This window comes from Caulobacter sp. SLTY (assembly GCF_009905535.1).
Taxonomy (GTDB): Bacteria; Pseudomonadota; Alphaproteobacteria; order Caulobacterales; family Caulobacteraceae; genus Caulobacter.
The window spans coordinates 1-112,556 of record NZ_JAAALA010000007.1 but is presented as its reverse complement, the minus strand read 5'-3'; the positions used below and the strand labels follow the sequence as shown (position 1 = coordinate 112,556).

Genomic DNA, 112,556 nt, shown 5'->3' with positions numbered 1-112,556 from the left:
TAGCCAGGACGAAGAATGGGGCCAGGGCCACAGCGGTCAGCGCCGCGAGCGAGGAAATCCGGAACAGGAAGGCCATGGCCAGCCAGGTGGCGCCGGCCAGCAGGGCCGCCGGCCAGACCAGGGCCAGCATGGTGCCGAAGAAGGTGGCGACCCCCTTGCCGCCCTTGAACTTCAGCCAGACCGGGAACAGGTGGCCGGTAAAGGCGCCGGCGGCCGCAATGGCCATGATCAGCTGGGTGGTGGGCTCGCCCATCTGCTGCCAGCGGCCGAAGGCGTAGGCCAGGCCCACGGCGGCCGCGCCCTTTCCGGAGTCGCCGATCAGGGTGACCAAGGCTAGGTCCTTGCGCCCGGTGCGCAGGACGTTCGTCGCCCCGATGTTGCCCGAGCCGACCGTGCGGATGTCGATCCCGGCCATCTTTGCGGCGATGAAGCCGAAGGGGATCGAACCCAGCAGGTACCCGGCCAGGGCGGCCAGGCCGAGGGTAAGCACGGCGGCGCCGGCAAGAGATTCCATGAGGTTTGCCTCCCGGTGGGGACGATGGGGTGCGGGCGCGGGTCAGGTCAAGGCAGGTGGAACAGGATCAGCAGCGCCGGGATGGTGACCAGGCTGGCGGCGGTGGTGAAGGCGACGATTCCGGCCATCAGCGGGGCGTCCCCGCCCATCTGGCGGGCGAGCACGTAGGAGGCGGCGGCGCCGGGGGCGGAGCCGACCAGCAGGGCGATGCCCTTGGCGGTCTCATCGCCGCCGGCGAGGCCAGTGAAGGTCCACATCAGGACGGGCAGGATCAGCAGCTTTACCGCGCTGACCGAGGCGATCAGCAGCTGGCGGCGGCGGACGTAGGCGAAGTTCAGCCCGGCGCCGGCGACCACCAGGCCCAGGGCCAGGGCGGCGGCGGAGAGCAGGTCGAGTGAGCTCATCACCGCCGGGATCTTGGGGACATGGAGGATGTTGAACAGGGCGCCGACGCCGCAGCCCCAGAGGACCGGGTTCTGGACCAGGCCGCGCAGGGCGGTCTTCAGGCCGCCGCCCTGGCCCTCGCCCCAGCGGCTCATAACCAGCACGGCGATCACGTTGATGGCCGGGATCAGGGCGCCCATGATCATCGCGCCCAGGCCCGCGCCGGCCGGTCCGTAGACCACGGCCACCAGCGGCAGGAAGACGAAGGTGTTCCAGCGGAGCGAACCCTGGAACACCGAGGTGTAGGCGGGGTCGGGGATGCGCAACAGGGGCTTGGCGGCCAGGACCGCGAGGGCGACGGCGGCCATGCCGCCGATCGTGCCGATGGCCAAGGGGCCGGCCGACAGGGCGGAGAAGTCGGCCTTCCACACCGCCGGCATCAGGAAGCCCGGGTAGAAGACGAAGTAGGTGATCCGCTCGATGGCGGGCCAGTGTTCTTCGGGGATGAACTTCGAGGCCTTGAGGGCCCAGCCGAGCGCGATCATCGCGAAGACGGGCAGGACGCCGAGGAGGATTGCGCTCATGCAGCGGCCCTTACAGGGATTCCCCGAAGGGGCGCCGTCTTGGGGACCGGTTGCCCGCTTCGCGCGCAACCGGTCCCCATTGCGGAGCGGGGGCTTGGGGCGCCAAGTTGGCGAAAATTCAGGGAGAGCCATTCCATGACCGCCAATCGCCAGATCGTCCTTGCCGACCTGCCCAAGGGCAAACTGGGGCCGGAGCATTTCCGGTTGAGCGAGGGGGAGCGTGGATCGCCGGGTGAGGGGGAGGTGCTGTTGAAGGTGCTGTACGTCAGCCTGGACGCGGCCAACCGGGCCTGGATGCAGGGGGCGACGTACCGCTCGGCTCTGGCGGCCGGGGATGTGATGGCCGGCGGTGCGCTGGCCGAGGTGGTGGAGTCGAACGCGCCGAACCTGGCCGTGGGCGACCTGGTGTTCGCCGATACCGGTTGGCAGGAGTATGCGGTGCTCAAGGCCAAGCACCTGGCCAAGCTGCCGCGGGTGGAGCCGCAGACCCACCTGATCAGCGTGTTCGGCGTGGCCGGGCTGACGGCCTATTTCGGCCTTCTGGAGTGCGGCATGCCCAAGGCCGGCGAGACGGTCGCGGTGTCGGCGGCGGCGGGTTCGGTCGGGCTGTTCGTCGGCCAGATCGCCAAGATCAAGGGCTGCCGGGTGGTCGGTATCGCCGGCGGCGCGGCCAAGTGCCAGATGCTGGTCGATGAGTTCGGGTTCGACGCGGCGGTCGACTACAAGGGCGGCAACCTGTTCAAGGACCTGAAGGCGGCGGCGCCGGGCGGGATCGACGTCTATTTCGACAATACCGGCGGGGAGATCCTGGAGGCCTGCCTGTTCCAGATGAACGTGAATGGTCGGATCGCCTGCTGCGGGGCGGTGTCGCAGTATGAGAACGCGGCGCCGTTCGGGCCGCGCGGGGTGCCGGGGCTGATCGTCACCAAGCGGCTGCGGCTGCGGGGGTTCATCGTCAGCGACTTCGCGGACCAGAACGACCAGGCGATGGCCGACCTGCAGGCCTGGGCGGCGAGCGGGCAGCTGAAGGTGCAGGAGGATGTGCTGGAGGGGCTGGAGAGCCTGCCGGGAGCGCTGATCGGGTTGCTGGCCGGGGAGAATGTCGGGAAGCGGATAGTGAGGGTGGCGGGGTAGGGCGCCAACCAACGGCAATTCCGCCCCCTTTGGGGGCGGGGGACCGCCGCCGAAGGCGGTGGTGGTGGGGGCAGCGCCGGCGTTTCCGGTTGACCATGAATGCCGAAGTCGATGTCCGCGCCAGAACGCGATCTGTCCTGAACGGCTGGCGCTGCCCCCACCACCACGCGCGTATTCGCGCGCGGTCCCCCGCCCCCAGAGGGGGCGGAACTGCGGAGATTCGCGAGTCCTAGGCGTTGCGGAGGCGTTCGAGGGCGCCCTGCAGAATCCAGGTGGCGGCGAGTTTGTCGACCACCTCGCCGCGCCGCTTCCGGTTCACATCGTGCTCATCGATCAAGACGCGGGTGACCGCCGCCGTTGAAAGCCGCTCGTCCCAGAAGGCGATGGGGATGTCGCGCAGACGAAGGAGGTTCCTCGCCAACGCGCGGTTGGACTGGCAGCGGACGCCTTCCGTGCCGTCCATGTTGACGGGCAGGCCGATGACGATCCCCTTGGCGCCCCGGCTCTCCATCAACTTGAACAGGGCTTCGGCGTCCTGGGTGAACTTCTCGCGGCGGATGACGTCAAGGGGGCTGGCGACGGTGCGGGTGATGTCGGAGACCGCCACCCCGATGGTCTTCTCCCCCGGGTCGAGGCCGACGAGGGGGGCGTATTGCGGCAGGGCGGCCGGCAGGTCGAGGAGATCGAGGATGGCCATGGGCGGGCTGTAGGCGCGGGGGGAGGGCCCGTCAAACGTCAGATCCTCCCCCCTCGGGGGAGGTGGGCGCCCCGTAGGGGCGGTCGGAGGGGGTCCGCTCCGATGGTGGAGGACCCCCTCAGTCAGCCGCTGCGCGGCTGACAGCTCCCCCGAAGGGAGAGCAACTTGCAGCGGAATGCGCCAAATCCACCGGTTATCCTTGCCAGAACGCCCCCCCGGCGGCTAACCACCGCCTCTGTTTTGACTGGAGAAAAGGCCCCATGGCCGTTGACGCCGCCACCGTGCGCAAGGTCGCCAGATTGGCTCGGATCGCCGTGCCAGAGGCGCAGCTCGAACCCATGGCCGGGGAGATCAATGGCATCCTGCAGTGGATCGAGCAGCTGGAGGAGGTCGACACCGACGGGGTGGAGCCGATGACCTCGGCCGTGGCGGCGGTGGCGCCGCTGCGCGAGGACGTGGTCACCGACGGGGCCTGTGTCGAGAAGGTGGTGCTGAACGCGCCGAAGTCCGCCGACGGCTTCTTCGTCGTGCCGAAAGTGGTGGAATAGATGAGCGCGCTGACTTCCCTCACGCTTAAGGGCGCCCTGGAAGGGCTTAAGAGCAAAGCGTTTTCCGCCGTCGAGCTGACCCAGGCGCATGTGACGGCGGTGGAGGCGGCGCGGCCGCTGAACGCCTTCGTGCTGGAGACGCCGGAGAAGGCGCTGGAGATGGCGGCCGCCTCGGACGCGCGGATCGCGGCGGGGAACGCCGGGCCGCTGGAAGGGGCGCCGCTGGGGATCAAGGACCTGTTCTGCACCGAGGGTGTGCGGGCGACGGCCTGTTCGAAGATCCTGGGCGACTTCAAGCCGCCATACGAGAGCACGGTGACCGCCAACCTGTTCGGGGACGGGGCGGTGATGCTGGGCAAGCTGAACATGGACGAGTTCGCCATGGGCTCGTCCAACGAAACCAGCGCCTTCGGGCCGGTTTCCAACCCGTGGAAGGTCAAGGGCGGCAACCAGACCCTCACTCCCGGCGGCTCATCGGGCGGCTCGGCGGCGGCGGTGGCGGCGGACCTGTGCCTGGGCGCCACGGCGACCGACACCGGCGGGTCGATCCGCCAGCCGGCGGCGTTCACCGGCACGGTGGGGATCAAGCCGACCTATGGGCGGTGCTCGCGCTGGGGGGTGGTCGCATTCGCCAGTTCGCTCGACCAGGCCGGGCCGATCGCCAAGACGGTTGAGGATGCGGCCATCCTGCTGACCAGCATGGCCGGCCACGATCCCAAGGACAGCACCAGCCTGGACGTCGAAACCCCTGATTTCGCGAGCTTTGTCGGCCAGTCGGTGAAGGGGCTGCGGGTGGGGGTGCCCAAAGAATACCGGGTCGACGGCATGCCGCCCGAGATCGAGAAGCTGTGGGAAGACGGCATCGCCTGGCTGCGCGAAGCCGGCTGCGAGATCGTCGAGGTGTCGCTGCCGCACACCAAATACGCCCTGCCGGCCTACTACATCGTGGCCCCGGCCGAGGCGTCCTCCAACCTCGCCCGCTATGACGGCATGCGGTACGGCTACCGGGCCGAGGGGGCGAACCTCACCGAGATCTACGAGAACACGCGGGCGCAAGGCTTTGGGGCGGAAGTGAAAAGGCGCCTGCTGATCGGCACCTATGTGCTGAGCGCGGGCTACTACGACGCCTACTATCTGAAGGCGCTTAAAGTGCGGCGGCGGATTGCCGAGGACTTCGACAAGGCTTGGGAGCAATGCGACGTGCTGCTGACCCCGACCGCGCCGTCGGCGGCCTTTGCGCTGGGCGAGCGGAACGCCGATCCGATCGCCATGTACCTCAACGACGTGTTCACGGTGACCACCAACCTGGCCGGCCTGCCGTCGATCAGCGTGCCGGCGGGGCTCGACGCCCAGGGGCTGCCGCTGGGGCTGCAGTTGATCGGGCGGGCGCTGGACGAGGGGACGGTGTTCTCGGTGGCTGGGGCGATTGAAAAGGCCGCCGTGTTCAAGACCCGGGCGGAGCGGTGGTGGTGATGAGCGACGGCAAGACGATCAAGGGTCGCACCGGCGACTGGGAAATGGTGCTGGGCCTGGAGGTTCATGCGCAGGTGGCGTCGAAGTCCAAGCTGTTCAGCGGGGCGGCCGTGGGCTTCGGCGCGGGGCCGAACGAGCAGGTGAGCCTGGTCGATGCGGCGATGCCGGGAATGCTGCCGGTGCTGAACCGCTATTGCGTCGAGCAGGCGGTGCGGACGGGCCTCGGACTCAAGGCGCAAATCAATCTGAAGAGCCGGTTCGACCGGAAGAACTACTTCTATCCCGACCTGCCGCAGGGCTATCAGATCAGCCAGTTCGACCAGCCGATCGTCGGCGAGGGCGAGGTGCTGGTGGAGCGGGCCGATGGCTCGAGCTTCACCGTGCGGATCGAGCGGCTGCACCTGGAGCAGGATGCGGGCAAGTCGATCCACGACCTGGATCCGAACGCCACCTATGTCGACCTGAACCGGTCGGGCACGGCGCTGATGGAGATCGTCTCGCGGCCGGACATGAGAACTGCTGAAGAAGCAGCGGCTTACGTCAAGAAGCTGCGGGCGATCCTGGTGACCTTGGGCACCTGCGACGGGGACATGGAGAAGGGCAACTTGCGGGCTGACGTCAACGTGTCGGTGTGCCGGCCGGGGGACTATGAGCGGTTCCGGGAGAGCGGTGACTTCAAGCACCTGGGGACGCGGTGCGAGATCAAGAACGTCAATTCCTATCGGTTCATCCAGCAGGCCATCGAGTACGAGGCGCGGCGGCAGATCGAAATCCTCGAGGACGGGGGCAAGATAGACCAGGAGACCCGGCTGTTCGACCCGACGAAGATGGAGACCCGGTCGATGCGGTCGAAGGAGGACGCGCACGACTATCGCTACTTCCCCGACCCGGACCTGTTGCTGCTGGTGCTGGACGCGGCCTGGGTGAAGGAAATCGAAGCGGGTCTGCCCGAACTGCCGGACGCCAAGAAGGCGAGGCTGCAGAGCCAGTATGGGCTTTCGGCCTATGACGCCGGTGTGCTGACCGGGGATGCGGCGCTGTCGGCTTACTTCGAGGCGGCGGCGGTGGGGCGCAACGCCAAGCTGGTCGCCAACTGGACGACCAACGAGCTGGCGGCGAAGCTGTCGGCCGACGGGCTGGAGTTCGACGCCTCGCCGATCCCGCCGTCGGATATCGCGGCGCTGGTCGAGCTGATCGAGAAGGAGACGATCAGCTCGAAGATCGCCAAGCAGGTGTTCGAGCTGATGTGGGCCGGCGAAGGCGCGCCGGCGGCGATCGTCGAGAAGCACGGGCTGGTCCAGGTGACCGACACCGGCGCGATCGAGGCGGTGGTCGAGAAACTGATCGCGGCCAATCCGGGCCAGGCGGAAGCCGTGAAGGCCAAGCCTCAGGCCATCGGCTGGTTCGTGGGCCAGGTGATGAAGGAGATGGCCGGCAAGGCCAATCCGGCGGCGGTGAACGCCATCCTGAAGGCGAAGCTTGGGGTGGAGTAGCTTGCTCTCCGCTCCCGCGAGGGGGCGGAGGACGGTTCGGAGCGTGAGCGACGGACCAGGAGGCGGGGCAGCGCCGGCGGTTGGGAGGTTCCTCCTGAACCGGCGGATGGGACCCCCTCGGATTGGCTCGCTTGCAGCGCTCGCCAAAGCCACTCCCCCATCTGCGATGGGGGAGAGCGGCGCTAGGCGTGGGTGAAGCGCTCACTCCTCCGGCGTCAGTTTCGCGCCGTCCAGCGTCTGGTCAGCCTTGGCCTTGCGGGCAGCTTCCAGTGATTTGTCCGCGCCGGTTCTGCCGAACCTCGCGCGGTTCTCGACGGCCGCCTGTTTGCCGGCGGTTTTGGCGCGGGCTTTGCGGGCTTTGTTGAGATTGATCACGTCGGCCATGTCCCGAGCCTAGCCGTTCTCAGCATCTTGGGGAAACCGACCGGCTCCAGAGCCGTTGAGATGGCCTCGGGACGGGGCCCCTGTAACGCCTGGAGTGAGCTTCAAATGACCGACACCACCGCCATCCGCGAACACATGGAAGTCATCGGCTCGGACGACAAACATGTCGGCCGCGTCGACCATGTGCTGGGAACCGACATCGAACTGGCCAAGCTGGATATCGCCGGCGGGTTCAAACACCACCTCATCCCGCTCAGCTGGGTCGACTTCGTCGAGGACGACAAGGTCAAGCTGAACCTGACCGCCGACGCCGCCAAGGCGGCCTGGCGCGAAAAGCACTAGCAGGGATAGCGCGTCCGGCGGCTCCTGGGGTTGTCGGACGCGAACTCTCTTTCCAGTCTCCCACCGGTTGTTTGAGATCGTTGTTCGCTCAGCCTACCATCACCTCAAAATGGTGGCGTTGGCAGAATCATTGGCGGAAGCCCGTTCCAGAGAGGCCTTGGTCCTCTGGTTCTACGAGCGATTCGGTCCCGAAAACATCGGCGGTATCATTGCCCACCCGGGCTTCTCCAAGGCGCTAAAGCAATCCACCATCGGCGCGCTTAGCCACTATGACGCCGAGCCGGCGTTCTCGGCAGTGTTCAAGGACCTGGGGCGGTTCTACGTGGGGGCACTCTGCATGCACCTTCATGTGACTCCAGGGGGATTGACGCTGACCCGCCTGAAGGGCCTCTGCAACCAGTCATCCTTCATCAGCGCCACAGCCGCCGAGGCGCTGCTGGGCTACATGCGCGATATCGGGCTCTTTGAGCAGGCGCCCGAGCAGGCGGACCGCCGATCCCTGGTGCTGGCGCCCAGCAGGGGGCTCTGGGAAAATTTCCGCGCACGTTTCAGGTTGGAGCTTGAGGCCACGGCGCAGGTCGACCCTTCCCTGAACCGTCTGCTGGAGAGGTGGGACAAGCCGGAGGTTTTCAACGCCTTCATGGCTGTTCACGGGCGGGACTCCCTGACCATCGCCGCCTCCTATCAGCATCACCCAAGCGGACTGGCCGTGCTCTACGAGCGCCATGCCGGACCCCTGTTGCTGATGAAGCTGCTGGCCGGCACGCGTCCGGAAGACAACTATCCCCCCTGCCTGCCGGTGCCGCTGTCGATGAATGCGCTGGCCAGGGCATTCGATGTGTCGCGAACCCACGTGGCCCGATTTATCGAGATCGGCGAGAGGGCCGGCTTCTTCGAGCGACCGCCTGGGGGCCGCGAGCTGTTGCTGACCCCCATGCTGCGCGAGCGTCTGGTCTATTTCTACGCCAGTACCTACGCCCAGACCATCGGAGCCGGACGGGAGACTATGGTGGCTCTCGGGATTTAGAGCACCCAGATCCCGGTTTCCGACCGGACGTCTCCGTTGATACTCATCCGGTAGTCGGCCTTGGCGTCCCCATCGACATCAAGCGCCAGCAGGGTGACGCCGCCGCTGAAGATCAGGGTCATCTGGCCGGCGGCGCGGGTAAAGTTCGACACGATGGCGAAGGCGTCGTCCCCGCCGCCGGCTATGGCGTCGATGGCCGACAGGTCGATGGTGTCGCCCTGCAGCAAGCTGAAGTCACTGACCGAGTCCACGTCCAGCACCTGGCCCAGCCCGCCGCTGAGGGAGATCGACTCCTGTAGCACCACGAAGGCGTCCGCGCCGTCGCCGCCGACCAGGATGTCGTTGCCGGTCCCGCCGACGAGGGTGTCATTACCGAGTCCGCCCTTGAGGGTGTCGGCGCCGGCCATGCCGTACAGGGTGTTGTGGCCGCTGTTGCCGGTGATCAGGTTGGCCAGGCCATTGCCCTGACCCTCGAGGTCATTGCCGCCCTCGAGGGTCAGGCGTTCGATGTGGTCGGCCAGGGTCCAGTTCAGGCTGGCGCGGACGGTGTCCGTGCCCTGGCCGGAGGTCTCGATGGTGGTGTCCCCGAGGTCGTCGACGAAGAAGGTGTCGTCGCCGAGGCCGCCGATCATCTCGTCGGCGCCGGCTCCGCCATTGAGGATGTCGTGGTCCGCCCCGCCGTCGAGTTCGTCATTCCCGTCTCCCCCCAGCAGCTGGTCGGCGCCGGCCTGGCCGAACAGGGTGTCGGCGTCTGCGCCGCCCTCCAGGATGTCCGCCCCGTCTCCACCGTCGAGGGTGTCGAGCCCGACGCCGCCGTCGAGACGGTCGGCGCCGGCGCCGCCGTTCAGGATGTCATTTCCGCCTTCGCCGAGCAGCTGGTCGATATCGTCGTCCCCGTTCAGGGTGTCGTTACCGAGGCCACCCTTGATGAGGTCGCGGCCACCGCCGCCGCTGAGCACATTGGCGCCCTCGTTGCCATTGATCTGGTTGGCCAGGCCGTTGCCGGTTCCGTCGATCTCGGCCGTGCCCTCCAGGTTCAGGTTTTCGATGAAGTCGGCCAGGGTGATGCTGACGGTCGAGCGGACGCGATCATTGCCACCGCCGGTCAGTTCGCGGGTCACGTCCCCGGCGTCATCGACGACAAAGGTGTCGTCTCCCGCCCCGCCGGTCATGTCGTCAGCGCCTGTGCCGCCGTTGAGCACGTCACCGCCTATGCCGCCATCGAGCACGTCATCTCCAGGCGTGCCCTGGACGACGTCGGAGCCGCTGTCCACGCCGGTCAGATTGACGGTCACAGTGGCCAGGCCGCCGGTGGCGGTGGCGTAGGTGAAGCTGTCGGTGGCGGTGGTGTTGGCGGCGCCGCTGCCGGGGGCGGCCAGGCCGTTGAAGCGGCCGTTGGGATTGTAGCTGAAGGTCCCGTCGAGATTGACGGTCAGCCGGGCGCCGGACGGCAGGGTGATGGGCGCCCCGTATGTGAAGACCAGGCCGTTGATATGGGTGATGGCGGCGCCGTCCTCGTCGATGCCGGAACCATTGTCGGCCAGCAGGTCGCCGTTGACCGTCTGGTTCTCCATCGCCGCGAAGCTGTCGTCCACCGCGGTTTCGGCTTCGGCGTTGACCGTAATGGTGACGATCAGGCCGGTCGTGGAGGTGTTGAGGAAGGTGCTGAAGGTCCCATCGCCATTGCCGACGAACAGCAGGTCGGGGAAGCCGTCGCCGTCGAGGTCGAGCAGAGCCGGGGCGGCGTTTGTCCCGACACTGAAGCCGTCGAAGGGGTTACTGGCCCCTGTGGCCTCTACATAGGCGCCGGCCTCGTTGACATAGAGGCGCAGCAGGCCGTCGTTGCCGCCAGCAATCAGATCCTGGTCGCCGTCCCGGTCGATATCGCCAAAGGCAAGGGCGGCGTTGGTTCCTACATCGATGCCGCTGAACGGGTTGGCCGGACCGGTGATCTCGACGAAGGCCATGTCGATGACGTTGTACTGGAGCAGGCGGATCGTGCCGTCCGTGGCGCCCATGACGATGTTGTCCTCGTCGAGCTGGACCAGGTTACGGACGCCCGTGACGTCAAAGCCGTCAAGCTCAGCGCCCAGCCCGACACCGCCCAGGGTGAAGGTTCCGTCGCCATTGTTGGTCCAGCCGCGCAGGATGCCCGAGCTGACGACAAGCAGGTCCAGGTCGTTGTCGGAATCGCCGTCGAACAGCAGGTAGCCGCCGTCGTTGGGGATGGCGTCGCCGGCGCCGGCCAGCGGGTTGGCCACGGAGTCCAGCTGTTCCAGGCCCGATACGCTGGCCTCGAAGACATGCAGGAAGCCGCTGCTGTCGCGGACCACCAGGTCCATATCGCCGTCCTCGTCGACGTCGATGGTCATGGGGGTGGCGTTGGAACCGATGTCGACGCCGTCCAGCAAGGGGATGCCGCCGGTCACGTTCAGGAAGTCGGGAATGGTTGGCCCGTCGAACGGGATGTTGTTACCGTCAGTGAAGCCGACGATGAGCTCCCGGATGGCGGTGGGGGTGTCAGAGCTGTTGGAATAGGTGAAGTTGTTGAGCAGCGCCTGGACCGCCGCGCTGGTCGCCCCGGCGGAGAACTCCACCGAGACGTCGCCTCCGCTGCAGCCGCAGAAGTTCCCGATCAGCACGCCCTCATAGGTGATGTCGCCGGTCAGTTCGTCATAGCCGATCTGGCCCGAGGCCGTGCCCTGGTTACGGATGGAGATGGTCTCCTCCGGCAGAACGCGGTCGATGTAGAGCACCGACATCGGCGACATGCCGTCCGGATGATTGAAGGCGGCGCCGAGGGTCAGCAGGGCAGGGGCGTCGTTGACCGCGTTCTCGTCGAAGGTGAAGCTGTTGGTGGTCAGGGTCAGCGTGGCCGGTTCGTACTCTGGGTCGATGTTGACCTGCAGGCTGTAGCCTTGGCTGCCTTGTGTGAAGAGGACGATGTCGTCGATATCGGCGCCGATCAGGTCGAGATCGCCATCCCCATCGATGTCGCCGAGCGCACCGCGTACGACCTGTCCGGGATAGTCCGGGACGGGAGAGTCCGCGGCGGTGAAGACCGGATTCTGGGCGTCGCCGGTGTTTTCATAGAATTGGAGCGCGTCGTAGCTGCCGAACAGCAGGTCAATATCGCCGTCCCCGTCGATGTCGCCCAGGATCGGGGCGACGAAGCCCGTGCCGGTGATCCCGCTAAACGGGTTGGCGCCGCCAGTCTGGCGCTCGAAGACGGCCTCCGACGCCGTGCCGGTGTTTAGATAGAAGCGCAGGCTGCCGGAGCTTGTGCCGACCACCACGTCCTGCAGGCCGTCGCCGTTGATGTCGGCGATAGCGAGGCCGCCGACCGGCGGGGTCGTGGCCCCGTCGAAGGGATCGATCGCGAAGGCCTGGAACAGGGGCCCTTCGGCGCCGCCACGCTGGTTTTCGAAGGCCAGAAGATTTCCATCGTCATCCCCGACGATGAGGTCGAGGTCGCCGTCGCCATCCAGGTCGCCGAGCGCCGGGTTCGCATAGCCGGCCGGGAAGTTGGTCAGGCCGAAGAAGTCGGTTTCGAGCGGCTGTTGCCGGAAGTCGGGCGCCTCGGCGGTCCCGACGTTGAGGTAGAAGTAGACGTCGCCGGCGGCGTCGGCGACCAGCATGTCGAGGTCGCCGTCCCCATCCAGGTCGCCGAGCGCGGGTGAGCCGTAATTGGGTTGGATGAAGCCGATCCCGCCGATCTCATCCCCGGCCATCTGGAACTCGGAGGCGTCGCCGACGACCTCGCCGTTGGAGTCGGCCAGTAGCAGGGTGAGGGTGCGGGCCAGGGCCGGATTGGTCTCGTCGTTGCGAAAGGCCAGCTGTTCGATCAGCGCCTCGACGGCGGCGGCGTCCGCCGCACCGGTGAACGCGATCACCAGGTCCGCGCCGTTCAGGCCTCCGCTCGCTGCCCCGATCGCCACGCCGTTGAAGGTCACCTCGCCGGACGTGTCATTGACCTCGATGGCGCCGGGCACATCGACGATGGTCAGGCTGTCCTGGGCCAGCAGGCCGGTGATCGTCAGGCTGCCGCCGGGAATGCCGTCCAGGCCGTCGAAGACATCGATGTCCAGCCCCAGCCCCTGTTCGCCGTTGTTCTCGGCGACGGTGACCGCGCCCGGCAGGCCGCTGATGCTGGGCAGATTCGAGGTGATCTCGACGGTGAGCGGCGCGCCCGGCGGCAGCACGGCCTCATAGAAGTCGACGCCGAAACCGCCGCCCACCACCGCGTCCAGGTCACCATCGCCATCCAGATCCGCCAGGGTGACCTGGTGATAGTAGTCGCTGATGCCCTCGAAAGGATCGACGACCGGGACGCTGAAGATCGGCTGGCTGGTTGTGCCGACATTTTCGAAGTAGGCCGGGCCCGCGAGGTAGCCCCCCAGGATCAGGTCGATATCTCCGTCTGCGTCGAAGTCAGCCAGGGTAGGGGCCCGGTCCCAGACGCCGTTCTGCAATCCGTCGAACCAGTCGATGTCGCCGTTGGAGGCGAGCTGGATCGTCCACTCGGGGTCGGCGACGGTCCCGGTCCCCTTGTAGTAGACGAGGTCCATCAGGTTGCCGCCGACCAGCATGTCGAGCAGCCCGTCTCCATCCATGTCGGCCAGGGCGGCCACGGCGTTGCCGCTGGCCACCGAGATGCCGTCGAAGGGGTTGGCGGCGCCGGTGCGCGCTTCCCAGACCCCGGCCGAGGTCTGTTCCAGATAGTCGATCGTGCCGGCGGCCGTGCCGATCACCAGGTCCAGGTCGCCGTCGCCGTCCACATCGTGGAACAGGGGGGAGGCGCGGGCGGACGTCGCCTCGGCGAACGGACTGGTGAGGGGGTCGGCCTCGACGAACAGCGGGGCGTTGGCGTCGCCGAGGTTGTTGTAGAGGATCAGGCCGGCGTGTTCGGCGCCCCCCACCACCATGTCCAAGTCGCCGTCCGCGTCGTAGTCGATGAAGGCCGCCGAGGTCTGGGTATAGATCGCGACTGATCCGAGGTTGGCGTTCTGGGTGAACGCGACACCGGAGCCGCTGGAATTGTATTCCCCGGCCGCGTCGGTGAGGGTGATGGTCAGATAGATTTCGCCCGGCGCCGGATTGCTGGTTGAGAAGGTCAGGTTCTCGATCAGCGCCTCAATGGCCGCGTTGGTGGCGTCGGCGGTGAAGGTGATCACCAGGTCGCCGCCTTCGCCGCCTTGGACGTAGCCGATCAGGACCCCGCCGTAGAACACCGTGCCGGCCATGGCGTCATAGGTGATGTTGGTCGGGCCCGCGCCCTGGTCACGGATCGCCACGATGTCCGTCGGATTGAGGCCCGCCACGCGCAGGGTGGCGCCGTCGAAGTCCTCTTCGGTGTCCGTGACGGTGACATCGGCGTCCAGCAGTGTCGGCGTGCCGGAGACGAGCGACGCGATCTGCAAACGCGGCGCGAGGCCCGTGATGATTGGAGCCGTCATGGCTTCCGCCCTCCCTTAATCCGGGGCGGATACTGCCCCCCAGAATGGGGACGGCACATTGCACTTTTTAAGGTGGATCGCCGCCGCGGCTCAGGAGCCCCGGCGGCGGGTCCAGGGCCTCAGAGCAACCAGCTGGCGGTATCGCCGGTCACGTCGCCGTTGATGCGCAGGCGGTAGTCGGCCGTGCGGTCGCCATCGACATCCAGCAGGACCGTGGTGATCCCACCGGCGAAGGTGAGGGTCATCTGGCCGGACGTTCCGTTGAAGGCGCCGACGATGCTGAAGCTGTTGTTGCCGCCGGCGTTGGTTCTGGCGTCGATGTCCGAGAAGTCGATCGAGTCCTGGCCGACGACATAGTCGCTGATACTGTCGGTCTCGATCGATCGGCCACCAGGATTGCTGCTGGTGAAGACCGACTCCTGATAGATTTCGAAGACGTCCGACCCGCCGCCGCCGATCAGGGTGTCGTTGCCCAGCCCGCCGATCAGGGTGTCGTTGCCCAGGCCGCCGTTCAGGATGTCCGCGCCGGCCCCGCCGTCAAGGCGGTTGCGCGCGCCGTTGCCGGTGATCTGGTTGGCCAGGGCGTTGCCGGTTCCGTCGATGATGTCGGAGCCGTCGAGGATCAACCGTTCGAAGTTGTCGCCCAGCGTCCAGGTGACGGTAGACCGAACGATATCGCTGCCTTCGCCGGAAGCCTCGACCAGAGTGTCGGTGAAATCATCGACGATGTAGGTGTCGTCGCCGGTTCCGCCGGTGAGGGTGTCGGCCCCGGCGCCGCCGGTGAGCTGATCGTTGTCGGCCCCGCCGAAGAGCTGGTCATCGCCATCCCCGCCCAGCAGCTTGTCGTTACCGGCCTCGCCGTAGAGGAAGTCGTTCTCGGTCCCGCCGTCGACGCTGTCGACGCCGGCCCCACCGTACAGGGTGTCGCTGTCGGCGTTGCCTTGCAGGATGTCGTTGGCGTCCCCGCCGTAGATGGTGTCGTCCCCGTCGCCGCCGAGCAGCTGGTCCACACCGGTATTGCCGCTCAGATCGTCCGAGCCGCCGTTGCCCCGGATGACGTCATTTCCATCGCCCCCGTCGATGACGTTGGCGCCGCTGTTGCCGGTGATCTGGTTGGCCAGGCTGTTGCCTGTGCCGCCGATGTCGCCGGAGCCGGTCAGCTCCAGGTTTTCGACGTTGGCGGCCAGGGTCAGGGTGATGCTGGTCCGGATCCGGTCCGTGCCCGCGCCGCCGGCCTCGGTGACGAGGTCGCCGATGTCATCGACGATGTAGGTATCGTCGCCGATCCCACCGGCCATGCTGTCGGCGCCGGTCCCGCCATCCATCAGGTCGCCGCCCGCGCCGCCATCCAGCGCGTCGTTGTCCGCGCCGCCGTAAAGGTAGTCCTTGGCCGCGCCGCCGGAGAGGGTGTCTTCGCCGCCTTCACCGCGAAGGATGTCCGAGCCATCCCCGCCGTCGCCCGTATCGTCAATGCCGGTGCCCGTCAGGTCGTCATCGCCCGTGGTTCCGACCAGTGTATCGCCCGGCAGGCCGTAGAGGATCCAGGCCGCGCCGCTGTTGTTGCCGCCCGCGTCGTGGAACGATGTGCTGACGAGGATGTCCATCGTCCCGTCGTCATTGAAATCACCCCAGCCGCCGACGCGGCTCAAGTTGTCGCCGGCGGCCTCGCCGTTGATCTGGAAGCCGTTGGTTCCAGTCAGCGCGGAAAGGGTGACCGTACCCGTGCTGCCCACGGTGCTGCCGCCGAAGATGACATAGGCCGCGCCGGCGTTGATGCCGCCGTCGTCCTTGCCGGTGGAGCCGATCATGAAGTCGTTGACGCCGTCCCCGTTGACGTCGCCCGTGCCCGCGACGCGGATGCCCAGGTTGTCGCCCAAGGCCTCGCCGTCGATCCGGTAGCCGTTGGTTCCGTTGAGGGTCGAGACGTTGACGTTGCTGCTGAAGTTGCCGTTCAGGGCGGCGTTTCGGCCGAAGATGACAAAGGCGCCGCCATTGTTGGTCAGGCCGTTGGCGCCGATGAGGATATCGTCGATGCCGTCTTCATTGACGTCGCCGATGCCCGCGGAGCTGATGCCGGTCTGGTCGCCCGCCGCGAGGCCGGAGATGCGGAAGCCGTCGGCGCCGTTCAGGGCGCTGAGGCTGACCGAGGCGGTGAAGCCGGTGGTCTTGCCGAAGACGATGTAGGCGGCGCCGGAGTTCGAGCCGTTGGGGTCAGCGCCGATGGCGGTGACCATGATGTCGTCGATGCCGTCGCCGTTCACGTCCCCGGCGTTCGCCACCGAGGTTCCGGCATAATCGTAGACGTTGATGGCCGGCATCTTGAAGCCGTTGGAGCCATTCAGGGTCGCTACGTCGATGTTACCAGCAAAGGCGCCGTTGACGGCGGTGTCCTTGCCGAAGATCACATAGCCAGCGCCGCGGTAGCTGTCGGCCTGATTGGCGCCGACCAGCATGTCTTCGATGCCGTCGCCGTTGAAATCGCCCATGGCGACCGAAAAGCCGAGGCCGTCACCGCCGTTGGTGCCGCTGATCTGGAAGCCGGTCGTTCCGGTCAGACTGGAGGTGGCGATGTCGCTGGCGAAATTGCCGTCAACGGCCGTGTTCTTGCCGTACAGGACGTAGGCCGCGCCGGAGCCGCCGCCGTCCGGGTCGGCGCCCCAGGCGCCGAAAAGCAGGTCGTCGATGCCGTCATTGTTGACGTCGCCCGCGCCGGCGACCGACATGCCGACAAGGTCCTGGGCGTACTCGCCGCCGTTGATCTGGAAACCGTTGGTTCCGTTGAGGCTGGTCAGGCTGAAGTTGGCGCCGAAGCCCGAAGCGGTGCCGAACACGATGTAGACCGCGCCCTGGCTGGCGCCGCCGACTCCATTGGCGCCGATGGCGAAATCGTCGATGCCGTCGCCGTTGATGTCGCCGACATTGGCTATCGACTGGCCCGTGTAGTGGGACGCGGCCTCGCCGGTGATTTGGGACCCGGTCGTGCCGTCAAGAGAGGTCAGCGCAACGACTGCCGTGAAATCCGCCATGTCTCACCTTCTTTGATTGATGTAAGTTGGTTACCCAACCGTAACGTGAAGTGAAACCTAGCCGTCAGTTCGTTGTAGAAGCGTTTACGACGATGATTTGTCGCGGAACCCCGGCGCCCCCCGATCCAGGAGCGACTGTCACCCTACTGCGATGCCCGCTAACGGACCGTAAAACGGGGGTTTTGGGCAAGACGCCGGGTATCGGCGAGCCGGAGCTGTCGCCTGCATGACCGCCGACGGCTCTAGCCTCGGCGGCCGTAGCCGGATGTCACAGCGCCCAGCCGGCGGTGTCTGCCCGCACGTCGCCGTTGATTCGCAGGCGATAGTCGGCAGGACGGTGGCAATCCCTCCGGCGAAGCTCACGGTTATCGGGCCCGCAGTTCCGTTGATGGCGCCGACGAGGCTCAAGGTCTCGTTGACGTCGCCAGTTTTGATCAATGGGATTTCAACGTTCGTCAGATGCCGTTGCGGCGGGGACCCAACGGGTCCTGGAAGGCCCCGTCACCGCCGAACATCCAGGCCTTCACCCGCGCCCGTTTCTACCGCACGGCCCCGCAGAACCGTTGAATACGGCTGCAGGCCTCCTCCAGAACCGCATTCGAGGTCGCATAGCTGATGCGGAAGTGGGGCGAGAGGCCGAAGGCCTCGCCATGGACAACCGCCACCCCTTCGGATTCCAGCAGTTCGGTGGCGAACGATTCATCCGAGGTGATGATCTTGCCTGTCGGGGCGGTCTTGCCGATCAGGCCTTCCACGGACGGATAGACGTAGAAGGCGCCCTCGGGCGTCGGGCAGTGCATGCCGTTGGCCTGGTTCAGCATCGAGACCACCAGGTCGCGGCGCTCCTGGAACAGCTTCTGGTTCGGCTTGATGAAGGCCTGGGTTCCGTTCAGGGCCTCGACCGCCGCCCATTGCGAGATGGAGGCGGGGTTGGAGGTCGACTGGCTCATCACCTTGGCCATCAGCTTGATCAGCGCTTCCGGGCCGCCGGCGTAGCCGATGCGCCAGCCGGTCATGCTGTAGGCCTTGGACACCCCGTTCATGGTCAGGGTGCGGTCGTAAAGGGCCGGCTCCACCTGGGCGATGGTGGTGAATTCGAAGTCGTCGAACACCAGGTGTTCGTACATGTCGTCGGTCAGGATCCAGACCTGAGGATGTCGCAGCAGGACGTCGGCCAGGGCCTTCAGCTCGGCGCGGGTGTAGGCGGCGCCCGACGGGTTGGACGGGCTGTTGAGCAGCAGCCACTTGGTGCGGGGGGTGATGGCCGCTTCCAGGTCGGCGGGCTGGACCTTGAAGCCGGTCTCGGCGGTGGTGTGGACGAAGCGGGGCTCGCCGCCGGCCAGGTAGGCCATGTCGGGGTAGCTGACCCAGTAGGGGGTGGGGATCAGCACCTCGTCGCCCGGGTTCAGTGTGGCGACCAAGGCGTTGTAGATCACCGGCTTGCCGCCCGGGGAGACGTTGATCAGGCTGGGCTTGTAGGTGAGGCCGTTCTCGCGCTGGAACTTGGCGCAGATGGCCTCCTTCAGCTCGGGGATGCCGTCGACGTCGGTGTACTTGGTCTTGCCGTCGCGGATGGCCTTGATGGCCGCTTCCTTGATATTGTCCGGGGTGTCGAAGTCCGGCTCGCCGGCGCCCAGGCCGATCACGTCGCGACCCTCGCGGACCAGCTCACGGGCCTTGGCCGTCACCGCCATGGTGGCGGACGGCTTGACGCGGGCAAGCGCGGCGGATTGCAGCGACGACATGGACAGAGACTCCCCTGGGTGGCGTGTTTTCAGGATTGGCGCCGTCTTACGCGGGGGGGTGTTGCGTCGCAACACAGGGAGCCGTGCAATTTCTTTGCAGGGTCGAAGCGTAAATCTATGCCCGGCCCCTATCCGCGCCTTTGGCGGACCTCGTCGATGAAGCGCTGGAAATGGGCGCCGAGCAGGGTGGTGGTGCGCTCGTCTTTGAGCTGGCCGTCCTCGATCTTGGTGTGGGCCTGGAAGACCAGGATTTCGCCGATCGGGGCGACGTGGGTCAGGGTGCGGCGGAGGATCAGGCGCAGCTGGTCCTGGGCGCGGGCGCTGCCGGTCATGCCGGGGCTGGCGCCGACGATGCAGGCGACCTGGCCGGTCAGCGGGGCGGGATCGCCGCGGCTGGCCCAATCGATGGCGTTCTTCAGCACGCCGGTGATGCCGGCGTTGTACTCAGGACAGGCGAACAGGATGCCGTCGGAAGCGCGGATGGCGTCCTTCCAGGCGGTGACGGCGGGCGGATCCCCCTGCGCCTCCACGTCGGCGTTGAACAGCGGCAGGTCGTGCAGGCCGAACAGCTCGATGGTGACGCCGTCCGGCGCAAGGTCGGCCGCCGCGCGCAGCAGGGCGGAGTTGAAGGAGGCCGCCCGCAGGCTGCCGGAGACGCCGAGGATTCGCATGACCGGGAGCGTAGCGGCGCGGCCACAGGGACGCACTCACAAACCGGCGAGGCAGGAACCGTCAGCGGACGGACTCATTCTTTGGGCTCTGAGCCGGAGGAGTGATGACCTACGCCAACCACATTCAGTCCCCGGCCCGTCGCGCCGCGCCGTCGGCCGGCCTTGACCCGTTCGCCGCAATCGGCGAGGCCTTCGCCCGTATGAAGGCCTTCATCAACTTCGTCCTGAACATGGACGCCAAAGCCTGGCGGGCGGTGGCGGTCAGCTTCCTGCTGTTCGGCGGGGTGGGCGTGGTGTTCCTGTTCGGCGCGCCGCTGATGGGGCTGGACGGCGAGGCCACGGTCGAGGGCTGGCTGGGCTCGGTGCACGGCTTCTGGGGCCTGCCGGTGGCGGTGGGCGCCTTCGCGGTGCTGGCCTTCCTGGGGGTGCCGCAGATCGTGCTGATCGCCGCGGCCGTGGTGGCCTTCGGCCCCTGGCTTGGGATGTTCTACAGCTGGGTCGGCACCCTGGTTTCCGCGCAGGTCGGCTTCTGGATGGGGCGGATGTTCGGGGCCCGGCTGCTGCGCGACCTCAGCGGCAATGGCGTGAACCGATTCATGAAGCTGATCGGGCAGAACGGCTTCCTGGCCAGCCTGATCGTGCGGCTGGTCCCGTCCGCGCCCTTTATCGTGGTGAACATGGCCGCCGGCGTCACCCCGATGCGGATGCGCCACTTCACGGCCGGCACGGCGCTGGGGATCATCCCGAAGATCGCGCTGACGGCCTTCGCCGGCAACTCGATCGTCCAGAGCCTCAAGGGCCAGGGCAGCTGGTTCCACTACCTGACCATGGCGGCGGTCGCTGCGGTCTGGATCGGGGTGGGCTGGTACGCCCGCCGCTGGCTGAAGGCGCATGAGGCGGCGGAAGGGGCGGCCGAGTTGGAAGACAAGGCGTCTTGAGTTAGCCTCGCGGCATGACCGTCCAAGTCACCATTGAACTGACCGAAGAACAGAAGGCCCGGCTGGATGCGGAGGCCGAACGGCGGCAAATTACTCTGTCGGAACTGCTGGTCGAGTCTGCGGATTTGGGCGCCTTTCGAGGCCCGGATGCCTGGGTCGCTGCGGTGCAGGAAGGCATTGATGATATCGAGGCGGGGCGGACCTTCACCCATGATGAAGTTGTCGAGTCGCTCGAGACGCTTCTGCGGGACAAAGGCGCTCCGCCGGCCGGATGAGGACAATCTGGTCCAGCGCCGCGCGACGCGACGTACTGAAGATCGGCGATTATCTCGCTGATCGCAATCTCGGCGCAGCCGCCAAGATGGTGCGAGCAATCTACGCCCGTGCCGATCGCCTTTCGGACGAGTCGTTGATGGGCAGGGTTGGAAGAGTGGAAGGCACACGAGAGCGAGTCATTCCGGGAACCCCCTATCTGATCGTCTACCGACTCCATGCCGGCGACCTGAACATTCTTAGGGTGCTTTATGGCGCACAGCAGTGGCCGCCGGAACCTGAAGTCTAGAAAGCCACCCAGGTTACAATCCTATAGGTCGATCACCGACAAGCTCCCACCAACCAATATGGGAGCGGCGCATGCGTGGATTGGTGGCGGTGATCGTGGCCCTAGCTCTGGCGACCCCGGTTCAGGCGGGTGAGCCGGCGTCTGCGGCCACGCGGGCGGCGCAGGCGAAGGTTCGCGCGGAGCTGCCGTTCGCCGATCGACAGGACTTCGACTTCGCGCGGCGAGGGTTTGTCGCCACCCGCAAGGACCCGGTCATCCGTCGGGCCGACGGGGGCGTCGCCTGGGATCTGTCGGCCTACGACTTCCTCAAGGGGGAGGCGCCGGAGACGGTGAACCCCAGCCTGTGGCGACAGTCGCAGCTGCTGGCTATCCACGGGCTGTTCAAGGTTTCCGATCGGGTCTGGCAGGTGCGCGGTTTCGATGCGGCCAACATGACCCTGGTGGCCGGCGACACCGGCTGGATCGTCATCGACCCGCTGACCAGCGTCGAGACCGCAAAGGCGGCGCTGGATCTGGCCAACGAGACGCTTGGCGCCCGTCCCGTGGTTGCTGTGATCTACACCCACAGCCACATCGACCACTTCGGCGGCGCGCGCGGCGTGATCGACCCGGCGCGGCTGGCAGTGGGACAGGTGCGGATCATCGCGCCGCACGGCTTTCTGGAGGAGGCGGTATCGGAGAACGTCATCGCCGGGCCGGCCATGGGGCGGCGGGCGACCTATCAATTCGGCTATCCGCTGACGCCCGGTCCCGAGGGGCAGATGAGCGTCGGCATCGGGCAGGCGGTCTCCCGGGGGACGACCTCGCTGGTTCCGCCCACCGAGACCGTCACCCGGACCGGCGAGACCCTGACGGTCGACGGCGTGGCCATCGAATTCCAGATGACGCCGAACACCGAGGCGCCGGCGGAGATGAACCTCTACTTCCCGGCCTGGCGGGTGCTGTGCATGGCGGAGAACGCCAGCCCGACCCTCCACAACGTGCTTACCCCGCGCGGGGCGCTGGTTCGGGACGCCAAGGCCTGGGCCGACGCCCTGACCGAGGCGGCGGAGCTGTATGGGGAACGGACCGACACCCTGTTCACCAGCCACGGCTGGCCGAGGTTCGGCCGCGAGACGGTGAGCGAGCACCTCAGCGGCCAGCGGGACGCCTATAAGTACCTGCACGACCAATCGGTGCGGTTGATGAACCAGGGCTATGTCGGAAGCGAGATCGCCGACCGGCTGACCCTGCCGCCGGCGCTGGCGCGGCAGTGGTTCAATCGCGGCTACTACGGGACGATGAGCTTCAACAGCCGGGCGGTCTATCAGCGCTACATGGGCTGGTACGACGCCAATCCGGTCAGCCTGGCCGCCATGCCGCCGGCCGAGGAGGCGGTGCGCTACGTCGAGGCGATGGGCGGGCCGGACCGGGTCAAGGCGCTGGCGCAGGCGGCCTATGACAAGGGCGACTATCGCTGGGCGTCCAACCTGCTGAACAAGGCGGTGCTGGCCGATCCGGCCGACGCCGACGCGCGGGCGCGGCTGGCCAGGACCTATGACCAGATGGGCTGGCAGGCGGAGAGTTCGCTGTGGCGGAACATCTATCTGTCGGGCGCCAGCGAGCTGCGGAGCGGAACGCCGGAAGCCTCGCCGGTAAGCGGCAGCGCCGACTTCATCGTCAACCTGCCGACACCGATGCTCTTCGACCTGATGGCGGTGCGGCTGAACCCGGCCAAGGTGGGTGAGGGCAGGGCGGCGGTTCTGTTCGTCTTCCCTGAGCGGAAGGAGCGGTATCTGGTGACGGTGCGCAACCAGGTGCTGGTCGCCCGGCCGGCGGCGGAGGGGGCCAAGGCAGACGCCACCATCACCCTGCCGCGGGCTCTGTTCCTACAGTCCTTGTTCAGCGGCCAGCCGCTGGCGGCCAAGGTGGCCGCGGGCGAGGCCAAGGTGGAGGGGGATATCGGAGTGCTGGCCAGGATGGTCGGCTGGTTCGATGCACCGAAAGGAGACTTCCCGATCGTGACGCGGCCGGAGTAGGGGACAGCGTGGAGGACACGCGATGCTGACCCTGTTCTATCAACCCGGTTCCGCATCCGATGTGGCGCGGATCGCGCTGGAGGAGGCGGGCGCGACCTATCAGGCTTTGCGGGTCGATTTTTCGAAGGATGAGCAGCGTCAGCCGCAGTACCTGGCCATCAATCCCAAGGGCCGGGTGCCGGCCCTGGTCACCGACGAGGGGGTGATCACCGAGAACGTCGCCATTCTGGGCTGGATCGCCCAGAGCTTTCCGGAAGCGGGGCTGGCGCCGGACGACGCCTTCGGCTTTGCGCGGATGCAGGCGTTCAACGCCTATCTGGCCACGACAGTGCATGTCGCCTACGCCCACTGGAGGCGGGCCTATCGCTGGGCCGACGATCCGGCCTGCATCGAGCATCTGCGGGCTGTGGCGCCGGAGCGGTATGCCGACTGTTTCGCGGTCATCGAGGCGGAGATGCTGGAGGGCCCCTGGGTGCTGGGCGACGATTTCAGTCTCTGCGACGTCTATCTGTTCGTCATGGCCGACTGGCTGGAGACGGTGAACATCGACCCCCGCCGCTTCCCCAGGGTTCATGATCACTGCGAACTGGTGCGGGCGCGGCCTGCGGTGCGGAAGGTTCTTGCTCAGCAGGCGGTCTAAAGTCGCATGCGACGCAAAACTCTTGCGCCAAACGCGTTGAATCGGTACATCGGCGGCATGGATCGTCAGCGCGACAGCCTGCTTCTTCTCGGCCGCCTGGGGCTTAGGTGCCCCTGGATGTCCGCCTAGCTGCGCCTTCGTCGCGGCGGGACGCCCAGGGGCAAAAAGCTCCACCCGCCAAACCGACCCGCGATGAAAGATTTTACCCCATGTCCGTGACCGTACCTGACGCGCACCGCGTCGTCATTTTCGACACCACCATGCGTGATGGCGAGCAATCGCCCGGCGCCTCCATGAGCTTCGACGAGAAGCTGGAGCTGGCCAAGATCCTCGAGGAGATGGGGGTCAACGTCATCGAGGCCGGCTTCCCGATCGCCTCCAACGGCGACTTCGAGGCCGTCCGCGCCATCGCCAAGATCGTCACCGAGAGCACGGTCTGCGGCCTGGCCCGCGCCGCCGCCGCCGACATCGACCGCTGCGCCGAGGCCATCCGGCCGGCGGCGCGGGGCCGCATCCACACCTTCATCTCGACCAGCCCGGTCCATATGAAGTGGAAGCTGCAGATGGAGCCCGAAGCGGTGCTGGAGGCGGTGACCGCTTCTGTGTCGCGAGCTCGCAACCATTGCGCCGACGTCGAATGGTCGGCCGAAGACGCCACCCGCACTGATCGCGAGTTCCTGTATCGCTGCGTCGAGGCGGCGATCCGGGCGGGGGCGACGACCATCAACCTGCCCGACACGGTCGGCTATTCGTATCCCGAGGAATACGGGGCGATGTTCCGCGACGTGATCGCCAAGGTGCCCGGCGCCGATGAGGTGGTGTTCAGCGCCCACTGCCACAACGACCTGGGCCTGGCGGTGGCCAACTCCATCGCCGCCATCCAGGGCGGGGCGCGGCAGGTCGAGTGCGCCGTCAACGGCATCGGCGAGCGGGCCGGCAACGCGGCGCTGGAAGAGATCGTCATGGCCCTGCGCGTACGGGGCGAGGACCTGGGCTTCGATACCGGCGTCGATCCCTCGCACATCACCCGCGCCAGCCGCTACGTCTCGGCCATCACGGGCTTCCCGGTGCAGTTCAACAAGGCCATCGTCGGCAAGAACGCCTTCGCCCACGAGAGCGGCATCCACCAGGACGGGATGCTGAAGAACGCCGAGACCTACGAGATCATGAAGCCCGAGGACGTCGGGCAGGGCGCCACCAACCTGGTGATGGGCAAGCATTCGGGCCGTCATGCGTTCCGCGAGAAGCTGAAGGCCCTGGGCTACGAGCTGGGCCAGAACGCGCTGAACGAGGCGTTCGTGCGGTTCAAGGAACTGGCCGACAAGAAGAAGCACGTCTTCGATGACGATATCATCGCCCTGGTGGACGACGCCCTGGCGCGGGGTTCTGAGAAGATCCGCGTGGCCAAGCTGCGGGTGGTCGCCGGGACGGACGGCCAGTCTGCCGAGCTGACCCTGGACGTCGACGGCGAAGAGCGCACGGCCGAGGCCACGGGCGACGGCCCGGTCGACGCGGTGTTCAACGCCATCCACGCCATCGTGCCGCACGGCGCGGCGCTGCGGCTGTTCCAGGTGCATGCGGTGACCGAGGGCACGGACGCCCAGGCGCAGGTCTCGGTGCGGCTCGAGGAGGATGGCCGGATCGCCACCGGCCAGGCAGCGGACACCGACACCCTGACGGCCAGCGCCAAGGCCTATGTGAACGCGCTGAACAACCTCTTCTCCCGCAAGGAAAAGAGCCGGCCGGAAACGGCGATCGCCAGCGGGTTTTAACCCACACCCTCGTTATCCTCGGGCTTGTCCCGAGGACCCATTCGTCCGTTCGCACGACCCGCGGTGATCATCCGCGTCCTCTGCGGCGGCGTTCGCACCTGGCCCAACCACGGGTCCTTGGGACGAGCCCGAGGATGACGGATGGGGGAGGGGCGGGTTCACCTGCTGAATCAACCTTTCCCTTCCGATTGCCAGGAGCCTAAGCGCACCCATGCTCTGGATCCCCGCCACAATCGCCGCCGCCGCCTTCCAGGTGGCGCGGAACGCTGCCCAGCGGAGCCTGATGACTGGGGCTGGGCCTTGGGGCGCGACGCTGGTGCGGTTCCTGTTCGGCTTGCCGTTCAGCTGTGTGTTCGTGGCCGTGGCGCTGTCCATGCTGCCGCACGCGATCGGCTTCTCCCCGGCCTTCTTCGGCTGGGCGACGCTGGGCGCGTTCGCCCAGATGGGCGCCACGGCGGCGTTGCTGGTCGCCATGCAGCGGTCGTCCTTCGCGCTGGGCACGGCTTTCCAGCAGAGCGGGCTGCCCTTCGCGGCGATCATCGGGCTGCTGGTGTTCGGCGACGGGCTGTCGGCCCATGCCTGGATCGGCATCCTGCTGGCCACGGCGGGGCTGACGGCGCTCAGCTGGCCGCGGCGGATCGAGGGGCCGAGAGACTGGTCGGCGGCTGGCCTGGGGACGCTCTCGGGCGCCAGCTTCGCCGTCTCGGCCAACGCGTTCCGGCAGGCGGCCCTGGCGCTCGATCCGGGCCATGCCGTGCCGGCGGCGCTGGTTACCGTGGCCATCGTGCAGGCGATCCAGGCAGGATCGCTGGGCGCCTGGATGGCGGTGTTCAACCGGCCCAGTCTGATGGTGGTCCTGCGGTCGGGGCGGGTGTCGTTGGGGGCCGGGCTGTTCGGAGCACTGGCCTCGGCGGGATGGTTCATCGCCCTGGCGCTCGCGCCGGCGGGCCTGGTTCGGGCGGTGGGGGTGGTTGAGATGCCGATGGCGGCGCTGGCCGGGCGGCGGCTTTTCAAGGAGCACGTCAGCCGCTGGCAATGGCTGTTCGGCGGGGCGACGGCGTTGGGTGTGCTGCTGGCGGCTCTGGGCTGAAGCCCCCGGTTTGAGGGGTGCGCGGATGAATTCCGCGGGTGAGGTTGGGCCATGCGCGCCATGGTCCTCGTCCTTGCCCTGTTGCTGCCCGGCAGCGCGTTTGCGGCGCCGGAGGATTTTGTCTCGCGGCTGAAGGCGATGGGGCCACAGGACCTTCGGGTTTCCCAGAACCTGGGGCCGCCGAGCGGTCGGGCACGGCTCGCGGTCGAGGCGGACGGGGCCTTGCGGCTGACCTGGGGTGCGGGGCGGGCGGAGACCTTCCGGTTCCATCCGGCCGAGCCGCCGCGCAAGCCGCACTGGGATGAGCAGCCGCAGGATCCGCTGGACGTCATTTGCAGCAGCGGGGGAACTGCCGAGCGGCTGGAGATCGCCTGCTCACGGCCGTCCGACCTGCTGGCGGCGGCGATCCGGCCGCCGGTGTTTACGTTCGAGTTCACGATCGGGGCTGACGGGGTGCGGGCGGTGCGGACCTCTGTCCGCAGCGAGGAGCGGACGGTGTTCTCGCCGGCCGGTCTGGACCCGAGCCGGCCGCCGGGGGTCGGGCCTGGCGCGCCGGCGGTTGTGGCCGACGCGCTGGCGCAGCTGGCGGGGCATGAGAAGGGCGGGCTGGGCGGCGGGTCGAGCGGGGCCGGGGACTGGTTCGCCTCGGACCTCTGGGTGAAGGATGTGCGGGGCCTCGACTTCGTTCTGGAGCGGACCGTGTGGCCCGACCGGGGAGGGCGCTCGCCGTTGGTCCCAGCGCGCTGGTCTTTTGACTATCAGGGGCCGGCTGGCGGGGAGGGCAGTCGGCCGCCTGGCTGATGGTGATGCGCCGCGACGGCCAGCTGGAGGCGGAGTTCTGGTGCGTCGGGCGGCCGGAAAAAGCCGCGATGGTGATAGACTGTCGACCCGGCCGGAAGCCCTGGAGCGGCGCCGAGGGCGCGGCCGCCTTCCGGCTGGAGCCTTATCCGCGCTGGCAGATTCACGTGGCGGAAGGGCCCCACAGCCTGTTCTCCAGCGCGGGAACGGCGCGGCTGGAAACCCGGCCCTATCCGTAACCTCGAAAGCCTGTCAGCCGACCACGCGTTTAGACCTTGAATTCAACACGTTCGCGGGGCAAACGCGGTCTGTTCCGCATCGCCTATGACCAACCTGCGAGATTCGGGGGCCCCGGGGGCTGATCTCGTCTTGGTCAACGGCTTGCAGGGCATGTTTCGCCCGTCCCGATTTGCTCCTGACCGCAAGGCACTGAATGTTCGGCTCTCTCTTCGGCGCATCCAACGACATCGCCATCGACCTCGGCACCGCCAACACCCTGATCTACATGAAGGGCAAGGGCATCGTGCTCAACGAGCCGTCGGTGGTGGCTCTGCGCAACATCGGCGGCCGCAAGAGCGTCCACGCCGTCGGCATCGAAGCCAAGCAGATGCTGGGCCGCACGCCCGGCCATATGGAAGCCATCCGCCCGATGCGGGATGGGGTCATCGCCGACTTCGAAGTCGCCGAGGAGATGATCAAGTACTTCATCCGCAAGGTGCACAACCGCAAGGGCTTCCCGGTGAACCCCAAGGTGATCGTCTGTGTGCCGTCGGGCGCCACGGCGGTCGAGCGCCGGGCGATCAACGACAGCTGCCTGAACGCCTCGGCCCGCCGCGTCGGCCTGATCGACGAGCCGATGGCCGCCGCCATCGGGGCCGGCCTGCCGATCCACGAGCCGACCGGCTCGATGGTCGTCGACATCGGCGGCGGCACCACCGAGGTGGCCGTGCTGTCGCTGTCGGGCATCGTCTATTCGCGCAGCGTCCGCGTGGGCGGCGACAAGATGGACGAGGCGATCATCAGCTACATGCGCCGGCACCATAACCTGCTGATCGGTGAGACCACCGCCGAGCGGATCAAGAAGGAAATCGGCACCGCTCGTTCGCCGGCCGACGGCGAGGGCCTGTCGATCGACGTCAAGGGCCGCGACCTGATGCAGGGCGTGCCCCGCGAGGTGCGCATTAGCGAGAAGCAGGCGGCCGACGCCCTGGCCGAGCCGGTGAACCAGATCGTCGAAGCGGTGAAGGTGGCGCTGGAAGCCACTCCGCCGGAACTGGCCAGCGACATCGCCGACAAGGGCATCATGTTGACCGGCGGCGGCGCCCTGCTGCGCGGGCTGGACGCCGAGATCCGCGACCACACCGGCCTGCCGGTGACCGTGGCCGACGATCCGCTGTCCTGCGTGGCGCTGGGCTGTGGCAAGGTTCTTGAACACCCGAAGTGGATGAAGGGCGTTCTGGAAAGCACGCTCGTCTAGAATTCTCGAATCGGGACCCTGAGGGTCCCAGCGGAGCACTCGGGTGGCGTTTCGCCAGGACTCGTTCGGCGAGCTTAAAGTCCCACTGGCCTGGACGGCGGCGGTGGCCCTGATCGTGTGCGTGGTCATTGCCGTCGCCCTGATCCTGTCCGACCGTCGGGGCACGGTGGAAAGCAGTGTCCACCAATCGACCCAGCAGGCGGTGGATACCGTCGCCGCGCCGGTCGGCGATGTGATCTCCACGCCGGGTCGCTGGCTAAGCGGCGCCTTCGATTGGCTCGGCAGCTACTGGAACGCCGCCGGCGAGAACCGTCGGCTGAAAACCGAGCTGATGGAGGCCAGGCGGGTCGAGGACCGCGCCACGGCGCTGGCGCTCGAGAACGCCCGGCTCCGCACCATGCTGAAGGTGGCGACCGACCCTGCCATGCCGATGGTCACCGCCCGCGTGGTGTTCGACGGTCGCGGACCCTACCGCCGCGCCCAACTGGCCAATGCGGGCAGCGGCAAGGGCGTGAAGATCGGCTTTCCGGTGATCAGCGAGCGGGGGGTGATCGGACGGGTCGTGGCGGTGTCGCCGAACGCCAGCCGCATCCTGCTGCTCAAGGACGTCTCCTCGCGCACGCCGGTGATGATCGCCCGCAGCAACGCCCGCGCCATCCTGACCGGTGACGGCGGGGACAATCCCCGCCTGGAGAACCTGCGCGGCGCCGATCCGGTGCGAGAGGGCGACAAGGTGCTGACCAGCGGCGATGGCGGGATTTACCCGCGTGGCCTGCCGGTCGGGCGGGCGGTGAAGGGGCTGGATGGCCGCTGGCGGGTGGCGCTGGACAGCGACACCGCGCCGATGGACTGGGTGCGGATCATCCAGTTCGAGGACTTCTCCCAGATCGAGGGCGGGGCCGACATGACCAGCGGCGTCCTGCCCGACGTCAAGACCGAGGATCCCGCCGCCAGGGGGTCGCGCACCATCGCCGTGCCGCAAACCGCCACCCCGGCTCCGAAGACCGCGAGCCCGCCCGCCGGGGTGACGCCGGCCCCAAAGACGGCGACGCCGCCCGCGAAGGCCGCGACACCGCCGGCGCCCAAGGCCGCCGCGCCGGTCCAGCCCAAGCCAGCGCCGCCGCCGGCCGCCAAGGCCCCGGCCCAAGCCGCGCCGACCGGAGGCCCGCCGTGAGCTTCCAGGCTGCCCGGCCACTCGATCCCTGGCGCTGGATGGGGGCGCCGGCGCTGATCTGCCTGGGCGCTACGCTGTTGCTGGGTCTACCGTTCCGACTGCTGGGCCTGCAACTGCCCGAGCCGGTGTTTCCGATGATCTGCGTCTTCTCCTGGGCGGTGATCCGGCCCTCGATCCTGTCCCCGATCGTCATCCTGCTCATCGGCATCGTCCTGGACCTGCTGTGGGGCGGACCCCTCGGCCTCTGGGGCCTATCGATGCTGGTCGGCTATGGCCTGACCCTGTCGATGCGGGCGATGATGCTGGGCCAGAGCCGGATGATGATGTGGGCCTGGTACGCGGGTGTCTGCGCGGTGGTGCAACTGGCGGGATATCTCTTCACCATGCTGGCGTTTCAGCATTCGCCCAACGTGCTGGCGGTGATCTGGCAACTTCTGGCCACAAGTCTGTTGTACCCGTTCGCCCACCGACTGATCGACCGCTTTGACGACGCGGACGTGAGATTCCGATGAGCGAACCGTCCATCTTCTTCAGCGAGGTCAACCAGCGCCAGGGCGGGTTCAATCGCCGCGCCTTCCTGCTGGGCGGCATCACCGGCCTCGGCCTGGGCATCCTCGGTGGCCGCCTCGCCATCCTTCAGGCGGTCGAGGCGCAGCGCTACGAGAAGCTGGCGGCTTCCAACCAATTCAATTTCCGCCTGGTCCCGCCTCCGCGTGGCCGGGTGCTGGACCGCCACGGGGTGGTTCTGGCCTCGAACCGTCCGAACTTCCGCCTGATGGTGGCGCGGGAAAAGGAAACCGACGTTGACGGCCTGGTCCGCAACCTGTGCGAACTGGTGCCGATCCCCGAGGATCGCGTTCCGCGCCTGATCAAGGACATCAAGCGCGCGGCCCCCAAGGCGCCGGTGCCGGTGATGGAGGACATGACCTGGGAGGAGTTCTCCCGCGTCAACGTCCGCGCGCCCGAGCTGCCCGGGGTCACCGCAGAGATGGCCGAGGTGCGGGTCTATCCCTGGGGCGGCGCCTTCGCACATGTGGTCGGCTATGTGGCCAAGGTGAATTCCGACGACATCGACGCCATCAAGGAGAAAGGCGAGCCGGTAGGACCGTTGTTCTACAACCCCGGCTTCCGGATCGGGAAGCAGGGGATCGAGAAGGCCTTCGACGAGAGGCTGCGGGGCGAGGCCGGCGGCAAGAAGGTCGAGGTCGACGCCCGCGGACGGGTGGTCGCCGAAGACATCGGCGGCGACATTCCGGCCCGACCCGGAGACGAAATCCAGCTGACGCTGGACGCCGACGTCCAGCAGCGGGCGCTGGAGGTGTTCGGCGAGGACAGTGGCGGCGCGGTGGTCATGGACATCCGCACAGGCGACATCCTGTGCATGGCCTCGGCCCCCAGTTTCGATGCCAACCGGTTCGTGCGCGGCCTGACCGGGCCGGAGTACCGGGCGCTAGCCAACTACGAGCGCAAGCCGCTGTTGGATAAGTGCATGCTGGGCGTCTATCCGCCCGGCTCGACGTTCAAGCCGGTCACGGCTATGGCCTGCCTGGAGTATGGCATCAACCCGGAGGAGCGGGTCCACTGCGGTGGGGCCTGGCGGATCGGCAACACGACCATGCGGTGCCACAAGACGCATGGGTCGCAGAACCTGCACGACGCCATCAAGAACAGTTGCGACATCTATTTCTATACGATGTCGCTGCGGCTGGGTCCGGACCGGATCGCGGCTGCGGCGAAGGCGCTGGGCTTCGGCCAGACCTTCGACATCGGCCTGAAGGGCGGTCAGAGTAAGGGGCTGGTGCCGTCCACCGCCTGGAAGGCCGAGTACTACAAGACGCGCAACCCGCGGAACACCAAGTGGTTCGCCGGCGAGACCCCCAGCTATGCGATCGGCCAGGGGGCTCTGCTGGTCAACGCCCTGCAGCTCTGCGTCGCCACCGCTCGGCTGGCAAACGCCCGCAAGGCCCTGAATCCCCGGCTGATCCGTTCGATCGGCGGGGTCGAACAGCCCAAAGGGTCTGACGTACCCGATTTGCCGTTCAAGAAGGAAAACCTCGACTACGTCCGCTCCGGCATGGCCGCCGTGGCCGCCGCCGGCGGCACAGCCTTCCGCGCCAGCCAACTGGGCCTGGGCGACATCCTGATGGCCGGCAAGACCGGCACCGCCCAGGTGCGGGGCTACAAGGGGATCGACCGCAAGAACACCGGCAAGCCATGGCGTTTCCGCGACCACGGCCTGTTCATCGCCTTCGCCCCTTTCGACGATCCGCGCTACGCCATCTCGGTGATCGTCGAGCATGGCCAAGGCGGCTCGATCGCCGCCGCCCCGAAGGCGCGGGAAATCATGCGGGTGGCGCTGCTCAAGGATCCGGAACTGCGCGCGCGGATCGAAAAGCCGCTGCCGGCGCCCGACCTGTCCGAGGGCGAAGAGTTCGAGGACGGCGACAACCTGCGCGACGCCGCCGCGGCCGCCGCGGGCGAGGCGCCGCCGCCAGGACCGATGGTGGAAGAATGAGCGTCTCGGCCCTCTCCCGCCCCGGCGAACGCGACCGGCCACTGAACAAGTTCCTGGAGATCGACTGGGTCTTCTGCCTGATGCTGATCCTCATCGCCGGGGCCGGCGGTCTGATCATGTTCTCGGTGGCGGGCGGCTCCTGGACCCCCTGGGCGGCTCAGCACCTGCTACGCTTCGGGGCGGTCTTCGTGGTCATGATCGTCCTGGCGATGACTCCGATCCGATGGTGGTTCGAGGCATCTTATCCGATCTACGCCGTCGGCCTGATCCTGCTGGTTCTCGTCGAGTTCATGGGGGCGACGGCCAAGGGCGCGACCCGCTGGCTGGACATCGGGCCGCTGCGTTTCCAGCCTTCCGAGGTGATGAAGGTCGGCATCGTGCTGGCCCTGGCGCGGTTCTACCATGGCCTTAGCGCCGACAGCGCGCGCGAGAGTTGGTGGCTGTTGATCCCCCTGGCGATGATCGGGGCCCCGACCCTGCTGGTCGCCCACCAGCCCGACCTGGGCACCGCCATCCTGATCGGCGCCACAGGCGTGGCCATCATGGTGCTGGCGGGATTGAGCTGGCGGCTGATCGGGGCCGGGGTGCTGGCCATCCTGATCGCCCTGCCGCCCTTCATCATGTTCGTGCTGCACGACTATCAGCGAAAACGGATCCTGACCTTTCTGAACCCCGAAGCCGACAAGATGGGCGACGGCTACCACATCCTGCAGTCCAAGATCGCGCTGGGGTCAGGCGGTTTCCTCGGCAAGGGGCTTGGGTTGGGGTCGCAGAGCCAGCTCAACTACCTGCCTGAAAAGCACACCGACTTCATCTTCGCTGCCCTGTCCGAGGAGCTCGGTTTCGTCGGCGCCGGGGCGGTGCTGCTGCTCTACGCCGGTGTGATCTTCATGGCCCTGCGCATCGCCTCGACCAGTCACAGCCACTTCGGGCGGCTGGGCACGGCGGGAGTGACCGCAACCTTCGCCCTCTATGTGCTGATCAACGGCGCAATGGTGATGGGCATGGCGCCGGTGGTCGGCGTGCCGATGCCGCTGCTCAGCTATGGCGGCACGGTGATGCTGACCGTCATGATTGGCTTCGGACTGGTGCTCTCCACCCGCGTGCACCGTTACAGCGAAGTCACCAGCGGCCGGGGCAGCCTACTCTAGGGTCTTGCTGGTCGCGCGGTCGACCCGATTACCGGTTTCCACTCATCGGAACGCGCTCTAGGCGGCAGACCGAGCCGGCGTGACGGGCTCCACCCGCACCGCCGCATGGGTCATCCCCGCCACCTCGGCGACCGGGAAATAGTCCGAGCTGGGGAGTCCCTGGCAGGCCAGGGCGGGGGCCAGCCCCTTGGCCTGGCGGCCGAAGTCGATAAGGGCGCCGGCCAGCCGCGAGGGCTCGCCCGCCATGTCGCTGGCGTCCAGTGTCACCCCGGCCAGGCGTGCGCCGCGAAGCGGCTCCAGGGTGTCCTTGGCCAGACCTCCGCGCACGAAGACCCCGCGCGTCAGGGTGCGCAGCAGGCCGACGATCTCGATCAGGCGGCCGTGCGGCGTGCCGCGATCGACATCGACCAGCTCGACCAACAGTCCGGTGCGGATGCTGTCCGGCGCCTTGGCGGCGGCGGCGATCAGCAGGCCCCGGCCCTTGCTGGCCATCATGGTCCGATAGGAGGCGGGCAGGATCAGCGGGGTGCGGGATCGCTCGGCGGTCGCCGCCAGGTACAGGGCGCCGTAGTCGATGGTCGCTTCGTCGATGCGGCTCAGTTCCGCGTCAGTCAGTTTGGACAGGGCGCGGGACGGGATCACGCGCCCAGAAGACAGGTCGGTGACCGTCGGTTCGATGCGAAGGGCAGCGGTCACCTGATGGCGAAGGCTGACCACCTGCTCGACCGCGAACCTCATTTCGAGCCGGGCGCCGTTTGCGGTGACGAAGCTGACGGGGTTGCGCCTGGCCTCCTCGATCGGGCTGATCACCGTGGCGACCTGGGTCGCCGCCGGCTCCTTGCGGCGTGGGGCGGCAACGGATTGTGGATCAAGGGGCGCGCAATGCAGCTCCTCCCCGGTGATCGAGGTGACCGTGCGGATCCGCATATGGGCCGGCGAGGCCTCGCCCAGGAAGTGGGTCAGCACTTCTTCGAGGATGCGCAAGGTCAGCCCCTGGGCGGCTGCGCCCTCCTCGCTGGTCATGGCGACTAGGAATTCGGTGTCGCCGATCCGCTGGAACAGATCGCCGGGTTGAAGGTGCTCGGCCATCCGCTTCTGGACATAGGACCAGACGCCGGCGCGGTTGCGTTCCCAGCGTTCGCCGAGCTCGGCGCGGACCGCCTCGACACTGATGATGTTGATCGCGCCGCGCGCGGCCAATTCCGCCCCGGCCACCCGTTCTAGGATGGAGGCGACATCGGTGGCGGCGATGCGGTCTTGGGGAGGGGGCACTCGGGACAGGCTCAAAGCGGCAGCAATGACAACTTGTCGCAGTATCGGCATTCTCCGCTTAACAGCGGGTGTATGCCCTCAATATGGGCTGTTGAGGTTAACCGCCTGACGGGACTTGCCGGACTCGGCTAAAAGGCGGCGATGAATCTTGACCAGAAGCGCGGTTTCGAGCGGGCCGAGGGCCGCCTGCGCGCCGGAGCGCCCGGAGAGGCCTTGGCCATCCTGCGCCCACTGGCGGCGGCGGTTCCCGACAATCCGGCGATCTGGTGGGCGCTGGGCAACGCCTACGGCATGGCCGGTGACGCAGGCGGCGCCGAGGCGGCCTTTCGGCAGGTGGCCCGGCTGGACCCCGAGCGGCCCAACGGCTGGGCGGCCCTGGCCGATCTGCTGGCCTCGCTCGATCGAGGCGAGGAGGCCATCGCCATGCTGGAGCCGGTCCTGGCGGCGCGGCGCGACCCACGGCTGCTGGCGACGAGAGGGCGGGTATGGCGCACGCTGGGGCGGATGGAGGCGGCGGCCGACGACTTCGCCGAGGCGGCGCGGGCAACGCCGGGCGTCGCCGGTCTGGAATACGACCTGGCCATGGCGGCCGGCAGCCTCAATCGCGGGCCGGAGACGGAAGGGGCCGCCCGCCGGGCCCTGGCCGCCGGCCTGCGACGTCCGGAGGTACAGCTGCTGATCGGCCACGGCCAAAGGGTCCAGGGGAGACTGGATGCGGCGGAGGCGACGTTCCGCGAGGGATTGGCGCATTGGCCGGACCATGAAGGCCTCCACCGCGAGCTGGGCTATCTGGTCTGGGCGCGAACCGGGGACGTGGGCGCCGCAACCGCCGCCATCGACGCGGTCTTGGCCAGGTCGCCGGGCCAGCCTGGCCTGCTGGTGTTGAAGGCGCGGCTCCTGGAATACGCTCAGCAGCCTGAGGCCGCCGCGGCGGTGCTGGCTGGGCCCGCCGCCCGGCCGGACGCGCCGTCCCTGGTGCTCAGCGCCGCCGCCCGGCTGGCTCCGCCCCGCGAAGGCGCTGATCTCGCCAGAAGGGCGCTGGCCGCCCAGCCTGACGACCCGTTCGCCCTGTCGGCCCTGGCCGAGGCCCTGCTGGCCGATGGCCGGCCGGACGAGGCGCGGGACGCCGTCGAACAGTTGCTCGCCCTGGCGCCGGAAGACGAGCACGGCCGCTCGCTCCAGCGGCTGGTCTGGCGACTGACCGACGATCTCCGCTATCGCGACGCCTACGACTACCCAGGCCTGGTCTCGACGCGGCGGATCGACACGCCCCCGGGCTGGCCCAGCCTTGAGGCCTATCTCGCCGACCTCGCGGCGGCCCTGCGGGGACTGCACGACGGCAAGGCTCACCCCGTCGGCCAGTCCCTGCGCGGCGGCACCCAGACCAACAAGACCCTGTCCGAGAGCGACGAGCCGGCCATCCGCGCCTTTTTCCAGGCCGTGCAGGCCCCTATCGCCGCCCACGTCGCCATGCTCGACGCCCGCGAGGGCAGGACGGCGGCGACCCCCCACCGCATCGCTCGCTCCTGGTCCGTGCGGCTCAGTCCCGGCGGACGGCATGTCGATCACATGCACAAGGCGTGGATCTCCTCGGCCTTCTACGTCGCGCTTCCGGCCGAGGTGGAGGCGGGCGGACGCGCCGGCTGGCTGCGGTTTGGAAAGCCGGGCATCGCCACCAGCCCGCCGGTGGAGGCGGAGCACTGGGTCAAGCCGGAGCCCGGCCTGCTGGCTCTGTTCCCCGCCTACATGTGGCACGGCACCGAGCCGTTCGAGGCTGGGGAGGAACGGCTGACCATCGCGTTCGACGTCGATCCACTATGAGGCGCGGACCATCAGTGAAGGGATGCGTTGGCGGCGTCCTCGGCTATAAGGCGCCGATGGACAAGCTGCTTCTGGTGGCCGCCGGCGGGGCGGTGGGGTCGGCGGCCCGGTATCTGACCGGTCTGGCGGCCATGCGCTGGGCGGGCGGCGGCTGGCCTTGGGGGACGATGATCGTCAATGTGGTCGGCGGGTTGCTGATGGGGCTCCTGGTCGGGGTGCTGGCGCATCGCGGCGGGGCGGACCAGGATAAGGTGCGCCTGCTGATCGGGGTCGGATTCCTGGGCGGGTTCACCACCTTTTCCGCCTTCTCCCTGGAGGCGGCGTTGATGATCGAACGGCGGGCTTTGGCCGACGCCTTCTTCTATGTGCTGGCCTCGGTGATCCTGTCGGTGTCGGCGTTGTTCGCGGGGCTCGCCCTGGCGCGGAGACTGGCGGGATGAAGGAAGTCAAAACCCTGGTGGTCGCCGACGGCGAGGACGGCACGCGGTTGGACCGCTGGCTGCGCCGCCGTTGGCCGCACCTTGGCCAGGTGCAGATCCAGAAGCTGGCCCGTACCGGCCAGATCCGCGTCGACGGCGCCCGGGCCAAGGCCGACAGCCGGCTGAGCGCCGGGGCCATCGTGCGTGTGCCTCCGCTGCCCGACGCGCCTGATCCCGGCGAAAAGAAGAAGATCAGCGACCGCGACGCCAGCTATGTGCGCAGCCTGGTCCTCTACGAAGACGACGAGGTCATCGCCCTGAACAAGCCGGCCGGCCTGGCCGTGCAGGGCGGCACCAAGACGCCGCATCACATCGACCGGCTGTTGTCGGCCTGGGGCGAGGGGCTGGAGCGGCCACGCCTGGTCCACCGGTTGGACCGGGACACCTCAGGGGTGCTGGTGCTGGGCAAGAGCCCCGGCGCGGCGGCCAAGCTGTCGGGCGCCTTCGCCCGGCGCAAGGCGAAGAAGACCTACTGGGCCGTTGTGGTCGGCAATCCCAAGCCGGCCGAGGGTGTCATCGAACTGCCCCTGATGAAGACCGGCGTCGGCGACCGCGAGCTGGTGGTCGCCGCTGATCCCAAGGACCCTCGCGCCGACCCCGCCGAGACGGAATACGTCACCCTGTCCCGCGCCGCTCACCGCGCCGCCTGGATGGCCCTGCGCCCCCACACCGGCCGCACCCACCAACTGCGCGCTCATATGCAGGCCATCGGCCACCCGATCCTGGGCGATCCCAAGTACGGCAACGAGAAAAGCGCCGAGCTGAGCAACGGCATCAAGCTGCAGCTGCACGCTCGCAGGCTGGTCTGCCCGCACCCCAGCGGCGGCCTGCTCGACATCACCGCCCCGATCAGCGCCGAGCTGCGCCTCGGCTTCGAGCGGTTCGGCTTCCATGAATCTGAGGCCGAAGACGACCCCTTTACTCGGAGACCCAAGCGTTGACGCCCGATCAGGCCCGCCTTCTGAACACCGTTGAATATCACCTGCAGGGCGGACGCGCGGCCGAAGCGGCCGAGGTGCTGGAGCGGGTGGCCCGCGAGCTGCCCGACGCGCCGCGCGTCTGGTGGTATCGCGCCACCATCGCCCAGATGCGCGGCGACACCGCCAGCGCCGAGACGGCCCTGCGCCGCACAGCCGCCGTCGATCCTGCCGGGCCGCAGCCGTTGGCCGCGCTCGGCGAGTTGCTGTACGAGCTGGACAGGGTGGATGAAGCCGCCGCCGCCTGGCGCGAGGCGCATGGGCGCGACCCGCACTTCCTGCCCTCGACCATGAGCCTGGCGCAGTATCTGATCGACACCGGCAAGTCGGCCGAGGCCATTCCGGTGCTCGATCGTGGCCTGGCCGGGGGCCGTGAGCCTGGCCTCTCGACCATGCGCGCCCAGGCCAACACCGAGCTTGGCGACACGCCGGCGGCCCTGGCCGACTATCGCGAGGCGGTGGCCGCCTCGAACGGCTCGGCCCAGGCGATCCATAACTTGGCCCTGGCCCTGGTCATCGCCGGCGATATCGAGGCGGGCGAGGCGGCGGCGCGCGAGGCGCTGGCGCTGCAACCCAATTCGCCATCGCTCTGGCAGGTGCTGGGCCAGGCCCTGGTCGCCCGCGACGCCCTGGCCGAGGCCCAGCAAGCCTTTGAAACCGCCCTGACCCACGATCCGCAGCACCCGGGCGCCCACCGCGACCTGTCGCAACTGATCTGGATGCGCACCGGCGATGTCGGCGCCGCCCTGGCGCGGGTCGAAGAGGCTCTGTCGAAGGCGCAGGGGTTCTCACCGCTGACCGTGGTCAAGGGCAAGCTGCTGGAATACGTTGGCGACCTCGACGGCGCCCGCAAGGTGCTGGGCGAGGCGGCCAACCTGCCGGGCGCACCCAACTACATGCTCTGCGCCGCCTCCCAGGTGTTGCTGGGCTCTGACCGGCTGCAGGCCGCCACCCTGGCCGCCCAGGCCGTGGGCCGCGCCCCCCGCGACACTTTCGGCCTGGCCACCCTGGCCCAGGCCCAGCTGGCCGCAGGCGACATCGACGGCGCCGAGCTGACCGCCGGCCGCATCCGCAAGCTGGCCCCGCTCGACCAGCACGGCCTGGCGCTGCAAGCCACGGCCTGGCGGCTGAAGGACGACCCGCGGTATCGCCCGCTGCACGACTACGACTCCCTGGTTCGCACCGCCGTGATCGACACGCCGGAGGGCTGGCCGGACCTGGCCAGCTACCTGGCCGACCTGACGGAGGCGCTGACCGCCCTGCACGGCCACGAGGCCCACCCCATCGGCCAGTCCCTGCGCGGCGGCACCCAGACCAATGTGCGGCTGGAGCGCAGCGAGCATCCGGCCATCAAGGCGTTCTTCAAGGCCGTGGACGCGCCGATCCGCGCCTATATCGCCGCGCTGGGCCAGGGCGACGATCCGGTCCGCAGCCGGATCACCGACGGCTACAGGCTGGCCGGCTCCTGGTCGATCCGCCTGCGACCGGGCGGCCACCATGTGGACCACCTGCACCACAAGGGCTGGATCTCCTCGGCCTTCTACGTGTCGGTGCCGACGAAGGTGTCGGACGGCGACCAGGGCGCCCTGCGCTTCGGCATGCCCGGCACCCCGACCCGGCCCGAGCTGGAGGCGGAACACCGCGTCCGGCCGCAGCCCGGCCTGCTAGCCCTGTTCCCCGCCTACATGTGGCACGGCACCGATGCGTTCGACGGAGACGAGCCGCGCCTGACGATCGCCTTCGATGTGGTTCCGGCCTAGGCGAGACCGGCGATCGGGGCGACCGCGGCGCTGTCCGGGAACACCTTGGCGTCCAGCACACGGCGGTCGACACCCATGTGGTCAAGCAACAGGCCCTTGAAGAGCGCCCGGCTGTCGACCGTCGGGCGCAGGTCGCGACCCTCGTAGAGGCTGGCGGCCTTCAGGGTCGGCCAGTCGCCGACGATGCCGCCCTTCTTCAACGCCCCGCCGATCAGCAGGCCGGTGGAGCCGGTGCCGTGGTCGGTGCCGTTGGTGCCGTTGACGCGGGCGGTTCGACCGAACTCGGTGGCGAAGACCACGATGGTGTTGGACCAGTCCGCGCCCAGCCCCTCGCGCATCCCATCAGCCAGGGCGTCGAGATAGAGCAGGCGGTTGGCCAACTGGCCCTGGGCGGCGCCCTGGTTGGCGTGGGTGTCGAAGCCGTCGGCCGACAGGGCGACGACCTGCGGCCCGCCGGCCTGGGTCATGAAGCCAGCCACAGCCTTGCCGATACCCTTGGCGGCGGTCTGGCCCTGGCGGACGAGCCCCTCAGCCCCGCCGCCGCCGTACATCCCGCCACCTCCCTGGACCGCCATGCCCCCGGTAGCGGTCTCGGCCATCGCCTCGGTCTCGAGCCCCCGGGCGAAAGCGGGCCCCAGCAGGGGGTCGGACGCGTAGAGGTCGCTCAACAGGCTGGGCAGGCGCGGGCTGCCCTCGCCGACGCGGCCCGGCGACCAGGAACCGGCCTGGGCGGGGCCGCGCAGGATCAGCGGGGCCGTGGCGCCGACCGACAGGGCGCCGGTCTTGCGGTCGGCGTTCATCGCCTGGACAGCGCGGTTCAGCCAGCCGCTGTCGGTGGAATAGACGCCCGCCGCACCGGTCTCCAGCACGTCCTGGGCCTCGAAGTGGGAGCGGGCGCGGTCGGGGCTGGCCAGGGCCGGGACGATGCGGGCCTCGCCCTTCATCGCCAGGGCGTGCATCCCCGCCAGGGCCGGGTGCAGGCCGAAGGTGGAGTCGAGCTCCAGCGTCGCATCGCCCGGAATGGCGATGGCGCGGCGCAGGCCCTCATACTCCGGGTCGCCCACCGGTGGGCTGACGCTGAGGCCGTCCATGCCGCCCCGGCAGACCACGACGACCAGCTTCTTGCCGGCCGGCTCGGCCGCGCGCGCACCGGCGCCCAGAAAACTCAGCGCCAGGCCGGAGGCGAGCAGGGCGCGGCGATCGAGATTGAGCGTGCTCATCGGCGCTGGAACTCCGGAGACATCAGAAGCAGGGACATGGCCTCGGGCCGCGATTCGGCGCGGGCCACGGCCTTGGCGACGGGCTCGGTCAGCCTGGGCCCGAGGGCCAGTCTGGCGATGGCGTCAGGGTCGCGGGTCGGGGCGATCACGGCGGAGAAGGCTTCGGCCCAGTTCATCCGTTTGACGATGGCGTCCGGCGCCGCCCAGTGCGCCGCCTCGTCCGGCCAGCCCTTGGGAGAGGGCGGGGCGAAGGGCCGCTGGCCGAGGCCCGCCAGCATGCCCAGGTGCTCGATGGCCGCCGGCTGGCCGCCGATGGCGCGGTAACTGGAGATGACGAACTCATAGGGCGTCTTGAACTTGGACGGCTCGGGGGCCCAGGCGGGGGGCGAGGCGATCAGGGCGCGGGCCACCTGGGCCAGGTCTCCGCCAGTGGCCAGCCAGGCCTTCTCCAGGTCGGCGACCAGGGCCGGGGAGGGAGTGTCGGAGACGAAGTGGCGGGCGATCTTGGTGCAGACGAAGCGGGCGGTCTTCGGGTGCGCCGCCAGGTCCTTCATCACCGCCGCGGCCTGGTTCACCCCGTCGTCCGGATAGCGTTTGCCCAACACCGTGCGGGGACCGGGTTCGTGGGCCGCCTCACGGAAGACGAAGTAGCCGGATCGTTGACGCTCGCGCGGACCGCCGACGCTCCAGCCGGTCAGGCAATAGGCGAACTCGGTGACGTCGGCCTGTGTGTAGCCGCCGTTCACACCGACGGTGTGCAGTTCCAGGATCTCCCGGGCCAGGTTTTCGTTCAGGCCGCCCAGGCGCTGGGCTTGCGGCCGTCGGCTCATGAACTTGGCGGCCTGGGTGTTGGGGCCGATCGACTGGGCCTGGTCGAGGTAGAGCAGCATGCCCGGATGGGCGGTCGAGGCGATCAGCATGTCCTCGAAGCGACCGAATACCCGCGGACGGATCGCTTCCCGTTCAAAGGGGCCGACCGTGGTGGCGGTGGCCAGCTTGATCCCCGACACCGTGAAGTGGTTGCACCAGAACAGGGCCCAACGCTCCCGGAACGATGCCGGTGTGGTGGCGGCCAGGCGGGCCCGTTCGAGGAAGTCTTCCGCCCCGGTTTCACGGATCATCCGGCCGGCGCGGCGGACCGGATCGCGTTCGGGCGAGACGTCGTCCTCGCCCATGCCGGCTTCCTGCTGGCGCATCTGGCGGCGGTCTTGGCGAAATTCGCGCAGGTCGTGAACCCGCCTGGCGCTGAGGTCGGTGTTGGGAAGGGCCAGGTCCGCGCCCCGACCGACGATCTGGCCCGCCAGCCAGCCCTGGGGATCGCCGGCCGCCTCGGCCAGTTCGCCGGGCCGGGCGCCGAGGCCGAACCGGGTGGCCGCGATCGCCGCTCGCATCTCTTTGGAAAGGGCCAAGGGCTTTCGCCTCCTTGCAACAAACGCCGGCTTGCCCCACTTCCACGCCCTCGCGGCGCGCTTCCGTCGCGATGAAGGAGCAAGCATGGCGCTGAAGGGCCCCGATGACACCGTGCAGACCGCGAGGCGGTTCTACAAGTCCGTCACGGTTGAGGCCGCAGAGGAAGGCTTCGCGGTGCGCCTGGACGGCCGCTCGCCCAAGAGCCCTGGCGGCTTTCCCTTGGTGCTGCCGACCCAGGGCCTGGCCGAACTGACGGCGGCCGAATGGGCGGGGCAGGGGGAGTTCATCCTGCTGGCCGCGATGCCGGCGACGCGCCTCGCCTTCACCGCCATTGAAAAGGCGGCGGCGGCGCGCGAGGGCCTCGCCGATGAGGTGGCCCGATATGCCGGCTCCGACGTCCTCTGCTACTTCGCCGATGCGCCGGCCCAGCTGTTTGCCCAGCAGACGGCGGCCTGGGAGCCGATGCTTCAATGGGCGGAGCGGGAGCTGGGCGTGCAGATGAAGCGGGCGACCGGGATCGTTCATTGCCCACAGGATCCGCAGACCCTGTCGACGATCAAGACCCACGCCCTTGCTCTCGACGACTTCCACCTGATCGGCGTGGCCCATGCCACGCCCCTGTTCGGCTCGGCCCTTCTGGCCCTGGCGGTGCAGCGGGGTGAGTTGACCGGAGAGCAGGCCTACAACCTCTCCCGTCTCGATGAAGCCTGGCAGGAAAGCCAGTGGGGCGTCGACGAGGAGGCCGCCGAGCGGACCCAGAAGCTGCGCGCCGAGGCCGCCATGATCGGCGCTTGGTTCGCGGCCCTTCGCTGACCTTTCGGCTGACCTAGCGGGACGCTTGCGCCGTACCCGTGCGCCCTTTAACCCGTGCCCTGACAGATTGATGGAGATGGGCGCGTGAAGGACATCCTCGAAGAGCTTGAGCGTCGGCGCGAACAGGCCCGGGCCGGTGGCGGCGAGCGCCGCATCGCCAGCCAGCACGCCAAGGGCAAGCTGACCGCCCGCGAGCGGATCGACCTGCTGCTCGATGAGGATTCGTTCGAAGAGTTCGACATGTTCGTCGAGCACCGCAGCCACGACTTCGGCATGCAGGACCAGAAGATCGCCGGCGACGGCGTGGTCACCGGCTGGGGCACCATCAACGGCAAGGTGGTCTTCGTCTTCTCCAAGGATTTCACCGTCTTCGGCGGCTCGCTGTCGGGCGCCCACGCCCAGAAGATCGTCAAGGTCCAGCGCCAGGCGGCCAAGGTCGGCGCCCCGATCATCGGCCTGTTCGACGCCGGCGGCGCCCGCATCCAGGAGGGTGTCGACAGCCTGGCCGGCTATGCCGACATCTTCCTCGAGAATGTGCTCAGCAGCGGCGTGATCCCGCAGATCAGCGTGATCATGGGCCCCTGCGCGGGCGGCGACGTCTATTCGCCGGCTATGACCGACTTCATCTTCATGGTGAAGGACACCTCCTACATGTACGTGACCGGCCCGGACGTGGTGAAGACGGTCACCAACGAGACGGTCAGCCACGAGGACCTGGGCGGCGCCCGTGTCCATGCCGCCAAGTCCGGCGTCGCCGAGGGGGCGTTCGACAACGACCTGGAGGCCCTCACCCAGGTTCGCCGCCTGATCGACTTCCTGCCCTCCTCGAACCGCGAGGATGCGCCGATCCGCGAAAGCTTCGATCCGGGCGACCGGGCTGAACCCAGCCTCGACACCCTGGTGCCGGCCAACCCGAACAAGCCCTACGACATCAAGGAATTGATCCTCAAGATTGTCGATGAGGCCGATTTCTTCGAAATTTCAAGTGAGTGGGCCAAGAACATCGTCTGCGGCTTCGCCCGCATGGACGGGGAGACGATCGGCATCGTCGCCAACCAGCCGCAGGTCCTGGCCGGCGTCCTGGACATCGACAGCAGCCGCAAGGCGGCCCGCTTCGTCCGCTTCTGCGACGCCTTCAACATCCCGATCCTGACCCTGGTCGACGTGCCGGGCTTCATGCCGGGCACCAAGCAAGAGTACGGCGGCTTGATCAAACACGGCGCCAAGCTGCTGTTCGCCTACGCCGAAGCCACCGTCCCGAAGGTCACGCTGATCACCCGCAAGGCCTACGGCGGCGCCTACGACGTGATGAGCTCCAAACACCTGCGCGGCGACGTCAACTACGCCTGGCCGACCGCCGAGATTGCCGTCATGGGCTCCAAGGGGGCCGTCGAGATCATCTTCCGCGCCGACATCGGCGACCCGGAAAAGATCGCCGAAAAGGAAGCCGACTACAAAGCCCGCTTCGCCAACCCATTCGTGGCGGCGAGCCGCGGCTACATCGACGACGTGATCATGCCGCACGGCACACGTCGGCGACTGGTGCGGGCGTTCCGCAGCTTGCGGGGCAAGGAGCTGTCCAACCCCTGGAAGAAGCACGACAACATCCCGCTGTAGCGATTTGGGGGCCGAGATGCTATCTGTATGACTTCGTTTCGTTCGGAGTCATACAATGACCCTCAGCATTCGCGATCCCGATACGGACAAGCTCGCTCGCGAACTCGCGGCTCGACATCGCAAGCCCATCACCGAAGTGGTGAGAGCGGCGCTGGAAGATTACGCGGCGAAGGCAACGCCATCGGAGCAGGACGAGCGAGAAGCCCGTCTGAAGGCCGTTTTCGCTCGGATTGATCGACTGAAGGTTCCGTCCGGCCCTTCCTGTAACGAGCTGATCGACGAGCTTTATGACGAGGATGGTCTTCCAGCGTGATGGTCGTCGATGCCTCGGCGCTGTGCGCAATCTGCCTCAGAGAGTCTGAAGGCGAGGACTATCGGAACCTGCTTTTGGCGGAGGCGAATACCTCCATTTCAGCGCTGAACCTTTGGGAGGCGAGGGTTACAGTCGCGCGCCGTCTGCCAGAGGCCAGTTCAGTTTTGGAGGATCTCCTCGATGCTGGCGCTGTCAGGATCGCTCCCGTCGGCCCGCTGGAACTGGAGCTAGCTTGGGCAGCTTGGCGGCGCTTCGGAAAAGGTCGCCATCCCGCAGCCCTGAACATGGGCGATTGCTTTGCTTACGCCACAGCGAAAACTCTCAATGGACCATTGCTCTACAAGGGCAATGACTTTGCCCTCACGGACATAAGGGCGGCTTACCCACCACCGGCCATAAAGTCATAAACATCCGCGGCCCGCGTCACGGCGATGCTGATCTTGTCTTCGTTGATCTGGATTTCGCCGCGGGCGACCGGGTGATTGTTGGCCAGGATCCAGACTTCGTCGGTTGCCTTGGCGTCCAGGGGGATGACCGCGCCGCGGCCCATGCGCAACAGCTGGGCCATAGGCAGCTGGGAGCGGCCCAGGACCACGGAAATCTCAACGTTGACCGACTTGACCTGGCTCACAGAACGCCCAATCCCTCGCGCGAAGTCCGCGCAGCCCCCACATTGACGGGAACATGCTTGATCACCTGTTAAGTCCCGAGGTTTCGGCGCCGATTTTCGGACGCGACGACGGCGCGCCTGCGGGCTGGGCGGTGTCGCGCGGGCCGGTGGGCTATGCCGAGGCGGTCGCCGCGATGGAAGCCCGCGCGGCGGCCATTGCCGATGGGACGGCGAGCGAACTGATCTGGCTGCTGGAGCATCCGCCGCTCTACACCGCCGGGGTTTCGGCCAAGGCCTCGGACCTGATCGAGCCCGAGCGGTTCCCGGTGTTCGAGAGCGGCCGGGGAGGGCAGTACACCTATCACGGGCCTGGCCAGCGGGTGGCCTATGTGATGCTTGACCTTACCCACCGCAAACGCGACGTGCGGGCCTTCGTGGCGGCGCTGGAGGCCTGGGTGATCGGGGCGCTTGGCGCCTTCAACGTGGAGGGAGAAGTGCGCGAGGGCCGCGTCGGCGTCTGGGTCGAGCGCAAGGGGCCGGGCTGGGCGCGAGAGGACAAGATCGCCGCCATCGGGGTGAAGCTGCGCCGCTGGGTCAGCTTCCATGGCATCAGTTTGAACGTCGAACCCGACCTGTCGCACTTCGACGGCATCGTGCCCTGCGGTGTGACCGAGCACGGGGTGACCAGCCTGGTCGACCTCGGCCTGCCGGTGACGATGGACGAGGCCGATGCGGCGTTGAAGCGGAGTTTCGAGAAGGTGTTCGGCGCCGTCGCCGAGACGGCGGCGCCGATCTGAGCCTTACTTGCCGGACTGGCAGGCCTTCCACTTGCCGAACGCCGGACGGTCGGCGCTGCGGAGGATCTTTTCGCCATAGCCGAAGTCCGAATAGGGCTCCTTGGCGTCTTCATAGATCCAGAGGGTCTGTTCGGTCGGGTTGACCATGAACTCGGTGTCGCGGTCGCTGCCGATGCTGGCTAGGCCGCAGACGTTGCCGTCGGCGCCGACCTTCACCTTGCGGAACTTGATCTTGTCGGACTTGGCGTACTGCTTGGCGATGGCCAGGCCGGCTTCGGCCTCGGGGCTCAGCGGGTCAGCGGCGACAGCGGCGCCGGCGGCCAGGGCGAGAGCCAGGGCGGGGATCAGGACGAAACGCATCGATTAAGCTCCAAAGATCAGGCTGTTTTGAGGGGGCTCGGCCCAAAGCGGTTGGCGCCGGCCTCGCCGGGCATGACGCCCAGCTCGACCACCGCCCAGACCACAATGGCCGCGAAGATGAAGTCGAAGAAGTGTTCTGGCAACGGCCAGACAGCCACGAAGGCGACAATCACGATGCCGGCCCACCAACCCGACCGACCCCGGTCATGCAACCGCTTGGCCAACAGGCAACAGCCGGCGATCAGCAGGGCGGGATAGACGACCCAGCCGGTGAACCACTGAACCACGCCGGGCACGATCCACAGGTAGAGGTAGGCAATGGCCAGGACCGCCGCGCCGGCGATCACGAAGGGCGTGCGCCCCAACCGTCCGGTCGAGGAGAAGAACAGCTCCGCGAAGTTCAGTTGCCCGTTCATCCGACTCACCCGCCAGGCCCTTCGGCCGCTCCTGTCCTATCTAGGCGAGGGCGGGGTCGCGGGAAAGGTCGGCGCTGCGCGGCGGTTCGCCGAAGCGGTTGTCCTCGGCATCCCCCGGTCCGGTGATCAGGCTGAGGCACAGCCAGATCTGGCCGATCAGCGGCGGCATGGCGAACATCAGCATCCAGCCTGACAGGCCACGGTCGTGACAGCGCTTCACGGCCGCCGCGTTCAGCGTCCACAGCGCATGGGCCGCCACCAGGCAGCCGGCCAGCTTGGCCGCCGCCTCGCCCAGGCCCCGCACGCCGGTCATGCTGGCGAACCCGGCGCCGCCGATCACGATCAGCAGGAAGGTGGCGAAGTAGGTGGCGAACAGGATGCCGATCACGGTCAGCGCGAACTCGCGTCGCCCGATCCGTCCCTCCAGACTGTAGAGATGTGGAACGCCCATCGCCTCAACCCCGCCTGCCTATTCACAATAACGCGGAACCGGGGCTTTTGATCAGGAGGGTAGCCGACAGTCGCGGCAGGTTGTCGCGGCCTGTTACCCGGCCGCCACAGATCGCCCGTCAGGCGAACTCCACCAGCACCTCATCGGCCGCCACGCTGTCGCCGCCCTTGGCCGAGACGGCCTTGACCACCCCGTCACGTTCGGCGCGGATGATGTTCTGCATCTTCATCGCCTCGATGACGCAGACCACCTCACCCTCGCGCACCTGCTGGCCCAGCTCGACGTCCATCGATACCACCAGGCCCGGCATCGGGCTGATGATCATCTTGGAGGTGTCGGCCGGCTTGCGCTCCGGCAGCTTGGTGTGCAGCTCGGCCGAGCGGGGGGTCAGCACCAGTACTTTCGTGCTGGTCGCCCGGTGACGGATGACGAACCCTTCGGCTGCCGGCTTGACCGTCACGGTGAAGGCCTTGCCGTCCAGCTTACCGCGTAGCAGCGGCTGTCCCGGACGCCAGGCCAGGTCGGTCAGCTCCAGGCTGCGATCACCCAGGGCGATGGTCATGCCATCGTCGGTGGCGTCCAGTCGGATGGGGATCTGCCGATGACCGATCACCACCACCCAGTCGCCGCGCTTGCTGGCGCCGATCCGCGACACCTGGATCTGGTGCATCGCCGAAGCGGCGGCGGTCAGGACGTCCAGCGTCTCGTCGCTCGGCGGCGCGCCCAGGAAGCCTTCGGGATACTCGTCGGCAATGAAGCTGGTGGCCAGTTTGCCCGACCGGAACCGGGGATGGTCCATGACCGCAGCCAGGAACGGCACGTTCTGGCCCAGTCCCTCGATGTGGAAATCTTCCAGCGCCCGGCCCATGCCGTCGATGGCCGCTTCCCGCGTCTTGCCCCAGGTGCAGAGCTTGGAGATCATCGGATCGTAGAACATCGAGATCTCGTCGCCCTCGCGCACCCCGGCGTCGTTCCGCACGACATAGCCGTCATGCTCGCCTTCGACCGGCGGGTCGTAGCGGACCAGCCGCCCGATCGAGGGCAGGAACTTGCGATAGGGGTCTTCGGCGTAGATCCGGCTTTCGATAGCCCAGCCGTTGATCTTCAGGTCCTTCTGCTTGAAGGCCAGCGCCTCGCCATAGGCCGAGCGGATCATCTGCTCGACCAGGTCCAGCCCGGTGATCAGCTCGCTGACCGGATGCTCCACCTGCAGGCGGGTGTTCATTTCCAGGAAGAAGAAGCTCTTGTCCTGGCCGGCGACGAATTCCACCGTCCCGGCGCTGTCGTAGTTCACCGCCTTCGCCAACGCCACGGCCTGGGCGCCCATGGCGTCGCGGGTCTTCTGGTCGAGCAGCGGGGAGGGGGCCTCCTCGATAACCTTCTGGTTCCGCCGCTGGATCGAGCACTCCCGCTCGAACAGGTGGACAACGTTGCCATGCTTGTCGCCCAGCACCTGGATCTCGATATGGCGCGGGCTGACGATGAACTTCTCGATGAAGATGCGGTCGTCGCCGAAGCTGGCCTTGGCTTCGGCGCGCACGGCCGGGAAGCCTTCCTCGACATCCTTGCGGTTATGCGCCACCCGGATGCCCTTGCCGCCGCCGCCGGCGGAGGCCTTGATCATCACCGGATAGCCGATCTCCTCGGAGATGCGGACGGCGTGTTCGGTATCGTCAATCTCGCCGATATGGCCAGGCACGCAGGAGACGCCGGCCGCCTGGGCGAACTTCTTGCTCTCGATCTTGTCGCCCATCGCCTGGATGGCGCCGGGGTTGGGGCCGATGAAGACGATGCCCTCATCGGCGCAGCGCTGAGCGAAGCCGGCGTTCTCCGACAGGAAGCCGAAGCCGGGGTGCACGGCTTCCGCGCCGGTCTCCCGACAGGCGGCAATGATCTTGTCGGCCACCAGATAGGACTGGGCGGCGGGCGCCGGACCGATGAAGACGCTCTCATCGGCCATCTCGACAGCCATGCTGTCGGCGTCAGCCTCGGAGTAGACCACCACGGTCTTGATGCCCATCCGGCGGCAGGTCTTGATGACACGGACGGCGATCTCGCCGCGGTTGGCGATCAGAATCTTCGAAAACATCAGGCCGATGAACCCCTTGCGCGCATCATTCTTGCGCGTGGGGGTTAGACCGCCCGGACGGCCTTGGCAACGGCGACGCTAGGTGAGCCTAACCGAGTCTAACGGCCGTGCCACTGGCGCTGACCATCAGCATGCCGTTGTCAGTCCCCAGCGCCTCATAGTCGAGATCGACGCCGATCACCGCTTCGCCCCCGCGCGAACGGGCTTCATCGCACATTTCCTGGATGGCGATGTCGCGCGCCTGCCGCAAGGCCTTCTCATAGCCGCCGGCGCGGCCGCCGATGATGTTGGTGATCCCGGCGAAGAAGTCGCGGAAGATGTGGGCGCCGATGATGGCCTCGCCGGTAACGACACCCAGGCTCTCGACAACCTCGCGGCCGGGGACGGTGGGGGTGGTGGAGGTGATCACGGCGAAGTCTCTCCCTAAGGTATGATTGCGGACGGGCCCGCACGCCTTAGATTGGTGGTCATGACCCAGACCGCCACCCGCTCCGCCCTCGGTTTCGACCTGACCCCACCCGACGAGGCCGAACGAAAGGCCCTGGAGGCCGATCTGAACCAGGAGGAGCGGGAGGTCCTGCTCCACCACGGCACCGAAGCCCCGTTCTGCGGCGGCCTGCTGGGCGAGAAGCGGCCCGGCGCCTACTGCTGCCGGCTTTGCGGCCTGCCGCTGTTCAAGTTCGAAACCAAGTTCGAGAGCGGCACCGGCTGGCCCAGCTTCTATGCGCCCATCGATCCGGCGCATGTGCGCGGCGTCGAGGACAACAGCTACGGCATGCGCCGCATCGAGACCCGCTGCGGCCGCTGCGACAGCCACCAGGGCCACGTCTTCCCCGACGGCCCGCCGCCGACGCGGCTGCGCTATTGCATCAACTCGGTCTCTCTGGAGTTCGTGGGGCAGGGGGAGCCGTTACGTGACCCGCTCGGGCGAGGGGACAAGCTTTAGCCCCCCATCCGGAGGGCGCGGACCCCTTCGAAACAGATCAGGTTGCTCTCATCCCAGGGAGTATCGCCATGAACCGCCGCGCCTTTATCCTGACGTCGACAGCCGCGCTTGCGGCCGGGCCGGTGTTCGCCGCCAAACCGGCCGCCGCCCCGCCGTTCGGGGTCAGCGCCAACGGAGCTGCGGCTTCGCTGGAAGTCCAGACGGCCAAGTTCAAGCAGCAGATGAAGGCCATGGGCTACGGCGGGGCCGACGTCTTCTACGAACTCGCCGGCGCCGCAAGCCCGACCCGGTTCAAGACCGCCGACGATTTGGCGTTCAGCAGCACCGAACCGGCCGACATCGATCCCCAGCTTCGCTTTGGCCTGTTCCGGCTGACGGCGGTGAAGAACACGCGTCGGCTTACCACCGGCAAGGTCAACCCGCTCGGATACGGCACCCGCAACGTGAAAAACCAGGCGGCGGTCGCCTTCACCGCCACGCGGGGCGACGCCGGCTGGACGCTTGCTCCGGCTGAACCCCTGGCCGCCGGTGAATACGCCCTCGCCATCGCCCCCAAGCTCGGTAACAACTCCTGGGGCTGGGGCGGCGCCGGCGGTGGCAACCAAGTTGTCGCGGCTTTCGGCGTGGACTGACATATCGCTTGGCTTGCCAGCCTGCTTTTGCTAACCCCCGCGCCTCACCACGAGCGGTCGTGGCGGAATTGGTAGACGCGCAGCGTTGAGGTCGCTGTGGGGCAACCCGTGGAAGTTCGAGTCTTCTCGACCGCACCATCCTGCTTCGCAGGATGGATATCGTGGAGGGATCGGTCGCGGCGCTCGCTGCGTCTCGACCGCACACGTGAATCAGGGACTAAGCTAGCGCCGTAACGACGCCCAACTTCAGCCAGGAGGCCCCCATGACCCGGGAACACGCCGACCTGACCGAAGAGCTGGAAATCCCCTCCATCGTCGATATTCCCGAGGATCTCGAAGACCTCGCGCTGGGCGACGACTACGCTCTCAATCCCGAATACGTCGAACTGGTGATCGACGCCGCCGATCGGGGCGACGATGACCGGCTGCGCGAGCTGGTCGGGGCGCTGCGTTCGGAAGACGTCGCCGACCTGATGGGCTTCCTGTCCGCCGACTACCGCGAGCAGGTGATTCCCCAGCTCGATCCCGAGACCCTCGGCGAGGTGCTGTCCGAACTCGACACCAACCTGCGCGAAGAGATCATGGAGTCGGTGCCCAGCACCACCCTGGCCCGCGCCCTGGAAGAGATGGACAGCGACGACGCCGTCGACCTGGTCGAGGACCTGGAGGACGACAAGCGGGCCCAGGTGCTGGCCGCCATGGATCACGAGGAGCGTGACGCCATCGTCAGCGCCCTCAAGTACGAGGACGAGAGCGCCGGCCGGCTGATGCAGCGCGACCTGATGGCCGCGCCCAGCTTCTGGACCGTCGGCCAGACGATCGACCACATCCGCTCCTCCAGCGATGACCTGCCGGAGCTGTTCTTCGACGTCTATGTCATTGATCCGGCCCACAAGCCGACCGGGGCCGTGCCGGTGAGCCGCCTGCTTCGCGCCAACCGGGAGCAGCCGCTGGCCGAGATCATGGAGCCGGTCACCGAGATCGACGTCGGGATGGACCAGGAAGAGGTCGCCTACATCTTCGACAAGTATCACCTGATCAGCGCCCCGGTGATCGATAGCGGCGGCCGGCTGGTGGGCCAGATCACCGTCGACGATATTGTCGGGGTCATCCAGGAAGAGACAGAGGAAGACATCCTGGCGCTGGCCGGGGTCAGCGACGCCGGTCGCGATGCCACCATCTGGGGCATTGCCCGCTCGCGCCTGCCCTGGCTGGCGGTCAACACCATCACCGCGGCGACCGCCGCCAGCGTTATTGGCGGCTTCCAGGAGGAGATCGGCAAGATGGTCACCCTGGCCATCCTGATGCCCATTGTCGCCTCACTGGGCGGGAACGCCGGCACCCAGTCCCTGGCCGTGGCCGTGCGGGCCCTGGCCAGCCGGGAGCTCAACGCCTCCAACGCCCTGCGGATCGTGCTGCGGGAGCTGGGCGCAGGGCTGATCAGCGGCCTGACCCTGGCGGCGATCATGGCGCTCGCCGTCTATGTCTTCTTCCACGATCCCAAACTGAGCCTGACGATCGGCCTGGCCCTGATCATCAACCTATTCATCGCGGCCCTGGCCGGGGTGCTGGTGCCCATTGTGCTTGATCGTCTGGGACGCGATCCGGCGGTTTCATCCTCGGTTTTTGTCACCTTCCTGACTGATTTCATGGGTTTCCTGTCCTTCCTGGGGCTGGCGGGCCTGATTCTCCTGTAAGCTGCCGTCATCGAGTGCGCGTAAGCGTCGGAGGCGAAACCGGCCCCTATCTTGCCCGGGGGTACTGGAACGCATCGGCGCTCGTTTCAATTTGGGTCACAATGGGCATGAAACCCCGTCATCAGGTCTCCAAAGCCGCCGTCGAACTCATCAAGAAGTTCGAAGGCTACCGCTCCAAAGCGGCCCAGCTGCCCGACGGCCGCTGGACGATCGGATTTGGTCACACCCTGACCGCTCGCGAGGGCGCACAGGTCTCGGAACAGGACGCCGAGGCGTTGCTGCTCTACGACCTGATCGCCGTAGCCCACGCGGTCAACGAGCAGACCTTCACGCCGCTCACCCAGAACCAGTTCGACGCCCTCTGCTGCTTCGCCTTCAACGTTGGGGTGGACAACTTCAAGCGCTCGAGCGTCCTGCGCCGGGTCAATGAGGGCAGCCTGCTGCAAGCGGCGTGCGCGATGGAGATGTGGCGCAAGGCCGACTTCGAGGGCGAGCGTATCGTCGTGGACGCCCTGGTCCGACGCCGCTCGGCCGAGAAGACCCTGTTCCTGACCCCGGCCGGCGGCTGGGTGCCGGCGCCGTCGCCGATCGTGCGGCCCAAGGTCGACTACGACGCCGTCAACGCCATCCCGCGCCAGACCCCGACCGCCCTGAAGGCTCCGATGACCGGTGAAAAGGCCGTCGTCGAGCGCGAACAGCCCAGGGCCCACTCCGGCGCCGGCGTCATCCCCCTGGCCAGCAGCGCCGTACTGAGCGCCGCCGATCTGGTCGGCGCCAAGCTTGCGCAGATCGTGCCGGAACCGACTTCCGAGCCGGCGCCGCAAGCCGCGCCTGAGCCGGTCGCGGCCATGGCCATCGACGAGTCGATGATCGCCCCCGAGCCGGTGGTTGAGGTCGTCGAGCCGGTCGCGTCCCAGACCGCCGACGAGAGCCTGGCCTGGTCGCCCTCTACCGCGCCGCTGGAAGGCGTCGTCGAAGGCCCAGATGCCGACGAAGACGACCAGGGTGATGCCTATTCCGACCGGGACGACCCGGTGCTGGAGATCGTGCGCACCGCTGCGACTCCGACGCCCGTTCCGGCCGCCGACGCCCTGGCCTTCCCGCCGCCGCCGGCCCCGGTCGAGGCTCTGCCTGAGCAGCCGGCCAGCTACACCCCGTTCCCGGCGGCGCCGGCCCTGGCCGTGGCCGGTGATCGCGCCTTCGTCCTGACGCCCGCGCCCGAGCAGGAGCCGGCACCGACCGCCGCCGAGCAACAGCGCGATCCCTTCAAGTTCGAAGCGGCCAACGAGTCCGAGCCCGGCCTGTTCGATATCTCCAGCCAGCCGTTCGAGCCGGAGATGGCCCCGGTCCGCAGCCAGGGCCTGCTCAGCGAAGACCACATCCGTCGTCTCGTCGAGGAGGACGAACGCGTCCTGGCCGCCAACTTCGACCCGGATATGGACGGCGCCCCGCTGGAGGAAGCCCGCATCGTCGGCCTGCCCTGGATCATCGGCGGCTTGGTCGGCGCGGCGGTCTGCGGCGGTGGCGTCGCCTGGGGCTATTTCGACGACACCGGCAACTTGGTCTCCACCGCCGTGGCCTGGGGCCTTGGGATCACTGGCGGCGGGGTGATGCTGTTCTCGGCCTGGCGCTGGCTGGAAAGCCTAGGCATGCCGCGCCTCGAAGACGAGGAAGAGGATCGGGCCGCCGAGTAGGGCGCGCCTGTTGGGGGCAGTAAGCGTAGCGTAGCGTAAGCGTTGGCGCCCCGTAGGTCTCGCAGACCTGCGGGGCGTCGTGCTATTTGCGCCCCATGACGCACTCCCCCCAGATGGACTTCGGCCTTGGCGAGACCGCCGAGGCGATCCGCGAAACCACCGCCCGCTTCGCCGCCGACCGCATCGCCCCGATGGCGGCCGACATCGACCGCGACAACCATTTCCCCCGCGAGCTTTGGCCCGAGATGGGCGAGCTCGGCCTGCACGGCATCACGGTGGAGGAGGAGTACGGCGGGCTCGGCCTTGGCTATCTTGAGCACGTCGTGGCCATGGAGGAGGTGTCCCGCGCCTCCGCCAGCATCGGCCTCAGTTACGGCGCCCACTCCAACCTCTGCATCAACCAGATCCGCCGCTGGGCCACGCCCGAGCAGAAGCACCGCTACCTGCCCAAGCTGATCAGCGGCGAGCACGTCGGCTCCCTGGCGATGAGCGAGGCGGGCTCGGGCTCCGACGTCGTCTCGATGAAGCTGCGCGCCGACCGCCATGGTGACCGCTACATTCTCAACGGCACGAAGTTCTGGATCACCAACGCCCCCCACGCCGACACTCTGGTCGTGTACGCCAAGACCGACCCCGAGGGGGCCAGCCGGGGCATCACCGCCTTCCTTATCGAGAAGGGGATGAAGGGCTTCAGCGTCTCCAGGAAGCTCGACAAGATGGGCATGCGCGGGTCGGACACCGCCGAGCTGGTGTTCGAGGACTGCGAAGTCCCGGAAGAGAACATCATGGGCCCGCTGAATGGCGGCGTCGGCGTGCTGATGAGCGGCCTCGACTATGAGCGGGCGGTCCTGTCCGCCGGCCCGCTCGGCATCATGCAGGCCTGCCTTGACGTCGTCCTGCCCTACGTCCGCGACCGCAAGCAGTTCGGCAAACCGATCGGCAGCTTCCAGCTGATGCAGGGCAAGGTCGCCGACATGTATGTCGCCCTCAACAGCGCCCGCGCCTATGTCTACGCCGTGGCCCGGGCCTGTGACGCCGGAAAGACCACCCGCTTCGACGCCGCCGGCGCCATCCTGCTGGCCTCGGAGAACGCCATGAAAGTCGCGGGCGAAGCCATCCAGGCCCTCGGCGGCGCCGGCTACACCCGCGAATGGCCGGTGGAACGCTACCTGCGCGACGCCAAGCTCTACGACATCGGCGCCGGCACCAACGAGATCCGCCGGTTCCTGATCGGCCGGGAGCTGGTCGGGGGTTGAGGCGGGCGTTCGTCCTGCTGACGACCGCCGTTGTCCTCGTTCACGGTCCGATCGCGGCCGCTGCGCCGCGCGACCCGTGCTGGACCAAGCCGGACATGTGGGGCGGAACGATCGAGCAAATCCACCCGAAGGCAGAGGAGGCGCCGCCAACGAGGCGCGAGGCCTTCATGCGGGAAGTGGTCGCCTCTCGCCTGTCCGAAGCGAAGGATATGACTTTGCTTGGTTGCGAGGGGCGGGATGAGCCGTGCAGCGCGATCGTCATCGTGTTCAGGCCCTCGAGTGATCCCGACCAGATGACTAGGATCGCCGAGGTGCGGGCTGCCTACGAGGAATGGTTCGGTGGCCGGACAAGCTTGACGCTGCCTAAACGGTGCGCGCGCCACCTGATCGGGCCGACGGTGAAGAGAGCCCCGGACTTGTTTATTTGGTAGCGGGGGGCAAATGGACGGCATTTCCTATCGGAGGCTCGGCCCTGGCGACGAAGCGGTGCTGAACGGCTCCCAGGCCTTCGACCGCCCGGTCGACCCGGTCCAGACGGCCGCCTTCCTGGCCCATCCGGACCATGAGATCGTGGTCGCCATCGACGGCGGGGTCGTGATCGGGTTTGTCAGCGGCGCCAAACTGCTCCACCCCGACAAACCGCCGGCCTTCTTCATCGCCGAGGTCGGGGTCGACGAGACCCACCAGCGACGCGGCATCGCCACCGCCCTGATCGAGCAGATGATCACCGTGGCCCGCGAGCGCGGCTGCCAGGGCGTCTGGCTGGCCACCGAGGTCGACAGCGACCCCGCCCGCGCCCTCTACCGGCGCACCGGCGCTCGGGAGACCGGCGGCATTGTGGTCTACGACTGGGACGGGGCGATGGACGACTAGGCGGGCGCTGCGCTAGACCCCTCCCATGCCCCGCGATGAAGACAAGATCGTTAGCCTCGAGCAGCGCCGCGAAAATCAGAAGCGCGCCGAGGCCCAGGCCAAGCGCGACGCCGAACGCCGCCGCAAGCTCGCCGAACACGGCCCGGCCGGCCCGCGCATCGGCCGGATGATCGGCCAGTTCCTGATGCTGCTGATCGTTCTGGTCGGCGTGGGCTCGATCGCCGCCTGGATCTGGACGCTGGTGCGCTGACAAAAGGAAAGGGCCGGCTCCCTTTCGAGAACCGGCCCCACACCTTGAAACGACGGTCTACCGCCATCTCGGATTTCCAAGCTTAAAGGAGGGCATACCCCCCGCTCGTAGATCCTTGAGCGGTAGCCTTGTGTTCTTGGTGAGACACTGGATCACCTCCTTTCAGCTGATTAACAGGACCCCCAGGATATGGGCGCCTCGCCCGGTCTTGCAAAGGGGTTGTGGCGGAGCACCGCATTTCTCCGTCGCCTGTGGATAACCGGTCACGGGACAGGCGCCACCGAACCGGTGTAGGGCAGGGGGCATGCCGACCTGGGATCCCGACATCTACGAACGCTACAAGGGCTATCGTGACCGCCCCGCGCTCGATCTTCTTCTGCAGATTCCGGCCGACCTGGACCCTCGCACCATCTGGGACCTCGGCTGCGGAACCGGCGAGCAGGCGGCGCTGCTGGCCCGTCGCCACCCGGGCGCCAAGGTTCATGGCCTCGACTCAAGCCCCCAGATGCTGGCCAAGGCCGCCGCCCGGCCCGAGCCGGTCACCTGGGTGCAGGCCGACATCGCCGCCTTCGACCCGCCGCAAGCGCCCGACCTGATCTTCACCAACGCGGCCCTGCAGTGGCTCCCCAACCATGCCGCCCTGTTTCCACGCCTCGCCGCCGCCCTGGCCCCCGGCGGCGTTTTCGCCTGCCAGATGCCGACGGCTTTCGAGACCCGCCACCACCAGGTGCTGCGCGAGACCGCCGCCGAAGGCCCTTGGGCTCATCGCACCGCCGCCGCACGGCTGATCCAGCCGACCCCCAGCCTCGATGACTATTACGGCTGGCTGTCGAGCAGTTGCGCGATGGTCGACATCTGGTCCACCACCTACCTGCACGTCCTCGAAGGCCAGGACCCGGTGGTCGATTGGATGATGGGCACGGCGCTGAGACCCTACCTGGACGCGCTTCCCGACTCGGACGAGCGGGCCGCCTTCCTGGCTGCCTTCACCGCCAACATCGGGACCGTCTTCCCGCCGCGCGAGGAGGGGGTGACCCTGTTCCCATTCCCGCGCCTGTTCATGGTGGCGCGGCGCTAGTCGAAGACGGCCGCGGTGCTGTCCTCCGACTGCCCGCCGTCTCGCCACCGCAGTTCGTGGTAGAGCGCTGCCGCGCCGAATGCGGTCACCAGATGGCTGACGGTGTTGACCAAGGGGGAAAGGATCACGTCTACAAAAGTGGAATTCAGCTGATCCTGGACGTTGAGAATGTAGATCACCACACTCGGGACCGCGCTGACGACCACACCAATCACACAAGCGGCCAGCACCTTCCATCGACGCCCCTCGGTCAGGTCTCCGCTTTCGTTGATGGCGTCCAAAACGCCCTCGCGACGACTCATCTGCGCCGGAATCGCCACGCACCACAGCACCGCCAGATAGACGCCCGGAACCACCAGGAAGATCAGCCCGATGATTACGCCGATCCCGGTCAGGATGCTGATCACCAGCACATAGGCAAACCGCTCCCCGGCCGCCCGCAAGCTCTGCAGGAACGGCGTATCTCGACCCGCCTGCCGCTGTTGTGCGGCGTGGATGATGGTCGCCTGCGCCAGCAACAGCGGAACCCACAGCAGGAGTTGAAGAATTGTCGCCCAGATGGTCGTGATCCGCCCCTGGTTGATGGCCCACGCCGCGCCCATTTCCGGCAAAGCGCTCAGCAGCAGCATGATCAGGATCGCCGGTGCTGCCAGGGCCCGGAATGACGCCAGCGCCCGGTCGATCACCCGGCCGACGCTGATGTCTCGCCGCGCACTCATGCCTTCACCCGCCTCAACTCCGTCACCGGCCGTTCCAGCTTTTCCAGCTGAGCCATCGTGGCCGCATATCCGGCCGCCGCCGCCACCTCGAACGCCTTCCAGTCCCGGATGTCGATGTGATCGACGTCGGGCAGCACCAGCAGGTCCGTCGCATCCCGCGCGGCGATCACCTCGCGGTTGGTCGACAGGGTCGCCGCCCGCATCAGCAGCGCCACGATCGGCGGTCCCTTCCGCCACTCCCCCGACAGCACCCATTTCCACAACGAAGGGATGGAGATGTCGTCCGAACTGATGCTGCGCCCCCGCGTCACATCCACCCCCACCACCGGCCCCCGCTGCAGGCTGCGCATGATGTCGGCCGGGAAGTTCTTCATCACCGCCCCATCGACCAGCACATCGCCGGCCAGCGTGCTTGGCGGCATCACGCCGGGCAGGGCGATGGTCGCCCGCAAGGCGTCACGCAGCCGCCCCCGCTGGTGCAACTGGTAGCCGCCCGAGGTCAGGTTCGAGGACAGGCAATAGAAGGGCAGCCACAGGTCCGGGATCGCGACCTCGCCGAAATGCTCCTCCAGCCGCTCATCCACCTTCCGACCGCCGGTCAGGGCGAGAAGCGGAAAGGCGATGTCGTCCAGGGGGCTGGTCTCGACGAACGCCTTGCGGATGCGCCGCTCCAGCTCCTCGCCGTCCCAGCCCATGGCCAGGCTGGCGGCGATGATCGCCCCCATCGAGCAGCCGCCGACGAAATCGACCGGCGTGTTCGTCTCTCTCAGCGCCCTCAGCGCGCCGATATGCGCATAGGCCCGCGCCCCGCCGCCCGACAGCACCAGCCCCACCGAACGCCCGGTCAGGACCCGCGCCAGCCGCGCCGCGCACGGCTGGGAATCGGTCCGCATATGGAACAGACGCGCCGCGCCCGTGGCCTCCAGCCAGGCCTCCGACCCTTGCGGATGGTTCCGTCCGGCGGGCTGCAACAGGATCAGGTCGACCAGCTTGTGGGCCTCCAGGGCCTCCGCCATGGGCTCCAGCGTGGCGGCGGGCGGCGGGCGGTCGCCGCGCCCGACGCGGAACAGCCGGTCCACCTGCCGCCCGACCACCTGTTTCCAGGCGTTCTCCCCCGCCTCGCCCACATAGAGGACGAACTCGTGGTCGGCTTCCACATTGCTGAACCACTCGGTCGGCGCGCTGGCCGCCTCGGAACCGACCACCGTCACCGCATGGCCCATCTCGGCCATCGACCGGGCGATCCGCCCGACCAGTGGCCGGATCTTCCCTGTCCCTTCGGCGGCGGTGAAGCCGAACACCGCCGGGTCCCCGGTCGAGGCTCGCGTACTGGCCGAGCGCGCCCGGTTGAGCATCAGCCGGGCGATCTCGATCATCACGTCCGGATCGCTGTCCGCGGCGTCGAAGAACTGGTCGGCCGACAGCGACAGGATTTCCGAATCCCGCAGCGCCACCACCCTGGCGGTGTGCGCGGTTCCGCCGATCATGGCCATCTCGCCGGCCGGTTCGCCCGGACGGATCACCCCAACGAACTGCCGGTCCAGCCCCTCTTCCTTGCGAAACGCGCCCAGCTTGCCCGCATGGACCAGGAAGATCTGCCCCGACCGCTCCCCGGCCTCAAACAGCACCATCCCGCCCGGGAGTGAGAACCAGCTGGCGCGCCCGGCCTCCAGCTCCCGCTCGAAGAGCCGGGTCAGCGCGGTGTCCTGCCGATAGGTGTTGGTCCCGACCACTGGGCGGACGCTATCCTGAGTCAGCGGCCGCCGCGACGGCCATTGTTGGCCGGAAAGACACGGGCTATCCCTCCGTAATGCCGAAACTCACCTCCGCCATCGACACGTCCGGCGAGTCCTTCGCCCGCAACGCCGCCGTCAATCGCGGCCTTGTCGAGGAGCTCCGCGAGCGCGTCGCCAAGGCGGCCCTTGGCGGCCCCGAAAACGCCCGCCAGCGCCACACCTCGCGCGGCAAGCTCCTCCCCCGCGAGCGCGTCGAACGCCTGCTCGACCCCGGCTCGCCGTTCCTGGAGATCGGCCAGCTGGCCGCCTTCGACCTCTATGACGGCGAGATCGCCGCCGCCGGCCTGATCTGCGGCATCGGCCGGGTCTCGGGCCGCGAGGTGATGATCGTCGCCAATGACGCCACGGTGAAGGGCGGCACCTACTACCCGATGACGGTCAAGAAGCACCTCCGCGCCCAGGAGATCGCCCAGCAGAACCGTCTGCCCTGCATCTACCTGGTCGACAGCGGCGGCGCGAACCTGCCCCACCAGGCGGAAGTCTTCCCCGACCGCGATCACTTCGGCCGCATCTTCTTCAACCAGGCCCGGATGAGCGCCGAGAACATCCCCCAGATCGCCTGCGTCATGGGCTCCTGCACCGCCGGCGGCGCCTATGTGCCCGCCATGAGCGATGAGACGGTCATCGTCCGGGGTTCGGGCGAAGAAAGCCAGGGCACCATCTTCCTGGCCGGCCCGCCGCTGGTGAAGGCCGCCACCGGCGAGGTCATCTCCGCCACCGACCTTGGCGGCGCCGACGTCCACGGCCGCCGCTCCGGCGTGGTCGACCATGTCGCCGCCAATGACGAGCACGCGCTGGAGATCGTCCGGGGCATCGTCGCCAACCTGAATACCGTGAAGCCCCAGGAACTGGACGTCCGCGAGCCCCGTCCGCCCGCCTTCGACCCGTCCGAACTGTACGGCATCGTCCCCGCCGACGTCCGCGCCCCCTACGACGTCCACGAGGTCATCGCCCGCATCGTCGACGCCAGCGAGTTCGACGAGTTCAAGGCCCTCTACGGCACCAGCTTGGTCTGCGGCTTCGCCCGCATCTGGGGCTATCCGGTCGCCATCCTGGCCAACAACGGCGTGCTGTTCAGCGAAAGCGCCCAGAAAGCGGCCCACTTCATCGAGCTGGCCTGCAAGCGAAAGATTCCGCTGGTCTTCCTGCAGAACATCTCCGGCTTCATGGTCGGCGGCAAATACGAGGCCGGCGGCATCGCCAAGGACGGGGCCAAGATGGTCACCGCCGTCGCCTCCGCCAACGTGCCGAAGTTCACCGTCCTCATCGGCGGCAGCTTCGGCGCCGGCAACTACGGCATGTGCGGCCGCGCCTATTCCCCGCGCTTCCTGTTCACCTGGCCCAACAGCCGCATCAGCGTCATGGGCGGGGAGCAGGCGGCAAGCGTGCTGGCCACTGTCCACCGCGATGCCGACAAATGGACAAAGGACGAGGAAGAAGCCTTCAAGGCGCCGGTGCGCCAGAAGTACGAGGACGAGGGCAATCCGTACCACGCGACGTCGCGGCTTTGGGACGACGGGGTGATCGACCCGGCCCAGACGCGGGATGTGCTGGGCCTGGCGATTTCGGCCTCACTAAACGCCCCGGTGCCGGAAACGCAGTTCGGCGTCTTCAGAATGTAGCCCTGTACTACAAAAAGCCCGTCATCCCGGCCGTAGGGCGAAGCCCGGAGAGCCGGGACCCAGGGGTTGCCGCGCACCGGCCACAAAGCCGCGTTCGATATCGAGATCACGCACCCCCTGGGTCCCGGCTCTCCGCCCGGCTTCGCCGAGCTGCGGCCGGGATGACGGAAGATTTGCGGGGACTTAAGTAGGCCGGTCGGCCTACTGATTGAGCGTCTCATACAGATCGAGCCACTGCGGGTTCTCCCTCTCGATCAGTCCCAGCTTCCACGCCCGCCGCCACCGCTTGAGCCGCTTCTCGAACGCTATGGCCTCCAGGGCCGATTGAAACTCCTGATACCAGACCAGCCGCTTGATCCCGTACTTACTGGTGAAGGCGCTGCCGCCGCCTTCCTTGTGCATCCAGACCCGATGCGCCAGATGCCCAGTGACCCCGACGTACAAAGTCCCATTGCGTCCGCTCGCCAGCATGTAGACGTGGAAAACTTTGTCCATCCCCACCTCCCGTCATCCCGGCCGTAGCTCGGCGCAGCCGGGCGGAGAGCCGGGACCCAGGAGGGCGAGAACTCGCTGTCGCAGCCGCCCACGCGCGCCGCCCTGGGTCCCGGCTCTCCGGGCTTCGCCCTCCGGCCGGGATGACGGAAGAGTAGAGCAGGAACAAACAAAGAACAATGATCAACGAACGCTTCACGCCACTCCCAATCCGCCGTACCAATCCCCCCATGACCAACCCCATCGCCGACCCCCTCGTCGAAGTCCCCGACACCGACGCCCTGTCCGACCTCGTCCTGCTCGAGGCGACCCCCGACGGGATCGCCACCGTCACCCTCAACCGCGCCGCCAAGAAGAACGCCTTCAACGCCGAGGTGATCGCCGCCCTGCATCAGACCTTCGAGACCCTGCGGGACGCCGACGGCGTGCGGCTGGTCTTCCTGACCGGCGCTGGCGACGCCTTCAGCGCCGGGGCGGACCTGGAATGGATGAAGGCCGCCGTCGAGTGGTCGGAGTCGGACAACCGCGAGGACGCCATGGGCCTGGCCTCCATGCTCAAGGCCCTGCACGACCTGCCGCAGCTGACTGTCGCCTTGGTCGACGGCCCGGCCTTCGGCGGCGGCGCCGGCCTGGCGGCGGCCTGCGACATGGCCGTGGCCACCGAACGCTCCACCTTCGCCTTCTCGGAGGTGAAGCTCGGCCTCACCCCAGCGACGATCAGCCCCTATGTCATCCGCGCCATCGGCGCCCGCAACGCCAAGGCGCTGTTCGCGACCGGCCGGGTCTTCACCGCAGCCGAGGCCCAGGGCTTCGGCCTGGTCGGCCAGGTGGTTGCCGATGCCGCCGCCTTCGACGCCGTCCGAGCTGATCTGAGCACCGCCATCAAGGCCTGCGCTCCCGGCGCCGTGGCCGACGCCAAGGACCTGGTCAACGACATCGAGGGCGCCGAGATCGACCGCGGTGTCATGGAAGAGACCGCCAAGCGCATCGCCGCCCGAAGGGTCAGCGAAGAGGGCAGGGAAGGCGTCCTGGCCTTCCTCGAGAAGCGCAAGCCGGGCTGGGCTGAGTAGCCATGGCGAGGGGGGCGAAGACGACCGAACCGACCGAGGCCGCGGCGGCCCCCAAACGCCCGCGCAAGCCGCGCGCGCCCAAGGCCGCCCCGGCCGAGGCCGCCGCTGGTCCCGCCGTCGATCCGGAACACCCGACACCCGGCCAGCCGCCGGCTCCCGCCGACCCCGGGAAGACCTGCGCCAACTGCGTCACGCCCCTGGTCGGCCATTACTGCCATGAGTGCGGCCAGCAAGCCCACCTGCACAACAAGCTGGGCCATCTGCTGCACGAGTTCGTCGAGGGCATCGCGCACTTCGACGGTCGCCTGTGGCGCACCCTCCCACTGCTGGCCTGGCGGCCGGGCCGGCTCAGCCGCGACTGGATCGAGGGCAAGCGCGCCCGCTATGTCGCCCCGCTGCACATCTTCCTGTTCGCCGTCTTCCTGATGTTCACCATCCCGGCGCTGATCCACTACCCGGAAGGCGACGCTGTGAACATCAATGGCGTCAATGTCGTGAAGGGCAAAGAGGCCCGCGAGCTGATGTTGAAGCAGCAGCACGAGCGCGTGGAGGCGATGAAAGCGAATCCGGGCGAACCCGTCGACGGGCCCGAGAAATTCGCCACGGACGCCGAAGCCGTGATCATGAAGAAGGTCGAGAATTTCGACTATTACTTCTACAAGGTGAAGACCCTACTCTACAAACTCAGCTTCCTGATGGTCCCCGTCTCGATGGCCATCCTTTGGCTTCTGCTGATCTACAAGCGCGGCTACAGCCTCTACGACCATGCCACCGTAACGCTGTACGGTCTGGGCTTTCTCTCCCTGCTCGTCGCCCTCGGCTTCATGCTGCCGCCAGGCCTGCGCGGTGTCTGGACGTTCTTCTGGATGCTGTTCGTCCCCGTCCATGTCGTCCGGCACCTGAAGGTCGCCTACAGCATGAGCTGGCCTGGCGCGGTCGGCATTGGAATGCTCATGGGCTTCCTCACGCTTATCGGACTCGGTCTTTTCTTCGCGGCCGTCGTCGCACTCGGCGTCTTCGGCTAAGAAGGCCCCATGATCGAGAGTCTCCTGATCGCCAACCGGGGCGAGATCGCCCGGCGCATCATCCGCACCGCCCGCAAGCTCGGCGTGCGCACCATCGCCGTCTACTCGGACGCCGACGCCAACGCCCCCCACGTCCGCGAGGCGGACGAGGCGGTGCACATCGGCCCGTCCCCGGCGCGCGAAAGCTACCTGGTCCCGGAAAAGATCCTCGCCGCGGCCAGACAGACGAACGCCGCCGCCATACACCCCGGCTACGGCTTCCTGTCGGAGAACGCGGCCTTCGCCCAGGCGGTGATCGACGCCGGCCTCGTCTGGGTCGGCCCGCCGCCGGCCGCCATCGACGCCATGGGTCTGAAGGACGCCGCCAAGAAACGCATGGCCGACGCCGGCGTCCCGGTCACCCCCGGCTACCTCGGCGACGACCAGTCCCCCGAGCGCCTGCAGAAGGAAGCCGACGCCATCGGCTACCCCGTGCTGATCAAGGCCGTGGCCGGCGGCGGCGGCAAGGGCATGCGCAAGGTCCTCAACGCCAGCGAGTTCGCCGCCGCCCTGGCCAGCTGCCAGCGCGAGGCCGCCGCCAGCTTCGGCGACCAGAAGGTGCTGATCGAAAAATACGTCACCCGCCCCCGCCACATCGAGGTGCAGGTCTTTGGCGACCAGCACGGCAACGTCGTCCACCTCTTCGAACGCGACTGCTCCCTCCAGCGCCGCCACCAGAAGGTCATCGAGGAAGCCCCGGCCCCCGGCATGGACGCCGCCACCCGCGCAGTGGTCTGCGAGGCGGCCGTCAAGGCGGCCCGCGCCGTCAACTACGAAGGCGCCGGCACCATCGAATTCATCGCCGACGCGTCCGAGGGCCTGCGGGCTGACCGCATCTGGTTCATGGAAATGAACACCCGGCTGCAGGTCGAGCACCCGGTGACGGAAATGATCACCGGCCAGGACCTGGTGGAATGGCAGCTGCGGGTGGCCAGCGGCGAGCCGCTGCCGCTGACGCAGGACGAGCTGCAGATCGACGGTTGGGCGATGGAGGCGCGGCTGTATGCGGAGAACCCTGCGACCGGCTTCCTGCCCAGCACGGGGCCGCTGGATATCTTTCACCTGCCCGACGACGAAGCCCGGGTCGATAGCGCCGTCGTGCAGGGCGGCGAGGTCTCGCCCTTCTACGACCCGATGATCGCCAAGATCATCGTCCACGCCGAGAATCGCGAAATGGCGGCCGAAGACTTGGCGCAGGCCTGCGCCACCGTGGAAGTCTGGCCGGTCAAAACCAACGCTGGCTTCCTGTCCCGTTGCGCCAGCCATCCCGACTTCATCTGCGGTGACGTCGACACAGGCTTCATCGAGGCTCGCCTGGATTCTCTGGCCGGCGCCCGCGAGCCCAGCTCGGCCGCCATTGCCGCCGCCGCTGGTGGGCTGATCGACGAACAGGCCTATCGCTCCGGCGCGCCGCAAGCTGCGGGTTCGCCCTGGAATACTCAGCCGAAGGGGCTGACCGGGTTTCGCATGAGCGCTTCGGCGCAGGCGCCATTTCGCATCGCCACGGCCGACCAGCGCTTTGACGTCGGCCTCAGCGGCGGACACGACGGCCACTGGACCTGGTGGTCGATCAAGGTTGGCGACGAGACCGTGAAGGTCGGCCCGCTGTCCGACGGCGTCTGGGTCGGCGAGGACCTGCTTTCGACCGCCTCGACGGACGATGAGTTCATCGTCTTCGAGGGCGGCGACGCCTTCGCCTTCCACCTGCCCCGGGCGACCGGCGACTCCGCGGCCGGGGCATCCGACGGCTCCATTCTCTCCCCCATGCCTGGCAAGATCGTCTCCGTCTCGGTCAAGGCCGGCGACACGGTGACCAAGGGCCAGACCCTGCTGGTCCTAGAGGCCATGAAGATGGAACACGCCCTGGCCGCCCCCTTCGATGGTGTCGTGGCCGAGCTCAACGCCGTGCCCGGTGGGCAGGTGAGCGAAGGGGTGGTGCTGGCGAAGCTCGAAGCGGCCTGACCCCCACAACCGTCTTCCCGGCCGCAGGGCGAAGCCCGGAGAGCCGGGACCCAGGGGGCGTGGTCTCGCTGCTTCAGCCGCCGTGCGCACCGCCCCTGGGTCCCGGATCGCCCCTTTCGGGTCGTCCGGGATGACGGAGTAAAGGGCGGAAATTCCTGGATAACTTGAATACTCTAGACATATTCCCGCACCCCGACGCGGCTGGACCGTCGCCCCCCGTAGGTCGCTCCGGGCTGTTTTCGACCCACATCCGCAGTCGGTCGACCTACAGTCCAACCTACGCCCCGACCCACATCCGCCGACACTCGGCCAACGCAAAAGCACGCGAAAACAACACCCTAGCCAAACCCGATTGCGGTATAATGGTCAACCGCTTCGATGGCTCTTCCATCCGTAGCCCCAGGGCTTAAATCCCGCCCCATGCCGCTCCACATCATCAAGCTCTGCGTCGGGGTCGAAAGCCTTCAGGAGCTGCGCGACTGGCGCGCCCAGCGGGCCGCCCAGGGCCATCCGTCCTACTGTCCGACGCGGATGGCGCCCAAACGCGCGGCCGAAATTCTCGACGGCGGATCGCTCTACTGGGTGATCAAGGGCCAGGTCCTCGCTCGCCAGACCATCACCGACATCCTCACCGGCCAGGCCGGCCACCAGCCCGTGCGTTTCATGCTGGCCCCGGACCTGATCGAAACCGCCCCCCAACTCCGCCGGCCCTTCCAGGGCTGGCGATACCTCGACCCCAAGGACGCCCCGCCTGACCTCGCCAACGGGGCAGGGGAGGTGATGGATCAGGACCTGGCGAAGCAGCTGCGCGAACTGGGGGCGTGGTAGGTCAAACCGCCCAGTTGTCGATCAGCCGGGTCTTGCCCAGCCACGCCGCCACGAACAGCCGCGCGCCGGCGCCTACGGGTCCCGGCCCCAGCCGCTCCATGGTCTCCCCATCATGCGCCTGCACATAGTCGACCGGCCCAAAGCCCGCCGCTTCCAGCCGGGCGATCGCCTCCGCCTCCACAGCCTCGGCCGCGACGCCGGCGCGCAGCCGCTCCACCGCCTGGGCCATCACGACCGGAACCAGCGCCGCCGTCTTGCGCTCTTCCACCGACAGGTAGGCGTTGCGCGAAGACATGGCCAAGCCGTCCGCTTCCCGCACCGTCGGCCCCCCGATGATCTCCGTCGGCAGGTCCAGGTCCCGCGCCATCCGCTTGATGACCAGGAGTTGCTGGTAGTCCTTCTCCCCGAACAGGGCGACGTCCGGCCCGCACTGGATGAGCAGCTTGGCCACCACGGTCGCCACCCCGCCGAAGAATTGCGGCCGCTTCTCCCCTTCCAACGGCCCCGAGACCCCGTCCACCGCCACCCGCGTGGCGAACCCCGGCGGATACATCTGCGCCACGCCCGGCGCGAAGATCAGCGCGCAGCCGGCCTCACCGAGCAGCGCCGCGTCGCGTCCTTCGCCGCGCGGATAGGCGTCGAAGTCCTCGTGCGGGGCGAACTGGGCCGGGTTGACGAAGATGGAGGCGACCACGTGGCTCGCCCGCTCCAGCCCCAGTTTCACCAGCGACAAGTGGCCGGCGTGCAATGCCCCCATGGTGGGAACCATGGCGACAGTTTCGCCTGCCGCGCGCCAGGCCGCGACCCGTGCGCGCAGATCGGGTACAGTCCGGACGATCTGGGGGCTGCCGGCCATGGTCCGCCTCCTTGTGGCGTAAGGGGTTCGGCTTATGGCGCGTGACGGGGTGCCAAGTCCAGACGCGGCGGGTGCGTCCACACGCCTGTGGACAACCGGGCGGGTCGCGTTGACCCCCATGACCTGGCGGGTGTCTCGTGAAGCGCCTGCGACCAGTGAGTCGCGGCCGCCGCGGAAGGAGACCGCCATGCAACAACCCCGCGTAATCGTCGTGGGCAACGAGAAGGGCGGGGCCGGCAAGTCCACCATCGCCATCCACCTGACCGCCGCCCTGCTGCACGGCGGTGCGAAGGTGGCGATCATGGATCTCGACCTGCGCCAGTCCTCGCTCGGCAAGTTCTATCGCAACCGCGCCGCCTGGCTGGCCGCTCAGACCGATGTGTCGCTGCCCATGCCCCTCGCCCGCCACCCGGCCGAGGATGGCGTCGCCCTCGCCCGCGCCGAGGCCGCCCAGCAGCTGGCCGCCTTCGAACAGGCCTTCGCCGCCGGCCACCAGGACGCCGACTTCCTGGTCATCGACACCCCTGGCGGCGACACCGCGCTCAGCCGCGCGGCCCACGCCCGCGCCGACCTGATCGTCACCCCGATGAACGACAGCTTCGTCGACTTCGACATGCTGGGCAGCGTCAACCCGGTGACCCTCGAACTCGAAAAGCCCAGCCTCTATTCGGAGACCGTCTGGGAGGCCCGCAAGGCGCGCGCCTTGGCCGGCCAGCGACAGGCCCTCGACTGGGTGGTGCTGCGCAACCGTCTAGCATCGGTCGATGCCCGAAACCGCAAGCGCGTCGATGACCGGCTGATGGCCCTGGCCAAGCGCGTCGGCTTCCGCACCGGCCCCGGCCTGCGCGACCGTGTCATCTACCGCGAGCTTTTCCCCTTCGGCCTGACCATCGCCGACCTGTCGGCCAAGGTCCGCCCGATCCCGGTGGCGCTCAGCCACGTCGCCGCCCGCCAGGAACTGCGCGCCCTGATGCATTCGCTTGGCCTTTCGGCCTTCTCGGGCGATGAGTTGCTCGCCGCCGAGTAGGCGGGGAGTGAGCCGATGATCTATCTGTTGCTCGGCGGGGCGGTGATCGCCCTGCTGATCTGGACCGGCCGTCGGTCTCTGCCCCGGCTCGCCAAACGCGACTGGCGCATCGCCGCCGGGGGCCTAGCGGCGCTGACGTTCCTGGGAGCCCTGTTGATGGGCGCCCGCGGCAGCCCCCTGATCGCCGGCGCCCTGGCGGCGGCCGGCATCGCCCTGGCCCTGGCCGCCCGCGTCAGCCCGGCCAATAAGGCGCCCCGCCTGAAGACCAGCGACGCCGAGGCCCGAGCCATCCTGGGCGTCGGCCCGGACGCCACCGAGGCAGAGATCAACGCCGCCTACAGCCGCCTGATCCGCCTGGCCCACCCGGACAAGGGCGGCACGACCGGCCTGGCCGCTCAACTGAACGCTGCCCGCGACCAACTGCTGAAGCGCTAATCGAGCGCCGCCGCGATCTGCGCCGCCAGGACCTTCAGCTCAGCGGGGTCGGCCATGCCTTCGCCATGCCGGCCCATCGCCGCGCCTTCCCAACGGGGGATGACATGGACATGCAGGTGAAAGATGGTCTGTCCCGCCGGCGCCCCGTTGAACTGGGTGACTACGATCCCATCCGGGCGCAGAGCGCGCCGCACCGCCCGCGCTAGCCGCTGGGTTGCCGCCATGACCTCTGCCAGCACGTTCGGCTCGACCTCGAGCAGATTACGCGCCTCGGAGACCTTGGAGATGACCAGGCAATGGCCCTTCGACTGCGGGAACGCGTCCATGAAAGCCAGCACCCGGTCATCCTCGAACACCCGCGCGCTGGGAATCTCGCCGCGGATGATCTTGGCGAAGATATTGCCGCCATCGTATTGGCCATCGAGGCTCATGCTATACTCCCAAGGGTCCGTGACGCTTCGATAGCAAGGGTCGAGGGGGAAGACGATGGCCGAAGATCTCACCGAACGGCAGAAGAAGTGGTTCGCGTCCGTCCAGGCCAGCCTTGAACGCGACACTGGCAAAACCCTCTCCGAATGGGTCGCCATCGCCAAGACCTGCCCCGAGACCGGCCGCCGAAAGCAGACGGAATGGCTGAAGGCGCACCATGGCCTGGGCGTCAATCGCGCCGCCCAGGTGCTGCACGAGGCCTTCCCCGAAGCCCTCGGCTGGGATGACAGCGACGGCCTGCGCGCCGCCCTGTGGAAGGACCCGGCCTCGGCCGCCATCTTCGAGAAGATCGAGGCGGTCGTGCAGGATTTCGAAGGCCTGGTCACCGGCCAGCGCAAGGGATTCAGCGCCTGGTCCCGGAACTTCCAGTTCGCCTCGGTGCGACCGGTGAAGGGCGGCAAGGCCCGGTTGGGCCTTTGCGTGGCGCCGGACGCCGACGTCCGCCTCGAGCCCTACAGGAACGAGGGCTGGTCGGAGCGGCTGAAGGCGGCTGTCACCCTGGCCTCTCCCGATGAGGTGGACGCGACAATGGTCAAGCTTATCAAGGCGTCCTGGGACGCGTCTTAAGTCTCTTGCCTGAACGGCGAGTACTCTTCCACCAGCCAGGCCATCTCGTTCTGGACCCCCGCCCGTTCCTGGTCGAGATACCGCGCCACTGGCTCGCGCAGCATCGGGTCGGCGATCCAGTGAGCGGAGTAGACCGGTGAGGGCAGATAGCCGCGGGCGATCTTGTGCTGCCCCTGGGCGCCGGCCTCAACCCGCTTCAGGCCGAGACGGATCGCCTGTTCGATGGCCTGGTAATAGCAGAGCTCGAAATGCAGGAACGGCCGCTCCTCAAGGCAGCCCCAGTTGCGGCCGTACAGGCAATCGTCGCCGATCAGGTTGAGGGCGCCGGCGATCCAGCGGTCCTCGCGCCTGGCCATCACCAGCAGGACGCGGTCGGCCATTCGCTCGCCCAGCAGGGAGAAGAACCGGCGGTTCAGGTAGGGGCGGCCCCATTTGCGCGAGCCGGTGTCCATGTAGAAGGCGAAGAAGGCGTCCCAGTGGTCTTCGGTCAGGTCGGCGCCGCTGACAGCGACGATCTCGATCCCCGCCTGGGCGTCGCGGCGCTCCCGTCGGATGGTCTTGCGCCGCCCCGACGACAGGGCAGCCAGGAAGTCGTCGAAGGTGGCGTAACCGGCGTTGACCCAGTGGTACTGCTGGTCCTGGCGGGCCAGCAGCCCGGCCTCGCTGAGGAACCGCCAGTCGCCCTCCTCCGGAAAGGTGACGTGCAGGCCCGAGGCGTCCAGCTTTTCGCAGAGGGTCAGGGCGCCGCCGAGCAGCATCCGCCGGCCCTCGTCCGCATCGACGTCGGGCCGCACCAGCAGGCGGGGACCCGTCACCGGCGAGAAGGGCGAGGCGCACTGGAGCTTAGGGTAGTAACGGCCGCCGGCCCGCTCATAGGCGTCGGCCCAGGACCAGTCGAAGACGTACTCCCCCTGGCTGTGGCTCTTCAGGTAGAGGGGCATCACCGCCGCGACGGCGCCGGCCTCGTCCTCGACGCTCAGGTGGTGCGGGGCCCAGCCAGTGCGGTCGCTGGCGCAACCGCTCTCTTCCAGCGCATCCAGGAAGTCGTAGGCGACGAAGGGATTGCCCTCGCCGGCGCAGGCGGTCCAGGCGGTCTTGCCGATATCGTTGATGCGGCGGTGGATCCTGACCGCCGGCTTCAAATTCACGCGCGGAAGCCCTCGAAGATGACGTTGTCGCAGTAGGGCTCCAGCCGCTCGCCGTCCTCCAGGGTGCGCACCGTCCAGGCGATGATCGGCATGCCGCGCTGGCGGAAAACGTCGGCGCGGGGGGAGGGGAGCATCTTGGTGTCGAGCGCCAGGAAGTCCGGCCGAGCCAGGTCGACATGCTCGAGGTTGGCGAAGCTCTTGCGCATCTCGGGGGCCAGCTTCTGCGCCGCCTCATCGTTCCAGGCGTAGCTGTCCAGGCCGCGCAGGATCTGTGGGTGATGGTCGGCGAACCAGGCGTGGCTGTAGGGGTTGAAGCCGATCACACAGGTCGGGCCATGGTGGTCGAGCAGAACCTCGCTGACCCGCTTCTCCAACGGCCCGACCTCGCCGAAGCGCGTCTTCAGCTCGATGTGAACCAGCGCCCGGCCGCCGATCTCGACCAGCGCCTCAGCCAGGGTGGGGATCGGTTCGTCAGTCCCGGCCAGCCGCAACTCGCGCAGATCCGCTAGGCTGCGTTCCTTCAGCTTGCCTTCGGTTCCGGTCATCCGGTCGAGGCTGTAGTCGTGGAACACCACCGCCTCCCCGTCGGCGGTCAGGTGGACATCCAGCTCGATGCCGTAGCCAGCGGCGCAGGCGGCCTGGAAGGCGCCCAGGCTGTTCTCCGGCGGGCCGTCCGGCGACCACAGGCCGCGGTGGGCGATCGGCGGGCTGAACAGCCGCTCCCAGGCCTCGCCGAAAGCTTCCGGAGCGGGGCGTGGGTGATGCTTCACGACGCCAACTCCACAACCGCGTCCACCTCGACCGCGAAGTTGCGGGGCAGTCGATAGACCCCCACCGCCGAGCGGGCATGGCGGCCGGCGTCGCCGAATACGGCGACCATCAGGTCCGAGCAGCCGTTGACGATGGCCGGGATGTCGAAAAAGTCCGGCCCCGCCTGGACGAAGCCGCCCAGCTTCACGACCCGGACCACCTTCGACAGGTCGCCGGTCGCCGCCTTCATCTGGGCGATCAGGTTGATGCCGCACAGTCGCGCGGCCTTCACCGCCGTCTCCGCGTCAACGTCCTCGCCGACAATGCCGGTGATCCCACCCCCGGCATCGAGCGACACCTGGCCGGAGATGTGCAGCAGGTTTCCGGATCGAACGAAGGGCACATAGTTGGCGATCGGCGCGACGGGGGCGGGGAGGGCGATGCCCAGCTGTGCGAGGCGGTCTTCGGGGGTCGTCATGCCCGATAACTAGCCCGCCGAACCCTGGGCCGGAAACGAAAAAGGCCCGGATCGTCACCGATCCGGGCCCTCACGTTCCAGTGACTGGAAGCTTATTTTACCGACTGGAGCTTTTCGACCGTGGCGGTCACGCGCTCGTTCAGCGGTTTCATGCTGTCCTTGACGGCCGCGGCGACGGTTTCGCCCATCTTGCCGGCTTCGGCCATGTACAGCTCCATGGCGCTCTTGGCCCAGCTGGTCTGCAGCTCGACGGCTTCCTGCACGCTCTTGGCGCCGGCCAGGGCCTTGGCGGCCGCGACCTGGTTTTCCATCGCCAGCTTGGAGTAGGCCATGTACTGCGCGCCCAGCGACTCGGCGCCCTTGGTCGCGGCGGTGACCGAGGCGACCACGGCTTCCAGGTTCTTCTTCGAGTGGGCGTTCATCTCGTTGAGGCCGGCCAGCGACTTCTCGACGCTGTCCTTGAACGCGACGTTGCCAGCGGTGGTGAACTGTTCGACGGTGCTCTTGAGGGTCTCGGCGGCGGCCATGGGGCTCTCCTTGCGAGGTCGGGTGAGGATCTGGGAACCGATTTCTGGGGAGGATCGGCGTACCCGAAATGTCTCATGCTGCACTGCAGCAGTCAACCGTTTTTGTGCACTGCACAATGACGGTCCTGTGAACGCTGTCTAGGTGCGTTGCGGCAATTCGCTCAAGAGGTGTTTACTTTGGCGTAAGTCGCGATCGTGCATGTTATGATGCAAGTCGCCGCCGAAGGGGGGTGGCGCAAACCATTGATTCTTCGACGGACGCAGCATGTTCCAGCCCGCCCGCCGCGTTGCATTCGCAGCCCTGGCCGCCGCCGCGATGATCGTCTCGCCAATCGTTAACGGGCTTGCCTCCGCGCAGGTTCCCTACAGCCAGCTTCAGGCGCCGCCCAGACCCAACCCGGCTGATGTCGCCAAGTACGCCGCCGTGGTGGTCGACGCCAACACCGGCGAGGTGCTCTACGCCAAACGCGCTGACAGCCCGCGCTATCCGGCTTCGATCACCAAGGTGATGACCCTCTATCTGGCGTTCGAAGCCATCCAGGACGGCCGGATGAAGCCGTCCGACCTTATCACCGTATCGGCCAAGGCCGCCGCCCAGCCGCCGACCAAGCTGGGCGTCAGCGCCGGCGATGTGATCACCGTCGATGACGCGATGAAATCCATCGCCGTGAAGTCGGCGAATGACATGTCGGTCGCCCTGGCCGAGCACATGGCCGGCTCGGAAGCCAAGTTCGCCGCCCTGATGACCCTGCGGGCCCAGGAGTTGGGCATGCTCAACACCCGCTTCGTCAACGCCTCGGGCCTGCCGGACAGCCGCCAGATCTCGACCGCGCGCGACATCGCCATCCTGTCGCGCGCCGTGATGCGCGACTATCCGCAGTACTACAGCCTGTTCAACCTTCGCAGCTTCACCTTCCGCGGCGTGACGATGAACAACCACAACCGCCTGCTGGCCCGCATGCCGGGGGTGGACGGGCTGAAGACCGGCTACACCAACGCGTCCGGGTACAACCTTGCCGCCTCGGGCGTGCAGGACGGCCGTCGGCTGATCGTGGTGATGCTGGGCGGGACGTCCAACGCCGCCCGCGACAACCATGTGCAGGAGTTGCTCAGCACCGGCTTCGACGTGATGCGCCGCCGTGACCGCGGGGAACGCATTCTCGTCGCACAGAGCCTGTTCGAACCGCCGCCGCCGGCCCCGATGCAATACGCTTCGGCTCAGGGCGATGCCGCACTGCCGCGCGCCACCTTCACCGATGGCCCCGACGCCGGCGGCTTCGTGGTGGCCCGCAGCATGCCGACCGAGTCCGCGGTCAAGAAGACCCCCGCCAAGAAGGCCACGCCGCCCAGGAAGCCCAAGGGGCAGTGGACGGTGCAGGCGGGCGCCTTCAAGAGCAAGGATCAGGCTCGCACCCAGATGAGCTCGATCCGCAAGAAATTCGGCAAGGTGCTGGACGACGCCGAGGGGGTGATCGGAGACAAGGTCAGCGGCTTCTTCCGCGTCCGCTTCACCGGCCTCACCGCCGATGACGCCCGCGCCGCCTGCAAGGCGCTCAAGGCCAAGAAACAAACCTGCATGGTCGTGGCGCCCGGTCGCTAGGAACCTTCAGGCGACTTGCGCGTTGCGGCGCTGGACGGGCGCGTTTGCGGCCGTTTTCTGGGGACGTCCTTGCCCGACGATTTGGCGCCGAAGCGATCTGTGACCGCTGCTCCGTTCCCTCACGCCGATGGCGAGATGGCGCGGCGTGTGCGCGCGCACGACTGGGCCGTCACCCCGCTCGGGCCGCTGGAGACCTGGCCGCAGAGTCTGCGTACCGCCGTCAACTTGATGCTCAACGCTCGCCAGCCGATGTTCGTGCTCTGGGGGCCGGAGCGGATCTTCCTCCACAACGATGCCTACATCCCCATTCTCGGCGCCCGCGAGACGGAGGCGCTGGGCCGGTTTGTCGGCGACGTCTGGCCGGAAATCTATGACGACGCCCGGGAGCTGATCGACCCGGCCTTCCAGGGCATTCCTACCTGGACCGAGAACCGCCGCCGGGTGGTGCATCCGGACGGTCCACCCCGCGTCGGCTGGTACACCGTTTCCTACACCCCGATCCACGACGAGGCGGGCGCCGTGGCCGGGGTGTTCACGGCGGTCACCGACGCGACAGAGCATGTGGTGGCGGAGCAGCGGCTCAGCTTCCTGCTGCACCTCAGCGAGCAGCTCCGCGCCTGCACCGATCCGGTCCAGATCACGGCCATCGCCGCCCGCGAGCTGGCTGAACACCTGGACGTGGCCCGCGTCGGTTTTTCCCAGGTCGATCCTTCCGAACAGTCGGTCACCGTGCTCAGCGATTGCAGCCGAAAAGGGCTGGACAGCGTGGCGGGCACGGTCCGGCCGATGATGCGGTTGGGACCTGCCCTGATCGACCGGCTGAGAGCCGGCCGGGTGGTGCGGATCGACGATATCGCCACAGATCCCCTGACCGCCGACCACGCCGAAGGCTATGGCGCCCGCGGCCTGATGGTCGCGCCCCTCATCCGCGACGGCCGGTTCACCGCCCTGATCTTCTTCCACGAACCCGAGCCCCGCGCCTGGACTGACGGCGAGGCAGCCCTTGCGGAAGATGTCGCCGCCCGCACCTGGTCGGCCCTGACCCGCGCCCGCGCCGAGGCCGCGCTTCAGGAAAGCGAAAGCCGTTTCCGCGCCATGGCCGACCAGGCCCCGGCCCCTATCTGGGTGACCGCCGCCTCCGGCGAGATGGCGTTCGCCAACCAGGCCTTCGGCGATCTTGCGGGCCGTGATCCGGCCGGAATCACCGGCGACGTCTGGATCGAGATGCTGCATCCGGATGACCTCAGCGGCGTCCTGGCCGCCCGGTCATCGGCCCGTCTGCACAACGACCCCTACAGTTTCGAGGCGCGTTTCCGCCGCCCCGACGGCGGCTGGCGCACCATGCTGGCCAGCGCCCGGCCGCGCGTCACCCCCGACGGCGGCTTCGAAGGCTATGTCGGCCTGGCCATCGACCTGACCGAGATGCGGGCGGCCGAGGCGGCGATGCGCGAGAGCGAGGCCCGCTTCCGCCTGCTCGCCGAAAGCGCCCCGGTGATGCTGTGGATGGGCGACGAGAACGGGAACTGCCTCTATCTGAACCGCTCGCTCCGCGAATTCTGGGGCGCGGCCGATGACCTGTCCGGATTCACCTGGGGCGGCACGGTGGTTGAGGCCGACCAGGAGCATCTCTTCGCCGCCCTCGGCGCGGCCATGGAGCGCCGTGCGCCGCTGGAGGTCGAGGCCCGCTACTGGCGCGCCGACGGCCATATTCGCACGCTGTTCACTCGCGCCGAACCGCGCCACGACGCCGAAGGCCGGTTCGTCGGCATGATCGGGGTCAACGTCGATGTCACCGAAGCCCGCAAGGCCGAACAGCACCAGCGGCTGCTGATCAACGAGCTGAACCACCGGGTGAAGAACAGCCTGGCCACCGTCCAGTCGATCGCCCACCAGACCCTGCGCGACAGCCTTCCGATCAGTGAGGCCCGCGACCTGCTGACTTCCCGCCTGCTCTCGCTCTCGGCGGCCCACGACGTACTGACTCGCGAAAGCTGGGAGGGCGCGGACCTCGGCGAGGTTGTCGCGGCCGCCCTGCGCCCTTACGACGCCGCCCGCCATTCGGCCCAGGGGCCCCACCACCGCATCGGCCCCCAGACCGCCCTGGCTCTCAGCATGGCGCTGCACGAACTGGCCACCAACGCCCTGAAGTACGGCGCCCTGTCCGGGTCCGAGGGGCGGATTTCCATCGCCTGGGAAGTCCAGCACGATGGCCAGCTGGTCCTGACCTGGCGGGAGGAGGGCGGCCCGCCCGTCGTCCCGCCCAGCCGGACCGGCTTCGGCAGCCGCCTGCTGCGCCAGGGCCTGGGCGTCGAACTCGGCGGCCCCGCCGACTTGCGGTTCGAGCCGACCGGCCTGGTCTGCGTCATCCGCGCCCGCACCGCCGGCTAGCGCATTGCTCGACGGCGAAGGCTGCGCGAGCCTAGTCTGCTTCCGGAAGATTCCGGGGAGGGCTCCTTGCAACGCATCCTGATCGGGCTGGCCGGCATCCTGCTGATCCTCGGCCTCGCCTTCCTGCTGTCGCGCGGCAAGCGGCGCATCAACCTTCGCATCGTGGCCAGCGCCTTCGCACTCCAGGCGGCGATCGCCGTCTTTGTTCTCTACCTGCCCTGGGGCCAGGCGGCGATGGCCGCCGCGGCGCACGGCGTCGAAAGCCTGCTCGGCTACAGTAAGGTCGGCATCGAGATGGTGTTCGGCGGCCTGACCCAGGTGAACGGCATCGCCAGCTTCGCCATCAACATCCTGCCGATCATCATCTTCTTCAGCGCCCTGGTCTCGATCCTCTACTACCTGGGAATCATGCAGGCAGTCGTCCGTTGGGGCGGCGGGGCGCTCAGGCTGCTCCTCGGCGTCGACCGGGTGGAGGGGCTCTACGCCGCGGCCAACGTCCTGGTCGGCCAGTCGGAGTCGCCGCTGGTGGTGCGCGGCTACCTGAGGGGCCTGACCGACGCCCAGATTTTCGCCCTGATGACCACCGGCATGGCCGGGGTCGCCGGCTCCATCCTCGCCGCCTATGCCCAGATGGGGGTGAGGATCGAATACCTGCTGGCCGCGGCCTTCATGTCGGCACCCGGCGGCCTGCTGATGGCGAAGATCATCATGCCGGACGAGAAGCCCTTCCCCGCCGCCGAAGCTGGTGAAGAGGTCCAGGCGATCGCCGCCGCCACGCCCGAGCCTGAGCAGGAGGAGCGTCCCGCCAACATCATCATGGCCGCCTTCAACGGCGCTCAGGATGGGGTGCAGCTGGCCGTGGCGGTCGGCGCCATGCTGATTGTCTTCGTCGCCCTGATTGCCCTGGCCAACGGGATCCTCGGCGGCGTCGGCGGCCTGTTCGGCCACCCGGATCTCAGCTTCCAGCAGATCCTCGGCGTCGTCTTCGCGCCGGTGATGTTCATGCTCAACGTCCCCTGGTCCGAAGCCGGCCAAGCCGGGGAGCTGTTCGGCGAAAAGCTGATCCTCAACGAGTTCGTCGCCTACCTCCACTATAGCGAGGCCCGCGCCACCCTCTCGCCTCACACCCAGGCCGTAGTCACATTTGCCTTGTGCGGCTTCGCCAATATCAGCTCGATCGCCATCCAGATGGGGGTCCTGGGCGGGCTGGTTCCGGAGAAGCGGCCGTTGATCGCGAAGTATGGGCTGCTGGCTGTCCTGGCAGGCTCGCTGGCCAATCTGATGAGCGCCGCGATGGCCGGGCTGCTGATCGCGCCCTGACAGCGACAATCGAAAAAAAGGCCGGGCAGAGTCGCCTCCGCCCGGCCTGATGTTTCGCGTCAGTGAAAGATCACTCCGCCAGCGCCGGCTCTTCGATCTCCGGCGCGCCGGGCTCTCTTGGTTTCGGCGTATCGATCTCGAACTCGAAGGCGATCTTGCCGTCCTTGAGCACCACCTTCACGTGGCCGCCCTTGGCCAGCTTGCCGAACAGGATGTCGTCGGCCAGGGGCTTCTTGATGTTCTCCTGGATCACCCGGGCCAGGGGCCGGGCGCCGTAGAGTTCGTCGAAGCCGTTCTTGGCCAGCCAGTCGGCCGCCTCGTCGGTGGTCTCGATGGTGATGTTGCGGTCCGCGAGCTGGGCTTCCAGCTGGAGGACGAACTTCTGCACCACCTGGCGGATGATGTCCTGGGTCAGCGGCTTGAAGGCCACCACCGCGTCGAGGCGGTTGCGGAACTCCGGGGTGAACAGCCGCTTCAGGGCCTCTTCCGTCTCGCCCTCGGCGCGGCCGCGGCCGAAGCCGATCGACTGGCGTTGGGCGTCAGCGGCGCCGGCGTTGGTGGTCATGATCAGGACGACGTTGCGGAAATCGACCTTCTTGCCGTTGCTGTCGGTCAGCGTCCCGTTGTCCATCACCTGCAGCAGGATGTTGTAGACGTCGGAGTGGGCCTTCTCGATTTCGTCGAGAAGGACAACGGCATGCGGATGCTGATCGACCGCGTCGGTCAACTGGCCGCCCTGATCGTAGCCGACATAGCCGGGGGGCGCCCCGATCAGCCGGCTGACCGTGTGCCGCTCCATGTACTCCGACATGTCGAAGCGCAGCAGTTCGATGCCCAAGGTGGAGGCCAGTTGGCGGGCCGCCTCGGTCTTGCCGACGCCGGTAGGGCCGCTGAACAGATAGCTGCCGATCGGCTTGTTGCCTTCGCGCAGACCGGCCCGGGCCATCTTCATGGCCGAGCTAAGCTGGATGATGGCTTCGTCCTGGCCATAGACCGCGCGCTTCAGGTCCGCTTCCAGCTCCTTCAGCGCCTCGGTGTCGGTCTTGCTGACCGACTTCGGCGGGATACGGGCGATCTTGGCGACCACCGCCTCGATCTCCTTCACCCCGATGGTCTTCTTCCGCTTGCCTTCCGGCAGCAGCATCTGGCCCGCGCCCGCCTCGTCGATCACGTCGATCGCCTTGTCGGGCAGCTTGCGGTCGGTGATGTACTTGGCCGACAGGTCCACCGCCGTCTTGATGGCGTCGTTGGTGTACTTCAGCTTGTGGAAGTCCTCGTAATAAACCTTCAGGCCCTTGAGGATCTTGATGGTGTCGTCGATCGTCGGCTCGTTGACGTCGATCTTCTGGAACCGCCGCACCAGCGCCCGATCCTTCTCGAAGTGCTGGCGGAACTCCTTGTAGGTGGTCGAGCCCATGCAGCGCAGGCTGCCCGAAGCCAGAGCGGGCTTCAGCAGGTTGGACGCATCCATCGCCCCCCCGCTGGTCGCGCCGGCGCCGATCACCGTGTGGATCTCGTCGACGAACAGGATGGCGTTGGGGTGGTTCTCCAACTCCTTGATGACCTGCTTGATCCGCTCTTCGAAGTCGCCGCGATAGCGGGTGCCGGCCAGCAGCGCGCCCATGTCGAGCGAGAAGATGGTGGCGCCTTCCAGCACCTCCGGCACTTCGTGCTGGATGATCTTGCGGGCCAGGCCCTCGGCGATGGCCGTCTTGCCGACGCCCGGGTCACCGACCAGCAGGGGGTTGTTCTTGGTCCGCCGGCAGAGGATCTGGATGCAGCGCTCCACCTCGGCCAGCCGCCCGATCAGCGGATCGACCTTGCCCTGCTTGGCCTTCTCGTTGAGGTCGACGCAGTAGGCTTCGAGCGCCTCGCCGCCGGTCTTGGCGTTCGGCTTGCCGGGGGCGTCCTCGTCCTCGGCGCCCTTGACCACCTTCGGCTCCGAGGCGCCGGCCTTCTTGGCGATGCCGTGGGCGATGTAGTTGACCGCGTCGTACCGCGTCATGTCCTGCTCCTGCAGGAAGTAGGCGGCATGGCTCTCGCGCTCGCTGAACACGGCGACCAGCACATTGGCGCCGGTCACGTCGTCGCGGCCCGAGGACTGCACGTGGATCACGGCACGCTGGATCACACGCTGGAAGCCGGCGGTCGGCTTGGCGTCCTCCTCGTCATCGACGATGAGGGCGCGCAACTCGGTGTCGATGTAGCCGACCAAAGTCTTCTTCAACTCGGCCAGATCGACGTCGCAGGCCTTCATCACCCCCGCCGCGTCCTCGTCGTCCGCGAGGCTCAGCAGGAGGTGTTCCAGCGTCGCGTACTCATGCTTGCGCTGGTTCGCATAGGCCACGGCCCGATGCAGGGTTTCTTCGAGGTTGCGCGAAAACGAGGGCAAATGCGGCTCCTCAATCCTTTTCCATGGTGCACTGCAGCGGATGCTGATGGCGTCTCGCGGCGTCGATCACCTGGGCGACCTTCGTCTCGGCCACCTCGTAGGTGAAGACGCCACAAACGCCGACGCCGTTCTGGTGCACATGGAGCATGATCCGGGTCGCATCTTCGCGCGACTTGTTGAAAAAACGCTCAAGCACGTACACGACGAACTCCATCGGCGTGTAGTCGTCGTTCAGAATCAGGACGCGATAGAGCGAGGGCTTCGCGGTCTTGGCCTTGGTCTGGGTGACCACCGCCGTTCCCGAGCCACCCTGGCCCGCCCCCGTACCTGACTTTCTTTCAGCCATACCGACCTTGTGACACTGATTAAGCGGCCACGAAGCAGCGGCCGTCGTTGATGATTAGATATGGAAACCTCGGCCCTTTGGAAGGGGGCCGTTGGCCCACATGACGCTTTGTGAAGAGCTTCGCCTAATCGGGGGGGCCAACGCATTCGCCGCCGGTGCGGATGCAAGACGGCGAACCGCAGCGGCCCGGTCCGCCATATGGTGCGCCAAACGGCGCTGTGAAAGGCGCCGGCGGACACCCTCTTGACTGACAACCGTAATCTCGCCCAGGCCCCGGACCCCCTGAACGGGCTCGGGGCCAAGGAGGCGTGCGATCGCAAGGTCTGCACGTTCACGGTCGGGCGGTGACGTCTTTGCCGCCCCTGAGCGGTTCACAATCGCCGGCCCCGTCCGTCGTGCAGGAAAGGGCTCCGCGAAGGAGCCGGGACCAGCACGAGAGGGCGGCGCATGACCTACACCAGAACCAACGTCTACAACCTGCCGCCGGCGCCGGAGGGCGAGTGGCCGGACTGGTATCTCTGGTATGCCAAGGGGGTTCAGGCCCTGCAGGCCCTGCCGCTGACCGACAAGTTCAGCTGGCGCTATTACGCCGCGATCCACGGGTTCAACGCTGAAAAATGGGAAGAGGTCGATCAATACACCCTTGGTGAGTATCTGCCGGGCAAGGACGAGAGGGATATCTACTGGGATCAGTGCCAGCACCGGAGCTGGTACTTCCTGCCGTGGCATCGCGGGTATCTGTACGCGCTTGAGGAGACCCTGCGCGACACCATCAGCAAGTTGCCGAACGGACCCGACGACTGGTCTTTCTGCTATTGGAACTACTACGAGAAGGGGCAGAACAGCATCCCGGCGCCATTCCTGGCCAAGCTGATGCCCGATGGGACGAAGAATCCCCTCTACATCGAGCAACGTCGGCGGTTCACGATCCCGAGCAGCCAAATTGGCCGATGGGCGCTCAAACAGCCCTATTTCACGGCCTGGCTGATCCTGGCGGGCTTCGGCGGGCCCAAGACCGGCTTCATGTGGTCCGGAACCGACAACGGCGCCCTTGAGAACGATCCCCACAATATCGTCCACGGCACGATCGGTGGGCTGATGGGCCGGGTGGTGACCGCCGCTATCGATCCGATCTTCTGGCTCCACCACGCCAACGTCGATCGGATGTGGGAGATCTGGGTGCGCGCCGGGGGCAAGAATCCGACCGAGACCGATTGGCTCAACGGCCCGATACCCAGCAACAACGGGCGGGTGTTCACCGTCCCGCGTGTCTCCGATCCCGCCTGGACCTTCACGCCGTGCGACATGACCAGCATCGCCGCGCTCGGCTACACCTATGACAGCTTTGCGGTCCGGGAGGATGACGATGTATCCTCGGCCGACGTCACGATTCAACCGGCGCCGGATCGGTTCCAGGCGCTTCCTAAACCGTCCATCGGCAGACCTTCAGGAGTGGGCGCCATGCCTTTCGCGACCCCGGAACTGGTCGGCGCCCAAGATGGCCCCGTGACGGTCGTCGGATACGAAACCGACACCACCGTCGAGGTCGACAACAGCGCGAGACCCAAGCTGGCCAGTATGATGGCCAGCCCCGGCAACACGCTCGGGACCGGCAACCAGCTGGCCATGAAGATCGAGAACGTGACCGGGAACTACGATGCCGTGACGCTTTCGATCTTCATTGTCCCGCCGACCACGACCGACCTGTCGGGCGCCTCCGACCTGCTGGTCGGGTCTATCGGGCTGTTCGGGCTCGAAGAGGCCTCGGATCCGAATGGGGCGCATGGGGGCGCCGGGCTCAGCTTCATTCTGGACCTGACCGAGGTGATCTCGGGCCAGGGGTGGCAGGGCGAGGACGTTACCGTGCGGATCGTCTCGCTTGACCCTGTCCCGAACTGGGCGAACATCACCATCGGCAAGATCAGCATCTTCCTGCTCGCCGGCGGCTGAGGACCTTATCCTCATGCCGCCCGGCTCATGGCCGGTGGTCCGGGGCGTCGTCCTGGTGACCATCGGCGCCTGGGTCCTGGCCGTTCTCCAGGACCGCGGCTTGTTCCTGCCGACCTTCTGCGCCATGACGGTGCTGACCCCGACCGCGGCCCTGGCCTCGCTGGACCTGGCGTTTGCGCTCAACCCGCCAGGCCGGTTGGCGGCGGGGTGGGCGCTCATGCTGGCGGCCATGATGACTCCGCTGCTGGTTATCCCGCTCCTGCACGTCCGCGCCGGCGCTCTGGCCAGGCGACGCTTGCAGATGATGGCCGCCTTCCTCCTTGCCTACGCCGCTGTGTGGATGGCGGCGGGAGCGGTATTGCTGCCCGTTGCGATCTTGCTGCGGCTGGTCACGCCATCGCCCTGGATTCTCCTGGGCCTTATCATCCCGCCGGTGCTGATCTGGCAGGCCTCGCCCGCGCGCCAGCATTGCCTGAACCGCCGCCATGCCCGCCCGCCGCTGCCGGCCTTTGGGGCTTCGGCTCTCGTCGCCGCGATCCGCTTTGGCGCAGCCCAGGGCTTCTGGTGCATCGGCGCCTGCTGGGGCCTGATGCTGGCGCCCTTGCTCCTGCCCCATGGCCACCTGCCGATCATGGCCGCCGTGGCCCTCTGGCAGTTTGCCGAACACCTCGAGCCGCCCGAGCCGCCGAGCTGGCGTTGGCGGTGGCCACGGACGGCCGCGCGGTCCATCGCCTGGCGGCTGCGCAACCGCAGGCGGCCCGCTATGGCTCCCTAAAGACCCAGCGCAACCTCTCGCCCACAGACCTTGTCGCCTCCGGCCGCGAGCGCCTTCAGCCATTCGTCCAGCCGCCGGTCGAACTCGGCCAGCCGGGCCGCGTCAAGCGTCGCCAAGGTATGGCCTCCGGTCTCGGCGATGAGCAACTGCACGCAACCACCCCGGCTGTTCGCCGCGGCCGCCCAGCGACGGGCGACCTGCAACGGCGTTTGCCGATCCTTGCCGCCGCTGTAGGCCAGCATCGGAAGGGCGCCGTAGCGCGGCAGGTCCAACATCCCGGTGCTTCGCGGCCGGCAGCGCCCGTCGGCGAGCTTCTCCACGCCAAAGGTCCGGGCGATCCAGCCGCCGATCCGCTCGCATTCCCAGCCGGACGGGTCTTCTGGAAAGTCGATCAACCCGCTGTCGAGGACGGCGAAGTCGAGGCCCTCCAGCCGCAACTCCACCGAGGCCGCAATCGCGAGCCCCCCGGCGCTGACCCCATAGAGCCCGATCGGTCGGCGTCGATAGCCCGGCTGTTCTCGAGCCCAGGCCACCGCCGCCTCGACATCGGCGGCCAGGACACGGGTGGCCGGCGACCGGAACGCCAGCTGATGCGCGGCGCCGTACCCTGGCGTGCCCCGATACTCCAGGTCGAGCACATCGAACCCCAGGGCCAGCAGTCGGCGCGTAGACCCATGGGAATTGCTGCGGGTGTTTGCCTGCGGCCCTCCATGCAGGCTGACGATCAGCCCGCGCGGCGGACCGGTTCTGTCGGTCAGCCAGTAGAGGCGGGCCGGAAGCCCCGCCAACCCGTTCGCGACGCGCACCGGCTCGCTGGAGATGTTCAAGCGCTGCTCGCCGCCCGGCTCGCGATGGATCAACCGACCCGATCCGGCTTCCGCCGAGTAGAGGTAGAGGCGCCGACCGCCGGCGACGTCCTTGAAGTCGAGCACAGCGGTGGTGTGACCATCGTCGACTTGCGCCTCGACGAGTTCGAGGCTGGGGGAGTCCGCCCGCGTTTCGGCGATGAACCGGTTGAGCGACCGGGCGAACCCAGCCGGCGCCTCGACGCCATGGAAGCCGTCGGCGGTCAGCACGCCGGAAGCCACGGCCCCGCCCGAGGTAAACACTGGCCAGAGCGGACCGGTCGGTTCGGCCGGCAGCCTCAGCTGTTCGGTCCTGCCGGCCCGATGCCGCAGCAGCTGGCCATTCCGCCCGGCCGACCCCGCCCACTGATAGATTTCCCCTCCGGGCGCGACGAGGGTGCGTAAGGGCGATCGGGGCAGGCACCGGCCCTCGTCGCACTGAACCTCGGTCCAAGCGGCGCTGGCGGGGAGGCGGCTCACTCGCCCGGATGCGGAATACAATTCAGATAAGTCATGCCCGGCTCGCCATCCGGCCAGGCCGCCCGACGCGGAGAACAGGAGTTCCACACCGCTGTCCTCGAGCCTGCCGGGAAAACGGCCGCGAAGCCGGGGATCGACCCTGCCCCACAGGGCGCCTGCGTCCTCTATGTCGAAACCGCTCGGAAACCGTGCGAACGCCTCCGGCGTCAGGACCGGGCCCGTCGGGACGTTCGGGTATCCGGCCGGTGGGTTGGCCCGAAACTCCGCCCGCCAGCCGCCGTCGGTTCGAGCCAGCGCGACCCAGCCCCGTTTCGATCCCTTATCGACCGAGAACAGCACGGCGTCGCTTCGCGTCGACCAGAGGATGTCGGCGCCGCCGCGGGTCATTCGGTCTCGGCGGCGGCGCGATCACAGGTTGCGACAGCGCCCTGCTTCGCCAGGCAGTCCGTGTCCTGGAGCCGATAGCGGATGGTGGCCGAGGGGGCCGGATCGGCCCGTTCGATGGACAGCAGCAGCCTGCCGTTGGGTGACAGCGCGGTGCGGGGCCAGTGATCCGGGAGCGAGGCGGGCGGCCACTGTGCGACCGCCGGAGCGGCGACCAGCAGCCCCACCGCCAGCAGAAGGGCGCGGACGGGCGCCCTCATTCCCGGTCCCGCTTGAGCGCCCGGCCCGTCACCAAGGCGCCCTTGCCGAACTTGGCCGCCAGCGTGTCCATGGCCGTCTCGTGCTTCAGCGCTCGCGTCTCATCCCCGGCGAAGAAATCTCCGCCGGACGCCCCGACCGGCTCGAAATCCGACAGCCCCGCGCCGATAAGACGGTAGAGCGTCCCGTCCGTCTCCGCCGCCAGCAGTTCGCGCACCGCATTGAACAGGGTCCGCGCCGTCTGGGTCGGGGCGGGCAGGGTGCGGCGGCGCGTGATGATCTTGAAGTCGGTCTTGCGCAGCTTCAGCACCGCCACCCGGCCGGTGATGCCTTCCTTGCGCAACTGCCGGGCCACCTTTTCGCAAAGGGGCCAGAGGATGTCCTCCAGGGTTTCGCGGTCGCTGTAGTCGGTGTTGAAGGTGGTCTCCGCGCTGATGGTCTTGCGGCCCTGGCCGGGGTTCACCATCCGGGCGTCCTGGCCGTGGGCCAGCTTGTGCAGGGCCATCCCGTGGCTGCCGAACTGCTCGGCCAGGTCCTTGAGGTCGGCGCGAGCCAGGTCACCGACGGTGCGATAGCCGGCCTTCTCCAGGGTGGCGGCGAATACCGGTCCCACGCCCGGCAGGATGCTGGCCGGCTTAGGCGCCAGGACGGAGGCGGCCTCCGTTCCCAACACCGAGAAGCCACGCGGCTTGTCCAGTTCCGATGCCACCTTGGCGAGGAACTTGTTGGGCGCCAGGCCGATGGAGACGGTTAGTCCTACCTCCGCCTCGATCCGCGCCTGCAGCCTGGCCAAGGTGAGGGCAGGGGGCATGCCGTGCAGCCGTTCGGTGCCCGACAGGTCGATCCAGCATTCGTCCAGCGACAGGGTCTGCACCAGCGGCGTGAGATCCCGGATCATCGCCATGATCCGCTTGCTCTCATGGACGTACTTGGGGAAATCGGGTTTGAGGATGGTCGCCTGCGGGCACAGCTTGCGGGCCTTGAACATCGGCATCGCCGACCGCACCCCGCTCATTCGCGCAATGTAGCAGCAGGTGGTCACCACCCCCCGCACACCGCCGCCGACGATCAGCGGCACATCCCGCAGCTCCGGCCGGTCGCGCTTCTCCACCGAGGCGTAGAAGGCGTCGCAGTCCATATGGGCGATGCTGAGGGTCGTCAGTTCGGCATGCGCTACGATTCTCGGCGAGCCACAGGACGGGCAGCGCCGGGGCGCGTCCTCCCCGGTCCAGAAGCAGTCGCGGCACAAGACCTTCATGAGCGGAGAATGGGTCTGGGGCCCGCGTCAGTCGAGGGGCCATAGCCAGGCGGCGCCGCGCACGCCGGAGGAATCTCCATGCACCGCCTGGCGGATCGGCGTCTCGAAGCTGTCGGAGAAGACATGCGCCCCAACCACCGCCGGCAGCCGGTCATAGAGTTCGCTGACGTTCGACAGGCCCCCGGCCAGCACGATGGCGTCCGGATCGAGGATGTCACAGATCACCGCGAGGGCGCGGCCCAACCGGTCGATGTAGCGGTCGAGGTTGGCAATGGCTTCCGGTTCACCGTTCCTCGCGGCCGCGACGATGGCCGCACCATCGAGCTGGCGGCCGGTGGTCCGGGCGTAGTCTTCCACGAAGGCCGTGCCCGACACGAAGGTCTCGATGCAATCCTTGCGACCACACCAGCAGGCCCGCGCGCCATGTTCCTCCGCCGTCGGCCAGGGCAGGGGGGCGTGGCCCCATTCGCCGGCGATGCCATTGGCGCCGTCCCAGGGCCGGCCCTCCACCGCCACCCCGCCGCCGCAGCCGGTGCCGATGATCACCCCGAAGGCGCAGCGGGCGCCGGCCGCCGCGCCGTCGGTAGCCTCCGACAGGATCATGCAGTTGGCGTCGTTGGACAGCCGCACCTGCCGGTCCAGCGCCGCCTCGATATCGGCCTGCAGGGGCCGGTCGTTCAGCATCACGCTGTTGGCGTTACGGATCAGGCCGGTGCGCGGCGAGATGGAGCCCGGAATGCCCATGCCGACGCGGTCGAACCGCTGGCCGGTCTCGGCCTCGATCGTCTCGACCAGTTCGCGCACGGTAGTCAGCGCCGCCTCGTATTGGCGCGGGTTGGGCCGCCGCACGCGGGCGACCACGTCGCCGTTCGGGGCAAGGGCCGCCACCTCGATCTTGGTGCCGCCGAAGTCCACGCCGAGTCTGAGCATGGTGGCGATATCGCCCGGCCCCGGACCCCGAGCAAGCGCTTGCCTGCCCGAACGTCAGGGCCCCTACTCATCGTCAAAACGCTTTTGGAGGTACGAACATGGCTCAGGGTCCTCTCTCCGGCCTGAAGATCATCGAATTCGCCGGGATCGGGCCGGGGCCGTTCTGCGGCATGCTGCTGTCGGACCTGGGCGCCGACGTTATCCGCATCGACCGCAAGGGCTCGGGCCGCTCCTCGCCGGCCGACATCACGGCTCGCGGCCGCCGCTCGGTGGCGCTGGACCTGAAGAACCCGGCGGCCATCGAGACCTGCCTGAAGCTGATGGAATCGGCCGACGGCATCATCGAGGGCTTCCGCCCCGGCGTCATGGAGCGTCTCGGCCTTGGTCCCGACGTCGCCCTGAAACGCAATCCCAAGCTGGTCTACGGCCGGATGACCGGCTGGGGCCAGTTCGGCCCCTACGCCAAGGCGGCCGGGCATGACATGAACTACATCGCCATTACCGGGGCGCTCCACGCCATCGGCACCGACGAGAAGCCGATTCCGCCGCTGAACCTGGTCGGTGATTTCGGCGGCGGCGCCCTTTATCTGGCGTTCGGCTTGCTGGCCGGGGTGATCCACGCCCGCGCCTCCGGTGAGGGCCAGGTGATCGACTGTGCGATGAGCGATGGCGCCGCCTCGCTGATGGCCATGTTCTACGGCTTCAAGGCCATGGGCGCCTGGCAGGAGACCCGCCGCTCCAACCTGCTCGATGGCGGAGCCCACTTCTACGACACCTACCAGTGCGCCGACGGCAAGTGGATCTCGATCGGCTCGATCGAACCGCAGTTCTACGCCCTGCTGCTGGAAAAGACCGGCATCACCGATCCCGAGTTCCAGAATCAGATGGACCGCAGCGCCTGGCCCTCGCTGACCGCCAAGCTGGCGGAGGTGCTGAAGCAGAAGACCCAAGCCGAGTGGTGCGCCATCATGGACGCCACCGACATCTGCTTCGCCCCCATCCTCGACCTGGATGAGGCCCCCAAGCATGCCCACAACGTCGCCCGCGAGACCTTTGTCACCGTCGAGGGCGTCATCCAGCCGGCCCCGGCACCCCGCTTCTCGGCCACCCCAGGCAAGATCCAGGGACCGCCCCCGAAGATCGGGGCGGACAACGCGGCGGCCCTTGGGGACTGGGGTTTCTCGAACGCCGATGTTGCCAAGCTGCAAGAAAGCGGCGCCCTTTAGTCTCGTTTTGTTCAGCCACGGTTCAGCCGCCGACTCGTAACCTGACATCGTGATCTGGAGGCCCTGCGCTCTCCCGTCCCTCGAAAGTGGGGTTTCCGGGTCATACAGGACGAAGGCAAGGTCATCCTGGAGGCGCGTCGCTCGGTAACACGGGCGGCGCGCCGTCTTGTATTGCGCCGCAGCGACGCAGAGGGCAGGTTCCGCGCCATGTCGGACACCCGGGCCCGCCTCGCCAGCCTTGCGTCTCTTTGGCGAGACCTCGACCCCGCCCATTGGGTGCGGCTGATTCTGTCCGTATCCGGAAAATCCCTTTCCCGGCTCTGGGGCCGCGACGTGATGCTGTACGTCGGCGGGGTGTCCTTCTGGGCCATGCTGGCGGCGTTTCCGGCCATCGCCATCGGAATGGGGCTGTTTGGCCTGCTGGCCGACCCGGACCAGATCGCCGAGCGCGCCGACAACCTGACCCGCGTCATGCCCCCCGGCGCCCAGGCGCTGTTCAAGCAGGAACTGGTCCGTCTCGCCCACGCCCCGCTGCAGGCGGTCTCGGCCCAGAGCCTGCTGGCGGTGATCATCGGCGGCTATGCCGCGCACCGCGGATTCAAGGCCCTGCTGGCGGGCCTCTCCTTCATCCACGACGAAGAGAATCAGCGGGGCTTCCTCAGCTTCAACTTCATGGCCCTGGTGGTGCTGATCTGCGCCTTCGTGCTGATGGGGGTGGTCTCGGCCCTGTTCCTGATGCTGCGGCTGATGGGGGCGGCGATGAACCTCAAGCCTCTGGCCGACACCCTCTGGCTCTACAGCGAATGGACCTGGACCAGCATCGGCATGACCCTGGCGATGACCATGATCTACCGGTACGCCATGAGCCGCGAGCCGGTCGCCTGGCGCGCCTCGATCATCGGCGGCGCAGCGGCCGCCGCCCTTGCCGTGGGGGCCAGCTGGGCCAGCGCCTTCTACGTCGAACAGATCGCCCACCTGGGGGCGACCTATGGCTCGGTCTCGGCGGTGGTGGTCTTCCTGATCTGGCTCAGCTGGAACGTCAACGCGGTGTTCCTGGGCGGAGCCATCGCCACCGAGGTGGAGCTGGCCATTGCGGCGCCCGAACTGGATCTGCAGCCTCCGCCGCTGATCTGATCCCAGGGATGGGGTCAGGCTTTCTGGACCAAGAAGCTCACCGCACCGTCCGCCTCGACCTGTTCCAGCAGTTGATGCCCGCCCTGCGCCGCGAAGTGCGGCACGTCCACCTTGGCCATCGGATCATCCGCCGTCAGCCGAACCAGCCCACCAGGCTCCAGCCTTTCCAACGCCCGCCGCAGCTTCAGGGTCGGGACGGGACAGCGGTGGCCGCGGGCGTCGATGATCAGGGGATCGGACATCGACACAGCCGATAGCGCGGCCGGGAATCTATCGCTAGGGTCCGCCGTCCAGTCGTTGAGGGGTGCTGCATGTTCAAGGGTCTATTGGCGGCCGTGGTAGGCCTGTCGGTTGCGGTTACCCCGGTTATCGCGGGCGCCCAGCCCAAGAAGGCCGATCCGAACAAGTGGGACGTCAACGCCCCGCCCGGACCCTTCAAGGACGTGCCGATCGACACCACCAACGGCACCTGGATGACGGTGGACGTCAGCCCTGACGGCAAGGAGATCGTCTTCGACCTGCTGGGTGATCTCTATGTCATCCCGGTCGGCGGCGGCGAGGCCAAGGCCCTGACCAGCGGCGTCGCCTGGGACATGCAGGCCCGCTATTCGCCGAACGGCAAATGGATCGCCTTCACCTCCGACCGGGGCGGCGGGGACAACATCTGGATCGTCGATCGCGACGGCTCCAACCCGCGCCAGGTGTCGAAGGAAACTTTCCGCCTGCTCAACTCGCCCAGCTGGAGCCCAGACTCCGAGTTCGTGGTTGCCCGCAAGCACTTCACCTCCGCCCGGTCGCTGGGGGCCGGCGAGATGTGGATGTATCACCGCTCGGGCGGCGACGGGGTGCAGCTGACCAAGAAGCGCACCGACCAGAAGGACAGTGGCGAGCCGGCCTTCAGCCCCGACGGCCGCTACCTCTACTTCAGCGATGACGCCACGCCAGGCGGGACCTTCGAATACAGCAAGGATCCCAACACCCAGATCTATGTGATCCAGCGGCTGGATCGCCAGACCGGCATCACCGACGCCTACGTCACCGGGCCGGGCGGCTCGGTGCGGCCGACGCCCTCGCCGGACGGCAAGAGCTTGGCCTTCATCCGGCGGGTTCGGTACAAGACCACGCTGTTAGTCCGCGACTTGGAGAGCGGCCGTGAGACGGCTGTTTTCGACGGGCTCGACCGCGACATGCAGGAAACCTGGGCCATCCATGGCCTCTATCCGGGCATGGCCTGGACGCCGGACAACAAGGCTATTGTCGCTTGGGCCGGCGGCAAGATCTGGAAGATCGACGCCGCCACCGGGGCCAAGACCGAGATTCCCTTCCATGTGAAGACCACCCGCCGGGTCACCCCGGCGGTGCGGGCTAAGGTGGACGTGGCGCCCAAAGCCTTCGACGTGAAGATGATCCGCTGGGCGGAGGTCTCGCCGCGCGGCGACAAGGTGGTGTTCGAGGCGCTGGGCAAGCTGTGGATCCGCGACGTGGCCGGCGGCCAAGCGCGGCGGCTGACCACGCAGGACGAGCATTTCGAGCTCTATCCCTCCTGGTCGCGGGACGGCTCGCAGATCGTCTACACAACCTGGAGTGACGAGACCTTCGGGACCATTCGCGTCGTCCCGGCGGCGGGCGGGGAGGGCCGCACGGTCAGCCAGAAGCCCGGCCACTATATCGAGGCGGCCTTCAGCCCCGACGGTCGCAACATCGTCTATCGCAAGGTCGGCGACGGCTTCCTGACCACCGCCCTGTGGGGCGGCGATCCCGGCATTTACAGCGTCCCCGCCGCCGGAGGCGCGGCCAAACTGGTCAGCCGCAACGGCGCCAACCCGACCTTCGGCGCTGCGGCGGACCGGGTCTACTTCATGACCTTCGAGCCCGAGGGCAAGCGCGCCCTGCGCTCGATCCGGCTGGACGGGGGCGACGAGAAGACCCTGCTGACCACCGCCAACGCCGCCGAGTTCGCGGTCTCGCCCGACGAAAAATGGGTGGCCTGGACCGAGCGTTTCAACGCCTACGTCGCCCCGCTGGTGGTGACCGGCAAATCAGTCGAGGTCGGGCCGGAGATGAAGGCCCTGCCGGTCACTCGCCTGACCCGCGACGCCGGCGAGTGGCTGCACTGGTCGGGCGACGGCAAGCGGCTGTGGTGGAGCCTCGGGCCAGAGCTCTATTCCCGCGACTTGAGGGACGCCTTCGCCTTCGTAGACGGCGCGCCAAAGGACCTGCCCAAGCCGGCCGAGAAAGGGATCAGCCTCGGCTTCTCCAAGGCCCATGACGCGCCCACCGGCCGCGTGGCCCTGGTCGGGGCCAAGATCGTCACCATGAAGGGCGACGAGGTCATCGAGGACGGGGTGATCGTGCTGAACGGCAACCGCATCGAGGCCATCGGCAAGCGCGGCTCCGTCGCCGTGCCGGGCGACGCCAAGACCTTCGACCTGACCGGCAAGACCATCATCCCTGGCCTGATCGACGCCCACTGGCACGGCTCGATGGGCTCGGACGAGATCATTCCGCAGCAGAGCTGGGTCAACTACGCCGCCCTGGCTTTCGGGGTGACCACGATCCACGACCCGTCGAACGACACCAGCGAGATCTTCGCCCACAGCGAGCTGGTCAAGGCGGGCGAGGTGGTCGGCCCGCGGATCTTTTCGACCGGCACCATCCTCTATGGCGCGACCACGGCCTTCACCGCCAAGGTCGACACGCCCGACGAGGCGGCCGGCCACCTGCGCCGGCTGAAGGCGGCCGGGGCCTGGAGCGTCAAGAGCTACAACCAGCCGCGCCGCGACCAGCGCCAGCAGATCATCGCCGCCGCCCGGGCCCTGGATATGTCGGTGACGCCGGAGGGCGGTTCGCTGTTCATGCACAACATGACCATGCTGATCGACGGCCACACCACGGTGGAGCACTCGATCCCGGTCGCGGCCATCTATGATGACGTCAAGCAGCTGTGGAAGCAGACGGGCACCGCCTACACCCCGACCCTGGTGGTGGCCTATGGCGGCAGTTGGGGCGAGAACTACTGGTACGAGACGACCAACGTCTGGGACCATCCGATCCTCAGCAAATACGTTCCGCGCCGCATCCTCGACGCTCGCTCGCGTCGGCCGGTCAAGGTGCCGAAGGAGGAGTTGAACCATATCAGCATCGCCCGCGTGGCGACTGAGCTGAACAACGAGGGCGTCTCGGTCCAGGCCGGCGCCCACGGCCAGCGCGAAGGCCTCGGCCAGCACTGGGAGATCTGGATGATGGCCCAGGGCGGCATGACCCCGCACCAGGCGCTGAAGACCGCCACCATCAACGGCGCCCAGGCGCTGGGCATGGACAGGGACATCGGCTCGCTGGAGGTCGGAAAGCTGGCCGACCTGGTGATCCTGGATGCTGATCCGCTGGCCGACATCAGGAACACCACCTCGATCCGCTTCACGGTGATCAACGGCCGGGTGTTCGATAACGACATGAACGAGGTCGGCACGCGGGTCCGCGCCCGCAAGCCGTTCTGGTTCAAGGAAGCCGGCAGCGAGACCTGGGGCGCGGCGGCGAGCGAAGCGACGGGAGATGGGCACGGCCATGACTAAGTTCAGCGTCATCGACAACCGCCCGGAAGACGCCAAGGAAGGCCGGTTCGAAATCCATCTCGACGGTCAGACAGCCTTCGCCGAGTACCGGCTGCTGGAGAGCGGCATCCTGTTCCCGCACACCGTGGTGCCGCCCGCCTTCGAGGGGAAGGGCGTCGGCTCGGCCCTGGTGCGGCATGCGCTGGGCGTGGCGCGGGAGAAGGGGATGAAGGTCATCCCGGTCTGCACCTTCTTCGCCAGCTACATCGCCAAGCATCCTGAATTCCATGACCTGGTCCACCCGGACTACAGAAAAGCCCTGGGCATCTAAAGGAAACGCCATGAAGACCCGCATCACCGAACTCTTCGGCATCGAGCATCCGATCATCCAAGGCGGCATGCATTTCGTCGGCTTCGCCGAGATGGCCGCCGCGGTCTCCAACGCCGGGGGCCTGGGGATCATCACCGGCCTGACGCAGGGCAACCCGGAGAACCTCGCCAAGGAGATCGCCCGCTGCCGGGAGATGACCGACAAGCCGTTCGGCGTGAACCTGACCTTCCTGCCCAGCGTGACCCCGCCGGACTATCCGGGCTTCGTGAAGGCGATCATCGACAGCGGCGTGAAGGCCGTCGAGACCGCCGGCAACAACCCGGCCAAGTGGCTGCCGCCGCTGCAGGATGCGGGGATCAAGGTGATCCACAAGTGCACCTCCGTCCGCCACAGCCTCAAGGCCGAGGCGATCGGCTGCGACGCGGTCAGCGTCGATGGCTTCGAGTGCGGCGGTCACCCCGGCGAGGACGATGTCCCCAACTTCATCCTGCTGCCCCGCGCGGCCGAGGAACTGAAGATTCCCTTCGTGGCCAGCGGCGGCATGGCCGACGGGCGCTCGCTGGTCGCCGCCATGGCTCTGGGGGCCGAAGGCATGAACATGGGCACCCGCTTCATCGCCACCAAGGAAGCGCCGGTGCATGAGAATGTGAAACAGGCGCTGGTCGCGGCAAGTGAACTGGACACCCGGCTGGTGATGCGTCCGCTGCGCAATACCGAACGGGTGCTGACCAACGCCGCGGTCGAGCGCCTGCTGGTGAAGGAAAAGGAACTGGGCTCGAACATCAAGTTCGAGGACATTATCGAAGAAGTGGCCGGGGTTTATCCCCGGATCATGCGGGACGGTGAAATGGAAGCCGGCGCATGGTCCTGCGGCATGGTCGCCGGCCTGATCCACGACATTCCGACCGTGAAGGAACTGATCGACCGGATCATGAGCGAGGCGGACGAGATCATCCGCCAGCGGCTGCAGCGGTTCGCGGCGGCCTGATCGACTCTCGGGCGAGGACGTGTCACAATCGGCTTTCGGTTGTGCGCGTTCCCGTCCGTCAGCGATCAAGGACCGCTAGAATGCCCAGGGCCTTCCCCCGACTCCTTTCTCTTTTTGTAGCCGCCATGGTTCTGGGCTGCACGCCGCCTCCACCGGCGAAGCCGGCGCCCCCCACCGCCTACGTGTCCATCGGCGGGAAGGTGGTTGATGAGAACGGCCGGCCTGTCGCCGATGCGCTGGTGTCGATCGATGGAAAGGCCGTGGCCAAGTCGAACGCCGCGGGGCTTTTCGGGATTCGCCGCACGCTGGATCCGGGTCGGCTGGCCCTGGGCGTAACGGCTCCAGGGCGGGTTTCGACCGCCCGGCCCATGACGATTTCGATGGCCGGTGAGGTCCACCTCTCCCCGCTGGTCCTTCGGTCCAGGGCCGCACCGACCGTTCTGTCGGCCGATCGCGGTGGACAGGCCGCGATCGGTTCGGACGGCAGTCTCACCATTCCGCCGAACGCCTTCGTCACCGCTGACGGTCAGCCAGCGCGCGGCCGGATCAACATCAGCGTAACGCCGATAGGCATTCTCGATTCCCGGTCGCTGGCAGCTGCGCCAGGGGACTTCACGGCTCGGGACACCGCCGGCGTAACGGCCAAGCTGCAATCATTCGGAATGTTCGATCTAGCGGTCACAGACGCGGAGGGGAAACCCTTGTCGGTTGCCAAGGGTGTCGAGCTGCCCTTCACCCTGCGCGTCCCCGAGCGTCTTCGGCCCGGCCCATCCGTGGGACTCTACCTGTTCGACCAGACGTCGGGCTACTGGGCGCGGACGGGCGCTCTGCGTCAAATCGAGCCGCTGGTCTATAGCGGCGTCATCACTGGGACTGGCCAGTGGAACGGTGACGATCCGTACGAGACCACCTGCATCAAGGTTCAGGTCTACTCGGTCGATGACATCACCCAGGCTCAGATACCCTTCCCCAACGCCGAAGTCCGGGCAATCGGCATGGACTATGCCGGAACCAGCATAGGCTTCACCAATGCCGCTGGCCTCGTCTGCTTGCTGGTCAAGCGCGATGCTACGGTCGAGATCCTGGCATTCTCGGGCAACTGGGGGGCGAGCCCAATGACCTACCCGACGCCAAACATACAGTCGGGTTCGGCCAACTGCGCAGACGACGTCTGCCCCCTGGTGGCGTCGATCAAAATGGAACTCGGTGTGGGTGAAGAGGAATAGGCTCAGCCGGCCGGCTGGCAGGCCAACATGCCGGCGGCTGGGACCACGGTTTCCCAACCTTCAGCGTCCCGTATCTCGACCGAGCCGTTCTCGGCGACCAGCCCGCCGACCAGGCCCTCGCGCGCCTTCCCGTCGAAGCGGACGGTGATTGTCACGCCGTTGGCCGAGAAGGTCTGGACCTCGTGGATGCCCATGTGGGCCTCGCCGTCCCAGGCGGTCAGGGGCAGGTCGAGGGTCCTGCCCTTCAGGGCGATACGGGCGGAGGCCGGGTTCTGCGTGGCCATCAGGATGCGGCGAGCAGGGCTGGTGCGGGCCCAGAGGAACAGGGCGCATTGGCCGGGCGCCAGTTGCTGCTGGGCGATTTCCTGGAAGGGGACGCCGCCGTCGTTGGGGGCGGGCGCCTTCTGAGTTTTGGGTGCGGCCAGCAAGGCCAGGGCGATCAAAACGGCTTGGCCGATCATGGACGTCCCTCGGTGACGCGGCGCCAGCGATCGCCGTCCTGAGTAAAGCCGGAAGCCGACAGAGCCTGCCCTAAAGCCGGATCTGTGGGAATGAGGATCAGCTCGTTGCGCCAGGCGCCGTCGGGCGAGAAGCCGAGCTGGACCTCGACGCGGGTCCCGCCCGTCTCGCCCGACAGAGGCAGGGTCCACCGACCATCGATACAGGCGGGAGCGCCGGTGAGCTCGACGGGCTGGGGTAGCACGCCGCCGCCGCCGACCTGGGCGCGGGCCTTGCCGGCGGCGCGGATGCAGCGGCCGCGGTCGAAGGCTGCGGTGACGTTGTCGAGCCGCACGGTGGCGTCGGGCAGGCCCAGGCCCTCCACGGCGACCACCCCGGTGACTAGGTCGGCGCCCATGCGGGTCTTGGCGGAGATCAGTCGGGCCTTGCCGGTAAACGGACCCTTGGTCTCGGTGCGCAGCCGAACCACCCCACCGAACAGGGGCAGGATCTCCAGCCGGGTCCTGACCGTGCCGACAGGCTGGCCGGCGACGGCGGCGCCGGTCAGCCTGCCGCCCCAGAGCGTGCCCTCGACTCGCTCGGCCGCCAACGGCAGGCTGGACCAGCCCAGCACGGCGCTGAGTGGGATCAAGGCGATCAGCATGGCGATGAAGGCCGCGACGAAGACGATCAGGAGGCGGGGGGTGGTCATGCGGCGGGCCTCGCCAGGGTGATCTGGGCTTCCAGCAAGCCGCCCTCGATGCGGCTGGCGGTGACCTCGGTGACGGCCACGCCATGGGCGCGGGCAAGAGTGGTCAGCCAGGTCATCAGGGTGGCGGGATCGAGAGCGGCGACCCAGACGGTCAGGCGGCCATCCTCCTCCTCCCGGCGGCGGTTGATGGTCACGCCGGAGGCCTGGGCGGCGGCATCGACCACGCCCTGCAGCGGCTGGCGAGCCTCTGCGGCCAGGGCGCCGGGGCTGACCGTGCCGGAGCGGGCGGCGGTCTCGAGCTGGGCCAGGCGGCCGGCGGCGATGCGGGCGCTGTTTTCCGAGGCTTCGGCGGCCTTGCCGAGCGGGACGACCAACCCGTACCAGCCGCCGACCAGCAACAGGACGGCGGCCATCACCGCCAGCATGAGCTGCTCACGCTGGGACCGGGCGGCCCACTGGCCGCGGAGGCGGGCGAGGACGGCGTTCATCGGGCGCTCCGGATGATCAGGTCGCTGGTGATCCGGCCGCCTTCGGTGACGGTGGAGTCCTCGGCGACCTCCAGTCCGGCGCCCTTGGCGGCGGCCTTAAGGCTGTCGAGGTCGGAATAGTTGGCGTAGGCGATGCTGGTGCGTAAGGAACCGTCGGCGCTGTAGACCAGGGTCTCCATCCGAACCGCGCCGGAGGCCTGGATCAGGCGGAAGGTGCGGGCGGAGACGTCGAGGAACTGGTCGGCCGAGCGGCGGGCCTCGATCTGGGCCAGCAGCTTGTCGGCTGGGTCCGCTTGGCCACGCAGGGCGGGGGCCAGGGCGACGGCGCGGCGGTCGGCCTTGTCCTCCAGCGACAGGGTCGCGCCGGTGTTGCGGGCGATGCCGGCCAGGGCGATCACCAGCGGCGAGAGGATCAGCACGCCGGCGAGGATGGCGGCACGACGCCAACCGCCCTCGGTCCCACGATCGCGGCCCTCGCCGAACTGACCCTGCAACAGGTTGATCGCCGGATCCTCGGCACCCCGCGCCAACAGGGCGGCGGCATCGAGCGGATTGGCCGGAGGCGGCGCGCGATCGCCCAGCACCGCGCTCAGCAGATCGGGTTCGACCGAGGCGGCGATGTCCCGGCCTCGCACCGCGAGGAGCTGGCCAAAGCGGACGCCGATCAGGCTGTCATCCTCCGGCGCCGGCAGGATCAGGTGGTCGGGGGTCACCCCGTCAGGCTTGAAGCCGAGGACGCGGGCGCGGTCCAGCCAGCCGTGCAGCCGGGCCTCATCGACCACGGCCACAAGGCGCTCGCCATCCTCGCGGGGGCCGACCGCGATATGTTGGCGAGCGCCCTGTCCGGCGAGGGCTTCCTCTAGCATGAACCCGGCCGCAGACCGGGCTTGGGTATCGCTGCCGGTGGGCAGGGTCAGCCAGCGGGCCAGCACCTCGGCGCCCGGAACGACCAGCGTCGTGCGGGCCGGAGCCCAGCCGGCCGGCTCGCCCTCTACGAAGACGTCGTAGCGCATAATTTCGCCCTGGGAGGATTCCAGGACCTCCGGCGGTCGCTCTGGGTCGGCGAACAGGATGACGAGGCGTGATAGGGTCATTCGTCGCGGGTCCAGCGGCGGGCGACCAGGCGGACGCCGCCCGGCGAGGGGGTTTCGAACAGGGAGCTCATCACGGTCTCGCCGCCGGCGAAGCTGACCTCGGCGTCGAGGGCGAAGTAGCGACTGCGCACATCGACCTGACTGCGCACGGCCGCGTCGGCCGGGGTCTGGGCGAAGGCGGGCTGGCTCCAGAAGGCGGCGAGGTCTCGCCAGCCGGCGGCCGGGCGGCTGGCGAGGATGCCGCGCGCCGAATTGACGCCGATGCCGCCTTCGGTGAGGGCGGTCAGGACCACCGCGCGCTCGGGCGGCAGGGTGTTGATGTTGACCGGCGACAGGTCGGTGGTCGGCAGGGCGCAGACGTAAGGCCGCAGGGTCGCATAGACGCCGGCGGAGAACCCACGGACGGCGCGCAGTTCACTGACCTCCGCCAGGGGGACCGAGGCGGTGCGATAGGGCGCCTCGCCCTTCAGATAGCCGTCGTCCTCGGTTCCCGGCGCGCCGACGTTGTTGCTGTCCATCCATTCGGCCAGGGCGTCGGCCAAGGCCGGGGCGCCGGCGATGTTGAGGGCAGTGAGCAGGGCGGTGAACTGGCGCACGCCAGCCTCGCGCCGCACGAAGGGCTCGCCGCCTCCGACGGTGACCAGGCTGTTGAGGTTGAAGCAGCCGGTGGCGTCGGTGACCTTGGCGCGGATCTCACCGTTCTCGATCGGGAAGACGATGGGCTGGCCGTTCCAGCCGCCTTCCAGCGAGGTCCGGGTCGTGTCGCGCTCCAGCAGCCGGCCGATGCGGGCGCGGGCCAGCTGCTCGGCCCCGAGCGCGAAGTACTGGCCCTGCGTGCCGGTTGCTGCGTTGAGCGTGCGGCGGATGCCGAAGCGGATGTCGTCGAGCACGCCGACCGCGATGGCCGACATCACCGCCACCAGCAGCAGGACGGTCAGCAGGGCGACGCCGCGTTCGTGGGCTGGCGCCTTCATCGGCCGTCCCCCGTGGTCAGGAACAGCTGGGTGACGGGGCCGAGGCCCTCGATGGTGAGGTCGAGGCGGACGGCGCGGGGGATTTCGACGCCGGCCTGGCCCTTCCACGCGGCGAGCCATTCGGTATTGCCGAGGAAGGCCACCTGGCTGGTTTCGACGCCGTCCAGCAACACCTGGGCCGGCCCGAGCGCCGTGCCGTCGAGGGCGGCGCGGACGCGGCGTTCGATACGGCCCTCACTGAGGCGGTATTCGACGTACTGCAGGGAGGGGCGGGCGGCCCTGTCGGGGTTCTCCCAGCCTCTGCGCACGACCACGAACAGGCGCTCGGCGTTGCCGCCCCAGGGGTCGCCCCCGATGAAGGCGACGCCGGCCGGCTGACCGGAGGTGTCGCGGGTGCGGCGAGGGGCGGCCTGGGCGAGGTCGGCGCGGAGGACGGCGCGGAGGCGCTGGAAGTCGGCGAAGCGCTCGACCCGCGACTTGACCGCGCTCTGGTTGGTGAGCGTCGAGCCCATGACGGCGGCGCCGGCGGCGGCCAGCAGGCCGAAGACCAGCAGGGCGACCAGCATCTCGACCAGGGTGAAGCCGTCGCGCCTCATTTGAGGCTCCGGAACACGGTCAGACCGCCGGCCGGGCGGGGGCTGACGGGGTCGAGCACGAGGATGTCGATGCGCAGGATGTCCGGGTCGGAAGTGGCGACCACGTTGCGGGTCCAGCGCCAAGTGCGGCCGCCGGCCTGTTCGGCCCCATTGGTGGCCCCGATGCGGGGTGGCAGGGCGGCGGCCATGACCTCGACCGCCCGGTTCTCGGCGACCACCGCGGCCAGGGCGCGGGTCTCGATCCGGCCGGCGGCGCGGGTGTTCTCGCCCGAGACGTTTAGCAGGGCGATGGCCGCCAGGCTGAAGACGGTGAGCGCCACCAGAAGCTCGATCAGGGTGAAGCCGGCGCGGCGCTCAGTGGGCATCGACGGTCACATTCCCGGCGGCGTCGACCGCCACCTCAACGACCTGGCCCCGGCGGCGTAGGGTGAACTGGGCGGGCGTGGCCAAACCCGTGGGATCGAAAGCCACGCGGGTCGCCTCCTTCTCGGCGGAGACCTCGGTCCCGGCCAGCCAAGCCTCTTCGCGGAACGGCCCCTCGTCCAGCGCCTGCCAGCCCCCGGCCCGGCGGACGCGGAAAGCGTAGCCGGCGGGGGTGAGGGCGGCTTCAACGGGACGATTGGTCAGCACGGCCTCCTCCTGCGCCCGCTTGAGGCGGGCGGCGAAACGTTCCCCCTCGGCGGCCAGGGTCATCCGACCGTCGGGGATGGCGATCACCACGACCGCCGCCATCAGTCCCAGCACGGCCAGAACCACCATCAACTCGACGAGGGTAAACCCTTGCCGCGCCTGGCTATTTCCAATTGCCGATGTCCGCGTCATCGCCCTCGCCGCCCTCCTTGCCGTCGGCGCCGTAGCTGTAGATGTCGAAGGACCCGTTCTTGCCGGGGTAGCGGTATTGATAGGGGTTACCCCACGGGTCATCCGGCAGCCGCTTGATGTAGCCGCCTTCGCGGTAGCGGCTGGCCGGGATGCCGGCGGGGGCGGTGGTCAGAGCGGCTAGGCCGGCGTCGCCGCGGGGGAAGGCGAAGGTGTCGAGGCGGTAGCTTTCGACGGCCTGTTCCAGGGTGGCGATGTCGGCGCGGGCCTTTTCCTTCATGGCGCGGCCCTGGGCGGGCAGGACGTTGATGATCACCACGGTGGCCAGCAGGCCGAGGATGACCACCACCACCATCATCTCCACCAGGGTGAAGCCGGCGCGGCGGGGACGTTTGTTTTCAGGCTCTTGCGACATGAAGCTAACCAATGGCCAGGGTGTTGATCTGTAGGATGGGCAGCAGGATGGAGAGGACGATGGTCGCCACCACGGCGCCCATCACGATGATGATCGCCGGCTCCAGCAGGCTGAGGGCGGCACTGGTGAAGGTGTTGAACTCGCGTTCGAGGTAGTCGGCGGCCTTCGACAGCATCATCTCCAGACGGCCGCTGCTCTCGCCACTTGCTGCCATATAGAGCAGGACTGGTGGGAAGACGGCTGCCTTGCGCAGGGCCGCTGACAGGCCGCCGCCTTCGCGGATGGAGATGGCCATCTCCTCCGTGGCGCGGCGCAGGACCCGGTTCTCGACCGTGCGGGCGGTGAGGGTCAGGCCTTCGAGGACGGGAAGGCCGCTGGCCAGCATCGTGGAGAGGGTGCGGGCCAGGCGGGCGGCATTGGCTTCGCGCAGCAGGCGGCCGATGACGGGTAACCGGAGGAGGCCTCCGTCTACGGCGAGGCGGAAACCGGGGCTGCGCAGGCCTTGGGCAAAGGCCAGGGCGCCGATGACCAGCAGGGTGGCGAGGATCCAGCCGTAGGTTCCCAACACATGGGAGATGCCGATGATAATCCGGGTCAGCAGGGGCAGGGTCTGGCCCATGCTGTCGAACTGGTCGACGACCTTTGGGACGACGAAGGTCAGCAGGGCGATGACCACCAGGATGGCGGTGATCGCCAGGGCGATCGGATAGACCAGAGCGGTGGCCAGCTTGGCCTTCACCGCCTGTTCCTGCTCCAGCAGGTCGGCGAGGCGTTCGAGGATGGCGGGCAGGGAGCCGGAGGCTTCGCCGGCGGCGACCATGGCGCGGTAGAGGGGCGGGAAGCTGGTGGCGGCGCGGCCCATGGCTTCGGAAAGGCGATAGCCTTCGCGGACGCCGGCATGGACTTCGCCGAGGATGGCGCGGACCTTGGGCTGGTCGCTGTTCTGGGCGATGGCGCGCAGGGCTTCTTCGAGCGGGGTGACCGAGACCAGGGTGGAGAGCTGGCGGGTCACCAGGGAGAGGTCCTTGCCCTTCAGCCGGTCCTTGAAGAGGTTCGGCATCAGGCCCGGGCCGGTGTCATTGGCCGGGGTCAGGCGGACGGGGGCGAGGCGACGCCTTTCCAGCAGTTGGCGCGCGGTCGTCTCGTCAGGGGCAGTGATCACGCCGTTACGGGGCGCGCCCTTGGGGTCGAGGGCCAGGTACTCAAACGCCGCCATGGGCCTCGGCTCCCTGGCGGGTGACGCGGAGCATCTCCTCGACGGTGGTGACACCCTGGAGCACCAGCTCGCGGGCGGCGGCGGCGAGGTCGCCGGTTTCGCGCAGTCCGGCGCGGGCCAGGGCCAGTTCGTCGCCGTTGGAGGCGATCAGGCCGCGGACGGTGTCGTCGATGCGCAGGGCCTCGTAGATCCCTAGGCGGCCGGCATAGCCGGTCTGGCCGCAAGCGGCGCAGCCCTTGGCGCGGCGCAGGCTGTGGCCCGTCTCGACGGTGAGGCGGCGAGCGGTGGCGGCGTCGGCGGGGTAGCTTTCGGCGCAATGCGGGCAGAGGCGGCGGACCAGGCGCTGGGCAAGGACGAGCCGCAGGGTGGAGGCTAGCAGGAAGGGCTCGACACCCATGTCGCGGAGGCGGACCACGGCGCCGGCCGCGTCGTTGGTGTGGACGGTGGAGAGCACCAGGTGACCGGTAAGGCTGGCCTGGACGGCGATCTGGGCGGTCTCGCTGTCGCGGACCTCGCCGACCATGACCACGTCCGGGTCCTGACGCAGGATGGCGCGCAGGCCGGCGGCGAAAGTCATGCCGACCTTGGTGTTGACCTGGGTCTGGCCGACGCCGTGGATGGCGTATTCGACCGGGTCCTCGATGGTCAGGATGTTGCGGCTGGCGTCGTTGAGCAGGCCGAGACCCGCATAGAGGGTGGTGGTCTTGCCCGAGCCCGTGGGGCCGGTGACCAGGATGATGCCGTGTGGCTCGCGCACCGCCGCCTCGAACAGGCGCAGGACGTTCGGCGCCATGCCCAGTTCCTGCAGCTGCAGGCCAGCCTGATCCTTGTCGAGGATGCGCAGCACCACCCGCTCGCCGACCCGGGCGGGGAGGGTGGAGACCCGCACGTCGAGGGACTTGCCGCCGAGCGCCAGGGAGATGCGGCCGTCCTGCGGCAGGCGTTTCTCGGCGATGTCGAGCCGGGCCATGACCTTGATGCGGGAGACCAGCAGCGGGGCGATGCGCTGGGGCAGGCTGAGGACTTCGGAGAGGACGCCATCGACGCGGAAGCGGATGGTCAGCGCCCGCTCGAACGGCTCGACGTGGATGTCGGAGGCGCCGACGCGCACGGCCTCGGCGATCAGGCCATTGATCAGGCGGATGACCGGGGCCTCGTCCTGGGGGTCTAGCAGGTCGGCGGTGGCGGGGATGTCGTCGAGCAGGGCGTCGAGTCCGCCGGCCATCTCGACACTGTCGGCGCTGGAGGCGGCCAGGCCTTCGCCGGCGTAGACCTCGGAGAAGCGGCGATCGAAGGTTGAGGGCGGCAGGGTCTCGATGGCCAGCGGCCGGCCCAGCGCGCGCCTGGCCTCGACCAGGGCGGCGGGGTCCGACCCCTCGCGCAGGGCCACCCGCGCCGTCTCGCCGAGCGACAGGAGCAACACCCCCGCCCGCTTGGCGAAGCCGTAGGACAGGGTCGGGTCGGCCAGGGTGATCATTTCGGCGGCGCCGGAGCTGGAGCCGGGGGCGGCGGGGGAACGGTCGGCGGGACGGCGTCGAGCTGGTCGATGACCAGCTTGTCGAGGCTGTTGACCCCATCCTTGCCGGTCAGGGCAGGGTCCTGGCGCAGCATCTCGTAGCGCTGGCCGGCGATGGCGCGGGCGTCGGCGCCGTTGCGGACGATCCGGGGGCGCAGGAAGATCATCAGGTTGGTGCGCTTGCCCTCGCGGGCTCGGCTCTTGAACAGCTCACCAAGAATGGGGACGTCGCTGAGCAGTGGGGTGCGCTCCAGGCTGATCTGCTCGTCCTGCTGGAGCAGGCCGCCCAGCACCACGATCTCGCCATCGTCGATGACCGCCGTGGTCTCGATGACCCGCTTGTTGAGGATCAGCTCGGGCGAGTTGGTCGAGACGGTGCCGGCGATGGCCGAGACCTCCTGACGGATGTGCAGGGTGATGCCGCCGCCGGCGTTGATCTGCGGCCGCACGGTCAGGCGGATGCCGACGTCCTGGCGCTGGATGGTGCGGAAGGGGTTGTCGTTGCCATCCCCGAGGGTCTCGCCCGTGGTGATCGGGACCTCCTGACCGACCAGGAAGGTGGCTTCGCGGTTGTTCAGGGTCATGATGTGCGGGGTGGACAGCAGCTTGGAAGAGTTGTCCTCGCGCACGGCGTTGATGATGAAGCCGAACAGGCTGTCGCCGCTCAGGGTGCCGCCGATCGCAGCCAGGGCGCCATTAGAGCCGATCAGGGAGTCGATCGCCGTCTGCTGCAGCGCGGCCAGAAGGTCGCTGTCCTCGGGCAGGCTCTGCTGGCCGACGATGGCGCCGGTCAGGGCCAGGATGTTGGGGCCGGTGTTGGAGTAGTTGGTGGCCGCGAAGGGCACGTTGTCGCCGCCGCCCAGGATGGTCTGGACGCCCAGCCGCTGAGCCGTGCCGTCCGAGATTTCGACCACGATGGCCTCGACCACCACCTGCTCGCGGCGCACGTCCAGCTGGCGGATGACGTTGGCCAGCATCCGCTGGGTGGCCGGATCGGCGCTGATGATCAGGGCGTTGGCGCCGGGGTAGCGAGCGATGTTGGCGCGTTGGGCGCCGGGGGTGGCGGAGGAGGCGGGCGCGGCGGCGGTCGAGGCGCTATCTGTCGAGCCACGGCTGGTGGAGCCACTCGCGGTCGAAGGCGTCGTCGGGGTCTGGCCGAGTAGCTGCTGGAGGACCGGTAGCATCTCCTCGGCGTTGGCGTGCTGCAGGAAGATCACCTGGACGTCGGCGTTGGCCTCGGCCCGGCGGTCGAGATCGGCGATGGTCGGCAACAGTCTGGCGACCGCATCCGGGTCGCCGCGCAGGATGATGGAGTTGCTGCTCTCAACCGGCACGATGGAAACGGCGCCCCGCTGGCCCTTGCCGTCGGCGCCGGAGGTGGAGGTGAGCTCGTTGAGAACCCGGGCCACCTCGGTCGCCGAGCTGTGCTTGAGGGTGACGGTCTGGACCTGCGACCTGTCCTGGTCGATCTGGGCCACCAGGCCCCGGATGCGGCGGACGTTGTCGGCATAGTCGGCGACCACGATGGTGTTGCCGCGCGGGTTGGCGGTGACCACGCCCTGGGGCCCGACCAGCGGCTTGATCATCTCGGCCGCGGCGGCGGCGTCCACCGTTCGCATGCGGAAGACCTCGGTGACGAAGCCGCTGCGGGCGACACCAGGCTGACGGGCGGCGTTCTCGGCCGGCTCGATGCGGTAGGTGCTGGGCCCAGTCGGGACGGCCAGGAAGCCGTTGGACCGCAGGGTCGCCAGGAACACATCGAATAGCTCGGACTTGGTCAGCGGCCCGTCGCTGGCCACGCTGACCGTGCCCTTGACCCGCGGGTCGATGATGAAGGTCATGCCGGTGCTGCGGGCGACGTCCTGGATGAAGGCGCGGATGTCCGCGTCCTGGACATTGAGCACCTGGGTCTGGGCGATGGCCGGGGCCGTGGACGCCAGGCCGCTCGCGGTCAACGCGAGGGCCAGGGCGAGTGTCCGGAGGGGTTTCCGCAGCATCGGCGTCCTTATTGGGCGGGATCGGGGAAGGCGAGTTTCGAGGTGGAACCGCCACGCGACAGCACCACGTGGGTTTCCTCGACCGCCTGGAGGATGACGCCGGGGGCGACGGCCTCGCCGACGAGGTAGGAGGCCTGGCGCCCGTCGGGCGAGCCGATGATGGCGGAGCTCTTGCCGCCGTCGACGACCCGGACGCCGTAGAGCCGCAGGCTGTCGCCACCGGCGCGGCGGCCGGCGGGGGTGTCGAGGCCGAGGAAGGGGTTGAACTGGGCCAGTATGGCGAGGTCCGCCGGCTTGGCGCCCGCCGTCGGGGCGGGTGGGGGAGGGGGCGCCACGATGGTCCAGACAAGGCGCGCCGCCTGGGTTGCGATCAGCAGGACCAGCACGACCTCGACCACCGCGCGGGCGGTCGCAAGGCGTGGTCCGCCAGTCAGAAGGCGCTGGAAGGCCGGCACTCAAGGGTCCCCGAAACGGCTTGGTCGTCCGCTCGGTTAGCCCTCCGAGGCCGCAGAAACGTGATGGTTAGGCGACACTACAATGACAAACGCTCCCCGCTCGGATGAAGCGGAGAGCGTCCGTCGATCCGGCCCAGGTGGGCCGAATGCTAGAACCGGGTGGTCAGGCTGACCGAGAAGCTGCGGCCGAGGTCGTAGGTGTTGGTGTCGACGCGACCGCCGCCCAGCTCCTGGAACTCTTCTGAGTTTTCGTCGGTCAGGTTGCGGGCCTCGAAGCCGATTTCGACCTCCTTGCCCATCACCTCGAAGCCCTGGCGGTAGGTGAAGTCGATGGTCACGCCGGGGTCCGAGATCAGGTCCGGGAAGCCGGTGCGGCCACGGGCGGAGATCCGCTCGCTGACGTAGGTGACCAGGAAGGTCGCCTGCAGGTTCCAGGGCTCGTATTCCCAGCCCAGCTGCAGGTTGGCCAGGTGCTCCGACTGGCCCTGCAGGGCGTCGCCGTCCTGGACATAGTCGATGGCCGGACGCGGCGCGCCGCCGCCGGAGAGCGGGAACACCTCGTCACCCGGCTCGACCTGCACCTCGGACTTGGTCCAGGTGTAGTTGGCGGAGACCAGCACGCGACCGCCGTCGATCGGCGTTTCGATGTAGGTCTTCACATCGATCTCGGCGCCGTAGAGGATGGCCTTGGGCGCGTTGAGGAAGGTCGTCTGCAGGCTGGAGCCACCTTCGTTGACGATGGTTTCGACCGGCTTGTCGATGTCCTTGTAGAAGGCCCCGACAGTGAACGACTGGCCGGTGGCGAAGTACCACTCGTAGCGGGCGTCGAGGTTCAGAAGCTCGCTGTCCACCAGGTAGGGATTGCCGATGTAGAGGCGGTCGGTGTCCGGATCGAGATAGGTCTGCGGGGCCAGTTCGCGGAACTGCGGCCGGGCGATCGTCTTGGACGCCCCGAAGCGCAGCTGCATGTCCTCGTAGAAGTTCCAGGTCACGGTGGCGGCCGGCAGCCAATAGCTGTTCTCCAGCTTCGGCGGGGCGGGCAAGGGGCCGCTGAAGATGTCGATCGGGGTCACCCCCTGCTCGGCGTCCTCGTAGCGAACGCCCAGGGCCACGCGGACCAGCGGGATGACCTCGGCGTCGACCTGGAACCAGCCGGCGCGGGTGGTCAGCGCCGCCTTGTAGGCCGAGGCGCCATCCGACCCGGTGGTTTCCCGAAGCATGAACAGCAACGGGCCGATGTTGTAGTCGGACAGGAGGTAGTCGACCCGGCTGTCCTGGACATCCAGCGGGATGGCGTTGTTCAGAGCCAGGAAGCGGAACTCCCGCGACACGGCGGAGCGGTCGTTGTCCATCCAGGCGAAGCCGCCGCTGAACTTGATCTCGCGGCTGTCGGACAGGGCCAGGGTGTAAAGGCCGTCGATGCCGAAGCTGGCGACCTGGTCCTCGACCTCGCCGAAGCGGGTGTAGTTCTGCACCGATGAGCCGTCGTGACGGTAGGGCTCGTTGGCGTCCTGCACGCCATCGCTGTCGGCATCGACCCAGAAGTAGCGGATGCCCTTCTCGTACGGGCTGTTGCGGGCCGTCTTGGCGAAGGCGCCGCGCCAGGTCAGCTCGAAGTCACCAAGCTCGTGCTTGCCGGCCAGCTGGGTGTTGATCAGGCTACGTTCGAACCACTCGGTGTAGTCGTCGCGCACCAGGCCCTGGCCCGGCGCATTGGCGTCATAGCCCTCACGGACCCGGGCTTCCTTGAGGGTCGAGTGGATGTAGAGGTTGGTCCACTTGACGCTCTGCGTCGCGTCGCCCGACTCCCAGGACAGGCCGAACAGGCCGTTGAGGGTGGCGTTGTTCTCGGTCGAGCGAACCCGGTAGTCGGTGTTGACGCTGATCACGCCCGCCTGGACGATGCCGTCCTGCTGGATGCCCGAGCGGTTGCGCCAGCTGTTGTCGAAGCCCAGCACGCCGACCACGCCGATGAAGCCCGCATCGCCGAGGTCGAACGAGTAGCCGCCCGAGACGTCGATGCCATAGTTCAGCGGCATGTCGTTCTTGCGCTGGATCAGGTTCAGCGGCGCGTTGACGAAGGCGCGGCCGATGTCCTGCAGCTGCGCGTCGGTGTAGTTGGCTTCGCTGACCCGCAGCCGGTCCGGCGCGATGCGCTGGAGGATGCGGGGGGTGTCGCGCGTGCCGTCGTCATAACCCAGCCAGTCGTAGTCCGACCCGTAGTAGGTGATGCCTTCCTGGAAGGTGGTCTCGGTGTTGCCGCCGGTGCTGAGGCCGACGGTGAAGAAGGGCTCATCGGGCGTGCCGATCGTCTGCAGGTCGATGATGCCGCCGCCGAACTCGCCCGGGTAGTTGGGCGAGTAGGTTTTCTGGACGATCGTACCCGACAGGATGTTGGCCGGGAACAGGTCCAGCGGAACCACCCGTTGCAGAGGCTCGGGCGAGGGCAGGGGCGAACCATTCAGCAGAGCCGAGCTGTAGCGCTCGCCCAGGCCACGGACGTAGACGAACTTGCCGCCGACCAGCGACAGGCCGGTCAGGCGCACCAAGGCCTCCGCGGCCGTATCGTCACCCTGACGCTTGAGGTCTTCCGGTTGCAGGAAGGCGGCGACCTCGCCGGTTTCCCGCATCGGCTCGGGGATGTTCTTGCCGAGGACGACGATCTCCTCGACCTCGCCCTCTTCGGCGGGCGGGGCGTCCTGGGCCAGGGCCAGCGACGGCGCGCTGAGGGCGGTGGTCGCCAGCAACAGACCCATCAGGGTCACGGACAGCTTCGACATGAGATTAGCCTTGATTGGAAACCGCGGGGAGCGTCGGCCGGCGGGACGGTCCCGCCGGCCGCGCTACGATCAGCAGGTCGTGCTGGTCACGCCGCAGGCCCAACCGGCGTACCAGGTGTCGGTCGAGTTGCGGACGGCGCCGATGTTGAGCGGCAGGGTGAAGAAGCTGCTCAGCGGGACCGGGGTGGTCACGGCGACGGCGTTCTCATTGGCGCCGTTGATGAAGGTCCCCGTCAGGGTCGAGGTCCCGTTCGAGGTGTTGTTGTTCGCGCCCGGGCCGAAGATGGCCGAGGCGGCCGCGGCGTTGACGTTCGCGTCGTCGCGGAAGGCCAGCGAGCAGCTCATGAACACCGAGCGGAAGGTGGCGGTGGTGGCGGCGTCATCGATGTCCAGGCAGGCGCCGGTCGTGCCGGGACGGGTAACCACACCGTTGTAGAGGCGGTAGTCGGTGCCGGTGTTCAGGACGATCGCGTCGCTGCCGCTGTCGCGGGCGACGAAGGTGAAATTGGAGATCGTCGGGCGGCTGCGCTGGTTGCCGGTGGCGAGGGCGGCCATCGAGGCCTCGATGATCCGGTCGCCGCCGTTGGCGCGCTGAACCACCAGGGCGAACTGAATGTGGCCGTCGTAACCCTGGTCAGTGTCGATGGAGTCATCATCATTCCCGGTCAGGACCAGGTACTTGACGTTGACGTTGCCGCCGAAGAACTCGACGCCGTCGTCCGAGCTGTTGTGGACCTGGATGTGGTCGACGGTGGTGCCGGTGCCGACGCCGGCGAAGGTGATGCCGTTCAGCTCATTGCCGGGCAGGATCTGGAAGCCCGAGTGCTGGACGCGGACGTACTGCAGGACGCCCGAGTTGTCGGCTTCGTTGCTGCCGCCGTAGAGGGCGTTGGTGCCCTCGACCTGGGCTTCACAGTTGGGGCTGTTGTAGGGCACGGCGGCCGGGCAGTTGGAGATGTTGGCGCGGCCAAGGATGACCAGCCCGCCCCATTGGCCGATGGCGTCCGTACCGGCCGTGCCTTCGACGCTCTGGCGGCTGGTGAAGACGATCGGCGAGGTCGAGGTGCCCTGGGCGAAGATCTGCGAGCCGCGGTTGACCACGATGTAGTCAAGGCCGGCCGAACCGAAGATGCGGACGCCCGGCTCGACGGTCAGGATGCCTTGCGCGGCGCCGGCGATCGGCGAGGCGGCGTTGCCACCGCGATCCTGGCCGACATCGACCCGGCCGCTGACCGAATAGATGGTGCCGGTGCGCAGCGGAACCACCAGGTTTCCGGTGATCAGGGCCGGCAGCTGGCAGACCCGCAGCGTGCCGCCGACCGCGGCGTTGACCGTGCCGACGTTGGCGAACCCGGTCGGGCAGTCCGTGGCCGCGCCACCGCCGCCGCCACCGCCGCCAC

The 112,556-nt window shown here is 67.9% G+C and carries 105 protein-coding genes and 1 tRNA gene (1 of these 106 running past the window's edge); 58 read left to right on the top strand and 48 right to left on the bottom strand.

The window, feature by feature from the left end; translation table 11 throughout:
• Positions 1-514 carry the 5' portion of a glycerol-3-phosphate 1-O-acyltransferase PlsY gene (plsY, locus tag GVN21_RS05860; RefSeq protein WP_166573789.1) on the bottom strand. 149 nt of this gene lie to the left of the window's left edge, so only the first 514 of its 663 coding nucleotides appear in the window; its start codon is at positions 512-514; the stop codon falls past the left edge of the window.
• A 47-nt stretch (positions 515-561) separates the two neighbouring features.
• A complete protein-coding gene (locus GVN21_RS05855) occupies positions 562-1,482 on the bottom strand; it encodes an AEC family transporter (protein ID WP_166573788.1) in 921 nt (306 codons plus the stop codon).
• Between the two features lie 135 nt (positions 1,483-1,617).
• Here GVN21_RS05855 and GVN21_RS05850 point away from each other — a divergent pair, with 135 nt between their 5' ends.
• Positions 1,618-2,616: an NADP-dependent oxidoreductase gene (locus tag GVN21_RS05850; RefSeq protein WP_166573787.1), complete on the top strand. Its 999-nt coding sequence runs from the start codon at positions 1,618-1,620 to the stop codon at positions 2,614-2,616.
• 229 nt (positions 2,617-2,845) lie between these two features.
• Here the strand turns inward: GVN21_RS05850 and ruvX are convergent, their stop codons facing one another.
• A complete protein-coding gene (gene ruvX, locus GVN21_RS05845; RefSeq protein WP_166573786.1) occupies positions 2,846-3,313 on the bottom strand; it encodes a Holliday junction resolvase RuvX in 468 nt (155 codons plus the stop codon).
• A gap of 260 nt (positions 3,314-3,573) precedes the next feature.
• Between ruvX and gatC the strand changes: the two genes are divergently transcribed.
• From gatC to gatB, 3 genes are read left to right on the top strand one after another with little or no spacing between them, the layout of a single operon-like run.
• Positions 3,574-3,861 (top strand): Asp-tRNA(Asn)/Glu-tRNA(Gln) amidotransferase subunit GatC, encoded by a 288-nt coding sequence (gene gatC, locus GVN21_RS05840; protein ID WP_166573785.1) that lies wholly within the window; start codon positions 3,574-3,576, stop codon positions 3,859-3,861.
• Entirely contained in the window at positions 3,862-5,334 is a 1,473-nt protein-coding gene (gatA, locus tag GVN21_RS05835; protein ID WP_166573784.1) for an Asp-tRNA(Asn)/Glu-tRNA(Gln) amidotransferase subunit GatA, read from the top strand.
• Positions 5,334-6,827, top strand: a complete 1,494-nt coding sequence (gene gatB, locus GVN21_RS05830; RefSeq protein ID WP_166573783.1) for an Asp-tRNA(Asn)/Glu-tRNA(Gln) amidotransferase subunit GatB — start codon at positions 5,334-5,336, stop codon at positions 6,825-6,827. Before gatA ends, gatB begins: the two co-directional genes overlap by 1 nt.
• Before the next feature lie 201 nt (positions 6,828-7,028).
• Here gatB and GVN21_RS05825 read toward each other — a convergent pair whose 3' ends face one another.
• Positions 7,029-7,211 carry a DUF4169 family protein gene (locus GVN21_RS05825; RefSeq protein ID WP_166573782.1) on the bottom strand — a complete coding sequence of 61 codons (183 nt, stop codon included), beginning with the start codon at positions 7,209-7,211 and terminating at the stop codon, positions 7,029-7,031.
• Between the two features lie 105 nt (positions 7,212-7,316).
• Between GVN21_RS05825 and GVN21_RS05820 the strand changes: the two genes are divergently transcribed.
• Positions 7,317-7,553: a DUF2171 domain-containing protein gene (locus GVN21_RS05820; protein ID WP_166573781.1), complete on the top strand. Its 237-nt coding sequence runs from the start codon at positions 7,317-7,319 to the stop codon at positions 7,551-7,553.
• Between the two features lie 157 nt (positions 7,554-7,710).
• On the top strand, positions 7,711-8,580 hold the full coding sequence (locus GVN21_RS05815; RefSeq protein ID WP_166573780.1) for a hypothetical protein: 870 nt from the start codon (positions 7,711-7,713) through the stop codon (positions 8,578-8,580).
• On the opposite strand, the gene GVN21_RS05810 is transcribed toward GVN21_RS05815, so the two are convergent.
• The 4 genes from GVN21_RS05810 to GVN21_RS05795 form a co-directional block, all read right to left on the bottom strand.
• A complete protein-coding gene (locus GVN21_RS05810) occupies positions 8,577-14,036 on the bottom strand; it encodes an FG-GAP-like repeat-containing protein (RefSeq protein ID WP_166573779.1) in 5,460 nt (1,819 codons plus the stop codon). The genes GVN21_RS05815 and GVN21_RS05810 overlap by 4 nt on opposite strands.
• A gap of 119 nt (positions 14,037-14,155) precedes the next feature.
• Positions 14,156-17,062, bottom strand: coding sequence for an FG-GAP repeat protein (locus GVN21_RS05805; protein WP_166573778.1), 2,907 nt, complete (start codon positions 17,060-17,062; stop codon positions 14,156-14,158).
• Positions 17,063-17,601: 539 nt separating this feature from the next.
• Positions 17,602-18,807, bottom strand: a complete 1,206-nt coding sequence (locus GVN21_RS05800; protein ID WP_166573777.1) for a pyridoxal phosphate-dependent aminotransferase — start codon at positions 18,805-18,807, stop codon at positions 17,602-17,604.
• Positions 18,808-18,935: 128 nt separating this feature from the next.
• Positions 18,936-19,478, bottom strand: a complete 543-nt coding sequence (locus GVN21_RS05795; protein ID WP_166573776.1) for an NADPH-dependent FMN reductase — start codon at positions 19,476-19,478, stop codon at positions 18,936-18,938.
• A 200-nt stretch (positions 19,479-19,678) separates the two neighbouring features.
• Here GVN21_RS05795 and GVN21_RS05790 point away from each other — a divergent pair, with 200 nt between their 5' ends.
• From GVN21_RS05790 to rodA, 14 genes are all read left to right on the top strand, one after another.
• Complete coding sequence (locus GVN21_RS05790; protein WP_166573844.1) at positions 19,679-20,416, top strand: TVP38/TMEM64 family protein; 738 nt, start codon at positions 19,679-19,681, stop codon at positions 20,414-20,416.
• Positions 20,417-20,430: 14 nt separating this feature from the next.
• The gene (locus GVN21_RS05785) at positions 20,431-20,691 is read left to right on the top strand and encodes a hypothetical protein (protein ID WP_166573775.1); all 261 of its coding nucleotides are present in this window, start codon (positions 20,431-20,433) and stop codon (positions 20,689-20,691) included.
• Positions 20,688-20,978, top strand: coding sequence for a type II toxin-antitoxin system RelE/ParE family toxin (locus GVN21_RS05780; RefSeq protein WP_166573774.1), 291 nt, complete (start codon positions 20,688-20,690; stop codon positions 20,976-20,978). The genes GVN21_RS05785 and GVN21_RS05780 overlap by 4 nt, the downstream gene beginning before the upstream one ends.
• Positions 20,979-21,049: 71 nt before the next feature.
• On the top strand, positions 21,050-22,996 hold the full coding sequence (locus GVN21_RS05775) for an alkyl sulfatase dimerization domain-containing protein (protein ID WP_166573773.1): 1,947 nt from the start codon (positions 21,050-21,052) through the stop codon (positions 22,994-22,996).
• A 22-nt stretch (positions 22,997-23,018) separates the two neighbouring features.
• Positions 23,019-23,636 (top strand): glutathione S-transferase family protein, encoded by a 618-nt coding sequence (locus GVN21_RS05770; RefSeq protein WP_166573772.1) that lies wholly within the window; start codon positions 23,019-23,021, stop codon positions 23,634-23,636.
• Between the two features lie 209 nt (positions 23,637-23,845).
• Entirely contained in the window at positions 23,846-25,408 is a 1,563-nt protein-coding gene (locus tag GVN21_RS05765; protein ID WP_166573771.1) for a 2-isopropylmalate synthase, read from the top strand.
• Between the two features lie 211 nt (positions 25,409-25,619).
• Positions 25,620-26,498, top strand: a complete 879-nt coding sequence (locus tag GVN21_RS05760) for a DMT family transporter (protein WP_166573770.1) — start codon at positions 25,620-25,622, stop codon at positions 26,496-26,498.
• Positions 26,499-26,549: 51 nt separating this feature from the next.
• Complete coding sequence (locus GVN21_RS05755) at positions 26,550-27,299, top strand: hypothetical protein (protein WP_166573769.1); 750 nt, start codon at positions 26,550-26,552, stop codon at positions 27,297-27,299.
• A 5-nt stretch (positions 27,300-27,304) separates the two neighbouring features.
• Positions 27,305-27,535 (top strand): biotin-dependent carboxyltransferase family protein, encoded by a 231-nt coding sequence (locus GVN21_RS05750; RefSeq protein ID WP_166573768.1) that lies wholly within the window; start codon positions 27,305-27,307, stop codon positions 27,533-27,535.
• A gap of 194 nt (positions 27,536-27,729) precedes the next feature.
• Positions 27,730-28,773, top strand: coding sequence for a rod shape-determining protein (locus GVN21_RS05745; protein ID WP_166573767.1), 1,044 nt, complete (start codon positions 27,730-27,732; stop codon positions 28,771-28,773).
• A gap of 43 nt (positions 28,774-28,816) precedes the next feature.
• Complete coding sequence (gene mreC, locus GVN21_RS05740) at positions 28,817-29,947, top strand: rod shape-determining protein MreC (RefSeq protein ID WP_166573766.1); 1,131 nt, start codon at positions 28,817-28,819, stop codon at positions 29,945-29,947.
• On the top strand, positions 29,944-30,459 hold the full coding sequence (locus GVN21_RS05735; RefSeq protein ID WP_166573765.1) for a hypothetical protein: 516 nt from the start codon (positions 29,944-29,946) through the stop codon (positions 30,457-30,459). Before mreC ends, GVN21_RS05735 begins: the two co-directional genes overlap by 4 nt.
• Entirely contained in the window at positions 30,456-32,462 is a 2,007-nt protein-coding gene (mrdA, locus tag GVN21_RS05730; protein WP_166573764.1) for a penicillin-binding protein 2, read from the top strand. The genes GVN21_RS05735 and mrdA overlap by 4 nt, the downstream gene beginning before the upstream one ends.
• A complete protein-coding gene (gene rodA / locus GVN21_RS05725; RefSeq protein WP_166573763.1) occupies positions 32,459-33,613 on the top strand; it encodes a rod shape-determining protein RodA in 1,155 nt (384 codons plus the stop codon). The genes mrdA and rodA overlap by 4 nt, the downstream gene beginning before the upstream one ends.
• Before the next feature lie 57 nt (positions 33,614-33,670).
• Here rodA and GVN21_RS05720 read toward each other — a convergent pair whose 3' ends face one another.
• Positions 33,671-34,885 (bottom strand): hypothetical protein, encoded by a 1,215-nt coding sequence (locus GVN21_RS05720; RefSeq protein ID WP_166573762.1) that lies wholly within the window; start codon positions 34,883-34,885, stop codon positions 33,671-33,673.
• 141 nt (positions 34,886-35,026) lie between these two features.
• On the opposite strand from GVN21_RS05720, the gene GVN21_RS05715 reads away from it, so the two are divergent.
• From GVN21_RS05715 to GVN21_RS05700, 4 genes are read left to right on the top strand one after another with little or no spacing between them, the layout of a single operon-like run.
• Entirely contained in the window at positions 35,027-36,706 is a 1,680-nt protein-coding gene (locus GVN21_RS05715) for a tetratricopeptide repeat protein (protein ID WP_166573761.1), read from the top strand.
• 56 nt (positions 36,707-36,762) lie between these two features.
• Positions 36,763-37,146, top strand: coding sequence for a fluoride efflux transporter CrcB (gene crcB, locus GVN21_RS05710; RefSeq protein WP_166573760.1), 384 nt, complete (start codon positions 36,763-36,765; stop codon positions 37,144-37,146).
• Positions 37,143-38,126, top strand: coding sequence for an RluA family pseudouridine synthase (locus tag GVN21_RS05705; protein ID WP_166573759.1), 984 nt, complete (start codon positions 37,143-37,145; stop codon positions 38,124-38,126). The genes crcB and GVN21_RS05705 overlap by 4 nt, the downstream gene beginning before the upstream one ends.
• The gene (locus GVN21_RS05700) at positions 38,123-39,922 is read left to right on the top strand and encodes a putative 2OG-Fe(II) oxygenase (RefSeq protein WP_166573758.1); all 1,800 of its coding nucleotides are present in this window, start codon (positions 38,123-38,125) and stop codon (positions 39,920-39,922) included. The genes GVN21_RS05705 and GVN21_RS05700 overlap by 4 nt, the downstream gene beginning before the upstream one ends.
• Here the strand turns inward: GVN21_RS05700 and GVN21_RS05695 are convergent.
• Complete coding sequence (locus tag GVN21_RS05695; RefSeq protein ID WP_166573757.1) at positions 39,919-41,142, bottom strand: DUF1501 domain-containing protein; 1,224 nt, start codon at positions 41,140-41,142, stop codon at positions 39,919-39,921. The genes GVN21_RS05700 and GVN21_RS05695 overlap by 4 nt on opposite strands.
• The gene (locus GVN21_RS05690) at positions 41,139-42,551 is read right to left on the bottom strand and encodes a DUF1800 family protein (RefSeq protein ID WP_240902774.1); all 1,413 of its coding nucleotides are present in this window, start codon (positions 42,549-42,551) and stop codon (positions 41,139-41,141) included. Before GVN21_RS05690 ends, GVN21_RS05695 begins: the two co-directional genes overlap by 4 nt.
• Positions 42,552-42,636: 85 nt before the next feature.
• Here GVN21_RS05690 and GVN21_RS05685 point away from each other — a divergent pair, with 85 nt between their 5' ends.
• The 4 genes from GVN21_RS05685 (at position 42,637) to GVN21_RS05670 (ending at position 45,702) form a co-directional block, all read left to right on the top strand.
• Complete coding sequence (locus GVN21_RS05685) at positions 42,637-43,365, top strand: ATP12 family protein (RefSeq protein ID WP_166573755.1); 729 nt, start codon at positions 42,637-42,639, stop codon at positions 43,363-43,365.
• An 84-nt stretch (positions 43,366-43,449) separates the two neighbouring features.
• Positions 43,450-44,982, top strand: coding sequence for an acyl-CoA carboxylase subunit beta (locus GVN21_RS05680; RefSeq protein WP_166573754.1), 1,533 nt, complete (start codon positions 43,450-43,452; stop codon positions 44,980-44,982).
• 55 nt (positions 44,983-45,037) lie between these two features.
• A complete protein-coding gene (locus GVN21_RS05675; protein WP_166573753.1) occupies positions 45,038-45,295 on the top strand; it encodes a type II toxin-antitoxin system VapB family antitoxin in 258 nt (85 codons plus the stop codon).
• Entirely contained in the window at positions 45,295-45,702 is a 408-nt protein-coding gene (locus GVN21_RS05670) for a type II toxin-antitoxin system VapC family toxin (protein ID WP_166573843.1), read from the top strand. Before GVN21_RS05675 ends, GVN21_RS05670 begins: the two co-directional genes overlap by 1 nt.
• Here the strand turns inward: GVN21_RS05670 and GVN21_RS05665 are convergent.
• Positions 45,675-45,926, bottom strand: a complete 252-nt coding sequence (locus GVN21_RS05665) for a FliM/FliN family flagellar motor switch protein (RefSeq protein WP_166573752.1) — start codon at positions 45,924-45,926, stop codon at positions 45,675-45,677. The genes GVN21_RS05670 and GVN21_RS05665 overlap by 28 nt on opposite strands.
• Before the next feature lie 53 nt (positions 45,927-45,979).
• Between GVN21_RS05665 and lipB the strand changes: the two genes are divergently transcribed.
• A complete protein-coding gene (lipB, locus tag GVN21_RS05660) occupies positions 45,980-46,702 on the top strand; it encodes a lipoyl(octanoyl) transferase LipB (RefSeq protein WP_166573751.1) in 723 nt (240 codons plus the stop codon).
• 3 nt (positions 46,703-46,705) lie between these two features.
• Here lipB and GVN21_RS05655 read toward each other — a convergent pair whose 3' ends face one another.
• The 5 genes from GVN21_RS05655 to GVN21_RS05635 form a co-directional block, all read right to left on the bottom strand.
• Complete coding sequence (locus GVN21_RS05655; RefSeq protein WP_166573750.1) at positions 46,706-47,062, bottom strand: hypothetical protein; 357 nt, start codon at positions 47,060-47,062, stop codon at positions 46,706-46,708.
• Positions 47,063-47,079: 17 nt separating this feature from the next.
• Positions 47,080-47,478, bottom strand: coding sequence for a DUF805 domain-containing protein (locus GVN21_RS05650; protein WP_166573749.1), 399 nt, complete (start codon positions 47,476-47,478; stop codon positions 47,080-47,082).
• Between the two features lie 40 nt (positions 47,479-47,518).
• Positions 47,519-47,929 (bottom strand): DUF805 domain-containing protein, encoded by a 411-nt coding sequence (locus GVN21_RS05645; RefSeq protein ID WP_166573748.1) that lies wholly within the window; start codon positions 47,927-47,929, stop codon positions 47,519-47,521.
• Between the two features lie 118 nt (positions 47,930-48,047).
• A complete protein-coding gene (locus GVN21_RS05640; protein ID WP_166573747.1) occupies positions 48,048-50,018 on the bottom strand; it encodes an acetyl/propionyl/methylcrotonyl-CoA carboxylase subunit alpha in 1,971 nt (656 codons plus the stop codon).
• A gap of 88 nt (positions 50,019-50,106) precedes the next feature.
• Positions 50,107-50,427, bottom strand: a complete 321-nt coding sequence (locus GVN21_RS05635; RefSeq protein ID WP_166573746.1) for a heavy metal-binding domain-containing protein — start codon at positions 50,425-50,427, stop codon at positions 50,107-50,109.
• Between the two features lie 60 nt (positions 50,428-50,487).
• Between GVN21_RS05635 and msrB the strand changes: the two genes are divergently transcribed.
• From msrB to GVN21_RS05585, 10 genes are all read left to right on the top strand, one after another.
• Positions 50,488-50,964, top strand: a complete 477-nt coding sequence (msrB, locus tag GVN21_RS05630) for a peptide-methionine (R)-S-oxide reductase MsrB (RefSeq protein WP_166573745.1) — start codon at positions 50,488-50,490, stop codon at positions 50,962-50,964.
• Positions 50,965-51,032: 68 nt separating this feature from the next.
• Positions 51,033-51,596, top strand: a complete 564-nt coding sequence (locus GVN21_RS05625) for a hypothetical protein (RefSeq protein WP_166573744.1) — start codon at positions 51,033-51,035, stop codon at positions 51,594-51,596.
• Positions 51,597-51,649: 53 nt separating this feature from the next.
• Positions 51,650-51,734 (top strand) — tRNA-Leu (locus GVN21_RS05620).
• A gap of 125 nt (positions 51,735-51,859) precedes the next feature.
• Positions 51,860-53,293: a magnesium transporter gene (gene mgtE / locus GVN21_RS05615; RefSeq protein WP_166573743.1), complete on the top strand. Its 1,434-nt coding sequence runs from the start codon at positions 51,860-51,862 to the stop codon at positions 53,291-53,293.
• A gap of 107 nt (positions 53,294-53,400) precedes the next feature.
• A complete protein-coding gene (locus tag GVN21_RS21150; RefSeq protein WP_205689948.1) occupies positions 53,401-54,987 on the top strand; it encodes a lysozyme in 1,587 nt (528 codons plus the stop codon).
• A gap of 95 nt (positions 54,988-55,082) precedes the next feature.
• Positions 55,083-56,243, top strand: a complete 1,161-nt coding sequence (locus GVN21_RS05605) for an isovaleryl-CoA dehydrogenase (protein ID WP_166573742.1) — start codon at positions 55,083-55,085, stop codon at positions 56,241-56,243.
• Complete coding sequence (locus tag GVN21_RS05600; protein ID WP_166573741.1) at positions 56,240-56,674, top strand: hypothetical protein; 435 nt, start codon at positions 56,240-56,242, stop codon at positions 56,672-56,674. The genes GVN21_RS05605 and GVN21_RS05600 overlap by 4 nt, the downstream gene beginning before the upstream one ends.
• A gap of 10 nt (positions 56,675-56,684) precedes the next feature.
• Positions 56,685-57,116 (top strand): GNAT family N-acetyltransferase, encoded by a 432-nt coding sequence (locus tag GVN21_RS05595; RefSeq protein WP_166573740.1) that lies wholly within the window; start codon positions 56,685-56,687, stop codon positions 57,114-57,116.
• A 25-nt stretch (positions 57,117-57,141) separates the two neighbouring features.
• Positions 57,142-57,366, top strand: a complete 225-nt coding sequence (locus GVN21_RS05590; protein WP_166573739.1) for a hypothetical protein — start codon at positions 57,142-57,144, stop codon at positions 57,364-57,366.
• Between the two features lie 304 nt (positions 57,367-57,670).
• The gene (locus GVN21_RS05585) at positions 57,671-58,444 is read left to right on the top strand and encodes a methyltransferase domain-containing protein (RefSeq protein WP_166573738.1); all 774 of its coding nucleotides are present in this window, start codon (positions 57,671-57,673) and stop codon (positions 58,442-58,444) included.
• Here GVN21_RS05585 and GVN21_RS05580 read toward each other — a convergent pair.
• Positions 58,441-59,163, bottom strand: a complete 723-nt coding sequence (locus tag GVN21_RS05580; protein ID WP_166573737.1) for a hypothetical protein — start codon at positions 59,161-59,163, stop codon at positions 58,441-58,443. The genes GVN21_RS05585 and GVN21_RS05580 overlap by 4 nt on opposite strands.
• A complete protein-coding gene (locus tag GVN21_RS05575) occupies positions 59,160-60,896 on the bottom strand; it encodes a patatin-like phospholipase family protein (RefSeq protein WP_346764223.1) in 1,737 nt (578 codons plus the stop codon). Before GVN21_RS05575 ends, GVN21_RS05580 begins: the two co-directional genes overlap by 4 nt.
• Before the next feature lie 77 nt (positions 60,897-60,973).
• On the opposite strand from GVN21_RS05575, the gene GVN21_RS05570 reads away from it, so the two are divergent.
• Complete coding sequence (locus GVN21_RS05570; protein WP_166573736.1) at positions 60,974-62,581, top strand: carboxyl transferase domain-containing protein; 1,608 nt, start codon at positions 60,974-60,976, stop codon at positions 62,579-62,581.
• A 201-nt stretch (positions 62,582-62,782) separates the two neighbouring features.
• On the opposite strand, the gene GVN21_RS05565 is transcribed toward GVN21_RS05570, so the two are convergent.
• The gene (locus GVN21_RS05565) at positions 62,783-63,076 is read right to left on the bottom strand and encodes a GIY-YIG nuclease family protein (protein ID WP_166573735.1); all 294 of its coding nucleotides are present in this window, start codon (positions 63,074-63,076) and stop codon (positions 62,783-62,785) included.
• Positions 63,077-63,303: 227 nt separating this feature from the next.
• On the opposite strand from GVN21_RS05565, the gene GVN21_RS05560 reads away from it, so the two are divergent.
• From GVN21_RS05560 to GVN21_RS05545, 4 genes are all read left to right on the top strand, one after another.
• A complete protein-coding gene (locus tag GVN21_RS05560; protein ID WP_166573734.1) occupies positions 63,304-64,143 on the top strand; it encodes an enoyl-CoA hydratase-related protein in 840 nt (279 codons plus the stop codon).
• Positions 64,144-64,145: 2 nt separating this feature from the next.
• Positions 64,146-65,168 (top strand): DUF3667 domain-containing protein, encoded by a 1,023-nt coding sequence (locus tag GVN21_RS05555; protein WP_166573733.1) that lies wholly within the window; start codon positions 64,146-64,148, stop codon positions 65,166-65,168.
• Between the two features lie 9 nt (positions 65,169-65,177).
• Positions 65,178-67,169, top strand: coding sequence for an acetyl/propionyl/methylcrotonyl-CoA carboxylase subunit alpha (locus GVN21_RS05550; protein WP_166573732.1), 1,992 nt, complete (start codon positions 65,178-65,180; stop codon positions 67,167-67,169).
• Between the two features lie 420 nt (positions 67,170-67,589).
• Complete coding sequence (locus GVN21_RS05545; protein ID WP_166573731.1) at positions 67,590-67,997, top strand: DUF1489 domain-containing protein; 408 nt, start codon at positions 67,590-67,592, stop codon at positions 67,995-67,997.
• Between the two features lies 1 nt (position 67,998).
• On the opposite strand, the gene panC is transcribed toward GVN21_RS05545, so the two are convergent.
• Positions 67,999-68,853: a pantoate--beta-alanine ligase gene (panC, locus tag GVN21_RS05540; protein WP_166573730.1), complete on the bottom strand. Its 855-nt coding sequence runs from the start codon at positions 68,851-68,853 to the stop codon at positions 67,999-68,001.
• Positions 68,854-69,040: 187 nt separating this feature from the next.
• Here panC and GVN21_RS05535 point away from each other — a divergent pair, with 187 nt between their 5' ends.
• Together GVN21_RS05535 and GVN21_RS05530 are read left to right on the top strand one after the other, a co-directional pair.
• Positions 69,041-69,880: a division plane positioning ATPase MipZ gene (locus tag GVN21_RS05535; RefSeq protein ID WP_166573729.1), complete on the top strand. Its 840-nt coding sequence runs from the start codon at positions 69,041-69,043 to the stop codon at positions 69,878-69,880.
• A gap of 15 nt (positions 69,881-69,895) precedes the next feature.
• Complete coding sequence (locus GVN21_RS05530; RefSeq protein WP_166573728.1) at positions 69,896-70,315, top strand: DnaJ domain-containing protein; 420 nt, start codon at positions 69,896-69,898, stop codon at positions 70,313-70,315.
• Here GVN21_RS05530 and GVN21_RS05525 read toward each other — a convergent pair.
• Positions 70,312-70,746, bottom strand: coding sequence for an HIT family protein (locus tag GVN21_RS05525; protein WP_166573727.1), 435 nt, complete (start codon positions 70,744-70,746; stop codon positions 70,312-70,314). The genes GVN21_RS05530 and GVN21_RS05525 overlap by 4 nt on opposite strands.
• A 55-nt stretch (positions 70,747-70,801) precedes the next feature.
• On the opposite strand from GVN21_RS05525, the gene GVN21_RS05520 reads away from it, so the two are divergent.
• The gene (locus GVN21_RS05520) at positions 70,802-71,371 is read left to right on the top strand and encodes a DUF4287 domain-containing protein (RefSeq protein ID WP_166573726.1); all 570 of its coding nucleotides are present in this window, start codon (positions 70,802-70,804) and stop codon (positions 71,369-71,371) included.
• On the opposite strand, the gene GVN21_RS05515 is transcribed toward GVN21_RS05520, so the two are convergent.
• From GVN21_RS05515 to phaP, 4 genes are all read right to left on the bottom strand, one after another.
• Complete coding sequence (locus tag GVN21_RS05515; RefSeq protein ID WP_240902778.1) at positions 71,368-72,552, bottom strand: GNAT family N-acetyltransferase; 1,185 nt, start codon at positions 72,550-72,552, stop codon at positions 71,368-71,370. The two genes, GVN21_RS05520 and GVN21_RS05515, sit on opposite strands and share 4 nt — an antisense overlap.
• Complete coding sequence (locus tag GVN21_RS05510; RefSeq protein WP_166573724.1) at positions 72,516-73,289, bottom strand: glycerophosphodiester phosphodiesterase; 774 nt, start codon at positions 73,287-73,289, stop codon at positions 72,516-72,518. Before GVN21_RS05510 ends, GVN21_RS05515 begins: the two co-directional genes overlap by 37 nt.
• Positions 73,286-73,747, bottom strand: a complete 462-nt coding sequence (locus tag GVN21_RS05505; RefSeq protein WP_166573723.1) for a RidA family protein — start codon at positions 73,745-73,747, stop codon at positions 73,286-73,288. Before GVN21_RS05505 ends, GVN21_RS05510 begins: the two co-directional genes overlap by 4 nt.
• Positions 73,748-73,839: 92 nt before the next feature.
• Positions 73,840-74,274, bottom strand: a complete 435-nt coding sequence (gene phaP, locus GVN21_RS05500; RefSeq protein ID WP_166573722.1) for a TIGR01841 family phasin — start codon at positions 74,272-74,274, stop codon at positions 73,840-73,842.
• Positions 74,275-74,539: 265 nt separating this feature from the next.
• Here phaP and GVN21_RS05495 point away from each other — a divergent pair, with 265 nt between their 5' ends.
• The 3 genes from GVN21_RS05495 to GVN21_RS05485 all read left to right on the top strand — a co-directional run bounded on the left by GVN21_RS05495 (position 74,540) and on the right by GVN21_RS05485 (position 79,582).
• Positions 74,540-75,874 carry an SPOR domain-containing protein gene (locus GVN21_RS05495; RefSeq protein ID WP_166573721.1) on the top strand — a complete coding sequence of 445 codons (1,335 nt, stop codon included), beginning with the start codon at positions 74,540-74,542 and terminating at the stop codon, positions 75,872-75,874.
• A gap of 147 nt (positions 75,875-76,021) precedes the next feature.
• The gene (locus tag GVN21_RS05490) at positions 76,022-78,262 is read left to right on the top strand and encodes a PAS domain S-box protein (protein WP_166573720.1); all 2,241 of its coding nucleotides are present in this window, start codon (positions 76,022-76,024) and stop codon (positions 78,260-78,262) included.
• Positions 78,263-78,328: 66 nt separating this feature from the next.
• Complete coding sequence (locus GVN21_RS05485; protein WP_166573719.1) at positions 78,329-79,582, top strand: nucleoside transporter C-terminal domain-containing protein; 1,254 nt, start codon at positions 78,329-78,331, stop codon at positions 79,580-79,582.
• A 70-nt stretch (positions 79,583-79,652) separates the two neighbouring features.
• Here GVN21_RS05485 and clpA read toward each other — a convergent pair whose 3' ends face one another.
• Together clpA and clpS are read right to left on the bottom strand one after the other, a co-directional pair.
• Positions 79,653-81,974 (bottom strand): ATP-dependent Clp protease ATP-binding subunit ClpA, encoded by a 2,322-nt coding sequence (gene clpA, locus GVN21_RS05480; protein ID WP_166573718.1) that lies wholly within the window; start codon positions 81,972-81,974, stop codon positions 79,653-79,655.
• A 10-nt stretch (positions 81,975-81,984) separates the two neighbouring features.
• The gene (gene clpS / locus GVN21_RS05475) at positions 81,985-82,320 is read right to left on the bottom strand and encodes an ATP-dependent Clp protease adapter ClpS (protein ID WP_166573717.1); all 336 of its coding nucleotides are present in this window, start codon (positions 82,318-82,320) and stop codon (positions 81,985-81,987) included.
• A 447-nt stretch (positions 82,321-82,767) separates the two neighbouring features.
• Between clpS and GVN21_RS05470 the strand changes: the two genes are divergently transcribed.
• Together GVN21_RS05470 and GVN21_RS05465 are read left to right on the top strand one after the other, a co-directional pair.
• The gene (locus GVN21_RS05470) at positions 82,768-84,270 is read left to right on the top strand and encodes a tyrosinase family protein (RefSeq protein ID WP_166573716.1); all 1,503 of its coding nucleotides are present in this window, start codon (positions 82,768-82,770) and stop codon (positions 84,268-84,270) included.
• A gap of 13 nt (positions 84,271-84,283) precedes the next feature.
• Positions 84,284-85,045, top strand: a complete 762-nt coding sequence (locus tag GVN21_RS05465; RefSeq protein ID WP_166573715.1) for a DUF2182 domain-containing protein — start codon at positions 84,284-84,286, stop codon at positions 85,043-85,045.
• Here GVN21_RS05465 and GVN21_RS05460 read toward each other — a convergent pair.
• From GVN21_RS05460 to GVN21_RS05445, 4 genes are read right to left on the bottom strand one after another with little or no spacing between them, the layout of a single operon-like run.
• Entirely contained in the window at positions 85,042-86,757 is a 1,716-nt protein-coding gene (locus GVN21_RS05460) for a prolyl oligopeptidase family serine peptidase (RefSeq protein ID WP_166573714.1), read from the bottom strand. The two genes, GVN21_RS05465 and GVN21_RS05460, sit on opposite strands and share 4 nt — an antisense overlap.
• Complete coding sequence (locus GVN21_RS05455) at positions 86,754-87,014, bottom strand: hypothetical protein (protein ID WP_166573713.1); 261 nt, start codon at positions 87,012-87,014, stop codon at positions 86,754-86,756. The genes GVN21_RS05460 and GVN21_RS05455 overlap by 4 nt, the downstream gene beginning before the upstream one ends.
• Positions 87,011-88,270 carry a DNA polymerase IV gene (locus tag GVN21_RS05450; RefSeq protein ID WP_166573712.1) on the bottom strand — a complete coding sequence of 420 codons (1,260 nt, stop codon included), beginning with the start codon at positions 88,268-88,270 and terminating at the stop codon, positions 87,011-87,013. The genes GVN21_RS05455 and GVN21_RS05450 overlap by 4 nt, the downstream gene beginning before the upstream one ends.
• A 27-nt stretch (positions 88,271-88,297) precedes the next feature.
• Positions 88,298-89,200 carry an ROK family protein gene (locus GVN21_RS05445; RefSeq protein WP_166573711.1) on the bottom strand — a complete coding sequence of 301 codons (903 nt, stop codon included), beginning with the start codon at positions 89,198-89,200 and terminating at the stop codon, positions 88,298-88,300.
• Between the two features lie 98 nt (positions 89,201-89,298).
• Between GVN21_RS05445 and GVN21_RS05440 the strand changes: the two genes are divergently transcribed.
• Together GVN21_RS05440 and GVN21_RS05435 are read left to right on the top strand one after the other, a co-directional pair.
• On the top strand, positions 89,299-90,426 hold the full coding sequence (locus tag GVN21_RS05440; protein WP_166573710.1) for a CaiB/BaiF CoA-transferase family protein: 1,128 nt from the start codon (positions 89,299-89,301) through the stop codon (positions 90,424-90,426).
• Between the two features lie 207 nt (positions 90,427-90,633).
• On the top strand, positions 90,634-91,560 hold the full coding sequence (locus GVN21_RS05435; RefSeq protein ID WP_240902773.1) for a YihY/virulence factor BrkB family protein: 927 nt from the start codon (positions 90,634-90,636) through the stop codon (positions 91,558-91,560).
• A gap of 14 nt (positions 91,561-91,574) precedes the next feature.
• Here GVN21_RS05435 and GVN21_RS05430 read toward each other — a convergent pair whose 3' ends face one another.
• Positions 91,575-91,802 carry a sulfurtransferase TusA family protein gene (locus GVN21_RS05430; RefSeq protein WP_166573709.1) on the bottom strand — a complete coding sequence of 76 codons (228 nt, stop codon included), beginning with the start codon at positions 91,800-91,802 and terminating at the stop codon, positions 91,575-91,577.
• 69 nt (positions 91,803-91,871) lie between these two features.
• Here GVN21_RS05430 and GVN21_RS05425 point away from each other — a divergent pair, with 69 nt between their 5' ends.
• The 4 genes from GVN21_RS05425 to GVN21_RS05410 all read left to right on the top strand — a co-directional run bounded on the left by GVN21_RS05425 (position 91,872) and on the right by GVN21_RS05410 (position 97,656).
• Positions 91,872-95,132, top strand: coding sequence for an amidohydrolase family protein (locus GVN21_RS05425; RefSeq protein WP_166573708.1), 3,261 nt, complete (start codon positions 91,872-91,874; stop codon positions 95,130-95,132).
• Positions 95,125-95,442 (top strand): GNAT family N-acetyltransferase, encoded by a 318-nt coding sequence (locus GVN21_RS05420; protein WP_166573707.1) that lies wholly within the window; start codon positions 95,125-95,127, stop codon positions 95,440-95,442. The genes GVN21_RS05425 and GVN21_RS05420 overlap by 8 nt, the downstream gene beginning before the upstream one ends.
• Positions 95,443-95,452: 10 nt before the next feature.
• Positions 95,453-96,430 carry a nitronate monooxygenase family protein gene (locus GVN21_RS05415; protein WP_166573706.1) on the top strand — a complete coding sequence of 326 codons (978 nt, stop codon included), beginning with the start codon at positions 95,453-95,455 and terminating at the stop codon, positions 96,428-96,430.
• An 80-nt stretch (positions 96,431-96,510) separates the two neighbouring features.
• Entirely contained in the window at positions 96,511-97,656 is a 1,146-nt protein-coding gene (locus GVN21_RS05410) for a carboxypeptidase-like regulatory domain-containing protein (RefSeq protein WP_166573705.1), read from the top strand.
• Positions 97,657-97,658: 2 nt separating this feature from the next.
• On the opposite strand, the gene GVN21_RS05405 is transcribed toward GVN21_RS05410, so the two are convergent.
• The 15 genes from GVN21_RS05405 to GVN21_RS05335 form a co-directional block, all read right to left on the bottom strand.
• Positions 97,659-98,117: a hypothetical protein gene (locus GVN21_RS05405; protein ID WP_166573704.1), complete on the bottom strand. Its 459-nt coding sequence runs from the start codon at positions 98,115-98,117 to the stop codon at positions 97,659-97,661.
• Positions 98,114-98,806 (bottom strand): type II secretion system protein N, encoded by a 693-nt coding sequence (gspN, locus tag GVN21_RS05400; protein WP_166573703.1) that lies wholly within the window; start codon positions 98,804-98,806, stop codon positions 98,114-98,116. The genes GVN21_RS05405 and gspN overlap by 4 nt, the downstream gene beginning before the upstream one ends.
• Positions 98,803-99,294, bottom strand: a complete 492-nt coding sequence (locus GVN21_RS05395; RefSeq protein WP_166573702.1) for a type II secretion system protein M — start codon at positions 99,292-99,294, stop codon at positions 98,803-98,805. The genes gspN and GVN21_RS05395 overlap by 4 nt, the downstream gene beginning before the upstream one ends.
• Complete coding sequence (gspL, locus tag GVN21_RS05390; RefSeq protein ID WP_166573701.1) at positions 99,291-100,388, bottom strand: type II secretion system protein GspL; 1,098 nt, start codon at positions 100,386-100,388, stop codon at positions 99,291-99,293. The genes GVN21_RS05395 and gspL overlap by 4 nt, the downstream gene beginning before the upstream one ends.
• Entirely contained in the window at positions 100,385-101,362 is a 978-nt protein-coding gene (gspK, locus tag GVN21_RS05385; RefSeq protein ID WP_166573700.1) for a type II secretion system minor pseudopilin GspK, read from the bottom strand. Before gspK ends, gspL begins: the two co-directional genes overlap by 4 nt.
• Complete coding sequence (gene gspJ / locus GVN21_RS05380; protein ID WP_166573699.1) at positions 101,359-101,958, bottom strand: type II secretion system minor pseudopilin GspJ; 600 nt, start codon at positions 101,956-101,958, stop codon at positions 101,359-101,361. Before gspJ ends, gspK begins: the two co-directional genes overlap by 4 nt.
• Positions 101,955-102,323 carry a type II secretion system minor pseudopilin GspI gene (gene gspI / locus GVN21_RS05375; protein ID WP_166573698.1) on the bottom strand — a complete coding sequence of 123 codons (369 nt, stop codon included), beginning with the start codon at positions 102,321-102,323 and terminating at the stop codon, positions 101,955-101,957. Before gspI ends, gspJ begins: the two co-directional genes overlap by 4 nt.
• Entirely contained in the window at positions 102,313-102,780 is a 468-nt protein-coding gene (locus tag GVN21_RS05370; protein WP_166573697.1) for a GspH/FimT family pseudopilin, read from the bottom strand. Before GVN21_RS05370 ends, gspI begins: the two co-directional genes overlap by 11 nt.
• Positions 102,752-103,192, bottom strand: coding sequence for a type II secretion system major pseudopilin GspG (gspG, locus tag GVN21_RS05365; RefSeq protein ID WP_166573696.1), 441 nt, complete (start codon positions 103,190-103,192; stop codon positions 102,752-102,754). Before gspG ends, GVN21_RS05370 begins: the two co-directional genes overlap by 29 nt.
• Before the next feature lie 4 nt (positions 103,193-103,196).
• Complete coding sequence (gspF, locus tag GVN21_RS05360; protein WP_166573695.1) at positions 103,197-104,408, bottom strand: type II secretion system inner membrane protein GspF; 1,212 nt, start codon at positions 104,406-104,408, stop codon at positions 103,197-103,199.
• Entirely contained in the window at positions 104,395-105,876 is a 1,482-nt protein-coding gene (gene gspE, locus GVN21_RS05355; RefSeq protein ID WP_166573840.1) for a type II secretion system ATPase GspE, read from the bottom strand. Before gspE ends, gspF begins: the two co-directional genes overlap by 14 nt.
• Positions 105,877-105,881: 5 nt before the next feature.
• Entirely contained in the window at positions 105,882-107,921 is a 2,040-nt protein-coding gene (gspD, locus tag GVN21_RS05350) for a type II secretion system secretin GspD (RefSeq protein ID WP_166573694.1), read from the bottom strand.
• Positions 107,922-107,929: 8 nt separating this feature from the next.
• On the bottom strand, positions 107,930-108,376 hold the full coding sequence (locus tag GVN21_RS05345; RefSeq protein ID WP_166573693.1) for a type II secretion system protein N: 447 nt from the start codon (positions 108,374-108,376) through the stop codon (positions 107,930-107,932).
• Between the two features lie 149 nt (positions 108,377-108,525).
• Positions 108,526-111,156, bottom strand: coding sequence for a TonB-dependent receptor (locus GVN21_RS05340; RefSeq protein ID WP_205689946.1), 2,631 nt, complete (start codon positions 111,154-111,156; stop codon positions 108,526-108,528).
• A gap of 69 nt (positions 111,157-111,225) precedes the next feature.
• Positions 111,226-112,556, bottom strand: a 1,331-nt coding sequence (locus tag GVN21_RS05335; RefSeq protein ID WP_166573692.1) for a hypothetical protein, incomplete at its 5' end; no start/stop codon positions are given.

Excerpts from the sequence above, each read along its gene's own strand:
- GVN21_RS05855 (WP_166573788.1), bottom strand. The coding sequence starts at position 1,482 with ATGAGCGCAATCCTCCTCGGCGTCCTGCCCGTCTTCGCGATGATCGCG.
- GVN21_RS05850 (WP_166573787.1), top strand. The coding sequence starts at position 1,618 with ATGACCGCCAATCGCCAGATCGTCCTTGCCGACCTGCCCAAGGGCAAA.
- ruvX (WP_166573786.1), bottom strand. The coding sequence starts at position 3,313 with ATGGCCATCCTCGATCTCCTCGACCTGCCGGCCGCCCTGCCGCAATAC.
- gatC (WP_166573785.1), top strand. The coding sequence starts at position 3,574 with ATGGCCGTTGACGCCGCCACCGTGCGCAAGGTCGCCAGATTGGCTCGG.
- gatA (WP_166573784.1), top strand. The coding sequence starts at position 3,862 with ATGAGCGCGCTGACTTCCCTCACGCTTAAGGGCGCCCTGGAAGGGCTT.
- gatB (WP_166573783.1), top strand. The coding sequence starts at position 5,334 with ATGAGCGACGGCAAGACGATCAAGGGTCGCACCGGCGACTGGGAAATG.
- GVN21_RS05825 (WP_166573782.1), bottom strand. The coding sequence starts at position 7,211 with ATGGCCGACGTGATCAATCTCAACAAAGCCCGCAAAGCCCGCGCCAAA.
- GVN21_RS05820 (WP_166573781.1), top strand. The coding sequence starts at position 7,317 with ATGACCGACACCACCGCCATCCGCGAACACATGGAAGTCATCGGCTCG.
- GVN21_RS05810 (WP_166573779.1), bottom strand. The coding sequence starts at position 14,036 with ATGACGGCTCCAATCATCACGGGCCTCGCGCCGCGTTTGCAGATCGCG.
- GVN21_RS05805 (WP_166573778.1), bottom strand. The coding sequence starts at position 17,062 with ATGGCGGATTTCACGGCAGTCGTTGCGCTGACCTCTCTTGACGGCACG.
- GVN21_RS05800 (WP_166573777.1), bottom strand. The coding sequence starts at position 18,807 with ATGTCGTCGCTGCAATCCGCCGCGCTTGCCCGCGTCAAGCCGTCCGCC.
- GVN21_RS05795 (WP_166573776.1), bottom strand. The coding sequence starts at position 19,478 with ATGCGAATCCTCGGCGTCTCCGGCAGCCTGCGGGCGGCCTCCTTCAAC.
- GVN21_RS05790 (WP_166573844.1), top strand. The coding sequence starts at position 19,679 with ATGAAGGCCTTCATCAACTTCGTCCTGAACATGGACGCCAAAGCCTGG.
- GVN21_RS05785 (WP_166573775.1), top strand. The coding sequence starts at position 20,431 with ATGACCGTCCAAGTCACCATTGAACTGACCGAAGAACAGAAGGCCCGG.
- GVN21_RS05780 (WP_166573774.1), top strand. The coding sequence starts at position 20,688 with ATGAGGACAATCTGGTCCAGCGCCGCGCGACGCGACGTACTGAAGATC.
- GVN21_RS05775 (WP_166573773.1), top strand. The coding sequence starts at position 21,050 with ATGCGTGGATTGGTGGCGGTGATCGTGGCCCTAGCTCTGGCGACCCCG.
- GVN21_RS05770 (WP_166573772.1), top strand. The coding sequence starts at position 23,019 with ATGCTGACCCTGTTCTATCAACCCGGTTCCGCATCCGATGTGGCGCGG.
- GVN21_RS05765 (WP_166573771.1), top strand. The coding sequence starts at position 23,846 with ATGTCCGTGACCGTACCTGACGCGCACCGCGTCGTCATTTTCGACACC.
- GVN21_RS05760 (WP_166573770.1), top strand. The coding sequence starts at position 25,620 with ATGCTCTGGATCCCCGCCACAATCGCCGCCGCCGCCTTCCAGGTGGCG.
- GVN21_RS05755 (WP_166573769.1), top strand. The coding sequence starts at position 26,550 with ATGCGCGCCATGGTCCTCGTCCTTGCCCTGTTGCTGCCCGGCAGCGCG.
- GVN21_RS05750 (WP_166573768.1), top strand. The coding sequence starts at position 27,305 with ATGCGCCGCGACGGCCAGCTGGAGGCGGAGTTCTGGTGCGTCGGGCGG.
- GVN21_RS05745 (WP_166573767.1), top strand. The coding sequence starts at position 27,730 with ATGTTCGGCTCTCTCTTCGGCGCATCCAACGACATCGCCATCGACCTC.
- mrdA (WP_166573764.1), top strand. The coding sequence starts at position 30,456 with ATGAGCGAACCGTCCATCTTCTTCAGCGAGGTCAACCAGCGCCAGGGC.
- rodA (WP_166573763.1), top strand. The coding sequence starts at position 32,459 with ATGAGCGTCTCGGCCCTCTCCCGCCCCGGCGAACGCGACCGGCCACTG.
- GVN21_RS05715 (WP_166573761.1), top strand. The coding sequence starts at position 35,027 with ATGAATCTTGACCAGAAGCGCGGTTTCGAGCGGGCCGAGGGCCGCCTG.
- crcB (WP_166573760.1), top strand. The coding sequence starts at position 36,763 with ATGGACAAGCTGCTTCTGGTGGCCGCCGGCGGGGCGGTGGGGTCGGCG.
- GVN21_RS05705 (WP_166573759.1), top strand. The coding sequence starts at position 37,143 with ATGAAGGAAGTCAAAACCCTGGTGGTCGCCGACGGCGAGGACGGCACG.
- GVN21_RS05695 (WP_166573757.1), bottom strand. The coding sequence starts at position 41,142 with ATGAGCACGCTCAATCTCGATCGCCGCGCCCTGCTCGCCTCCGGCCTG.
- GVN21_RS05685 (WP_166573755.1), top strand. The coding sequence starts at position 42,637 with ATGGCGCTGAAGGGCCCCGATGACACCGTGCAGACCGCGAGGCGGTTC.
- GVN21_RS05675 (WP_166573753.1), top strand. The coding sequence starts at position 45,038 with ATGACCCTCAGCATTCGCGATCCCGATACGGACAAGCTCGCTCGCGAA.
- GVN21_RS05670 (WP_166573843.1), top strand. The coding sequence starts at position 45,295 with ATGGTCGTCGATGCCTCGGCGCTGTGCGCAATCTGCCTCAGAGAGTCT.
- lipB (WP_166573751.1), top strand. The coding sequence starts at position 45,980 with ATGCTTGATCACCTGTTAAGTCCCGAGGTTTCGGCGCCGATTTTCGGA.
- GVN21_RS05655 (WP_166573750.1), bottom strand. The coding sequence starts at position 47,062 with ATGCGTTTCGTCCTGATCCCCGCCCTGGCTCTCGCCCTGGCCGCCGGC.
- GVN21_RS05650 (WP_166573749.1), bottom strand. The coding sequence starts at position 47,478 with ATGAACGGGCAACTGAACTTCGCGGAGCTGTTCTTCTCCTCGACCGGA.
- GVN21_RS05645 (WP_166573748.1), bottom strand. The coding sequence starts at position 47,929 with ATGGGCGTTCCACATCTCTACAGTCTGGAGGGACGGATCGGGCGACGC.
- GVN21_RS05640 (WP_166573747.1), bottom strand. The coding sequence starts at position 50,018 with ATGTTTTCGAAGATTCTGATCGCCAACCGCGGCGAGATCGCCGTCCGT.
- msrB (WP_166573745.1), top strand. The coding sequence starts at position 50,488 with ATGACCCAGACCGCCACCCGCTCCGCCCTCGGTTTCGACCTGACCCCA.
- GVN21_RS05625 (WP_166573744.1), top strand. The coding sequence starts at position 51,033 with ATGAACCGCCGCGCCTTTATCCTGACGTCGACAGCCGCGCTTGCGGCC.
- mgtE (WP_166573743.1), top strand. The coding sequence starts at position 51,860 with ATGACCCGGGAACACGCCGACCTGACCGAAGAGCTGGAAATCCCCTCC.
- GVN21_RS21150 (WP_205689948.1), top strand. The coding sequence starts at position 53,401 with ATGAAACCCCGTCATCAGGTCTCCAAAGCCGCCGTCGAACTCATCAAG.
- GVN21_RS05605 (WP_166573742.1), top strand. The coding sequence starts at position 55,083 with ATGACGCACTCCCCCCAGATGGACTTCGGCCTTGGCGAGACCGCCGAG.
- GVN21_RS05595 (WP_166573740.1), top strand. The coding sequence starts at position 56,685 with ATGGACGGCATTTCCTATCGGAGGCTCGGCCCTGGCGACGAAGCGGTG.
- GVN21_RS05590 (WP_166573739.1), top strand. The coding sequence starts at position 57,142 with ATGCCCCGCGATGAAGACAAGATCGTTAGCCTCGAGCAGCGCCGCGAA.
- GVN21_RS05585 (WP_166573738.1), top strand. The coding sequence starts at position 57,671 with ATGCCGACCTGGGATCCCGACATCTACGAACGCTACAAGGGCTATCGT.
- GVN21_RS05580 (WP_166573737.1), bottom strand. The coding sequence starts at position 59,163 with ATGAGTGCGCGGCGAGACATCAGCGTCGGCCGGGTGATCGACCGGGCG.
- GVN21_RS05570 (WP_166573736.1), top strand. The coding sequence starts at position 60,974 with ATGCCGAAACTCACCTCCGCCATCGACACGTCCGGCGAGTCCTTCGCC.
- GVN21_RS05565 (WP_166573735.1), bottom strand. The coding sequence starts at position 63,076 with ATGGACAAAGTTTTCCACGTCTACATGCTGGCGAGCGGACGCAATGGG.
- GVN21_RS05560 (WP_166573734.1), top strand. The coding sequence starts at position 63,304 with ATGACCAACCCCATCGCCGACCCCCTCGTCGAAGTCCCCGACACCGAC.
- GVN21_RS05555 (WP_166573733.1), top strand. The coding sequence starts at position 64,146 with ATGGCGAGGGGGGCGAAGACGACCGAACCGACCGAGGCCGCGGCGGCC.
- GVN21_RS05550 (WP_166573732.1), top strand. The coding sequence starts at position 65,178 with ATGATCGAGAGTCTCCTGATCGCCAACCGGGGCGAGATCGCCCGGCGC.
- GVN21_RS05545 (WP_166573731.1), top strand. The coding sequence starts at position 67,590 with ATGCCGCTCCACATCATCAAGCTCTGCGTCGGGGTCGAAAGCCTTCAG.
- panC (WP_166573730.1), bottom strand. The coding sequence starts at position 68,853 with ATGGCCGGCAGCCCCCAGATCGTCCGGACTGTACCCGATCTGCGCGCA.
- GVN21_RS05535 (WP_166573729.1), top strand. The coding sequence starts at position 69,041 with ATGCAACAACCCCGCGTAATCGTCGTGGGCAACGAGAAGGGCGGGGCC.
- GVN21_RS05530 (WP_166573728.1), top strand. The coding sequence starts at position 69,896 with ATGATCTATCTGTTGCTCGGCGGGGCGGTGATCGCCCTGCTGATCTGG.
- GVN21_RS05525 (WP_166573727.1), bottom strand. The coding sequence starts at position 70,746 with ATGAGCCTCGATGGCCAATACGATGGCGGCAATATCTTCGCCAAGATC.
- GVN21_RS05520 (WP_166573726.1), top strand. The coding sequence starts at position 70,802 with ATGGCCGAAGATCTCACCGAACGGCAGAAGAAGTGGTTCGCGTCCGTC.
- GVN21_RS05505 (WP_166573723.1), bottom strand. The coding sequence starts at position 73,747 with ATGACGACCCCCGAAGACCGCCTCGCACAGCTGGGCATCGCCCTCCCC.
- phaP (WP_166573722.1), bottom strand. The coding sequence starts at position 74,274 with ATGGCCGCCGCCGAGACCCTCAAGAGCACCGTCGAACAGTTCACCACC.
- GVN21_RS05495 (WP_166573721.1), top strand. The coding sequence starts at position 74,540 with ATGTTCCAGCCCGCCCGCCGCGTTGCATTCGCAGCCCTGGCCGCCGCC.
- clpS (WP_166573717.1), bottom strand. The coding sequence starts at position 82,320 with ATGGCTGAAAGAAAGTCAGGTACGGGGGCGGGCCAGGGTGGCTCGGGA.
- GVN21_RS05470 (WP_166573716.1), top strand. The coding sequence starts at position 82,768 with ATGACCTACACCAGAACCAACGTCTACAACCTGCCGCCGGCGCCGGAG.
- GVN21_RS05465 (WP_166573715.1), top strand. The coding sequence starts at position 84,284 with ATGCCGCCCGGCTCATGGCCGGTGGTCCGGGGCGTCGTCCTGGTGACC.
- GVN21_RS05460 (WP_166573714.1), bottom strand. The coding sequence starts at position 86,757 with ATGACCCGCGGCGGCGCCGACATCCTCTGGTCGACGCGAAGCGACGCC.
- GVN21_RS05455 (WP_166573713.1), bottom strand. The coding sequence starts at position 87,014 with ATGAGGGCGCCCGTCCGCGCCCTTCTGCTGGCGGTGGGGCTGCTGGTC.
- GVN21_RS05450 (WP_166573712.1), bottom strand. The coding sequence starts at position 88,270 with ATGAAGGTCTTGTGCCGCGACTGCTTCTGGACCGGGGAGGACGCGCCC.
- GVN21_RS05445 (WP_166573711.1), bottom strand. The coding sequence starts at position 89,200 with ATGCTCAGACTCGGCGTGGACTTCGGCGGCACCAAGATCGAGGTGGCG.
- GVN21_RS05440 (WP_166573710.1), top strand. The coding sequence starts at position 89,299 with ATGGCTCAGGGTCCTCTCTCCGGCCTGAAGATCATCGAATTCGCCGGG.
- GVN21_RS05435 (WP_240902773.1), top strand. The coding sequence starts at position 90,634 with ATGTCGGACACCCGGGCCCGCCTCGCCAGCCTTGCGTCTCTTTGGCGA.
- GVN21_RS05430 (WP_166573709.1), bottom strand. The coding sequence starts at position 91,802 with ATGTCCGATCCCCTGATCATCGACGCCCGCGGCCACCGCTGTCCCGTC.
- GVN21_RS05425 (WP_166573708.1), top strand. The coding sequence starts at position 91,872 with ATGTTCAAGGGTCTATTGGCGGCCGTGGTAGGCCTGTCGGTTGCGGTT.
- GVN21_RS05420 (WP_166573707.1), top strand. The coding sequence starts at position 95,125 with ATGACTAAGTTCAGCGTCATCGACAACCGCCCGGAAGACGCCAAGGAA.
- GVN21_RS05415 (WP_166573706.1), top strand. The coding sequence starts at position 95,453 with ATGAAGACCCGCATCACCGAACTCTTCGGCATCGAGCATCCGATCATC.
- GVN21_RS05410 (WP_166573705.1), top strand. The coding sequence starts at position 96,511 with ATGCCCAGGGCCTTCCCCCGACTCCTTTCTCTTTTTGTAGCCGCCATG.
- GVN21_RS05405 (WP_166573704.1), bottom strand. The coding sequence starts at position 98,117 with ATGATCGGCCAAGCCGTTTTGATCGCCCTGGCCTTGCTGGCCGCACCC.
- gspN (WP_166573703.1), bottom strand. The coding sequence starts at position 98,806 with ATGACCACCCCCCGCCTCCTGATCGTCTTCGTCGCGGCCTTCATCGCC.
- GVN21_RS05395 (WP_166573702.1), bottom strand. The coding sequence starts at position 99,294 with ATGAACGCCGTCCTCGCCCGCCTCCGCGGCCAGTGGGCCGCCCGGTCC.
- gspL (WP_166573701.1), bottom strand. The coding sequence starts at position 100,388 with ATGACCCTATCACGCCTCGTCATCCTGTTCGCCGACCCAGAGCGACCG.
- gspK (WP_166573700.1), bottom strand. The coding sequence starts at position 101,362 with ATGAAGGCGCCAGCCCACGAACGCGGCGTCGCCCTGCTGACCGTCCTG.
- gspJ (WP_166573699.1), bottom strand. The coding sequence starts at position 101,958 with ATGAGGCGCGACGGCTTCACCCTGGTCGAGATGCTGGTCGCCCTGCTG.
- gspI (WP_166573698.1), bottom strand. The coding sequence starts at position 102,323 with ATGCCCACTGAGCGCCGCGCCGGCTTCACCCTGATCGAGCTTCTGGTG.
- GVN21_RS05370 (WP_166573697.1), bottom strand. The coding sequence starts at position 102,780 with ATGACGCGGACATCGGCAATTGGAAATAGCCAGGCGCGGCAAGGGTTT.
- gspG (WP_166573696.1), bottom strand. The coding sequence starts at position 103,192 with ATGTCGCAAGAGCCTGAAAACAAACGTCCCCGCCGCGCCGGCTTCACC.
- gspF (WP_166573695.1), bottom strand. The coding sequence starts at position 104,408 with ATGGCGGCGTTTGAGTACCTGGCCCTCGACCCCAAGGGCGCGCCCCGT.
- gspD (WP_166573694.1), bottom strand. The coding sequence starts at position 107,921 with ATGCTGCGGAAACCCCTCCGGACACTCGCCCTGGCCCTCGCGTTGACC.
- GVN21_RS05340 (WP_205689946.1), bottom strand. The coding sequence starts at position 111,156 with ATGTCGAAGCTGTCCGTGACCCTGATGGGTCTGTTGCTGGCGACCACC.